General features: G+C 58.1%; 109 protein-coding genes, 3 tRNA genes and 1 other annotated feature (2 of these 113 cut by a window edge). Of the genes, 57 read left to right on the forward strand and 55 right to left on the reverse strand.

The genetic code is table 11. From position 1 onward, the window contains the following. The 3 genes in view from ACSVHP_RS03165 to ACSVHP_RS03175 are tightly spaced (at most 19 nt apart) and all read left to right on the forward strand, a layout consistent with a single transcriptional unit that may run on beyond the window. A protein-coding gene (locus ACSVHP_RS03165; protein WP_417312756.1) for a XapX domain-containing protein crosses the window boundary here: on the forward strand, window positions 1–70 show its 3' end. It extends 191 nt beyond the left edge of the window; only the last 70 of its 261 coding nucleotides appear in the window; the start codon falls outside the window, past its left edge; the stop codon is at window positions 68–70. A 19-nt stretch (window positions 71–89) separates the two neighbouring features. Continuing rightward, complete coding sequence (locus ACSVHP_RS03170; RefSeq protein ID WP_417312757.1) at window positions 90–470, forward strand: response regulator transcription factor; 381 nt, start codon at window positions 90–92, stop codon at window positions 468–470. A gap of 9 nt (window positions 471–479) precedes the next feature. After that, complete coding sequence (locus ACSVHP_RS03175; protein ID WP_447550960.1) at window positions 480–6056, forward strand: trifunctional serine/threonine-protein kinase/ATP-binding protein/sensor histidine kinase; 5577 nt, start codon at window positions 480–482, stop codon at window positions 6054–6056. A 1-nt stretch (window position 6057) separates the two neighbouring features. Here ACSVHP_RS03175 and ACSVHP_RS03180 read toward each other — a convergent pair whose 3' ends face one another. Beyond that, the gene (locus ACSVHP_RS03180) at window positions 6058–6675 is read right to left on the reverse strand and encodes a response regulator transcription factor (RefSeq protein ID WP_447550961.1); all 618 of its coding nucleotides are present in this window, start codon (window positions 6673–6675) and stop codon (window positions 6058–6060) included. 319 nt (window positions 6676–6994) lie between these two features. Here ACSVHP_RS03180 and ACSVHP_RS03185 point away from each other — a divergent pair, with 319 nt between their 5' ends. Next, on the forward strand, window positions 6995–7597 hold the full coding sequence (locus ACSVHP_RS03185) for an ATP-dependent Clp protease proteolytic subunit (protein WP_234673777.1): 603 nt from the start codon (window positions 6995–6997) through the stop codon (window positions 7595–7597). A 133-nt stretch (window positions 7598–7730) separates the two neighbouring features. Next, window positions 7731–8852, forward strand: coding sequence for a ribosomal protein uL16 3-hydroxylase (locus tag ACSVHP_RS03190; protein ID WP_447550963.1), 1122 nt, complete (start codon window positions 7731–7733; stop codon window positions 8850–8852). Between the two features lie 44 nt (window positions 8853–8896). Here ACSVHP_RS03190 and ACSVHP_RS03195 read toward each other — a convergent pair whose 3' ends face one another. Next, a complete protein-coding gene (locus tag ACSVHP_RS03195) occupies window positions 8897–9082 on the reverse strand; it encodes a DUF2767 domain-containing protein (protein ID WP_234673779.1) in 186 nt (61 codons plus the stop codon). A 228-nt stretch (window positions 9083–9310) separates the two neighbouring features. Here ACSVHP_RS03195 and ACSVHP_RS03200 point away from each other — a divergent pair, with 228 nt between their 5' ends. The 3 genes from ACSVHP_RS03200 (at window position 9311) to foxA (ending at window position 12858) form a co-directional block, all read left to right on the forward strand. Further along, window positions 9311–9544 carry a DUF2171 domain-containing protein gene (locus ACSVHP_RS03200; protein WP_234673780.1) on the forward strand — a complete coding sequence of 78 codons (234 nt, stop codon included), beginning with the start codon at window positions 9311–9313 and terminating at the stop codon, window positions 9542–9544. 130 nt (window positions 9545–9674) lie between these two features. Further along, window positions 9675–10628 carry a helix-turn-helix transcriptional regulator gene (locus ACSVHP_RS03205; RefSeq protein ID WP_447550966.1) on the forward strand — a complete coding sequence of 318 codons (954 nt, stop codon included), beginning with the start codon at window positions 9675–9677 and terminating at the stop codon, window positions 10626–10628. Between the two features lie 121 nt (window positions 10629–10749). Next, on the forward strand, window positions 10750–12858 hold the full coding sequence (gene foxA, locus ACSVHP_RS03210) for a ferrioxamine B receptor FoxA (RefSeq protein ID WP_447551068.1): 2109 nt from the start codon (window positions 10750–10752) through the stop codon (window positions 12856–12858). Between the two features lie 451 nt (window positions 12859–13309). On the opposite strand, the gene ACSVHP_RS03215 is transcribed toward foxA, so the two are convergent. Beyond that, on the reverse strand, window positions 13310–14725 hold the full coding sequence (locus tag ACSVHP_RS03215) for an aminotransferase-like domain-containing protein (protein ID WP_447550968.1): 1416 nt from the start codon (window positions 14723–14725) through the stop codon (window positions 13310–13312). Window positions 14726–14901: 176 nt separating this feature from the next. Here ACSVHP_RS03215 and ACSVHP_RS03220 point away from each other — a divergent pair, with 176 nt between their 5' ends. After that, window positions 14902–15063, forward strand: a complete 162-nt coding sequence (locus ACSVHP_RS03220) for a DUF1127 domain-containing protein (protein ID WP_447550969.1) — start codon at window positions 14902–14904, stop codon at window positions 15061–15063. Between the two features lie 63 nt (window positions 15064–15126). Here the strand turns inward: ACSVHP_RS03220 and pdxR are convergent, their stop codons facing one another. Beyond that, window positions 15127–16518: a MocR-like pyridoxine biosynthesis transcription factor PdxR gene (pdxR, locus tag ACSVHP_RS03225; protein ID WP_447550971.1), complete on the reverse strand. Its 1392-nt coding sequence runs from the start codon at window positions 16516–16518 to the stop codon at window positions 15127–15129. A gap of 102 nt (window positions 16519–16620) precedes the next feature. Between pdxR and ACSVHP_RS03230 the strand changes: the two genes are divergently transcribed. The 7 genes from ACSVHP_RS03230 to ACSVHP_RS03260 all read left to right on the forward strand — a co-directional run bounded on the left by ACSVHP_RS03230 (window position 16621) and on the right by ACSVHP_RS03260 (window position 21858). Beyond that, a complete protein-coding gene (locus ACSVHP_RS03230; RefSeq protein ID WP_234673785.1) occupies window positions 16621–17100 on the forward strand; it encodes a carboxymuconolactone decarboxylase family protein in 480 nt (159 codons plus the stop codon). A gap of 164 nt (window positions 17101–17264) precedes the next feature. Beyond that, window positions 17265–17588: an antibiotic biosynthesis monooxygenase family protein gene (locus tag ACSVHP_RS03235; protein WP_234673788.1), complete on the forward strand. Its 324-nt coding sequence runs from the start codon at window positions 17265–17267 to the stop codon at window positions 17586–17588. Further along, a complete protein-coding gene (locus tag ACSVHP_RS03240) occupies window positions 17581–17979 on the forward strand; it encodes an amino acid-binding protein (RefSeq protein ID WP_447551069.1) in 399 nt (132 codons plus the stop codon). Before ACSVHP_RS03235 ends, ACSVHP_RS03240 begins: the two co-directional genes overlap by 8 nt. Further along, window positions 17951–18652 carry an ArsR/SmtB family transcription factor gene (locus ACSVHP_RS03245; protein ID WP_447550973.1) on the forward strand — a complete coding sequence of 234 codons (702 nt, stop codon included), beginning with the start codon at window positions 17951–17953 and terminating at the stop codon, window positions 18650–18652. Before ACSVHP_RS03240 ends, ACSVHP_RS03245 begins: the two co-directional genes overlap by 29 nt. A 604-nt stretch (window positions 18653–19256) precedes the next feature. Beyond that, window positions 19257–19724 (forward strand): MarR family winged helix-turn-helix transcriptional regulator, encoded by a 468-nt coding sequence (locus ACSVHP_RS03250; RefSeq protein ID WP_234673790.1) that lies wholly within the window; start codon window positions 19257–19259, stop codon window positions 19722–19724. Between the two features lie 3 nt (window positions 19725–19727). Next, a complete protein-coding gene (locus tag ACSVHP_RS03255; RefSeq protein WP_447550975.1) occupies window positions 19728–20792 on the forward strand; it encodes an HlyD family secretion protein in 1065 nt (354 codons plus the stop codon). Further along, window positions 20782–21858 carry a DUF2955 domain-containing protein gene (locus ACSVHP_RS03260; RefSeq protein ID WP_447550977.1) on the forward strand — a complete coding sequence of 359 codons (1077 nt, stop codon included), beginning with the start codon at window positions 20782–20784 and terminating at the stop codon, window positions 21856–21858. The genes ACSVHP_RS03255 and ACSVHP_RS03260 overlap by 11 nt, the downstream gene beginning before the upstream one ends. Here the strand turns inward: ACSVHP_RS03260 and ACSVHP_RS03265 are convergent. Then, complete coding sequence (locus tag ACSVHP_RS03265) at window positions 21855–23126, reverse strand: DUF445 domain-containing protein (RefSeq protein ID WP_447550978.1); 1272 nt, start codon at window positions 23124–23126, stop codon at window positions 21855–21857. The genes ACSVHP_RS03260 and ACSVHP_RS03265 overlap by 4 nt on opposite strands. Window positions 23127–23399: 273 nt before the next feature. Between ACSVHP_RS03265 and ACSVHP_RS03270 the strand changes: the two genes are divergently transcribed. After that, a complete protein-coding gene (locus ACSVHP_RS03270; protein WP_447550979.1) occupies window positions 23400–24770 on the forward strand; it encodes an NAD-dependent succinate-semialdehyde dehydrogenase in 1371 nt (456 codons plus the stop codon). Window positions 24771–24814: 44 nt separating this feature from the next. Here the strand turns inward: ACSVHP_RS03270 and ACSVHP_RS03275 are convergent, their stop codons facing one another. From ACSVHP_RS03275 to hpaG, 16 genes are all read right to left on the reverse strand, one after another. Next, a complete protein-coding gene (locus ACSVHP_RS03275) occupies window positions 24815–25135 on the reverse strand; it encodes a hypothetical protein (protein WP_234673795.1) in 321 nt (106 codons plus the stop codon). Beyond that, window positions 25135–25680: a YfaZ family outer membrane protein gene (locus ACSVHP_RS03280; RefSeq protein ID WP_234673796.1), complete on the reverse strand. Its 546-nt coding sequence runs from the start codon at window positions 25678–25680 to the stop codon at window positions 25135–25137. Before ACSVHP_RS03280 ends, ACSVHP_RS03275 begins: the two co-directional genes overlap by 1 nt. Before the next feature lie 387 nt (window positions 25681–26067). Continuing rightward, on the reverse strand, window positions 26068–27021 hold the full coding sequence (yjiA, locus tag ACSVHP_RS03285) for a GTPase (protein WP_417316098.1): 954 nt from the start codon (window positions 27019–27021) through the stop codon (window positions 26068–26070). A 10-nt stretch (window positions 27022–27031) separates the two neighbouring features. Continuing rightward, window positions 27032–27235 (reverse strand): YbdD/YjiX family protein, encoded by a 204-nt coding sequence (locus tag ACSVHP_RS03290; protein WP_003856610.1) that lies wholly within the window; start codon window positions 27233–27235, stop codon window positions 27032–27034. A 100-nt stretch (window positions 27236–27335) separates the two neighbouring features. Beyond that, the gene (locus tag ACSVHP_RS03295) at window positions 27336–29489 is read right to left on the reverse strand and encodes a carbon starvation CstA family protein (RefSeq protein WP_417316097.1); all 2154 of its coding nucleotides are present in this window, start codon (window positions 29487–29489) and stop codon (window positions 27336–27338) included. 219 nt (window positions 29490–29708) lie between these two features. Continuing rightward, window positions 29709–29966 carry an HTH domain-containing protein gene (locus ACSVHP_RS03300; protein WP_447550983.1) on the reverse strand — a complete coding sequence of 86 codons (258 nt, stop codon included), beginning with the start codon at window positions 29964–29966 and terminating at the stop codon, window positions 29709–29711. Between the two features lie 152 nt (window positions 29967–30118). Then, window positions 30119–30631, reverse strand: a complete 513-nt coding sequence (locus ACSVHP_RS03305; protein ID WP_234673800.1) for a 4-hydroxyphenylacetate 3-monooxygenase reductase subunit — start codon at window positions 30629–30631, stop codon at window positions 30119–30121. A 17-nt stretch (window positions 30632–30648) separates the two neighbouring features. Next, window positions 30649–32211, reverse strand: coding sequence for a 4-hydroxyphenylacetate 3-monooxygenase, oxygenase component (hpaB, locus tag ACSVHP_RS03310; protein ID WP_447550985.1), 1563 nt, complete (start codon window positions 32209–32211; stop codon window positions 30649–30651). A gap of 177 nt (window positions 32212–32388) precedes the next feature. Continuing rightward, window positions 32389–33321 carry a 4-hydroxyphenylacetate catabolism regulatory protein HpaA gene (hpaA, locus tag ACSVHP_RS03315; protein WP_447550987.1) on the reverse strand — a complete coding sequence of 311 codons (933 nt, stop codon included), beginning with the start codon at window positions 33319–33321 and terminating at the stop codon, window positions 32389–32391. Window positions 33322–33330: 9 nt separating this feature from the next. Next, a complete protein-coding gene (gene hpaX, locus ACSVHP_RS03320; RefSeq protein WP_447550989.1) occupies window positions 33331–34662 on the reverse strand; it encodes a 4-hydroxyphenylacetate permease in 1332 nt (443 codons plus the stop codon). 21 nt (window positions 34663–34683) lie between these two features. Continuing rightward, window positions 34684–35481 (reverse strand): 4-hydroxy-2-oxoheptanedioate aldolase, encoded by a 798-nt coding sequence (gene hpaI / locus ACSVHP_RS03325; protein WP_447550990.1) that lies wholly within the window; start codon window positions 35479–35481, stop codon window positions 34684–34686. Between the two features lie 9 nt (window positions 35482–35490). Beyond that, the gene (hpaH, locus tag ACSVHP_RS03330; RefSeq protein ID WP_234673805.1) at window positions 35491–36294 is read right to left on the reverse strand and encodes a 2-oxo-hept-4-ene-1,7-dioate hydratase; all 804 of its coding nucleotides are present in this window, start codon (window positions 36292–36294) and stop codon (window positions 35491–35493) included. Window positions 36295–36478: 184 nt separating this feature from the next. Beyond that, window positions 36479–36859, reverse strand: a complete 381-nt coding sequence (locus ACSVHP_RS03335; RefSeq protein ID WP_447550991.1) for a 5-carboxymethyl-2-hydroxymuconate Delta-isomerase — start codon at window positions 36857–36859, stop codon at window positions 36479–36481. Between the two features lie 9 nt (window positions 36860–36868). Then, complete coding sequence (gene hpaD / locus ACSVHP_RS03340; RefSeq protein WP_447550992.1) at window positions 36869–37723, reverse strand: 3,4-dihydroxyphenylacetate 2,3-dioxygenase; 855 nt, start codon at window positions 37721–37723, stop codon at window positions 36869–36871. A gap of 1 nt (window position 37724) precedes the next feature. Next, a complete protein-coding gene (gene hpaE / locus ACSVHP_RS03345; RefSeq protein WP_447550993.1) occupies window positions 37725–39191 on the reverse strand; it encodes a 5-carboxymethyl-2-hydroxymuconate semialdehyde dehydrogenase in 1467 nt (488 codons plus the stop codon). Further along, on the reverse strand, window positions 39188–40462 hold the full coding sequence (gene hpaG, locus ACSVHP_RS03350) for a 4-hydroxyphenylacetate degradation bifunctional isomerase/decarboxylase (protein WP_447550994.1): 1275 nt from the start codon (window positions 40460–40462) through the stop codon (window positions 39188–39190). Before hpaG ends, hpaE begins: the two co-directional genes overlap by 4 nt. Before the next feature lie 268 nt (window positions 40463–40730). On the opposite strand from hpaG, the gene hpaR reads away from it, so the two are divergent. Both hpaR and tsr read left to right on the forward strand, forming a co-directional pair. Continuing rightward, a complete protein-coding gene (hpaR, locus tag ACSVHP_RS03355; protein ID WP_234673810.1) occupies window positions 40731–41168 on the forward strand; it encodes a homoprotocatechuate degradation operon regulator HpaR in 438 nt (145 codons plus the stop codon). Window positions 41169–41334: 166 nt separating this feature from the next. Then, complete coding sequence (gene tsr, locus ACSVHP_RS03360) at window positions 41335–42999, forward strand: methyl-accepting chemotaxis protein (protein ID WP_447550995.1); 1665 nt, start codon at window positions 41335–41337, stop codon at window positions 42997–42999. A gap of 67 nt (window positions 43000–43066) precedes the next feature. Here the strand turns inward: tsr and ACSVHP_RS03365 are convergent, their stop codons facing one another. The 12 genes from ACSVHP_RS03365 to ACSVHP_RS03420 all read right to left on the reverse strand — a co-directional run bounded on the left by ACSVHP_RS03365 (window position 43067) and on the right by ACSVHP_RS03420 (window position 52666). Beyond that, window positions 43067–43540: a hypothetical protein gene (locus ACSVHP_RS03365; RefSeq protein WP_447550996.1), complete on the reverse strand. Its 474-nt coding sequence runs from the start codon at window positions 43538–43540 to the stop codon at window positions 43067–43069. 2 nt (window positions 43541–43542) lie between these two features. Next, the gene (locus ACSVHP_RS03370) at window positions 43543–44283 is read right to left on the reverse strand and encodes a winged helix-turn-helix domain-containing protein (RefSeq protein WP_447550997.1); all 741 of its coding nucleotides are present in this window, start codon (window positions 44281–44283) and stop codon (window positions 43543–43545) included. 176 nt (window positions 44284–44459) lie between these two features. After that, complete coding sequence (locus tag ACSVHP_RS03375) at window positions 44460–45005, reverse strand: helix-turn-helix transcriptional regulator (RefSeq protein ID WP_447550998.1); 546 nt, start codon at window positions 45003–45005, stop codon at window positions 44460–44462. Between the two features lie 188 nt (window positions 45006–45193). Continuing rightward, a complete protein-coding gene (gene opgB / locus ACSVHP_RS03380) occupies window positions 45194–47485 on the reverse strand; it encodes a phosphatidylglycerol--membrane-oligosaccharide glycerophosphotransferase (RefSeq protein ID WP_447550999.1) in 2292 nt (763 codons plus the stop codon). Window positions 47486–47744: 259 nt separating this feature from the next. Next, entirely contained in the window at window positions 47745–48227 is a 483-nt protein-coding gene (locus ACSVHP_RS03385) for a DUF2501 domain-containing protein (protein ID WP_265178133.1), read from the reverse strand. An 87-nt stretch (window positions 48228–48314) separates the two neighbouring features. Further along, window positions 48315–49052 (reverse strand): DNA replication protein DnaC, encoded by a 738-nt coding sequence (gene dnaC / locus ACSVHP_RS03390; protein ID WP_234673816.1) that lies wholly within the window; start codon window positions 49050–49052, stop codon window positions 48315–48317. After that, entirely contained in the window at window positions 49049–49594 is a 546-nt protein-coding gene (gene dnaT, locus ACSVHP_RS03395) for a primosomal protein DnaT (RefSeq protein WP_417313907.1), read from the reverse strand. The genes dnaC and dnaT overlap by 4 nt, the downstream gene beginning before the upstream one ends. 115 nt (window positions 49595–49709) lie before the next feature. Next, the gene (locus tag ACSVHP_RS03400; RefSeq protein WP_023310299.1) at window positions 49710–50138 is read right to left on the reverse strand and encodes an organic hydroperoxide resistance protein; all 429 of its coding nucleotides are present in this window, start codon (window positions 50136–50138) and stop codon (window positions 49710–49712) included. An 84-nt stretch (window positions 50139–50222) separates the two neighbouring features. Next, on the reverse strand, window positions 50223–50675 hold the full coding sequence (locus ACSVHP_RS03405) for a MarR family winged helix-turn-helix transcriptional regulator (protein WP_447551000.1): 453 nt from the start codon (window positions 50673–50675) through the stop codon (window positions 50223–50225). A 41-nt stretch (window positions 50676–50716) separates the two neighbouring features. Next, window positions 50717–51358: a TetR family transcriptional regulator gene (locus tag ACSVHP_RS03410; RefSeq protein WP_447551001.1), complete on the reverse strand. Its 642-nt coding sequence runs from the start codon at window positions 51356–51358 to the stop codon at window positions 50717–50719. Window positions 51359–51425: 67 nt separating this feature from the next. After that, on the reverse strand, window positions 51426–51899 hold the full coding sequence (locus ACSVHP_RS03415) for a threonine/serine exporter (RefSeq protein WP_234673903.1): 474 nt from the start codon (window positions 51897–51899) through the stop codon (window positions 51426–51428). Beyond that, window positions 51890–52666 carry a threonine/serine ThrE exporter family protein gene (locus tag ACSVHP_RS03420; RefSeq protein ID WP_447551002.1) on the reverse strand — a complete coding sequence of 259 codons (777 nt, stop codon included), beginning with the start codon at window positions 52664–52666 and terminating at the stop codon, window positions 51890–51892. Before ACSVHP_RS03420 ends, ACSVHP_RS03415 begins: the two co-directional genes overlap by 10 nt. Window positions 52667–53066: 400 nt before the next feature. On the opposite strand from ACSVHP_RS03420, the gene ACSVHP_RS03425 reads away from it, so the two are divergent. Further along, window positions 53067–53804 carry a LuxR C-terminal-related transcriptional regulator gene (locus ACSVHP_RS03425; protein WP_234673822.1) on the forward strand — a complete coding sequence of 246 codons (738 nt, stop codon included), beginning with the start codon at window positions 53067–53069 and terminating at the stop codon, window positions 53802–53804. Then, the gene (bglJ, locus tag ACSVHP_RS03430; RefSeq protein WP_234673904.1) at window positions 53801–54436 is read left to right on the forward strand and encodes a DNA-binding transcriptional activator BglJ; all 636 of its coding nucleotides are present in this window, start codon (window positions 53801–53803) and stop codon (window positions 54434–54436) included. Before ACSVHP_RS03425 ends, bglJ begins: the two co-directional genes overlap by 4 nt. 37 nt (window positions 54437–54473) lie before the next feature. Here bglJ and ACSVHP_RS03435 read toward each other — a convergent pair whose 3' ends face one another. Continuing rightward, on the reverse strand, window positions 54474–54932 hold the full coding sequence (locus tag ACSVHP_RS03435; RefSeq protein ID WP_234673823.1) for a YbaK/EbsC family protein: 459 nt from the start codon (window positions 54930–54932) through the stop codon (window positions 54474–54476). A 328-nt stretch (window positions 54933–55260) separates the two neighbouring features. Between ACSVHP_RS03435 and ACSVHP_RS03440 the strand changes: the two genes are divergently transcribed. After that, window positions 55261–56607: a PTS sugar transporter subunit IIC gene (locus ACSVHP_RS03440; protein ID WP_234673824.1), complete on the forward strand. Its 1347-nt coding sequence runs from the start codon at window positions 55261–55263 to the stop codon at window positions 56605–56607. 96 nt (window positions 56608–56703) lie between these two features. On the opposite strand, the gene fhuF is transcribed toward ACSVHP_RS03440, so the two are convergent. Both fhuF and ACSVHP_RS03450 read right to left on the reverse strand, forming a co-directional pair. After that, window positions 56704–57492: a siderophore-iron reductase FhuF gene (gene fhuF, locus ACSVHP_RS03445; RefSeq protein ID WP_447551003.1), complete on the reverse strand. Its 789-nt coding sequence runs from the start codon at window positions 57490–57492 to the stop codon at window positions 56704–56706. 96 nt (window positions 57493–57588) lie between these two features. Next, on the reverse strand, window positions 57589–58653 hold the full coding sequence (locus ACSVHP_RS03450) for a GGDEF domain-containing protein (protein WP_417316147.1): 1065 nt from the start codon (window positions 58651–58653) through the stop codon (window positions 57589–57591). A gap of 213 nt (window positions 58654–58866) precedes the next feature. Here ACSVHP_RS03450 and ACSVHP_RS03455 point away from each other — a divergent pair, with 213 nt between their 5' ends. Beyond that, the gene (locus ACSVHP_RS03455; protein ID WP_234673905.1) at window positions 58867–59136 is read left to right on the forward strand and encodes a DUF1435 domain-containing protein; all 270 of its coding nucleotides are present in this window, start codon (window positions 58867–58869) and stop codon (window positions 59134–59136) included. A 35-nt stretch (window positions 59137–59171) separates the two neighbouring features. On the opposite strand, the gene ACSVHP_RS03460 is transcribed toward ACSVHP_RS03455, so the two are convergent. From ACSVHP_RS03460 to rsmC, 4 genes are all read right to left on the reverse strand, one after another. Next, window positions 59172–59258, reverse strand: a tRNA-Leu gene (locus tag ACSVHP_RS03460). Window positions 59259–59289: 31 nt separating this feature from the next. Continuing rightward, window positions 59290–59376: transfer RNA gene (locus ACSVHP_RS03465), tRNA-Leu, on the reverse strand. Window positions 59377–59406: 30 nt separating this feature from the next. Next, a tRNA-Leu gene (locus tag ACSVHP_RS03470) sits at window positions 59407–59492 on the reverse strand. A 168-nt stretch (window positions 59493–59660) separates the two neighbouring features. After that, window positions 59661–60689, reverse strand: a complete 1029-nt coding sequence (rsmC, locus tag ACSVHP_RS03475; RefSeq protein WP_447551004.1) for a 16S rRNA (guanine(1207)-N(2))-methyltransferase RsmC — start codon at window positions 60687–60689, stop codon at window positions 59661–59663. 102 nt (window positions 60690–60791) lie between these two features. Here rsmC and ACSVHP_RS03480 point away from each other — a divergent pair, with 102 nt between their 5' ends. From ACSVHP_RS03480 to ACSVHP_RS03515, 8 genes are all read left to right on the forward strand, one after another. Further along, complete coding sequence (locus tag ACSVHP_RS03480; protein ID WP_417316151.1) at window positions 60792–61205, forward strand: DNA polymerase III subunit psi; 414 nt, start codon at window positions 60792–60794, stop codon at window positions 61203–61205. Next, window positions 61174–61617, forward strand: coding sequence for a ribosomal protein S18-alanine N-acetyltransferase (gene rimI, locus ACSVHP_RS03485; RefSeq protein ID WP_417316153.1), 444 nt, complete (start codon window positions 61174–61176; stop codon window positions 61615–61617). Before ACSVHP_RS03480 ends, rimI begins: the two co-directional genes overlap by 32 nt. 19 nt (window positions 61618–61636) lie before the next feature. After that, entirely contained in the window at window positions 61637–62314 is a 678-nt protein-coding gene (yjjG, locus tag ACSVHP_RS03490; protein ID WP_234673830.1) for a pyrimidine 5'-nucleotidase, read from the forward strand. Between the two features lie 91 nt (window positions 62315–62405). After that, a complete protein-coding gene (gene prfC, locus ACSVHP_RS03495; RefSeq protein WP_234673831.1) occupies window positions 62406–63995 on the forward strand; it encodes a peptide chain release factor 3 in 1590 nt (529 codons plus the stop codon). Between the two features lie 304 nt (window positions 63996–64299). After that, window positions 64300–64917, forward strand: coding sequence for a molecular chaperone OsmY (gene osmY, locus ACSVHP_RS03500; protein WP_447551005.1), 618 nt, complete (start codon window positions 64300–64302; stop codon window positions 64915–64917). Between the two features lie 128 nt (window positions 64918–65045). Beyond that, window positions 65046–65207 (forward strand): DUF1328 domain-containing protein, encoded by a 162-nt coding sequence (locus ACSVHP_RS03505; RefSeq protein WP_003856556.1) that lies wholly within the window; start codon window positions 65046–65048, stop codon window positions 65205–65207. 122 nt (window positions 65208–65329) lie between these two features. Next, the gene (locus ACSVHP_RS03510) at window positions 65330–66382 is read left to right on the forward strand and encodes a patatin-like phospholipase family protein (protein ID WP_447551006.1); all 1053 of its coding nucleotides are present in this window, start codon (window positions 65330–65332) and stop codon (window positions 66380–66382) included. Then, a complete protein-coding gene (locus ACSVHP_RS03515; protein ID WP_447551007.1) occupies window positions 66379–67158 on the forward strand; it encodes a TatD family hydrolase in 780 nt (259 codons plus the stop codon). Before ACSVHP_RS03510 ends, ACSVHP_RS03515 begins: the two co-directional genes overlap by 4 nt. On the opposite strand, the gene ACSVHP_RS03520 is transcribed toward ACSVHP_RS03515, so the two are convergent. Next, complete coding sequence (locus ACSVHP_RS03520; RefSeq protein ID WP_447551008.1) at window positions 67153–68013, reverse strand: YjjW family glycine radical enzyme activase; 861 nt, start codon at window positions 68011–68013, stop codon at window positions 67153–67155. The two genes, ACSVHP_RS03515 and ACSVHP_RS03520, sit on opposite strands and share 6 nt — an antisense overlap. Then, complete coding sequence (locus ACSVHP_RS03525) at window positions 67988–69523, reverse strand: YjjI family glycine radical enzyme (RefSeq protein WP_447551009.1); 1536 nt, start codon at window positions 69521–69523, stop codon at window positions 67988–67990. The genes ACSVHP_RS03520 and ACSVHP_RS03525 overlap by 26 nt, the downstream gene beginning before the upstream one ends. Before the next feature lie 263 nt (window positions 69524–69786). Here ACSVHP_RS03525 and deoC point away from each other — a divergent pair, with 263 nt between their 5' ends. The 4 genes from deoC to deoD all read left to right on the forward strand — a co-directional run bounded on the left by deoC (window position 69787) and on the right by deoD (window position 74072). Then, window positions 69787–70566 (forward strand): deoxyribose-phosphate aldolase, encoded by a 780-nt coding sequence (deoC, locus tag ACSVHP_RS03530; RefSeq protein ID WP_047062450.1) that lies wholly within the window; start codon window positions 69787–69789, stop codon window positions 70564–70566. 100 nt (window positions 70567–70666) lie between these two features. After that, entirely contained in the window at window positions 70667–71989 is a 1323-nt protein-coding gene (deoA, locus tag ACSVHP_RS03535) for a thymidine phosphorylase (RefSeq protein WP_447551010.1), read from the forward strand. 53 nt (window positions 71990–72042) lie between these two features. Further along, window positions 72043–73266, forward strand: a complete 1224-nt coding sequence (gene deoB / locus ACSVHP_RS03540; RefSeq protein WP_447551011.1) for a phosphopentomutase — start codon at window positions 72043–72045, stop codon at window positions 73264–73266. 83 nt (window positions 73267–73349) lie between these two features. Next, window positions 73350–74072 (forward strand): purine-nucleoside phosphorylase, encoded by a 723-nt coding sequence (deoD, locus tag ACSVHP_RS03545; RefSeq protein WP_100777730.1) that lies wholly within the window; start codon window positions 73350–73352, stop codon window positions 74070–74072. A 57-nt stretch (window positions 74073–74129) separates the two neighbouring features. Here the strand turns inward: deoD and lplA are convergent, their stop codons facing one another. Further along, the gene (gene lplA / locus ACSVHP_RS03550; protein WP_447551012.1) at window positions 74130–75146 is read right to left on the reverse strand and encodes a lipoate--protein ligase LplA; all 1017 of its coding nucleotides are present in this window, start codon (window positions 75144–75146) and stop codon (window positions 74130–74132) included. Between the two features lie 35 nt (window positions 75147–75181). Further along, entirely contained in the window at window positions 75182–75829 is a 648-nt protein-coding gene (locus ACSVHP_RS03555) for a YtjB family periplasmic protein (RefSeq protein ID WP_234673840.1), read from the reverse strand. Between the two features lie 117 nt (window positions 75830–75946). Between ACSVHP_RS03555 and serB the strand changes: the two genes are divergently transcribed. From serB to nadR, 3 genes are all read left to right on the forward strand, one after another. After that, window positions 75947–76915: a phosphoserine phosphatase gene (gene serB, locus ACSVHP_RS03560; RefSeq protein WP_234673841.1), complete on the forward strand. Its 969-nt coding sequence runs from the start codon at window positions 75947–75949 to the stop codon at window positions 76913–76915. Between the two features lie 73 nt (window positions 76916–76988). Next, window positions 76989–78374, forward strand: a complete 1386-nt coding sequence (gene radA / locus ACSVHP_RS03565) for a DNA repair protein RadA (RefSeq protein ID WP_234673842.1) — start codon at window positions 76989–76991, stop codon at window positions 78372–78374. Window positions 78375–78411: 37 nt separating this feature from the next. Next, window positions 78412–79644, forward strand: a complete 1233-nt coding sequence (nadR, locus tag ACSVHP_RS03570) for a multifunctional transcriptional regulator/nicotinamide-nucleotide adenylyltransferase/ribosylnicotinamide kinase NadR (RefSeq protein WP_234673843.1) — start codon at window positions 78412–78414, stop codon at window positions 79642–79644. Between the two features lie 54 nt (window positions 79645–79698). On the opposite strand, the gene ACSVHP_RS03575 is transcribed toward nadR, so the two are convergent. Beyond that, window positions 79699–80700 carry a zinc-binding alcohol dehydrogenase family protein gene (locus ACSVHP_RS03575; RefSeq protein WP_447551013.1) on the reverse strand — a complete coding sequence of 334 codons (1002 nt, stop codon included), beginning with the start codon at window positions 80698–80700 and terminating at the stop codon, window positions 79699–79701. Window positions 80701–80808: 108 nt separating this feature from the next. Between ACSVHP_RS03575 and ACSVHP_RS03580 the strand changes: the two genes are divergently transcribed. Beyond that, window positions 80809–81708: a LysR family transcriptional regulator gene (locus ACSVHP_RS03580; protein ID WP_234673845.1), complete on the forward strand. Its 900-nt coding sequence runs from the start codon at window positions 80809–80811 to the stop codon at window positions 81706–81708. A 91-nt stretch (window positions 81709–81799) separates the two neighbouring features. Here ACSVHP_RS03580 and ettA read toward each other — a convergent pair whose 3' ends face one another. After that, entirely contained in the window at window positions 81800–83467 is a 1668-nt protein-coding gene (ettA, locus tag ACSVHP_RS03585; protein ID WP_101738274.1) for an energy-dependent translational throttle protein EttA, read from the reverse strand. Between the two features lie 229 nt (window positions 83468–83696). On the opposite strand from ettA, the gene sltY reads away from it, so the two are divergent. Both sltY and trpR read left to right on the forward strand, forming a co-directional pair. Beyond that, on the forward strand, window positions 83697–85634 hold the full coding sequence (sltY, locus tag ACSVHP_RS03590; RefSeq protein ID WP_447551014.1) for a murein transglycosylase: 1938 nt from the start codon (window positions 83697–83699) through the stop codon (window positions 85632–85634). Between the two features lie 55 nt (window positions 85635–85689). Next, window positions 85690–86016, forward strand: coding sequence for a trp operon repressor (trpR, locus tag ACSVHP_RS03595; RefSeq protein WP_234673848.1), 327 nt, complete (start codon window positions 85690–85692; stop codon window positions 86014–86016). A 20-nt stretch (window positions 86017–86036) separates the two neighbouring features. Here the strand turns inward: trpR and yjjX are convergent, their stop codons facing one another. After that, a complete protein-coding gene (yjjX, locus tag ACSVHP_RS03600; RefSeq protein WP_234673849.1) occupies window positions 86037–86552 on the reverse strand; it encodes an inosine/xanthosine triphosphatase in 516 nt (171 codons plus the stop codon). Between the two features lie 49 nt (window positions 86553–86601). Here yjjX and gpmB point away from each other — a divergent pair, with 49 nt between their 5' ends. Next, window positions 86602–87249, forward strand: coding sequence for a 2,3-diphosphoglycerate-dependent phosphoglycerate mutase GpmB (gene gpmB, locus ACSVHP_RS03605; RefSeq protein ID WP_447551015.1), 648 nt, complete (start codon window positions 86602–86604; stop codon window positions 87247–87249). Here gpmB and robA read toward each other — a convergent pair. After that, window positions 87246–88115: an MDR efflux pump AcrAB transcriptional activator RobA gene (gene robA, locus ACSVHP_RS03610; protein ID WP_234673851.1), complete on the reverse strand. Its 870-nt coding sequence runs from the start codon at window positions 88113–88115 to the stop codon at window positions 87246–87248. The two genes, gpmB and robA, sit on opposite strands and share 4 nt — an antisense overlap. A gap of 211 nt (window positions 88116–88326) precedes the next feature. On the opposite strand from robA, the gene creA reads away from it, so the two are divergent. The 3 genes from creA to creC are packed head-to-tail and all read left to right on the forward strand — an operon-like array spanning window position 88327 to window position 90919. Continuing rightward, window positions 88327–88797 carry a protein CreA gene (gene creA, locus ACSVHP_RS03615; protein WP_234673852.1) on the forward strand — a complete coding sequence of 157 codons (471 nt, stop codon included), beginning with the start codon at window positions 88327–88329 and terminating at the stop codon, window positions 88795–88797. A 14-nt stretch (window positions 88798–88811) separates the two neighbouring features. Further along, window positions 88812–89501 carry a two-component system response regulator CreB gene (gene creB, locus ACSVHP_RS03620; protein ID WP_234673853.1) on the forward strand — a complete coding sequence of 230 codons (690 nt, stop codon included), beginning with the start codon at window positions 88812–88814 and terminating at the stop codon, window positions 89499–89501. Then, the gene (creC, locus tag ACSVHP_RS03625; protein WP_447551016.1) at window positions 89501–90919 is read left to right on the forward strand and encodes a two-component system sensor histidine kinase CreC; all 1419 of its coding nucleotides are present in this window, start codon (window positions 89501–89503) and stop codon (window positions 90917–90919) included. The genes creB and creC overlap by 1 nt, the downstream gene beginning before the upstream one ends. Window positions 90920–90969: 50 nt before the next feature. Here creC and arcA read toward each other — a convergent pair whose 3' ends face one another. Next, window positions 90970–91677, reverse strand: coding sequence for a two-component system response regulator ArcA (arcA, locus tag ACSVHP_RS03630; protein WP_447551017.1), 708 nt, complete (start codon window positions 91675–91677; stop codon window positions 90970–90972). 95 nt (window positions 91678–91772) lie between these two features. Between arcA and yjjY the strand changes: the two genes are divergently transcribed. The 6 genes from yjjY to ACSVHP_RS03660 all read left to right on the forward strand — a co-directional run bounded on the left by yjjY (window position 91773) and on the right by ACSVHP_RS03660 (window position 98672). Further along, a complete protein-coding gene (gene yjjY / locus ACSVHP_RS03635) occupies window positions 91773–91913 on the forward strand; it encodes a YjjY family protein (RefSeq protein WP_085938930.1) in 141 nt (46 codons plus the stop codon). A 399-nt stretch (window positions 91914–92312) separates the two neighbouring features. Continuing rightward, on the forward strand, window positions 92313–92999 hold the full coding sequence (locus ACSVHP_RS03640) for a tRNA/rRNA methyltransferase (protein ID WP_447551018.1): 687 nt from the start codon (window positions 92313–92315) through the stop codon (window positions 92997–92999). 218 nt (window positions 93000–93217) lie between these two features. Then, window positions 93218–93334, forward strand: a sequence feature (Thr leader region). 25 nt (window positions 93335–93359) lie between these two features. Beyond that, on the forward strand, window positions 93360–95822 hold the full coding sequence (thrA, locus tag ACSVHP_RS03645; RefSeq protein WP_447551019.1) for a bifunctional aspartate kinase/homoserine dehydrogenase I: 2463 nt from the start codon (window positions 93360–93362) through the stop codon (window positions 95820–95822). A gap of 1 nt (window position 95823) precedes the next feature. Continuing rightward, window positions 95824–96753, forward strand: coding sequence for a homoserine kinase (gene thrB / locus ACSVHP_RS03650; RefSeq protein ID WP_234673857.1), 930 nt, complete (start codon window positions 95824–95826; stop codon window positions 96751–96753). Window positions 96754–96756: 3 nt separating this feature from the next. Then, window positions 96757–98043, forward strand: coding sequence for a threonine synthase (gene thrC, locus ACSVHP_RS03655; protein WP_447551020.1), 1287 nt, complete (start codon window positions 96757–96759; stop codon window positions 98041–98043). 326 nt (window positions 98044–98369) lie between these two features. Further along, window positions 98370–98672, forward strand: a complete 303-nt coding sequence (locus ACSVHP_RS03660; RefSeq protein WP_447551021.1) for a DUF2502 domain-containing protein — start codon at window positions 98370–98372, stop codon at window positions 98670–98672. A 31-nt stretch (window positions 98673–98703) separates the two neighbouring features. Here the strand turns inward: ACSVHP_RS03660 and yaaA are convergent, their stop codons facing one another. Continuing rightward, window positions 98704–99477, reverse strand: a complete 774-nt coding sequence (gene yaaA, locus ACSVHP_RS03665; protein ID WP_447551022.1) for a peroxide stress protein YaaA — start codon at window positions 99475–99477, stop codon at window positions 98704–98706. Between the two features lie 66 nt (window positions 99478–99543). Beyond that, window positions 99544–100974 (reverse strand): alanine/glycine:cation symporter family protein, encoded by a 1431-nt coding sequence (locus ACSVHP_RS03670; protein ID WP_417316541.1) that lies wholly within the window; start codon window positions 100972–100974, stop codon window positions 99544–99546. 263 nt (window positions 100975–101237) lie between these two features. Between ACSVHP_RS03670 and tal the strand changes: the two genes are divergently transcribed. From tal to ACSVHP_RS03685, 3 genes are all read left to right on the forward strand, one after another. Then, on the forward strand, window positions 101238–102191 hold the full coding sequence (gene tal / locus ACSVHP_RS03675; RefSeq protein WP_447551023.1) for a transaldolase: 954 nt from the start codon (window positions 101238–101240) through the stop codon (window positions 102189–102191). Between the two features lie 109 nt (window positions 102192–102300). Next, on the forward strand, window positions 102301–102888 hold the full coding sequence (gene mog / locus ACSVHP_RS03680; RefSeq protein ID WP_447551024.1) for a molybdopterin adenylyltransferase: 588 nt from the start codon (window positions 102301–102303) through the stop codon (window positions 102886–102888). 121 nt (window positions 102889–103009) lie between these two features. Next, window positions 103010–104299, forward strand: coding sequence for an MFS transporter (locus tag ACSVHP_RS03685; protein ID WP_447551025.1), 1290 nt, complete (start codon window positions 103010–103012; stop codon window positions 104297–104299). Window positions 104300–104332: 33 nt separating this feature from the next. Here the strand turns inward: ACSVHP_RS03685 and ACSVHP_RS03690 are convergent, their stop codons facing one another. The 4 genes from ACSVHP_RS03690 to satP form a co-directional block, all read right to left on the reverse strand. Beyond that, window positions 104333–105469 carry an ABC transporter substrate-binding protein gene (locus tag ACSVHP_RS03690; RefSeq protein WP_447551026.1) on the reverse strand — a complete coding sequence of 379 codons (1137 nt, stop codon included), beginning with the start codon at window positions 105467–105469 and terminating at the stop codon, window positions 104333–104335. Between the two features lie 19 nt (window positions 105470–105488). Next, entirely contained in the window at window positions 105489–106265 is a 777-nt protein-coding gene (locus ACSVHP_RS03695) for an ABC transporter ATP-binding protein (protein WP_447551027.1), read from the reverse strand. Beyond that, on the reverse strand, window positions 106262–107335 hold the full coding sequence (locus tag ACSVHP_RS03700; RefSeq protein WP_447551028.1) for a FecCD family ABC transporter permease: 1074 nt from the start codon (window positions 107333–107335) through the stop codon (window positions 106262–106264). The genes ACSVHP_RS03695 and ACSVHP_RS03700 overlap by 4 nt, the downstream gene beginning before the upstream one ends. A gap of 283 nt (window positions 107336–107618) precedes the next feature. After that, entirely contained in the window at window positions 107619–108185 is a 567-nt protein-coding gene (satP, locus tag ACSVHP_RS03705) for an acetate uptake transporter (protein WP_234673868.1), read from the reverse strand. A 296-nt stretch (window positions 108186–108481) separates the two neighbouring features. Here satP and dnaK point away from each other — a divergent pair, with 296 nt between their 5' ends. The 3 genes from dnaK to nhaA form a co-directional block, all read left to right on the forward strand. Next, on the forward strand, window positions 108482–110398 hold the full coding sequence (gene dnaK / locus ACSVHP_RS03710; RefSeq protein WP_234673869.1) for a molecular chaperone DnaK: 1917 nt from the start codon (window positions 108482–108484) through the stop codon (window positions 110396–110398). An 87-nt stretch (window positions 110399–110485) separates the two neighbouring features. After that, window positions 110486–111631 (forward strand): molecular chaperone DnaJ, encoded by a 1146-nt coding sequence (gene dnaJ, locus ACSVHP_RS03715; protein ID WP_234673870.1) that lies wholly within the window; start codon window positions 110486–110488, stop codon window positions 111629–111631. A gap of 173 nt (window positions 111632–111804) precedes the next feature. Then, window positions 111805–112322, forward strand: the 5' end (the start) of a protein-coding gene (gene nhaA, locus ACSVHP_RS03720; protein WP_447551029.1) for a Na+/H+ antiporter NhaA. It continues 658 nt past the right edge of the window; the window shows 518 of its 1176 coding nt (coding positions 1–518); its start codon is at window positions 111805–111807; its stop codon lies beyond the right edge, outside the window.

A 112322-nucleotide genomic window follows, 5' to 3' on the forward strand; every position in this document is an offset into this window, starting at 1 on the left:
CCATGAGTGCGTGCCGAAGATAAGCGGTACTGCGCCCCCCGCGCCCGCGAAGGAAAATCGCGACGCGTAATTTTTTGAGGAAAGACAGCATGACGCTGCCGTGGCGCATTGCCATCATTGATGACGAACGTTCTGTCCGCAGCGGGCTGTGTAACCTTCTCGAGTCGGAAGGGTATACGGCAGAGTCGTTTGATTCGGCGGAAGTGTTTCTGAGCCATCCGCTCGCGCTGACCGGCGCGGCGCTGGTCATTACCGATATCAAGCTGCGCGGCATGAGCGGGCTGGAGCTGTTCGAAAAGGTACAGCTCCTGGCCGCGCCGCCGCCGCCAATACTCTTTATCTCCGGTCATGCAGATGAAAATATGCAGCGGTACGCTCTCAGCCTGGGCGCCGCTGCATTTTTGCGTAAGCCTATTAACATCGATATTCTGCTGGATCACATCCAGCGGGAGCTGGCCCGCCGACAATAAGGATCGCGGATGAACGAAAACGAGCAGCCTGCCTTTTGGCCCGCCCAGGGACATCTCCACGAAGGGCGGGCTTTTGTTCTGAAAGAGGATGTCATTTTTACCGTGCTGGCGCAGGAGGGAGGCATCTCCTGGATGAACGCACGCCATCCCCATTCCGGCGGCTCTTTTATTATGGCGACCGCCGTCAGCGATGAAGAAGAAGAGCGGGCCACCCGGCTGCTGAAAAATGAGTTTGCCCTGCGCGACGCGTTGCAAGACGCCTGGGCGATTCGCCCCGTGGCCTCCACCCAGTACCGGGGGCGTTTTGCGCTGGTCTACGCGCCGTTTTCGTTCGATCTGCTGGCCTGCCGCGCGGGCAGGGCCATCTCCGGCATTGCCCGCTTTATCGAGCTGGCGATCCGCATCTGCGTCCCGCTGCGCCAGATGCATCTGCAAAACCTGATCCACGGCGATATCAAGCCCGGCAACATCTTCGTGCATCGCGATGCCACCTGTCGGCTGGGCAGCTTTGGCCTCTCTACGGGCACCGCCGGGGCGTTCTTCCACGCCAGGCTGACGGTCTCCGGCGGCACGCCCGCCTATATGTCCCCTGAGCACACCACCCGCACCCAGCGCCCCGTCGACAGCCGCAGCGACCTGTACAGCCTCGGCGTGGTGCTCTATGAGCTCCTGACCGGGCGGCTGCCGTTTGAGCTGGGCGCGGACGACCAGACCAGCTGGGCGCACTACCACATTGCTTCTGAGCCCCTGTCGCCCGGCGCGGTGCGCCCGGACGTGCCCGAGATGCTGTCGACGATCCTGCTTAAGCTGCTGGAGAAAAACCCGGACAACCGCTACCAGACGGTGGAGGGGCTGATTGCCGATCTCCGCCGCTGTCAGGCGACCCTGACCAGCGAAGGGGAGATCGTCACCTTTACGCCGGGCCAGCAGGACAGAAGCCCGGCGATTCATCTGGCGGAGTCGCTTTTCGCCGCCCATCCGCAGGCAAGCGAGGTGATGGCCGCGTTTGAGCGGGTGGCGCAGAACACGGTGGTGGAGCTGGTGACCATCGGCGGCCCTTCCGGGATCGGCAAATCCTCGATTATCGCCACCGCGCTGAAGGCGCTTTCCCGGCGCAGGGTACTGCTGGCGGTGGGCAAGGTCGATCAGTTTTCCCCCTCGCTGCCCTACGGCGTTTTAAGCTCGGCGTTTCGCAGCCTGACGCTGCACCTGCTCGGCCTGCCCGCCGAGCAGGTGGCGAAGTGGAAAATCCGCCTGTCCCGCGCCCTTGAGGGCTACGACGCGCTGGCGGTGAGCCTGGTCCCGGAGCTGAATTTACTGCTCGATACCCGACCGCGGGTGTCCGCCGATACCTTTTCCATCGACGCGCGGGCGCGCTTTAGCCATATGGTGCAGGTGCTGGTGAATACCTTCGCCACCCAGGGCGCGCCGCTGGTGCTGCTGCTGGATGATATCCAGTGGATTGACGCCGCCAGCCTGCACACGCTGAAGCATCTTCTGACCACCGCCGGGGCTATTCCCCTGCTGGTGGTGGTCGCGCACCGGGATCTGGCCTCGCTCGCCGATGCCGCCCAGCAGGCGCAGCTGGCGAGCCTGACGGACGCCGCGCAGACCGCCACCGCCCTGACCCCGCAGCCGCTCAGCGAAAAAGCGGTGGCGCGCTGGCTGGGGGAGATGTTTCACGTGCGCAGCGGCAGTACGGCCGATCTCGCCGCCCTGATCCACGAGAAAACCGGCGGCAATCCGCTGTTTGTACACGAGTTTTTCCGCCGTATCGTCGACGACGGGCTGGTGGTGCATAACAAGCATCAGGATCGCTGGCAGTACGATTTACAGGCCATCCGCGCCCGCCACTACACTGAAAACGTGGTGACGCTGGTGCTTAAACAGCTTGAGGAGATGCCCGAGGCGACGCGCCGTCTGCTGGGCAGCATCGCCTGCCTCGGCTGTTCGGGGGAGCTGGAGATGATGTGCCGCGTGGTGGGGATGTCGCTCGCGGAGATCCGCTACGCCCTGCACCCGGCGACGATCGCCCAGCTGATCGTGCTGACGGACAAAGAGTACGCCTTCACCCACGACCGGGTGCAGGAGGCGGCCTTTGCCCTGCTCGACCCGCAGGAGAAAAGCCACCTGCACCTGACCACCGCCAGCCTGCTCGCCGACGCCGCGCGTCAGGCTGCGGGCAACGAGCTGCTGTTCCGCGCGGTGCATCACGTTACCGCCGCGCTGGACTGTATTCAGCCCGCGCCCCAGCGCCAGATGTTCCGCGAGCTGAGCCTGCTGGCCGCGCGGCGGGCGAAGCGCACCGGGGATTATCTTTCGGCGCTGAGCTATATCCGCACCGCCAGAGCGCTGGGCAACAGCGGCGCGATCTCCGATTTTATGCTCGATATCGAGGAGGCGGGCTGCGAGTTCGCGCTCGGGCATCTGGAGCGAACCCGCGAGCTGTGCGATACGATCCTCGGCTCGCCGGGCGGGCTGACGGAAAAAGCGCTGGCCGCCAACCTGCTGGCAGAGGTCTACATGCGCCAGTCGGATATTCGCCTCGCGCTGGAGGCCGCGCTCTGCTGGCTGGGGATTTTCGGCATTCAGGTGAGCCGCCACCCGCAGGACGCCGAGTGCGACGAGGCCTGGCAGCAGTTCTGCAACCGGGTGGGCGATGCGCCGCAAAACCCCTTTGCCCGACTGTCGCTAATGGAGAACGCCGAAACCGAAGCGGTAATGAACCTGCTCTACAGCGCCAGCATCTTCGCCAGCTTTACCTGCCCGCGCCTGCACTTTTTACTGCTGTGCCGCATGATGCACCTGACGCTGGATCGCGGCATTACCGGCGCCTCCACCACGGCGATGGCCTGGTTCGGCGTGCTGATTGGCCACCGTTACGCGGAATATCGCCTCGGGTTTGAGTACGGCACGCTGGCCCGCGCGCTGGTGAACCGCCACGGCTACGACGCCTTCGAGGCGAAAACCCTGCTGCCGCTCGACCAGCTCAGCGTCTGGACCCAGCCTTTATCGTTCACCATTGAATGCGCCAAAGCCTGCTTTACCGCCGCCGTAACCCACGGCGACATGACGATGGCCTGCTTCGCCGCCTGTCATCAGGTGATTAACTTCCTTTCGCGTGGCGATCATCTGGACGGGGTGCTGACCAGTATCGATCGCGGCCTGGCCTTCGTGCGTAAAACCCATTTTCAGGACGTGGAGGCCATCCTGATGGTGCAGCGCCACTACGTTGAATTCCTGCGCACGCCCGTGACGGGCACCTGGAGCGCGTCGCAGGTGCTGCCGGAGGCGCTGCTTCCGGCCTCGCCCGAGCAGGCTCCGCAGCAGACGTCCACGATGCTGTTCTGGTACTGGCTCTATCGCGGGATGGCGCATTTTACCTGCGGGGAGTATGCCGACGCGCAGGCCATGCTGGAGCAGGCGGGCTGGTACGCGTGGTCTGCGCCCGGCCATATTCACCTGCTGGATTACCATCTCTACAGCGCCCTGTCGCTCTCCAGGCAGCTGACGCCGGAAACCTTCTCGGCGGACTGTCGCCGCAGCATTCACGCCCACTACGACAACATCGCCCTGTGGGCGCGGATCAACCCCGGCACCTTCGCCGACAAAGAGGCGCTGATCTACGCCGAAATCGTGCGTCTGGACGGCATGAACAGCATCGCACTGGAGCAGTATGAAAAAGCGGTACGGCTGTCGCGGGAAGGGGGATTCAATCCGATTAACGCGCTGGCGCACGAGCTGGCGGGGCGCTTTTCGCTGGCCTGCGGCTACCCGACGGCCTCGGATGCCCACTTTCGCGGGGCAATTGCCGCCTGGGGCCGCGCGGGGGCGCAGGCCAAAGTGCGCCAGCTGGAGCAGGATTTCCCGCATCTGCTGGCGTCGGGGCAGACCAGCGGTTACGACACCGTTGCCTTTGCCCAGAACGAAGTGATCCGCGATTTACAGAGCGTGATCAAGGCGTCGCGCGCCCTCTCGGAAGAGATCAATCTGGAGCGGCTCATCGAGAACCTGATGACGCTGCTGCTGGAGCGCGCCGGGGCGCAGCGCGGGCTGCTGCTTCGCGTTAACGACAGCCATATCCCGGAGATCGAGGCCAGCGCCTGGACCAGCGCCGACGGTGTGCGGGTGCGGATCCTCAAAGACGCGCCGATGGCGACGGACATGCCGCTGTCGGTGCTCGCGGCGGTGATCCGCACCGGGCAGGAGATCCGCACCGGCAAGCCGGAGGAGTTTCATCCGTTTAGCCAGGATCCCTATCTGGTGACCTCGGGCGCGGCGGTGATGTGCGTGCCGATGTTCAAACAGGCGCGGCTGGTGGGGGTGCTGTATCTGGAAAACCGCCTGATGCCGGAGGTCTTTACCGCCGAGCACTCGCGGGTGGTGAGCCTGCTGGGGGCGCAGGCGGCGGTGTCGCTGGAAACGGCGCGCCTGTACGCCGAACTGCTGGCGGAGAACATTCAGCGTCGGCGCGTGGAGAAAGAGCTGCGCGCCAGCCAGACCTCGCTGATGCTCGGCGAGCAGATCAGCCACACCGGCAGCTGGCGCTGGGAGCTGGAGCAGGATCTGATGTTTATGTCAGAAGAGTACGCCCGGATCCTCGGCCTGCCGGAACAGCAGAAGATGATCTCAATGGCGGAGTTTTTGACCTTCGTCCACGAGGACGACTACGCCCGCATAAGCACGCTGGTGAACCAGAGCGTGCGGGAAGGGCTGTCGATGCGGGCGGAGTTTCGCATCAACCGTACCGACGGCTCCACGCGCTATATCCTCGGCATCGGCGATCCGGTGGGGGTGGGCAGCGAGGTGAACGAGTATTACGGCATCATCACCGACATCACCAGCCAGCGCGCGGCGGAAGATGCCATGCGGGTGGCGCAGGCAGATCTGGCGCGGGTGTCCCGGGCGACGACCGTCGGGCAGCTGACCTCCTCGATTGCCCACGAGATCAACCAGCCGCTGATGTCCATCGTGTCCAACGCCGGGGCCAGCCTGCGCTGGCTCAACCGGGAACCGGCCCGGCTGGATAAGGTGCGGGAAGGGCTGGAGGAGATCGCCGCCGAGGGCGAGCGGGCGGGAGAGATTATTCGCAGCATTCAGTCGCTGACCCGCAAGCAGGATCCGACCTTCACGCGCATCGATCTGCACTATCTGATCCACCACATCATCATGCTGTCGCGCAGCGAGCTGGAGCTGCGACACATTAGCGTTGATGACAGGTTGAGCGCCGCAAACAGCTTTATCACCGGCGACAGCGTGCAGATCCAGCAGGTGCTGCTCAACCTGGTGATGAACGCGGTGGAGGCGATGGCGGAAGTAACGTCGCGCCCCTGTACCATCACGCTTGCCACCAGCAACGTGGAGGAGAGTGTCGTGGTTGAGATAGCCGATACCGGCAGCGGCATAGAGCCGGAGCGGCTGGAGCAGATTTTCGATTCGTTCTACTCCACCAAAGCGCAGGGAATGGGAATGGGGCTGACCATCAGCGCCAGCATTATTGAGCGCCACCGTGGCAAGCTGACTGCCCGTCGCCGGGAGCCGCACGGCACCGTCTTTACCTTTGCGCTGCCGATTGCCGTGCGGTGAATTACTCTGCGGGCTGAGGGTTGGTCAGGCGCTCAACGGCCCTGACCAGCTCCGCCACGGAGCGCACCTGCATCTTCTCCATTACCCGGCGGCGATGGACTTTGACCGTGATCTCGCTGACGCCAAGCTCGGCGGCAATCTGCTTATTCAACAGGCCGCTGATCGCCAGCGTCAGCACCTCGTGCTCGCGCGGGGTGAGGGACATGTGGCGCTGCTTCAGCGCGTAGTGGGCTTTGAACTGGTCTGCATTGGTTTGAGCGAGCTTGAGCGCCGACTCGATGGAGTCAATTAAGGCTGAGGATTCAACGGGTTTGGTGAGAAATTCGTAGGCGCCGCCCTTAATCGCCCGCACGGACATGGGGATCGTCCCGTGGCCGGTGAGAAAGATTATCGGGATCTCCCGGCCGTTAGAGCGCAGCGCATCTGCGACCTCAAAGCCGCTAATGGCGGGCATTTGCATGTCGAGGATCACGCAGGAGGGTAACTCTTCGAACGGGTGCTGGAGGAAGGCTTCCGCTGATGAAAAGCCGATGGCGTTTAAGCCCGCAGACTCCAGCAGCCCCACAACGGACTGTCTGACTGCATCATCGTCATCAACCACATAAACAATGTGTTCCATGCACTGCCCCGGCGTATGATCGGTAATAAAAGTGAGAATAAAACCGCCGCGACATGAACGTAAGCGACTGTTTGCTATGCTCATTCATACTAACACATTAGTTATCATTATCATTTATGAATATGATAATGATATGAATAGGAAGTGTAATAAATATGTGGCGAAAGGGTTAGGATTGAAACGCTGTTTTTATGTACACCACGCCCGGCCCTGAACGGTCCTGCCACGCGCGTCGGTTTTCGCATTACGGCGCCTGAGGACTTTGCCTGGCAAAACAGGCTACACTCTGGTTTTGAGCGCGACATGCTGAGGAAATAACATGCACTACACACTGAAAGATGGCGACAAAGAGAAAGCAGAAGGGACGCACGGCGCGGGCGCTCTGCAACAGAAGCTGCTGGAGTCTCGTTCGATTGTGATCTCCGGTGAGATCAACCAGGAGCTGGCCGAGAAGGTCATTACCCAGATGATCCTGCTGCAAAGCGTCAGCAACGATCCGATCAAGCTCTACATCAACAGCCAGGGCGGCCACGTGGAAGCGGGTGATACCATCCACGACTTTATCAAGTTCATCCGCCCGGACGTTCACGTGATCGGCACCGGCTGGGTCGCCAGCGCGGGGATCACCATCTTCCTGGCTGCGAAAAAAGAGCACCGCTACTCCCTGCCGAATACTCGTTTCATGATCCACCAGCCGCTGGGCGGCGTGCGCGGTCAGGCGACGGATATCGAAATCGAAGCCCGCGAAATTATTCGTATGCTGGATCGCGTGAATAAGCTGATCGCTGACGCCACCGGCCAGCCGCTGGAAAAAGTGAAAAAAGATACCGACCGTAACTTCTGGATGTCGCCGGCAGAAGCGCTGGATTACGGCATCGTGGGTAAAATGATTACCCATTTTGATGAGTTAAAGCTGGATTAAGTTTCAGGCCGTACGTGTGTCGGGTGGCGGCTGCGCCTACCCGACCTACACGCCCTAACTTGACCCATGACAATACGCCCCCGCACGCTCTCTTCCATAATCGCGCCTGTTTACCCTTTTACTGGTGCTTCCCATGGCGTATCAACTGAACCTGAACTGGCCGGAATTTCTTGAGAAATACTGGCAAAAACAACCCGTTGTGCTGAAAAATGCCTTCCCGAATTTTGTCGATCCTATTACCCCGGACGAACTGGCAGGCCTGGCGATGGAGCCGGAAGTCGATAGCCGCCTGGTGAGCCATACCAACGGTAAATGGCAGGCCAGCAACGGCCCGTTCGAGCACTTTGACGATCTCGGCGAAACCGGCTGGTCGCTGCTGGCGCAGGCCGTAAACCACTGGCATATGCCTGCCGCCGAGCTGGTGCGTCCGTTCCGCGTCCTGCCGGACTGGCGTCTTGACGACCTGATGATCTCCTTCTCCGTGCCGGGCGGCGGCGTGGGCCCGCATATCGATCAGTATGACGTGTTTATCATTCAGGGGATGGGAAGCCGCCGCTGGCGCGTGGGGGACAAGCTGCCGATGCGTCAGTTCTGCCCGCATCCGGCGCTGCTGCACGTCGATCCGTTTGAGCCGATCATCGACGAAGATCTGGAGCCGGGCGATATCCTCTACATTCCGCCTGGATTCCCGCACGACGGCTTCACCCATGAAACCGCGCTGAACTACTCCGTCGGCTTCCGTGGCCCGAACGGCCGCGATCTGATCAGCAGTTTTGCCGACTACGCGCTGGAAAACGATCTGGGCGGCGAGCACTACAGCGATCCGGATCTGACCTGTCGCGAACACCCGGGCCGCGTGGAGCAGTACGAGCTGGATCGCGTTCGTCAGATGATGATCGACCTGATTAGCAAACCGGATGATTTCACGAAGTGGTTCGGCAGCTTTGTCTCTACGCCGCGTCACGAGCTGGATATCGCCGCCGCCGAGCCGCCGTATACGCCGGAAGAGGTGCGTGATGCGCTTCAGGGCGGCGAAACGTTAACCCGCCTGAGCGGGCTGCGCGTGCTGAACATCGGCAATCGCTTCTTTATCAACAGCGAGCTGTATGAAACCGCAGACGCGAGCGCCGCCGACGCGCTGTGCCGCTTCACCGAACTCGGTCAGGCCGAGCTTGGCGGGGCGCTGGACAACCCGGCGTTTATCGACGAGCTGACCGGGCTGATTAACCAGGGCTACTGGTTCTTCGAAGAGTAAACCTAAACGTGCGCGGCGTTTAGCCAGGCTAAACGCCGCTGCGGTCAGACGAGCATATTGCAGGCCTTCCAGTAGTTCAGCAGCCGCTCGTCGTCGTGCTCTCTCTCCGCTTTGATTTTCATCGTCTGCGCCAGAGTTTCTCTCGATACCTCATGCCCTTTTTGCACGATGTCGAGAACCGCTTCCCCAAGTGCCAGTGAAATTTCTGTACGATTATTGTGTATCGTCATAAATATCTCCTCGGTTGGTTGCGTTAATTTAATTATGAGAGATATTTTTTCATGGCGAAAATATTTCATCTTATTCTTATTTTTGCCGTATAAAGTATTCACGCGGATAGTCGCACTTTATTATTCTGTCAATGATGTTTCAAAATGCTAATAAGCGCCTGCAAACCGAATTTATGGGCTACAGTTAATTTCGTGCAACAGCCATATAACCGAAACAGGAGATATAACATGGTAAATACAAGCGAAATTAAGGATCATACCCAGGTTGTAGCCAGCTGCGGAACGCACGTCGGCGTTGTGGACCATCTGGACGGCGATCGTATCAAGCTTGCTAAAAGCGACCCTGAAGCGGGTGGTAAACACCACTATATTCCAGTGAGCTGGGTCGACAAAGTGGAAGATAATAAAGTTATCCTGACCAAAAACCATAAAGAGGTTTTTGCTGAGTGGCAGGAAGCGTAAATATATTTCACGCTGAATAGTAATATTGTGCTCCGGCTTCGGCTGGAGCACGGTAATATCCGCACATTGCCGCCTCGATAAATGAATGTTACTGTTTTACATTATTTTTATCCGACGCAGGCAACGCATAATGCTCCAGAATGAAATCACCTCAGAAAAACGTGTCTTTTATGTTGAGGATTTTCAGGTTTTTGGCGAGCGTTACGGCATTGATTATCGCTTCCCGCAGCTTGGCGACGCGCAGGCCATCGGCAGCCCGGTGCTTCAGGGCGACGTGGAAGAGATGACCCTCTCATCAGGCATTTCCCTTACCCACTCGGACGTGCGGGTGCTTCAACCCTACGAAACCACCTCTCGCCACAGCAGCCCGCTTTATATACTGATGGTGCTGGAAGGCTGCGTCACGCTTAGCCTCAGCGACACCGAATACGCGGTGCGGTCCGGCATGGCGTTCATTTCACAGCTGAGCGAACAGCAGGCGATGAGCGCGCGTCACGACGCCAACAGCACTCTGAAAACGCTCTCGTTCGGCGTCTATCCCGACGACGCGCAGCGCGAAAGCCTGCTGGACTCTCTGCTGGCCGAGTGGCGGGCGCTGAATACCCCGACCTTCCTCTGGCAGGTGCCGGGCTTTGTGCTCACCGGTATTCAGCAGGCGCAGCAGCAGGGGCTAACCGCGCTGTCGCGTAAGCTACTGCTGAAGGGGCCGATGTATCAGCTGCTGGGCCACGGCCTGTATCAGCTTCAGCAGACCAGCCCCTGCCGCCCTGAACAGGCGCGTCTGGAGCGCGTGCGCTGCCTGCTTGAACAGTCTCCGGAGCGGGATCATACGCTCGCACAGCTGGCGACGCTGGCGGCAATGAGCCAGAGCAGCCTGCGCGGTAAATTCCGTAAACGCTACGGCTGCACGCTGTTTGAGTATCTGCGCGACTGCCGCCTTGCGCTGGCGCGCCGCTACCTGCTGGAAGGCTACAGCGTGCAGCAGGCGGCGTGGATGTCGGGCTACCAGCACGCCACCAACTTTGCCACCGCGTTTCGCCGCCGCTACGGTATCTCGCCCGGCAGCCTGCGCCATTCTCGCTAACCTACTTTTCCTCTACACGCGAACGCCATCCGTGCGGTTTGTCATCGCGCATACGTAACCTGGCGGCGCGCATAGCCGTTTATCATCTCAAAAGGGTAATAATTCTTATTAACAATAAGAAATACCTTTGGAGATGGTCATGTTTGTTAAGTCGCGTCTGGCACTGCTGGTGGGATGGATTACCGGTAGCGTCGCTTTTCCTTTGCTGGCGCAGGATGCCCAAAAAACTGAAACCGTGGTGGTCACGTCGCAGATGCAGAGTGGCGCCACCAAGCTGGAAACGCCGGATATCGAAACCCCGCAGGCGGTCTCTATCGTCACCCGCGAGCAGTTCGAAGAGCAGGGCGCAACCAGCGTGCGCCAGGCGGTAAGCTATACGCCGGGGGTTTACAGCAACCAGATTGGCGCATCGAACCGCTTCGATTACATGGTGCTGCGCGGCTTCTCGGACGGCAGCCTGGATAACGTGTATCTCGACGGCCTGAAGATGATGGGTGACACCAACTCGCACAGCTCGCTGGTGGTCGATCCGTGGTTCCTGGAAAATATCGAAGTGGTGCGCGGCCCGGCCTCGGTGCTGTATGGGCGTTCCTCGCCGGGCGGCATCGTCGCGCTAACCTCACGCAAGCCGTCATTCGATCCGGGCGGCGAGATCAAGCTGTTCGCGGGGAATAACGATCAGCGCGGCGCGATGTTCGACGTGACCGGCCCGCTGGATGATAGCGATCGCGTGGCGGTGCGCTTAAGCGGCATGACCCGCTACGCCGACTCCCAGTTCGATCCGCTGAAAGAGGAGCGTTACGCGCTGATGCCGAGCCTCACCTGGCGCATCACCGATAACACCCGCCTGGATCTGATGGCCTATCTGCACCGGGATCCGGAAGGCGGCAGCCACTCGGGGCTGCCGTATGACGGCACGGTCGATCCGCACTACGGCAAGAAGATCGCCAATACCTTCTTCGAAGGCGAAGATGACTACGACAAGTACGATCGCCGCGAGAACATGGTCGGCTACAACATTGAGCATCTGTTTGATAACGGCTGGTCGGTGCGCCAGAAGCTGCGCTATCTGCACACCAAAGTGGAGCTGAATCAGGTCTATGCGGCGGGCTGGCTCAACGAGACCGAGCTTAACCGCGGCTATTCCGGCTCGGATGAGAAGATGGACGCGGTGACGCTGGATAACCAGGTCGACGGCAGCTTTGATACCTGGGCGGTGAACCACCGCGTGCTGATCGGCATGGACTATCAGGATCGCAGCAACAATACCACCGGGTACTACGGCGGCTTCCCGCCAATCGACGCGTTCCATCCGGTGTACGGCGCGAAGCCTGACTACATCACCATGTACAGCCAGGAAAAGCACAAGCTGCGCCAGACGGGCTATTACGTGCAGGACCAGATGTCGCTTGACCGCTGGCGCCTGACGCTGGGCGGGCGTTATGACCAGGTGAGCGTGTCGAACGTCGACAAGCTGAACAATACCCGCAGCGATCTGGATAAGAACAACTTCAGCAGCCGCGCGGCGCTGATGTACCTGTTTGATAACGGCGTCGCGCCGTACGTCAGCTACTCCACCGCCTTTACCCCGACCAGCTTCGCCGACGAGCAGGGCAATATCCTCGATCCGATGAAGGGCAAACAGTGGGAAGCGGGGGTGAAGTACGAGCCGGAAGGGATGAACAGCCAGTTCAGCGCCTCTGTGTTCCGCATCAATCAGAAAAATATCGCCACCAAAGAGGAGCCGACCGATCCGTATCGTTCCATCGGTGAAATCGAATCTGAGGGCGTAGAGCTGGAGGCCATCGGGCAGCTGACCGACAGCCTGCGGGTCCAGGCGGCGTATACCTACACGGACATCCGCTACAAGAAGAGCAGCCCGGAAGAGGAGGGCAAGCGCGCCGTGTATGCCCCGCGCAACATGGCCAGCGCCTGGCTGAGCTACGACGTCAAATCCGGCCCGCTGGACGGCCTGCTGCTGGGGTCAGGCGTGCGTTACGTGAACGGCGTGACCAGCGACCGTCAGAACACCCACACGCTGCCGTCGTATACGCTGGTGGATATGGTGGTGGGCTATGACCTGACGAACGTGGGGCTGAAGGGGGTGAGCGCGCAGCTTAACGTCAATAACCTGACCGACAAGCGCTACGTGGCGGCCTGTAACTCGCTGTCATACTGCTACTTCGGTGCAGAACGCAGCATCGTGGGCAGCGTGTCCTGGACGTTTTAAGTCGTTGGATTTGCCCGATGTGTTTTCCCCCTCTCCCTGTGGGAGAGGGTTGGGGTGAGGGGAACATACGGCTCTGGTGGTCATTCCGTTCACCTCACGTTTGTTGCTTCTCTGTTGCCGCAATACCTGTGAACGTGCCAGGGCGACTCAGTCGCCATCGCCCTGGCGACCCTGGCTCCCGGCAAGAAAATCGCCGCTTCGCGGTACCCTCAGCTTATTCCTTTCGGCTTTCGGGTCGGGCGCGATGCAGCGTCCCTGCAAAGCGCGCCCTCTCGGCGCATCCCTGCGCCTCGCCCCGGCCTACAGGAAACGCTTCGGCGATTTTCAGCCGGACACTGGCGTCGCTGTAACGCATTTATCTATATGAAATTATTCTCATCGCTTTAAGAGTAAAATTACTGGGGCTCCCTCTCCCTGTGGGAGAGGGTTGGGGTGAGGGCATCAGGCCGCACTACTCCTCCATCGCAATCATAATAGCCTCGCCCATCTTCTTCAGCGCCTCGCGGTTTTTATCCGTCGGGGGCAGCGCGACGTTGATGCGCAGGCAGTTGCGGTACTTCCCGGAGGCCGAAAACAGCGACCCGGCCGCCGCCTGAATTTTCAGACGGCACAGCTGTTTGCTGACGCACACCATGTCCACGCTTTCCGGCAGCTCCACCCACAGCAGGAAGCTCCCCTGCGGGCGCGTCACGCAAATCTCCGTCGGGAAAAACTGCCGCACCCAGCAGGTGTAGGTTTCCATATTCTGCTGATAAATCTGGCGCATCTTGCGCACGTGGCGATGGTAATGACCGTCGCGGATAAACGCGGCCACCGCCATCTGCGTGCCCGGCACGTTAAACCCGCCCGCGGCGTATTTCATGTGCATCACCCGGTCGTAATAGCGCCCCGGCACGATCCAGCCCACGCGCAGCCCCGGCGCGACGGTCTTGGTAAACGAGCTGCATAAGATCACGCGACCGTCGATATCAAAGGAGTGAATGGTGCGCGGGCGAGGATATTCTGTGGCCAGCTCGCCGTAAATATCATCCTCAACGATGACGATATCGTGGCGCTGGGCCAGGGCCAGCACCTGCTTCTTGCGCGCCTCCGGCATGATAAACCCGAGCGGATTATTGCAGTTCGGCACCAGGATCACCGCCTTGATCGGCCACTGCTCCAGCGCCAGCTCTAGGGCCTCCACGCTGATCCCGGTCTGCGGATCGGTGGGGATCTCAATCGCCTTGATATCAAACCCGCGCAGCATCTGCATGGTGCCGTGAAACGACGGCGATTCCACCGCCACGATATCCCCCGGCTTGCAGATCGACAGCAGTGCAATCGACAGCGCGCCGTGGCAGCCGTTGGTGATCACGATCTCGCCGGGCGTCACCGTCGATCCGCCGTCCAGCATCAGGCGCGCGATCTGCTCGCGCAGCTCAAGCCGCCCGTCCAATACGTCGTAGCCGAGCATATCCCCGGTATTGTGCTGGGCGATGCGGCTCATCTCCCGCCACAGGGGCTTCAGGCTGGGCTGGTCGAGATTGGGCGAGCCGCCGCCGAAGGAGATCATCTCTTTGTCGGCGCGCGCGTCGAGCAGCATCATCACCTCATCCCACTGGGTCACGTCGACGGGGCGCTGCACCGGGCGCGTCATCTCCGGCACCGGCGGCTGGGCCTTGCGTCGGGAGACAAAATAGCCGGAGCGAGGCTGCGGGACGATCAGGTTGAGGTTTTCAAGGATGTGGTAGGCCTGCTGTATGGTGCTGATGCTCACGCCGTGCTCCTGGCTCAGCGCGCGCACCGACGGCAAACGCTCGCCGCTGCGGTACAGCCCCTGTTCAATACGTTCCGCCAGAATATTGGCCAGATGTTGGTAGCGCGTCATGCTGTATCCTCTGTTTGCACCATACAGATCGTAAAACCAGTACAGATGGCGGTAAAAATCGGCATTCAGATCCTGTTGTAGCGGATCTGTATGTTAAACAAAAGTTGTTTTTGCGTCTGTATTGCACAGGGCGATTTCCACGATGATAACCCCACTGGCACAGTGAGGAGAGCATCATGGAATTTCACGAAAATCGTTCGAAACGTCCGTTTATTGCGTTTGTCTGGATCGCGAAAACGCTACGCAGCTGGTATCGCATCAACCGCACCCGCCGCATTCTGAGTCAGATGAGCGACGAGCAGCTCAAGGATGTGGGGTTGTCGCGGAATGATGTGTAAGCCAGCCTTACCGGGCCTGCTCGATCCCGTAGGCCCGGTAAGCGCAGCGCCACCGGGCGACTTTCAGCTCAAAAGCGCAAGCGTCTGCCGCTTCGGTCTTTCCAGCAGATCCAGCGCCTCCTGATAGGTCCGCACGTTGTTATAGCCCATCACCAGCCCGTAGCGCTTGCCCGACCCGCGATACCACTCGGACAGGGCGTTCACCTGCAACTCCTGCTGCTGCCAGCACTGCGCGACCTCGCGGTCACGGCTGCCTTTGGTGAGAAACGCCACGATATGCATCCCGCCGTCGTTCTGCTCGGTGAAAAACAGATCGCCGTACACCTCCCGCAGGGCGGCAATCATCCAGTCGCGGCGGCGCTGGTACAGCGCGCGCATCTTCTTGAGATGGCGGAAGAAATGGCCCTCGTCGAGAAAGCGGGTGAGGATCTTCTGCGTCAGCACCGGCTGGCCGCTGGTGGTGATATCCGCGCAGTCGGTAAACGCCTCCACGGTGCTGGCGGGCATCACCACGTAGCCCAGACGCAGCGACGGCATGATGGTTTTGCTGAAGGTGCCCATAAAAATCACCCGATCGTGCCGATCGAGGCTTTTCAGCGACGGCAGCACCTTGCGGGTGTAATGAAACTCGCCGTCGTAATCATCCTCAACGATCCACGCCTCGTTTTGCGTCGCCCAGTCGAGCAGCTGCTGCTTGCGCGGCAGCGAGAGCGTGACCGCCAGCGGGCTCTGGTGCGACGGGGTGACGATGGCAAAGCGGGCGTCGTGGTGGTTACGCAGCAGATAGTCCGTATCAAACCCGGCACGATCGACCGGGACGGTATGCAGGCGCGGGACGATCCGCTTGAGCAGCTGCTGGCCCATAAAATAGCCCGGATCTTCAAACACCACTTTGTCGCTGCGGCTGGCGAGGGTGTCGAGGATCAGGCGCAGGCTGCCGCTGTAGCCGCTGGTGATCAGCACCTGTTCGGCGCTACAGGACAAACCGCGCGAGATATTCAGGTAGCGGGCGATGGCCTGACGCAGCGGATACCAGCCCAGAACCGGCGGGTTAAGCATCTCCTCCTGACGCATTGAACGCGTTGCCTGACCGGCGAGCAGGAGCCATTTTTTGTAGGGAAAACCGTCGAGCGCCGGAATGCCCGGGCGCAAATACCCGGCGCGTTCACGCTGGCTGATGAGCGAGGCCGGCAGCGTGCCGGTGACCCGTTCATCCGCGGGCGGCTTAACGGCGGGCAGCGATAAATCGGGATTCACCCGCGTTCCCCGCGCCCCCTGGCTCACCAGATACCCTTCGCCCGTCAGAATGGCGTAGGCGGTCTCCACCGTTTTGCGCGCGACCTTAAGCTCCTCCGCCAGCACCCGGATGGCAGGCACTTTGTCGCCGGGCTTCAGCACGCCGCGCGTAATATTGTCGCGATAGCGGGTATAGATATCGTGATAGCCCGGCTTCATGTCCTACCTCGTTTTACGCTTTTTGTATCTTTTTACTATGTCATGAACGGCGTAGATTTGCCTCATCGCATTTCGTATGCCGAACCCAAAAGAGGAAAGACAATGAGCACTCGCGTTAACCACCATAAAGCTACACCTGCCCTCGCTAAAGCGCTGTCCGACCTGAGCATGGAGGTGGCAAAAACCTCTCTCGATCCGGCCCTGAAACACCTCATCGACATCCGCGTGTCCCAGCTGAACGGCTGTACCTTCTGTCTGGATATGCACTCGAAAGAGGCCAAAATTGCGGGCGAGCGCGAGCTGCGCCTGTACCACCTGGCGGCGTGGCGTGAATCACAGCTGTTCAGCGCCCGCGAAAAAGCGGCGCTGGCCTTCACCGAAGCGCTGACCCAAATCGGCGTTCACGGCGTGAGCGACGCGCTGTATCGCAGCGTGGCGGAACATTTCTCGGACGTAGAGATTTCAGAGCTGAACTTCGCGATTGTCGCCATCAACGCCTGGAACCGTCTGGGGATCACCTCCCGCATGGAGCCCGGCTCGCTCGACGTGGCCTACGGCCTGAATAAGGCTAATCTGGCGTAATACCGCGCTCGCGGATGAGCCCGGTGGCGCTGCGTTTACCGGGCCTACAAAAACCGTAGGCCGGATAAGCGCAGCGCCATCCGGCACAACGCTTCGCTGTTTGCCGAAGCATTGAGCTTTTCCCTCCTGCATTCTCTCCTCACCCTCACAACGGAGAGACACCCATGATCGCAGTCATTTTCGAAGCCAACGCCGAGCCCGCGCATCAGGCGCGCTATCTGCAACTGGCCGCCGAGCTGAAACCGCTGCTGGCGGACATCGACGGCTTTATTGATATTGAACGTTTTCAGAGCCTGACCACTGACGGCAAAATCCTGTCGCTCTCCTGGTGGCGGGACGAAGAGGCTATTCGTCGCTGGAAGCAGAACCTGTTTCACCAGGCCGCGCAGGCCGAGGGGCGGGAGTCGATTTTTGCCTGTTACCGCATTCGCGTGGCGCAGGTAGTGAGGGAATATGCTTCTGAAACCGGAGGGCGTGCCGATGTATGACGTTCATGTGATTTTTAACGATCTTCCCGGCGAACTGGCGCGCTTTGGACAACTTCTTGGGCAACATGGCGTGGGGCTGGAGGGCGGTGGCGTGTTTGGCCAGGCGGCGCATTTTCTGGTTGAAGAGGGCGAGAAGGCCCGGCAGGTGCTGACGGATGGCGGCTTTAACGTGCAGGCCGTACGTAAGCCGCTCGTCAGAAAACTCAGGCAGGAGCGCCCTGGCGAGCTGGGGGAAATTGCCGCCGCGCTGGCCGCTGCGGGCGTGTCTGTTCTTACCCAATACAGCGACCACGCGAATCACCTTATTCTGCTGACCGATAATGATAAGCTGGCTGCCGAGATCACTGAACCCTGGGCTGCACATGTTAAATACCCGCACCACCCCCGATAACCATGCCGCGCTGGAGCAGGCCGTGGCCGCAATAGCCGCGGCGATGGCCGATCCGTCGCGGGTGAAAATGCTCTGCGCGCTGATGGACGGGCGGGCGTGGACCGCCACCGAGCTGAGCGCGGTGGCGGATGTCGCTCCTTCCACCGCCAGCGGGCATCTCGCCCGGCTGGTGGAGGGCAGGCTGATCGGCTGTCTCTCGCAGGGAAGGCATCGCTATTACCGTCTGGCCGGGCACGAGGTGGCAGAGCTTGTCGAGCAGATAATGGGGCTGTCGTGGAGCCGGGTAGCGCCGCCGGAGACAACGGCTCCCCCGTCCATGCGCGAGGCGCGCACCTGCTATGACCATCTGGCGGGCAGGGTCGCGGTGCAGATCTATGACTTTATGCAGGCCGAAGGCTGGCTTGAGGCAGACGGTTCTGCGCTGACGCCGTATGGCCGGGAGCAGTTCCTCAAACTCAGCATCCCGTTACGTGCTCATCCCCGCCGCAAGGCCTGCTGCGCCTGCCTCGACTGGAGCGAGCGGCGGTTTCATCTGGGCGGTGAGGCCGGCGCGGCGCTGCTGATACATCTGGAAAATAAAGGGTGGATTAAGCGGGTAGAGGGGTACAGAGAGGTGGTGGTGACGGCTTCAGGGAAGGAGGCCATTGCCAGATATTTTTCCGCTGCGGTTTGATGCCCTCACCCCGGCCCTCTCCCACAGGGAGAGGGAGAAGGGCACGGAACAATTCCCTCTCCCTGTGGGAGAGGGTTAGGGTGAGGGGGAACATACGGCTCTGGTGGTCATTCCGTTCACCTTAGGTTACTTGCTTCTCTGTCACCACACGACTTGTGAACGTGCCATGGGGCTCACCGCCGCCCCCCTGGCAACCCGGGCTCCCGGCAAGAAAATCGCCGCTTCGCGGTGGCCCTCAGCTTATTCCTTCATGCTATCGGGTCGGGCACCAGCCTGCATCCATGCAGGCTATGCCCTCTCGGCGCGTCCATGCGCCTCGCCCCGGCATTACGGAAACGCTTCGGCGATTTACAGCCGGACCAGGACGTCGCTGTAACATATTTATCTATATAAAATTATTCTCATCGCTTTATGAGAAAAAATTACCGGAGATTTTTCAGCACACAGGGAGAGGGAGAAGGGCACGGAACAATCCCCTCTCCCTGTGGGAGAGGGTTAGGGTGAGGGGGAACGCCTTTCGCAATTCCTGCTCTTTCGCCTCTCGTTTCTTGATACTTACCCTGATAACTATTACCCTGCTTTGGTGTTATAAGAGGGTTCCCCTATGAGTGAAGACGATCTGTTCTGCCGCAGACCGATGGGTATGCGGATGGCGATGATCGTGCGCCAGTGGCGCGCGGTGATTGATGACGCCATCATCGATACCGGGTTAACCCAGTCGAGCTGGACGGTGATGATGCAGCTTCAGCAGCTGGGGGATAACGTCTCGGTAAGCGAGCTGGCGGAGGTGCAGGGTATTGAGCTGCCGCCGCTGATGCGCACGCTGACACAGCTGGAAAAGCAGGGCTATCTGCTGCGCACCACATCGCCTTACGACAAGCGCATCCGGCTGTTAACGCTCACGCCTGAGGGCAAAGCCATACTCAACACCCTCACGCGGGTCATCGAGACCTTTCAGACGCGGGTATCGCACAATATACCGCCTGAACATATCGCGATTTTTAGCGACACGTTGAATCAAATCGCCTGCAATTTGCGGACAATCCGCGAAGAAGATAACAAGACTGAATAAACCATGACTCCTGAACAAAAATTTGCCCGCTGGGTAAGGGTGAGTATTGCCTCTTTCCTGCTGATGTTTGTCTATTTTATCGTCGCAGATATCTGGATCCCGCTGACGCCGGACTCCACCGTGATGCGCGTGGTGACGCCGGTTTCCGCGCGGGTGTCCGGTTACGTGGCGGCGGTACATGTCCACAACAACAGCCAGGTGAAGAAGGGCGATTTACTCTTCGAGCTGGACGATACGCCGTTTCGTAACAAGGTCGAGGCGGCGCAAATCGCCCTGCAACAGGCGCGCCTGTCTAACGATCAGCTGGACGCGCAAATCGCGGCGGCGCAGGCCAGCCTCAAAACGGCGGTGCTGACCGCCCGCAACGACAAAGTGACCTTCGAGCGCTATCAGAAACTTAGTACCCTGCAAAATGTCTCGCAGTCGGATCTGGATAAGGTGCGCACCACCTGGCAGAGCAGCGAGCAGTCGGTGAGCTCGCTCAACGCCAATATCCGCAACCTGCGCATTCAGCGCGGGGAGCGGGATGAGCATCGCAACGTCACGCTGCAAAAATACCGCAACGCGCTGGACGAGGCGGAGCTGAACCTCGGCTGGACGAAGGTATACGCCGAAGCGGACGGGACGGTGAGCAACCTGCAACTCAGCCCCGGCTTTTACGCGTCGTCCGGCTCTGCTTCGCTGGCGCTGGTGAACAACCAGACCGATATCGTGGCCGATTTCCGTGAAAAAAGCCTGCGTCATACCCATCAGGGAACGGACGCGGCGGTGGTGTTTGACGCCTTCCCCGGACGGGTGTTCCGGGCGCACGTCGCCAGCAGCGATGCGGGTATTCTGGCGGGGCAGGAAGCTGTTAACGGCGAACTTTCGCAGCCGGAAACCTCTAACCGCTGGGTGCGTGACGCGCAGCGTATGCGTATTCACGTGACGCTGGACGAGGTGCTGCCGAAGCATCTGCCGACGGGCGCGCGCGCCACCGTGCAGCTGTATAACAGCGAAGGGCCGTTCGCACGCTTCTTCTCAGGGATGCAGATCCACCTGGTCAGTCTGCTTCACTATGTCTATTAGCACTCTGGCGCGGGTCTTCACCCCGCACGGCAACATCGTCTATACCGCGAACGACTTTCGCCAGACCCTGCGCATCGTCTTCGCGGGGATGATTGCGCTCAGCGTGTCGAGCTTTTACAACACCAGCTACGGCGTCTTTTTTGTGGTCTATCCGATCATGCTCCTGTCGCTGGTGCCGGTCTTTAACCGCCACGTTGCCAAACAGTTTATCTTCAGCGCGTCGCTGAACTGCGTCGAAATGGTGCTGATCATCGGCTATTTATCCCAGTGGCCGCTGATCATGACGCTGGTGGTCTTCGCGCTGTACGTGATGCGTTTTCGCTTTATGAGCAAAGGGCCGCTGTTCCTGTTCGGCTCGATGGGCGTGGTGTGCCAGAGCGTGATGCTCAACTTTATGAGCTACCCCACGACCAGCTGGCACACGCTGCTGTTCTCCAACATCGAAGCGAGCGTGATGGCGGTCTGCCTGAGCGCGCTGATGAACTACCTGCTGCCGGACGTCGAACCGCGCAGGCCGCCGCCGCTGATTGAGAAAGACGACGCCCGGGTGCGCCACGAATCGCTGCTCTCCGGCACCGTGGCGACCCTGATTTTTGTGGTGTTCCAGATAAGCGATCTCAGCGACTCCCTGTCGGCGCTAATGGCGGGCATCCTAATCCTCTTCCCGATGCACTATCGCGGGTCGGTGATGAGCTCCATCTGGCGCGTTGTCGGCGTGGTGCTGGGCTGTCTGTACATCCTTATCGTGCAATTGATTCTCTACGATCACAGCAGCCACATGCTGCTGATGATGCCGCTGATCGGCCTCGGGCTGGCGTTTGGCGCGCGGCTGCACGTAATGGAAAAGGTGGGGGCGGGCGTGGGGTTTGCCAGCATCACCACCATCGGCATTATGTTCGGGCAAAACATGCACCCGGACAGCGACCTGGTGTTTAGCGATCTCTATCGCATCACCTCGGTCACCTTTGCGCTGGTGGCGACGCTGACGCTGGTGTTCCTGGTCCACCGGATCCTTAACTGTTTTGCCCCGACGCGTTACATCGTCGCGCCACCTGAAGGGGATTAATGCGCCAGCAGGGCGGGCAGTTGGGAGAGCAGAAACAGGATCAGGCCAATCGTCCCGCCCACCAGCGTGCCGTTGACGCGGATAAACTGTAAATCTTTGCCGATGTTCAGCTCAATCTGGCGCGACATGTCTTTCGCATCCCAGCTTTTCACCGTGTCGCTGATGTGGCGGGTGAGGAACGCGGCGAAGTCCGGCGCCACGCGATGCGCCGCCTGCTCAAGATGCTCGTTAAGCGAGGCCTGAAGGCTGGCGTCGGCGGTCAGCGTTTCGCCAAACCACAGCCCGGCGTTGGCGATGCGCTGCCTGACGCGGGAATCCTCGCTTTGCATGTCGGCCTTCAGCCACTGGCGCAGGTCGGCCCACATTTCCCCAAGATAGCGGTTAAAGGCTTCATCGTTTTTCAGGTAGTGCTTGATGTTTTCGGCTTTGGCCGCCATCTCCGGGTCATTTTTCAGGTTATCGATAAGCTTCAGCGTCGCCCTGTCGAACGCCTGACGGATCTGGTGCGTCCGGTCGTGGCTGATATCGTCCAGCAGAGCGTTAACCGCGTTGGAGATCATCTCCGCGCTCTGGTCGCCCAGCCATTCGGTCGGCAGCAGCATCGCCTTGCGCGGATGTTCAGTTTCGAACCAGTGAACCACCTGTGCGGCGATAAATTCCCGCGAGCTGTCGCGCTGAATTAGCGTTATCAGGCGGGTAATGATGGCGTCCAGCAGCACCTGATGGCGGTTGTTTTTGGTCATGCTCTCCAGCATCACCGCGCTGGTTTCGGTGAAATCGACCTTGTCGATGGCCTTATGCACCGCCCGCTTGAGCAGGCGCTGAATACGCCCGTCGTCGGTCAGCTCCAGGAAACCGCTCATAACCTGAATCAGATGCTGCCCGACGCGCTGCGCGTTATCCGGCTGGCTAAACCAGGTGCCAATCATCTGCGCCGGTTCATAGCGGCGGATCAGCGCCACCAGCGACTGGGTATCAAGAAACTTCTCCTGCACGAACTGGCCGAGATTGTCGCCGATCCTGTCCTTATTGCGCGGAATAATCGCCGTATGCCGTGAGATAAACGGAATTGGCACCCGACGAAACAGCGCGACCACCGCAAACCAGTCCGCCAGCGCGCCGACCATGGCCGCCTCGGCAATGGCCTTTACGCCGCGCACCCAGAAGGTTTGCGGCAGGAAGAGGGTAGTGATAAATGTCGCCACGGCAATCAGCAGCAGAGACAGCGCCAGAAGCTTGGCGCGTTTGAGTTCAGCAAGTTTTTCCATAGGTTAAGGATAGAGGGAAGCGCGGGGAAAGTGCAAAGGGGGAAGATGTTGCCGCCTCAATTCTGGAATGCTGCTTCAGAAACGGCAACCTCTCCTCGTCACATGTTTATCAGCTGGTGGCGGCGCTGACCGTATGGAACGGAACAAATCGCCTATTCCGCAGACGGGGGAATATTGCGTTTCGGAAACCTCCGGATATACCCAACTTTACGCCCATAGCCAGTCGTATTGACTACGCTTAATACCCTAAGCGGTAATTAAAGGAGATTCGATATGGCTTACCAGACAGTAAATCCTGCCACCAACCAGCTCATTAAAGAATATCCCTCCCACACTGATGCGGACATCGAAGCGGCGCTGAAGGCGGCCGACGCGCTCTACCATTCCGACTGGGCGAAGGGCGATATTGAACAGCGTTTGCCTGTGCTGCATAAGCTTGCCGATCTTATCGACGAGCGGGTGGAGGATCTGGCGAAAATCGCCAGCCAGGAGATGGGTAAGCTCATCGAACAGAGCCGTGCAGAGGTGAAGCTCTGCGCGCAGATCGCCCGCTACTATGCCGACAACGCGAATCAGTTCCTCGCCCCGGTAGAGTACAAAACCGACTTCGGTGACGCGTGGGTTGAGCATCATCCCATCGGCGTGCTGATGGCGGTGGAGCCGTGGAACTTCCCGTACTATCAGCTGATGCGCGTGCTGGCCCCTAACCTGGCGGCGGGTAACCCGGTGATTGCGAAACACGCCAGCATCGTGCCGCACTGCGCCGAGACCTTCGCCCATCTGGTACGTGAAGCGGGCGCGCCGGAAGGGGCGTGGACTAACCTGTTTATCTCGTCCGATCAGGTGGCGAACATCATCGCCGACGATCGCGTGCAGGGTGCGGCGCTAACCGGTTCCGAAAAAGCGGGCAGCGCGGTGGCGGCGCAGGCCGCGAAGCACATCAAAAAATCGACCCTCGAACTGGGCGGTAACGACGTGTTTGTGGTGCTCGACGACGCGGATCTGGAGAAAGCGGTGAAGATTGGCGTCAACGCCCGTCTGGCGAACGCCGGGCAGGTCTGTACGGCCGCAAAGCGGTTTATCCTGCACGAAAAAATTGCCGACGCGTTCCTGAGCAAATTCACCGAGGCCTTTAAGCAGGTGAAAATTGGCGATCCGCTGGACGAAAGCACCACGCTGGGGCCGCTGTCCTCGAAAGACGCGCTTGAAACCCTGACTAAGCAGGTCGACGAGGCGGTGAAAAATGGCGCGACGCTGCACTACGGCGGCAAGCCCGTGCAGCGCGACGGCAGCTTCTTCGAGCCGACGATCCTGACGAATATTTCGCGCGACAACCCGGCTTATTTCGAAGAGTTCTTCGGTCCGGTGGCGCAGATTTACGTGGTGAAAAGCGATGACGAGGCGGTCGCCCTGGCGAACGACTCCCACTACGGTCTTGGCGGGGCGGTGTTCAGCCAGGATATCGAGCGGGCGAAGAAAATGGCGTCCCGCATCGAGACCGGGATGGTGTACATCAACTGGCTCACCGATACCGCCGCCGAGCTGCCGTTCGGTGGGGTGAAGCGCTCCGGCTACGGCCGCGAGCTGTCGGATCTGGGGATCAAAGAGTTTGTGAACCAGAAGCTGGTGGTAGTGCGCAAGTAACCGCAGCCCAATAAAAAACCTGCCGTACGGCAGGTTTTTTTTGATTATTGTACTTCGATTTTGTCCCAGCCGCTTTTGAACATGCAGCTGTCAACGAGGGTATCTCTTCGGTCTTCGTTGGCGTCCTCAACCGTGTAGCTCGTGGAAATATCCTTTTTCTTTTTCGATTTGTCCGTTTTTTCCGAGCTTGAACCTGTCACCACGTTATCCGGCGGCAGGTCGATCAGCGCCTGCGCCTCGCACTCCGTGAGCTTTTTATTCATCTCAGTATCACTGACGCCCGGCTTAACCCATTTGTACTGTACGCATCCTGAAAGGAGTACGGTGATACTCAAAATACAAAGCGCGGCGATGCGAGATTTCATCAGAAGCTTACTCCGCCGCCCACGTATGCACCGTCAATCAGGGTGTGGTTTGGACGACCGTCTTTACCGTCAACGCTCACGTGGCGGTAGCCCACTTTCAGCGTCACAGGTTTAATCGGGGTCCAGCTTACGCCGCCGTTAGCTTCAACGTAGTTTTTCACGCTGTTGTTCAGGCCGTCTGGTGCAACGTACCCTTCGCCGAACACGTGAATGCTGTCGGTCAGGGCCACGTTTACGCCGCCACCGATTGGGAAGGCCACGCCGTTATCGCCTTTTTTCGGGCCGATGTAGATCGCTTTTGCGCCTGCATTGAGCATCACCGGGCCCACTTCCAGGTTGTAACCTGCGCCTACGCCACCGGTCTGGGTGCCGTCATCGGTGTTTTTGAGCCAGTTACCCTCGGTGTACAGGCCGGAAGTCGATTTGCCCATCTCCACGTTCAGGTTAGTGAAGTTTTTGCCCTGCTCGATGCTGCCGCCCATCGCCAGCGCGGAGCCGGAAACGGCGGTCAGTGCGGAAAGGATAAGCACGTTAAGCTTTTTCATAAGTATGTCCTCGTCATCAAATTAATCTGAGGGCACCTTAACAAGCGATGTTTATGACTGCAAATGTGAGGTAGTTCGCGTTTTTATGCTGATATTGTTAATGATTATGCTTGGGAAAGTTATCGCCAGGTTGGAAGGTGGCGAGGTCAATGGGTAATGCTTTTGTGTTTATACTGAGTTTAGTTTTTTCGCTAAACGTACGCTGAACGGGGCGAGGATATTGATTTTAAGCGCATTAATTATGGTTCTAATAATTTCCAAAAGTATTTCTATTGTAATGTTTAAATACGTATTTTTACATTTTAGCGCTTAATTTATACCCAGCCTGAGTAGAAAAGACATTCCCGTTAACCCTTTTCCGAGCGGGTGGGTTAACGGGATACGCTGTTATTTACGCAGCCCTGCAAACGCCGCCCGGATCTCTTCTTCCGGCAGCTCCAGGCCGATAAACACCATCACGCTGTGCGGCGGCTCATCGCCCCAGGGTCTGTCCCAGTCGGCGCTGTACAGACGCTGTACGCCCTGGAACAGCAGGCGGTTAGGCTCGCCGTCGATCCACAGCATCCCTTTGTAGCGCAGCAGCCTGTCGGCAAACGACAGCAGCAGGTTTTCCATCACGCGGGAGACTTCGCTGATATCCACCGGGTAGTCCAGCTCCACCACAATCGACGACACGTCGTTCTGCTTGTCGGCGATAAAGTGGAAACGCGGCGCTGAGGTGACTTTCTCTTCCAGCATAAAGCCGTTGGTGTTGAACAGCTGTGAGAGGTCGATATCGCCGTGCGTCACGGTGTAAATCGGCGCGCGGGCGTTGATGCGGGCCAGGCGCTCGCGCAGTTTTTCGCTCTCACCCGCCACGTCGGTTTTGGTCAGCAGAATGCGGTCGGCGTAGCCAATCTGCGACTGGGCGATGGTGAACTGGTTCATCTGTTCGTTCGCGTGAACCGCGTCGACCAGCGCAATCACGCCGTCCAGCAGGTAGCGCTGGCAGAGGATATCGTGGGAGAAAAAGGTCTGAATAATCGGGCCGGGGTCGGCCATGCCGGTGCATTCAATCACCAGGCGGTCGAAGGCGATTTCCCCGCGATCGCGGCTGTCGAGCAGGTCGAGCAGGGCGTCTTCTAATTCATTGGAGCGGGTGCAGCAGATGCAGCCGTTGGTCAGGGTTTTGATCTGCGTGGCGCGATCGCCAATCAGCTGGTCGTCTACCGAGACCTCACCGAACTCGTTTTCAATAACGGCGATTTTGAAGCCGTGCTGTTCATTGAGGATGTGGCGCAGCAGGGTGGTTTTGCCTGCGCCGAGAAAACCGGTCAGCAGGGTGACGGCAATCGGGGTCATGGTCTCTCCTTTAGCAGCAGCGTACGCCGCCTTCTCCGCTTCCGCCGTAGCGCGCTTCCTGACGCTCGCGGAAGAACTCGGTGTAGGTCATATACGGCTTATCCGGATGGTTGGTCTTCATATGCTCAACGTAGTTGTCATAGTCCGGAATGCCAATCAGCATTTTCGCCGCCTGACCGAGGTATTTTTTCGCTTCGCCTAAGTTACCAAACATAACGGGTCCTGATAAGAAAAAGCCCGGCGATGTGAGTCCGCTGGGCTTGTGTTCCCCTCACCCCAGCCCTCTCCCAAAGGGAGAGGGGGAGGATTGCGGATTAATGGTGTGAAGAGGTCTTCACGCCGCCTTCAGGAACCGGCACGTACGGGGTTTCTTTATCCGTACGACCGTCGGCGTTACGCACCTTCATCCAGGTTTTGATGCCGTAGAAGATGATGCTGTACACCACCACCAGGAACAGGATACTCAGCCCTGCGTTGGTGTAGTTGTTGACGACGATATGGTTCATGTTAGCGATCTGCTGCGCCGTCAGCTCACCGCCGCCCGCCGCAATCTTCTCTTTGTACTGGTTCGCCATAAAGAAGAAGCCTTCCAGCTGCGGGTTGGTGCTGAACAGCTTCAGACCCAGCGCCCAGGTGGTGCAGAGCAGCAGCCACAGGGCAGGCACAACGGTGACCCAGATGTATTTGGTGCGTTTCATCTTCACCAGTACCACGGTGCCGAGCACCAGCGCGACGGCTGCGAGCATCTGGTTAGAGATACCGAACAGCGGCCACAGGCTCTTCACGCCGCCCAGCGGGTCTACAACGCCCTGATACAGCAGATAACCCCACAGGCCTACGCAGCCCGCCGTACCCAGAATACCCGCCGCCAGAGAGTCGGTTTTCTTCAGGAACGGCACGAAGTTGCCCAGCAGGTCTTGCAGCATAAAGCGGCCCGCACGGGTACCCGCATCCAGCGCGGTCAGGATGAACAGCGCTTCGAACAGAATACCGAAGTGGTACCAGAAGCCCATATCAGCCCACGGCAGCACTTTGTGGAACACGTGTGCGATACCCACGGCCAGCGTCGGTGCGCCGCCTGCACGGTTCAGCACGGACGGTTCGCCGATGTCTTTCGCGGTCTGCATGATCTGCTCAGGGGAAATCACAAAGCCCCAGGAGCTGACGGTCGCCGCCGCGTGTGCGCTGGCGTCTTTCAACTGCGCCATGATCAGCGCCGCGTTGTCACCGCCCATCTCATGCAGGTTTGGCATGGTAATGCCCAGGCCCGCTGGCGGGGTGTTCATCGCAAAGTACAGACCCGGCTCGATGATGGACGCTGCCACCAGCGCCATGATCGCCACGAAGGACTCCATCAGCATTGCGCCATAACCGATAAAGCGCGCGTCGGTTTCGTTGGCCATCAGCTTCGGCGTGGTACCGGAAGAGATCAGCGCGTGGAAGCCGGAGACCGCACCACAGGCAATGGTAATGAACAGGAACGGGAACAGCGCCCCTTTCCACAGCGGACCGGTACCGTCGACGTACTGCGTCACCGCAGGCATTTTCAGCTCTGGGTTGATGATCACAATACCGATCGCCAGGCCGACGATAACGCCGATTTTCAGGAAGGTCGCCAGGTAGTCACGCGGTGCCAGAATCAGCCATACCGGCAGAAGGGCAGAGACAAACGCGTAGCCGATCAGCACGAAGGTAATGGTGGTGTCTTTGAAGGTCAGCGCCGGGCCCCAGTACGGGTCGTGCGCAATCACGCCGCCGAAGTAAATGGAGGCGACCAGCAGCACGATACCAATGACCGACACTTCGCCCACGCGACCCGGGCGCAGGAAGCGCATGTAGATCCCCATGAACAGCGCAATCGGCACGGTGGAGCAAACGGTAAACACGCCCCACGGGCTTTCCGCCAGCGCTTTCACCACGATCAGGGCCAGCACCGCGAGGATGATGATCATGATCAGGAAGCAGCCGAACAGGGCGATAGTCCCCGGCACGCGGCCCATCTCTTCTTTGATCATCTCACCCAGCGAGGAGCCGTTACGGCGCGAGGAGATAAACAGCACCATAAAGTCCTGGACCGCCCCCGCCAGCACCACGCCCGCCAGCAGCCACAGGGTACCCGGCAGGTAGCCCATCTGCGCGGCCAGCACCGGGCCGACCAGCGGGCCAGCGCCTGCGATAGCGGCAAAGTGGTGGCCGAACAGCACGTAGCGGTTGGTTGGCACGTAGTTCAGGCCGTCATTGTTAATGACCGCCGGTGTGGCGCGCGTCGGGTCAAGCTTCATGACCTTCTGCGCGATGTACAGACTGTAGTAGCGATACGCCACAAGGTAGACGGAGACAGAGGCGACCACGATCCACAGGGCGCTGATGTGCTCGCCCCGGCGTAGTGCGACGACCGCCAGACAGAAAGCGCCGAGGATCCCGAGTATGGCCCAGGGCACGTGCTTCAGTAGTTTTTTCGTATCCATAGTAAGACCTGGTTTTTTATGTAAAGAAAAATGGGTCAGAGATTGTTGTGGGGAGGTAGTGATTACTGCTGGTGCGATCGTGCCAGAGAGCTGCGCGTGTAAAGGACGGTAAATCAGTGAGTGGTTGTAAGCGAGCGGTAAGCGGTCAAAGGTGGGGGCGAGTGGTTCAGGCTCGCCGACGGCGGGGGAAAATATGTGATTGTGATCACTAAGAATTTCCTAATTTTGAGCGGGTTCGGACGTACCCTTTGCGCAACGTTCGCACTCGCGATGCTGGAAAGGGGCGGTCAGCCGATACTGCCCTTCGCCGTCGTGTTCGATGATGGGCGAGAGGGCCTGCAAATCCCGGTACACCGTGCGTTCGGTAATGCCAAATTTGCGCATCAGATCGTTGCGGTTCACGCTGCCGTGCTGGTGCAGGGTGATAATTATGTCAACCAGGCGTTCAGCCGAGCGGCTGCGGATTGAAGGGGCCATAAGACCATCCAGCGTTGGGCGGGCCGCAGGCGAAAAGCGCCAGCATGTGGGCCCGGAAAAATTTATCTTATGGATAGTTAACGGCGTGCCGGGGCGGAAACATTAATGTTATTTGCGAAAAGTCGCGCTGGCGGGGAGCCAGCGCGGGGGGATCAGAGGACGGCGTCCATCTCCATCATTACCGGGTGGAAGCGGCGCTTGAAGTAGATCAGGCCGTGGCCGTCGCTGCTGAGAATGATATTTTTGATTTCCACCAGATAGACCAGATGCGTGCCGATGGTCTGCACCTGGCTGATTTCACCCTCCAGGCTTGCCAGCGCTCCTTTCAGCACCGGCTGCGCCAGCGGCCCTTTTTGCCAGCAGGAGAGGCTAAAGCGCTCCTCCATCGTCATTCCGGTCATCCCGGCGAAGTGGCGGGCCATGATCTCCTGCTCGTGGTTAAGCACGTTCACGCACAGCCTGCCGTTGCCCTGAAACACCGGGTTCATGGCGCTGTTGGCGTTAATGCAGACCATCAGCGACGGCGGCGTATCCGTTACCGAGCAGACCGCCGTGGCGGTAATCCCGCAGCAGCCCGCTTCCCCGTCGGTGGTGACGACGTTGACCGCCGCCGACAGGCTGGCCATGGCATCGCGAAAGCGCAGGCGTTGTTCATCAGTGTGCATTGAAACCTCCCGCTGCGTTATTTCAGCAGCTTATCCAGCATGTTGATATCGTCGTTGTTGTGCAGGTGCGGTACGGTCCAGCCGTGCTGGTCGTACTCGGACATGCAGCGGTCGACCATCGCCATCATCTTGTCCATGTTGCCGGAGCTTTGCGCCTGACGCAGACATTGCAGGCGGATCTCGTCCTGGCTACCGGAGTAGTTAATCTCATATAGCTCGTGGCGACCGCCAAACTCGCTGCCGATGGCATCCCACATCAGTTTCAAAATCTTGATACGTTCGACGTGATCCATGCCGTTGGAGCCGCGCACGTACTTCGCCAGGTACTGGTCGATCTGCGGGTTATTCAGGTCGCGGGCGCTGGACGGCAGGTAGATCAGCCCGGAGGTGACGTTACGCTCGATGATGTTCTTAATCTTCGCGTAGGCCATCGGGGCCATGACGCGGTAGGTTTGCAGCGCCGCGTGATCTGGCAGATACGCGCCGTTGACCCACGGGGTGGCTTCCGAGCACATGGAGTCGCTCAGCGCCCAGAACATATTGCGCCAGGCCACCACTTCGCCGAGATCGGCCTGCACGCCGCGGAACTCCAGGGTCCCGGTACACTCCAGCGACTTTTTCAGCAGCGCGGTGATGAAGTCGAGCTTCACCGCCAGACGCACGCAGGCCTGTAGCGGATACATGCGGGCGAAGCCGCCCTCCATCGTCCAGCGACGGCAGCGGTCGAAATCGCGGTAGATCAGCACGTTTTCCCAGGGGATGAGTACATGATCCATCACCAGAATCGCATCGTTCTCGTCAAAGCGGCTGGAGAGCGGATAGTCATACGGGGAGCCGGTTGCGCCTGCCACCATCTCGTAAGAGGCGCGGGAGATGAGCTTCACGCCCTCGGCATCCATCGGCGCGACGAACATCAGCGCGAAGTCCGGGTTTTCGCCCATCACCTGCGCGGAGCCGAAGCCAATCATGTTGTAGTGGGTCAGCGCCGAGTTGGTGGCAACCACCTTCGCGCCGCTGACGACGATCCCGGCGTCGGTCTCTTTTTCCAGCTTGATGTAGACATCTTTCACCTCGTCGGCCGGCTTGTGGCGGTCGATGGGCGGGTTCACGATGGCGTGGTTAAAGTACAGGCCGGTTTCCTGAATGCGGGTGTACCAGCTGCGGGCGTTCTGCTCGAACTGGCCGTAAAACGCCGGGTTCGCGCCGAGCGCGCAGCCGAAGGCCGCTTTGTAGTCCGGCGTGCGGCCCATCCAGCCGTAGCTCAGGCGCGACCACTCGGCGATGGCGTCGCGCTGCTGGCGCAGGTCGTCGGCACTTTTCGCCACGCGGAAGAACTTATGGGTATAGCCGCCGCTGCCCGTATCGGTACCCCAGCACAGCGTGTCCTGCATCTCCGGCTTGTGCAGCGCGTCGTACATCTGGGCGACGGAGGCCGCCGCGTTGCGAAATGCCGGGTGCGTGGTGACGTCTTTGACGCGCTCGCCGTAGATATAAATCTCACGCCCGTCCTGGAGGCTTTTTAAATACTCTTCGCCGGTCAGCGGACGTTTGGCATCAGCGCGGAACTCTTCAGGTTTCATAGGGACCTCGTATCGGAAATGTGTTGTTAAATTTATGTTTTCTTTTTGTTGTTCAATTGAAGCCTGGGAGGGGCGTAACGTGAAGGGACGAATGGGACAACGACGGGTACTTTTCGCGAGAGATCGCAGAGTGTGATTTCCCTCACCCTAACCCTCTCCCAAAGGGAGAGGGGACGGTTACTCCCTCTCCCTTTGGGAGAGGGCAGGGGTGAGGGGAGCAGGGGACACCGGCACCTTCTGCGCCCGATAGGCGCTTGGCGAGCAGCCCGTCAGGCGGTTAAAAAAGCGGGCGAAATAGGCGGGATCTTTAAACCCCAGCTGCCAGGCTATCTCGCTCACGCTGCTGTCGGAAAACAGCAGCAGCCGCCGCGCCTCGCGCAGCTGACGGTCGAAGATGAGCCGCTTCGGCGGGCGGTTGGCGAAGCGGCGGCAGATATCGGTCAGGCGAGACTCGGTAATGTGCAGCTCGCGGGCAAAGTCCGGCACCGTCCAGTGCTGGTGGAAGTGGGTATCAATCATCTGGTTAAAGCGCTGGAACAGCTTTAGCTCGCCGCGCATTCCCCCGGCGGCGTGGTCGTCGAGCTTCGCGTTGCGCAGCAGCAGGGTAAAGACCGCCTGCGCCAGCAGCACCAGCGTGTGCTCGCGGCCGGGCAGCTGGGCGGTGGATTCCCGCTCGATCAGCTGCCAGTAGTGCTTCAGCGCCGCCAGCTCGTCCGGTTTATCCGCCAGCGACAGGCACATGCCCGGCAGGCCGAAAGCCTCCCGCGTGCCGGGGTAGAGTACCTCCAGCAGCGGCCAGATCAGGTCTTCGCGCACCGTCAGCACGTGCCCGTCGCTGTCGGACTGGGTGATAAACGCGTGCGGCACCGACGGCGGCGTGAGGACAAACAGCGGAGCCTGCACCGAGTAGCGGTGATCGTCGAGCTGAAGCTCAATCTGCCCGGTATCGAGAAAGTGCATCTGAAAATACTGGTCGTGACGATGCGCCTGCATGTCGCGGCCAAAAAAGGCCGCCATGCGGGCAAACGACTGATAATGCACGTCATCGGTGCCCAGACTCTCGTCGTACTCTTTGCTGATGTCGATGTTGGCGATCGGGCTTTGGCACATAACCGCTCCTCAGTGGATCTTCTGCGCCGCGATGTCCGGCTCGCGCGCCAGGCTTTCCTGCCGGGTCATCGGGATACGCGTCAGCACCAGCGCGCCCACCACCAGCAGCCCGGCGACGAACCACAGCCCCGAACTGAAGCTCCCGGTCGCGTCGCGCAGAATGCCGATCAGCAGGGGGCTAACGGCGGATCCGACGTTACCGATCGCGTTGATCACCGCCAGCGCCACCGCCCGGGATTGCAGGCTAATGACCTGATCCGGCGTGGTCCAGAATATCGCCATAGCGGTAAAGGATCCGGTTGAGGCCATGATAATGCCCAGCAGCTGGATCAGGCTGTGGTCGGTCGCCGAGGCCAGCATCCATCCCGCCGCCGCGAACAGGTACGGCAGGATGGTGTGCTTTTTTCGCTCTTTCAGCCTGTCCGAGCGGCGGCTCCACCAGATCATCCCGAGGATGGTGCAAAACTGCGGGATCGCCGCCAGCAGGCCAATCACGATATTGCTGCTGCCAGCGTTAAAGCTTTGCAGGATCTGCGGCGTCCAGATGTTGATCGCACTGAGCGTGTTGGTCAGACAGAAGTAGGCCAGGGTATAGAGCAGCACTGCCGGGGTCAGCACCTCGCGAAGCGTCGATCGCGGCGTGGCGGCGTGCGCGATGGCGTTTTCCTGCTCGCGGGCGATCATCGTTTTCAGGGCCTGCTTCTCTTCGACGTCCAGCCAGGTGGCCTGGTCCGGCGTGTCGTTAAGGTAAAACCAGGTTACCACCCCGAGCACCACCGACGGCAGCCCTTCCAGCAGGAACAGCCACTGCCACCCCTTTAGGTTCCACAGCCCGTCCAGCGCCAGAATGTAGCCCGAGAGGATCGAGCCGAGCATCATCGTCACCGGCATCGCAATCATAAACAGCGCGTTGGCGCGGGCGCGGTGATAGGCGGGGAACCACCAGGTCAGATAGACCAGAATACCCGGCAGGAATCCGGCTTCGGCAATGCCCACCAGCATGCGCAGCACGTAGAGCGTTTGTGGGCTGGTGGCGAACATGGTGCAGGTGGAGGCGATGCCCCACACCACCATGATCCCGGCGATCCAGCGGCGCGCGCCGATCTTCGCCAGCATGATGTTGCTCGGGATCCCGCACAGCACGTAGGTGACGTAAAAAAGCGTTGCCGCAAGGCCGAACATCGTCGAGGTGAGGCCCAGATCTTTGCCCATCGTCAGCCCGGCAAAGCCAATGTTGATGCGATCGAGAAACGAGAAGACAAACAGGATAAAGAGAAACACGATCAAACGACGGAACAGCTTATTAATCACGCGATGTTCTATGGCTTTTGAGGTCGTCATGCTGCGCTCCATATCGTCCGTTCAGTAGACGGATTTATTGTTATTCACCGGCGTTGCCGGGCTGTCGATAAAGCGTGCCGCCAGCGCTTCGGCGCTGCGGGCAAGTAGGGTGGTGTCGACGCCAACGGCAACAAACAGCGCGCCGAGTTCCAGATAGCGTTTGGCCAGCGCTTCGTTAGCCATCAGAATGCCGGGGGCTTTTCCGGCGGCGCGGATCTGCGCGATGGCCTGTTCGATAGCCGCCTGCACCTCCGGGTGCTGCGGGTTTCCGGCAAAGCCCATGTCGGCGCTCAGATCCGCCGGGCCGATAAACACCCCGTCGACGCCGTCGACGTCCAGGATCTGCGGCAGGTTTTTCAGCGCTCTTAGGGTTTCAATTTGCACCAGCACGCACATGGCGTCGTTTGCCCGTTGCAGATAATCCGGGATGCGGTTCCAGCGCGACGCCCGCGCCAGCGCGCTACCCACGCCGCGAATGCCCGTAGGTGGATAGCGGGTGGCACTTACCGCCAGACGCGCCTCGTCGGCGTTTTGCACCATCGGCAGCAGCAGGGTCTGCGCCCCCACGTCCAGCAGCTGTTTGATCTGCACCGGATCGTTCCACGACGGGCGCACCACCGGCTGGCTGGGATAGGGGGCGATAGCCTGAAGCTGGGTGAGCACGGTCTGGACGTTATTCGGCGCGTGCTCGGCGTCGATCAGCAGCCAGTCGAAGCCCGCTCCCGCCAGTAGTTCGGCGCTGTAGCTGCTGGTCAGCCCGAGCCACAGGCCGATCTGCGGTTTGCCTGACTTGAGCGCGGTTTTGAATGCGTTTTCCATGGCCTTCTCCTACACAAAGCGGCAGCTGATAGAGCCCATGTTGCCGTAGTCGACGTGGAAGGTGTCGCCCCTGCTGGCGGTCACCGGACGGGTAAACGAACCGCCCAGAACGATCTGCCCCGGCTCAAGCTGCACGTCGTAGGGCGCGAGTTTGTTCGCCAGCCACGCCACGCCGTTGGCCGGGTGGTTCAGCACCCCGGCGGCGACGCCGGTTTCCTCGATTACGCCGTTGCGATAGAGCAGGGCGGAGATCCAGCGCAGATCCAGCTCGTCGGGCTTGATCGGGCGACCGCCGAGGATCACCCCCGCGTTGGCGGCGTTATCGGAGATGGTGTCGAACACCTTGCGCGGGCGCTGGGTTTCAGGATCGACGTTGTGGCAGCGGGCGTCGATCAGCTCCAGCGCGGGGATCACATAATCCGTGGCGTTGTAGACGTCGAAAAGGGTACAGTTCGGGCCGCGCAGGGGTTTTGCCAGCACGAAGGCCAGCTCCACTTCGATGCGCGGAACGATAAAGCGATCGACGGGGATATCGCTGCCGTCGTGGAAAAACATGTCGTCGAGCAGCGCGCCGTAGTCCGGTTCGCTGATTTGAGAGCTGGCCTGCATCGCTTTGGAGGTGAGGCCGATTTTGTGGCCCTTCAGCACGCGTCCTTCGGCGATTTTCAGGCTGACCCACTCGCGCTGAACGGCGTAGGCGTCCTCAATCGTGATGTCCGGATAATCGAGGGAGATCGCGCGGATCTGCTCCCGGGATTGTTCCGCCTGATGCAGACGATGGGCGATCAGGGTATGGGTATGTTTGTCGAGCATGGCGGTTTCCTGTTGTATGTTTGTTTTCTCCCTCTCCCCGTGGGAGAGGGCCGGGGTGAGGGCAGCAGGCCGCAGAGATTACCCCTCACCCTAACCCTCTCCCAAAGGGAGAGGGGACAGACCGTGCTGCTGTTTTTTTCTCCCTCTCCCCGTGGGAGAGGGCCGGGGTGAGGGCATCAGACGGCTACGTAAACAACCCGTGCACGTTGTTCTGCTTGTAATTCAGCGTCGGATGCAGCTCGTCGAGCTCAAACGACAGCGCCAGATAGCGCGCCTCCATCAGCCCGGCGAAGTGCTCTTTAATCAGCGCAAACAGCATCTCCCCCACCGCTTCCCGGCTCTCCAGGCTGCGCCCGGCGCCAATCTTCAGCGTCATATGCACAAAGGCGTAATCCTGCTTCCCGTCGGCCATCTGCCAGGTATCCAGCCAGTGGGCGCGGCTGCGGATCCCGCCGAGCGGGAAAATCCCCGTGGCGGCCAGCGCCTCGTTCACTTTGGCGAACAGCCCCGGCAGGTCGGCCTGCTCGCGGATATTGTCGGTACATTCAGCAATAAAATGCGGCATGGTCGCTCCTTATGCGGCGGGCAGCGGGAAAACGGCGTTCACCTGCCCGGTGCCGGAACTGGCGAACAGCTCGGTGAGAAACTCCACCTTGCCCTCGTATTTATCCCAGCCGAGCATCCCCAGCAGCATCACCGTGTCGTGCATGTTGCCCTCGCCGTAGCAGTAGTCCGCGTACTCCGGCAGCATGCTGCAAAACTCTTTGAACTGGCCCTCGCGCCACAGCTTCACCACCCGCTCGTCCATCTGACGGTCAAACTCGCGGGTGTAGCTGTTCATCCCTTCTTCCGCGCGCTGGTCGTCGATAAAGCGGTGCGACAGCGAGCCGCTGGCGAGCACCGCCACGGTGCCGTCATATTTCTCGATGGCGCTGACGATGGCCTCGCCGAGCCTGCGGCTGTCTGCGAAGTCGTGAACCGTGCAAAACGCCGAAATAGAAACCACCTTGAAGTGCTTATCCGCGTTCATGTAGCGCATCGGCACCAGCGTGCCGTACTCCAGCTTCAGGCTCGGAATGTTGTGCGCTTTGGCGCGCACGCCGAGCTTCACCGCTTCGTCGGCAATCAGCTGGCCCAGCTCCGGGTTGCCGTTGTAGTCGTAGGGCATGTCGCGGATAAAGTGCGGCAGCTCGTTGCTGGTGTAGACGCCCGCAAAATGGTCCGCACAGTTAATGTGGTACGCGCTGTTCACCAGCCAGTGGGTGTCGAACACGATAATGGTATCGACGCCCATCTCGCGGCAGCGCTTGCCGATCTCTTTATGCCCGTCGATGGCCGACTGGCGACAGCCGAAGTTTTTGCCCGGTATCTCAGAGAGATACATCGACGGAACGTGGGTGATTTTGGCCGCTAACGCTAACTTTCCCATATCAGACTCCCCATTTCGGAATTGGGTGATCGCCCATTGAGATACAGACGTTTTTCATCTCGGCGAACACCTCAAAGCTGTATTCACCCCCTTCGCGCCCGGTGCCGGAGGCCTTCACGCCGCCAAACGGCTGGCGTAAGTCGCGCACGTTCTGGGTATTCACAAACACCATGCCCGCTTCGATGCTGCGTGCCAGGCGCAGCACCTTGCTGACGTCCTGCGTCCAGATGTAGGACGCCAGTCCGTACTCCACGTCGTTCGCCAGACGCAGCCCTTCCGCTTCGTCCTTAAACGGCAGCAGGCAGGCCACCGGCCCGAAGATCTCCTCCTGCGCCACGCGCATCCGGTTATCGACGTCCGCCAGCACGGTCGGGCGCAGGAAGTTGCCGCCCTTCAGGTGCGCGGGCAGATCGGTCGGTTTGTCCGGTCCGCCCGCCAGCAGGGTTGCCCCTTCTTCAATGCCGAGACGAATGTAGCCGGAGACTTTTTCCCAGTGCTGTTGGCTGATGAGCGCGCCAATCTGGGTGTTGGGATCGGTCGGATCGCCCACGCGCAGGCGGCTGGCGCGCTCGGCAAAGCGTTTAACAAACTCCGGGTAGATGCTCTGCTGAATGAAGATGCGCGAGCCAGCCGTGCAGCGCTCGCCGTTGATGGAGAAGATGGTGAACAGGGCGGCGTCCAGCGCGCGCTCGATGTCGGCATCTTCAAAAACCAGCACCGGGGATTTGCCCCCCAGCTCCATGGAGTACTTCTTCAGCCCGGCGTTTTTCATGATGTTGCGCCCGGTGGCGGTGCCGCCGGTGAACGACACGGCCCGCACGTCGTGATGGCGCACCAGCGCATCGCCCGCCGTCGCGCCGTAGCCCTGCACCACGTTCAGCACGCCCGCCGGGATGCCCGCCTCCAGCGCCAGCTCGCCCAGACGATCGGCGGTGAGCGGCGAGAGTTCAGACATCTTCAGCACCGCCGTGTTGCCCAGCGCCAGGCAGGGGGCGACCTTCCAGGTGGCGGTCATAAAGGGTACGTTCCACGGCGACACCAGCGCGCAGACGCCCACCGGCTGCACCAGCGTGTAGTTGAGCATCGTGTCGTCGACCGGGTAGGTTTTGCCGTTCATCTGCTGGCACACCTCGGCGAAAAACTCGAAGTTGTGCGAGGCGCGGGGGATCAGCACGTTTTTGGTCTGGTGGATCGGCAGGCCGGTGTCGGCGGTTTCCATCGCGGCGATCTCCGGCACGTTCTGGTCGATCAGATCCCCCAGACGGCGCATCAGGCGCGCCCGCTCCTTCATCGGCAGGTTGGCCCATTTCGGGAACGCCTCTTTGGCGGCCGCCACGGCCTGATGTACCTCCGCTTCACCGCCCGAGGCGACCTCTGCTAACACCTCGCCAGAGGCCGGGTTGGTGGTGTGGAAGTACTCGCTTCCCGCGACGTTTTTACCGTTGATCCAGTGGTTTATCTTTTTCATTTTGCCGTTTCCTCACTCACAATCCGGTTGACCAGGCGACCCACGCCCTTCACTTCCACCACCACTTCATCCCCCGGGCGCACGTCGGACAGCCCTTTTGGCGTGCCGGTGGCGATCATGTCGCCCGGTTGCAGGGTCATGAATTCGCTTAAGTACGCTACCAGGAACGGAATGCTGAAGATCAGATCTGCCGTTGTCCCCTCCTGTCGCAGTTCGCCGTTCACGTAAGTGCGCAGGGCCAGGTTGTGCGGGTCGGGGATGGCCGCTTTCGGCACCAGGGTGGAGGAGATGGGCGTCAGCCCGTCGCGGCTTTTCACCCGCAGGTTCGGGCGGTAGTAGTTTTCGAGATAGTCGCGAATGGCGTAGTCGTTGCAGACCCTGTAGCCCGCAACAAAGTCCATCGCCTCGGCCTCGCTGACCCTGCGCGCGGTTTTGCCGATCACCACCACCAGCTCCGCTTCGTAGTGCATATAGTCGACGTTGTTCGGGCGCACCGAGGTCTGGTTTTCACCGTTGAAGGTGTTCGGCGCTTTGATGAAAACCAGCGGCTCGGTGGGCGGCCTGAAGTCCAGCTCGCTGGCGTGATCCGCGTAGTTCAGCCCCAGCGCAAACAGCGTGGCGTGCGGGTGAGGGCGCGCCGGGGCCACATCCTCTTCATTGACCACCGGGTTCTCCAGCGCCGGGAAACCCTCGGCCAGAATACGCACCCGATCGCCGGGGTGGAGCGCCACGCGGTCGTGCGGGGTGCCGAGCAGAATGGCGTCGCCGGGGTTCAGGGTGGCGAACTCGCTCAACGCGCTGAGCAGCTCGGCGGCGCTGCGCTGTAAGTCGGCGGTGTTCCAGTGGTCGGCTTCGCGACCGTTGATCTCGGTGATGATGGTCAGGTTATCGACGCTGTCGCGCGGGACAAGCTCCCCCAGCGGGCAAAATCCGTCCCGGCATTTGGCCTTGATCGCCGGGCGGTAAAAGCTCTCTTCCGGCAGGCTTACCTCGTTGGCGAGCGCGTACCCGGCAATGTAGCCTGCGGCCTCTTCCACGCGCACCCGGCTGGCCTTTTTGCCCACTACCAGCGCCACGGTGGCGCCGCTGAGCACCGTTTCCCCCTGCGGGAAGGGGATAGGTTCGCCCGCGCGGATGACGGTGTTGCCCGGTTTAATAAACCAGACGGCGGTTTTCGGCGGGGTGACGTAGGGCGCGGAACTGAACGCCTCGCCCCAGGCCTCAATCTGGCTTCGATGGTTAAGCGCTACGGCAAAAACTGTACCTTTCATGCATAAACTCCTCAGGCCGATCGTCCGATCGCAATTTCATTAATATGTTAATGATCTGTTTTTATGCTTTCGCTGGACGTTTCGCAACCAGAAGTGAATTATTTGTGATTTGAGTAACAATAAATTTACATATTGCAGATATTAATTATCTATATCAGTTACTTAATTATCTTGTGTGATTTCTGTTAGACTTTTTCGAGGGAAAACGGGTGTTTATAAAATCATCGAATCACAATCATTTACTTGTTAACGATTTTCGGGGGCGGTTATGCATGACTCATTAACGATTGCACTTTTGCAGGCGCGGGAAGCGGCGATGGGCTATTTCCGCCCGATTGTGAAGCGGCACAACCTGACGGAGCAGCAGTGGCGGATCGTACGCGTGCTGGCCGAGCATCCGTCGATGGATTTTCACGATCTGGCGTTTCGCACCTGCATCTTGCGCCCCAGCCTGACGGGGATCCTCACCCGCATGGAGCGCGACGGGCTGGTGCTGCGCTTAAAGCCGGTTAATGACCAGCGCAAGCTGTACGTGTCGCTCACCAAAGAGGGCAACGCGCTCTATCAGCACGCCCAGGCGCAGGTGGAAGAGGCCTACCAGCAAATTGAAGCGGAATTCACGCCGGAGAAGATGAAGCAGCTGACCGCGCTGCTGGAGGAGTTTATTGATTTAGGAAATCGGCATATCGCGGCGCGCGACGAGTAGCGAGATAACCCACTAAGTATTAAGGGATATATCGTCAATCTGGACTACATTACGGGCATCATCAACATAACGCGGGGCGCTAAACCCCTCTTACCAGTACGTTTTTCGTAAAGTTTTCCCTTTCCAGGCCGAAAATTCTGTTATCTGTCTGATGGAAAGAGAAAACATGTTAAACCGTATCAAGATTGTCACCAGCCTGCTGCTGGTCTTAGCTATATTTGGCCTTTTACAACTCACCTCCGGTGGTCTTTTCTTTAATGCGCTCAAGCATGACAAAGAGAACTTCACCGTCCTGCAAACCATTCGCCAGCAACAATCCACGCTGAACGGCAGCTGGGTGGCGTTGCTGCAAACCCGTAATACCCTGAACCGCGCGGGTATCCGCTACATGATGGATCAGAACAACATCGGCAGCGGCGCGACCGTGTCCGATCTGATGCAGATTGCGTCCGCTTCTCTGAAGCAGGCGGAAAAAAACTGGGCCGACTATGAAGCCCAGCCGCGCGACCCGCGTCAGAGCGACGCCGCCGCGCAGGAAATTAAGCGTAACTACGATATCTACCACGGCGCGCTGGCGGAGCTGATTCAGCTGCTGGGCGCAGGTAAAATCAACGCCTTCTTCGACCAGCCGACCCAGAGCTATCAGGATGGTTTTGAGAAGCAGTACGTTAACTACCTGCAACAGAACGACAAGCTCTATGAAACCGCGGTGAAGGACAGCAACAGCTCCTACACGCAGGCGATCTGGATCCTGATCAGCGTGCTGGTGGCGGTGCTGGTGGTGATTATTGCCGTCTGGCTGGGCATCAAGCAGGCGCTGATTTCGCCGCTGAACCGTCTTATCGACAGCATCCGCCATATCGCCAGCGGCGACCTCGTAAAGCGCATCGACGTGGAAGGCACCAATGAAATGGGCGAACTGGCCGACACGCTGCGCCATATGCAGGGTGAGCTGGTGCGTACCGTCGGTGACGTGCGTAACGGTGCCAACGCCATCTACAGCGGCGCGAGCGAAATCTCGATGGGCAACAACGATCTGTCGTCCCGTACCGAGCAGCAGGCCGCTTCCCTGGAGGAGACCGCTGCCAGCATGGAACAGCTGACCGCGACCGTGAAGCAAAACGCCGAGAACGCCCGTCAGGCGAGTAACCTCGCGCTGAGCGCCTCTGAAACCGCGCAGAAGGGCGGTAAAGTGGTAGATAACGTGGTGCAAACCATGCGCGATATCGCGGGCAGTTCGCAGAAGATTGCCGATATTATCAGCGTGATCGACGGGATTGCCTTCCAGACCAACATTCTGGCGCTGAACGCGGCGGTAGAAGCGGCGCGCGCGGGCGAGCAGGGGCGTGGCTTTGCGGTGGTCGCCGGTGAAGTGCGTAACCTGGCGCAGCGCAGCGCCCAGGCGGCGCGCGAGATCAAGAGCCTGATTGAGGACTCCGTAGGCCGCGTGGAAATCGGCTCAACGCTGGTGGAAAGCGCCGGGGAGACCATGGGTGAGATCGTGAATGCGGTCACCCGCGTAACCGACATCATGGGTGAAATCGCCTCTGCGTCCGACGAGCAGAGCCGCGGTATCGACCAGGTGGGTCTGGCGGTAGCCGAGATGGATCGCGTGACCCAGCAGAACGCCTCGCTGGTGGAAGAGTCCGCCGCGGCAGCGGCAGCGCTGGAGGAGCAGGCGAGCCGTCTGACTCAGGCGGTGGCGGTATTCCGCATCCAGCAGGAGCAAATGAAGGCGCGCGAGTTCGCCTCCGCGAAGCCTGTTGCAACCCCGGTGATGGCGCGTAAAACCGCGACCGCCGATGCGGGCGACAACTGGGAAACCTTCTAAGTCACGTGATAAAGCCGGGCGGCGGTGACGCCTGCCCGGCTTTTTTGTCGGCGCAAAACGCCGTCGCTCAGTCCGTACAAATCAGCAGCGGCGAGTAAAAATTACTGACCACCACCGCCTCTTCCGGCGTGCGCTCCAGCGTCAACAGCCGCTTGTTCCCCAGCGTTAACCCTGCCACATACTTTTCTAATATTCCGTCCGGCAGCTCATCGTGGGCGTAGCGTTCTATCTTGCGGATGGTTATCTCATACAGCGAATCCTGCATGTGCTGCCAGCGGAAGGTTTCCTGACGGGACACCTGCCACCGGTGCGCATCTTTGCTGACGTCGCCGTTGAGGGTGATATACCCGCTGCCGTCGGGATGGAAGCGCAGGGTCACGCTGCCTTCAAAGTTAAACAGGCTGGCGGCACGGCGATCGGAGAAGTCGAGATTGCCCTGGCAGACCAGAGAGAGCGGCGGGGTGTGGAAATACCAGAACAGGGCCGCAGCGACCAGAATCAGGTTGAAGGCGACAGTCAGCGCTATGTTTTGACGTGTCATGATCACCACTCGTAGTGATAAAGCGTGCGGCAGGCGCTGGCTTTATCCTGGTTCAGGAAACATTGCGACAGCACCAGCCGCCCCTCATGACCGTAGAGCAGCCCGTTTTGTACGTGCAGATAGAAGATGGCGTTTTGCTGACAGGCAAAGTGACCGTCGCGCTGGATCGTCTGCGTAAGACTGATGGCCTTATCGTGAAACACGTCGGCGAGCGGCGAAAACGTGTAAACCGGACACGTGCCGATGTGGGTCAGCAGATGCATTTCCGTCCGATCCTCTTCCCCTTTCATCACTACCGACCAGAGGCTTAGCGCGACCACTACCAGCGTCAGCAGGCAGCAAAACAGCAGCTCAAAGCGAAAGCCGCCTTGCCTGCCCGACGGCTCGCGCTCGCCTGAGGCGTTGCGAAGCGGGAGCACCGGCAGCTCGGCGCTCAGCATAAATCCCACCTTCGGCACGGTGACGATAAACAGCGCGTCGGGGACCAGCCCCGCCAGAATTTTACGCAGAATGCTGATGTACTGATTGAGCGAGTTATTGGAGCCTTGCAGCCCGCGCTCGTCCCAGACCTGGCGCAGAAACGCCTCACGCTCCACCACGTTACCGTGTTGATTCACCAGCAGTTTCATGATGGCGTTGGCGATGCCGGTGAGCATCTGCGGCGCCTCTTCTGGCGTGTCGACAAGAGCAAAAGAGCCGTCTTCGTCGTTATAGACAAGGGTATCAGCAAGCAGGAATTTCATAGGTTTTGGCTAAAAAAAGCAGAGAGAACGGAATACAAACGGTGAGCGTTGAACGCACTGTTCATCTGGTCAGAGCACTATTTTAGCCAAAATGTTACCGATAACATTGATCCATGCTGGTTTTTGCCCGGATTACTAAATGAGCATAAACGCGCGGCGTAGCGGTGAAATTGTCGTCACAGGTAGAGCGACTTCTGCTCCAGCAGGCAGATTTTGCGGTGAAATTCCGCCAGGTTATGGCAGTGGAATTTACTCATCGCGTTGCGCTTGTGGGTGTAGATGGTTTTGGGCGATTTGTTCAGCAGCTGGGCGATGCGCACCAGGCTGATCCCTTTGCTGATTAGCGTGCAGACCCGCAGTTCGGAGCGGGTAAGGGTTGCGTCAGGCACGCTGGCGCTCGTGAAGTCGCCGCTTCGCAGGCTCAGCATCAGCCGGGAAACGCTCAGGTCGTCGGCCATCACCTTCACCCGATCGGCCGGGAGATAAATCTGGATATCGCTGATGCGCGAGGCATCGGTAAAGACCAGCCAGTGGCGCTCCGGATGACTCTTCATCACCTGCTCGCGCATCCGGAAAATGCTCTCCGGGCTGACCTCGTTGATCCAGAAAATATCAGGACGCGGCGTCATCATGGTGTCGATGGCCGTTTTCAGGCCGAGCCAGAGAAAGTAGTTGTCGCTCAGGATAATGATTTGATAGTTGGGGTGTGAGGGGGTAGACATGTTGTTTACTTACTTCTGCTGGAAGCCTGCCGATAATGTATACGTTCGCAGTGTAAGTAGTTGCTCTCTTACAGGATATTTATAAATAAATTTACCTTAAATTAAGAGCTTTAATTCAGTTTATAAGAGATTTATAGGATTTTGATTTACAAATTGCGCGCCCGGTAGAATACCGGGCGCGGAGTGTTTTAGCCTTCGCTGCTGACGATCTTAATCTCGACCATGCCGATACCCAGCCTGCGCGGGGAGTGGCCGAGAATATTGCCCTCGTTGGTGGACTGCGGTTCAGGCGGAACGATGACGACCGTGTTGCTGCGCGACGGGTTGTTGAAGTGCAGGGTGGTGGTGGTCACCTCATTGCCGAGCGTCAGCGCCTGCTCTTTATCGCCCACGCGCACCGGGATCGGGTGGTTGGCGTTAGGGCCGAACGCTTTGGCGGTGATCACCAGGTCAAATTTCTCCGGTAGCGGATGGGCGTACTCGATTTTCACCTCGTCGCCCAGCTGCGCGTTCGACCAGCGTCCCCAGGATTCCGGGCGCGAGATGCCGCTAAACTGCTTCACCTCTTCCGGCGCGCCGGCCACGTTAAAGATAAAGCTGTCGGCCTTGTAGCGGATATCGTTGTCGCTGATTTTCAGCATGTCGACGTTACGCTGGTAGCGCGCGGTGTCGATCACCGTGTCCTTAAACGCGGTTTTCCCCTTCCACTGCGCGTTGTCGACGTGCTGCACGCTCTGCTCGCCGCCCAGCTGCCCCTGAGACACGCACCAGTCGGTTGAGAGCGACAGCGGCTGAGACCAGAGCTGGCCCATCTTGTAGCAGCGGTCAATCCAGACGAAGTTATCGCGCGGGGCGAAATCCGCCAGCTGGTAGCGCAGCGGCGCGGAGTATTCACTTTCCGGCAGCGGTTCAACGCGCTTGTCGGACACCCGCACCAGCAGCGGCAGGCGGAAATGGCTGCCGGAGAAGGCAATCATCCCTTTCTGCTGGTCGATGGTGAAATCCTTCATCTCTTTCGGGAAGTTCCACAGACGGATGATGTCCGGCTTCCAGGCGAGGATTTTTTCCTTCATGTTGAGGAAGACCTCCGACAGCGACTGCCCGGACAGGGTGCTGCGCCCCAGCCCGATGAAGTTATCGCCGCCCAGGATATCCAGCACCGTCGCGCCGTTATCCATCGAGTTACGCCTGGTGGCAATCACCTCCTGCTGCGGCCGGTCGCCGCGCAGGACGAAGAACAGGTTGCTGCGATCCTGCTTGTTCAGCTCGTCCCAGGCGCTGTTTTTCATTGCCAGATGGTCAGACGACACCACAATCACCGTATTCTTGAAGTACGGCGAGGCTTTGATTTTCTCGATAAGCGCCGCGATGTGCTCCTGGCTACAGGTCACCGCGCTAAACGACTTATTGCTCTTACCGTCGATATCGTAGTTTTTGCGCTTGCAGGTGCGCGAGACAAAGCCGTCAGGGTGGTGCGTATCCACCGTCAGGGCGAACAGCGAGAACCGCTTGCCCGACTGAGACAGTTCTTCGAATTTTTTCCAGGTTTCTTCCAGCACGGTGTCGTCGTAGAAGCCCCAGTCGTTGCGATAGGCGGGATCGGCGACCGTGGTTTTTAACTCTTCCGAGCCGTACAGGTGCTCAAAACCGTGCGATTTCAGGAACACGTCTTTCCCGGCAAAGCGCAGGTTCGCGCCCTGCACAAAATAGTTCTCGTAGCCGGAGTTTTTCAGGATATCGCCCAGACAGATATTCTGCGGGAAGAAGCTCGACATGGAGGCCGACGCGTTGCCCTCAAACGGCGCAAACAGCGGAATACCGCACTGGGAGGCGACCATCCCGGCGATGGTGTAATCGGTGCCCGGCAGCTGCACGGTGTGGCTGAAATCGAGGCCCTGATCCTTCAGCGCGCCCAGCTCGGGGGTGAGGTTCGGGAAGGCATTGTTATCAAAATAGGTGCGCTCCAGGCTTTCGCCGTAGATGTAGACCAGGTTGAGCTTTGGATTGTCTATCTTCTTCGCGGGCTCTTTGTAATAGGCGGCGAAATCCGGATCGCCGTCGCGCGACTGGGATTTCACCAGCTCGGTAACCTGCTGAAACGCCGGGCTGGCGTCCACGGAGGCCAGCGCGAGACACAGCGCCAGCAGGCTGTAGCCGACGTGGTGAGGATGATGGCGACGACGGCGCAGCACCCAGGCCAGGGAGCCGAAAATCACCACCAGCGCGACCACAATGCCGAGGCCAGGCAGAATGTATTTGCCCACCCCCGCGCCGGTCAGGCTGTTGGTGAGGGTGTAGAGCACCGCGTCGTTAATACCGTCACCGGTAAAATAATCGCTGGCATAAAGGGTAATGTTTAAAACAATAAAAATACCAAGCACCACCAGGGTGGCGACAAACCACCAGGTGTTACGCCCGGCTTTTGTGGCGTAAACGCCGACAGAGGCCAGGAAGAGGAAGAGGGACATTAACTCTGACAACAGCAAATCCTCATGAGGTCAGTTTAATTGATTATTTTTTGGGTCATACAATGTAATGGCGATGTCGGCTGGCTGCAATTTTAGTGTCATGAAAATGTGCTGTGGTTAGGATTTGGTTTATAAAATCGGAATTTTGATCGGGTTCGCATTCCGCTATGCGGGCGCTGAGAGAGGGCTTAAAAGGGAAAACAGTCGTTTGACGCCGCGCGGCTAAAGTAGCCTGGAAAACGCGGCGTGTTGTGGCAAAAAAAGGGGCCGATCAGGAGAGGAAATTAACGCCTTGTTTTAGCACCAGATCGCAGGCTTTGGTTTTCACCTGTTTAGCCAGTGAGGAGTTGCCGAGGGTGCTCAGGTTAAGCTGCTGGCCGTTTTGCGCGTTAAGCAGACCCTGGATCCCGTCCATATAGTTGGTGTCCTGCTTCTGCTCCTGGGTATCCAGACCCAGCTTGCCCAGCACCTGATTTTTGATGTTTTGGGTATCCGTCACCGAGGCCAGTTTTTGCTTCGCGCAATACTCCAGGATCCCCGCCGCGTTATTCATGGTGCCCGCGCTCAGGCTCTGGGAGCTGTTGCCCAGCAGGCCGGTAAGGGAAGAGGCCGACAGCCCGCCCTGCGTGCCGCTGCTCTCTTTAGTGAGTTCGTTCGCCGCGCTGGACAGAGACTCCTGCCAGGAGGCCGCCTGTGCAACGCCGCAAACCAGCATTGCGCCTAATACCGTGCTGAAAATTAACTGTTTTTTCATCTTAGCCTACTCAAGCAATGCCCGTATTCGGGCTGAAAGTGGCACCAGTATATACCTCTGACGCGCCCCGCAAGCCGTGGAACTTTCCTAATACTCTTTGCCGGTCACGCGGCTGCGGTAGCTTTCCCAGTCAAAAATGACGTACAGGCTGTTGCCGAGCTTCATGCGATCCATCACGCGCTCGCCCAGCAGGCGGGTCATCTCGTCAATATTGTGGTTAGTCAGCATCCCGGTGGGGCGCTTGGACGAGGAGCGGCGATCGACGATCTGGTTGATGATGACTTTTTCGTAGCGCGACTCGGTCTGCACGCCAATCTCGTCAATGACCAGCAAATCGACGTTGCTCAGATCGTTCAGCAGCTGCTCTTCGCTGGTTTCGCGGTTGCTGAAGGTGTCTTTCATCGCCGACATGATGTCGGCAACGGTAATGATCAGCACCGATTTCCCGCGCAGCAGCAGCTCGTTGCAGATGGCGGCGGCGAGGTGGTTCTTTCCGGTGCCGGGCTTGCCGCTGAAGATAAAGCTGGCGATGTTGTTATCGAACTCGTCGACGTACTGACGCGCGGCGGCCAGGGCGTTCATCTGTCCCTGGGTTTCAACCTTGTAGTTATCAAACGAGCAGTTCTGGTGCAGCGGGCGAATGCCCGAGCGGTTGAAGGTGCGCTGCATCTTCATGGCGCGGTTTTCGCGGGCGAGGGCGGCGGCGCGGATCTCCCCCTGCTCCTTTTGCCAGGCCAGCAGCTCTTCCCCGGTCGTAAAGGCCGGTTTGACGTTGGCTGGCATCATTTTTTGCAGACGTTTCATCAGGTCGCCGACGTTTTTCATTTCACACCTCGGAATCCGTTAGGGATCTGTTTGTCTGGTTCTGAAAACGCATTGATATCGCGTTTTGGCTGGCCGCCGTTGCTGGCGCGGCCGATCTGGATGCTGCGTGCGAGCTTTTGCTGCCACTGAATATGGTGGAACACTTTACCTTCCGCCTGCCAGTAGGCGGTAAACGCGGCCAGCTCTTCGGGCGTGACCGGCTGCGAAAGCGCAACGCCCCACAGGGCGGCCTGACGCTGGAAATCCGCATCCGGCTGCCAGCCCGCATACATGGGAAATTTGCCCATCGGCACGGCAATCGGGGCGTTGTCGGGTTCTTCGAAGAACTGGCTATCGAGCGTGACGTCGTTTACCGGGCGCGAAAGTCGCGCTTCGATCTCCAGAAGCCGGGCAAGACGTTCAGGCGTGATGGCATAAAACGCCGGAGCGTTATCCGCAAATACCGCGACGGTACCGCTTTCGGCGCTGTCGAGCACACCGCGGGGATCGCGCATAAAGGCATCAATGCCAGCAATGCTGGTGGTCAAAATTCTGGAGGACATAACGCTTTCTCTACTGGGTTACTACGGGCGTGATATGGGCTTATGGTAGCACAGAGAGGGGGAGGGGAAGGAGGGGATTTCCCCGGCAGCGCGATGCCTGCCGGGGGCGCTGTTATCAGGCGATAATGTTCAGCGTGACGTCGATATTGCCGCGTGTGGCGTTAGAGTAAGGGCACACGATGTGCGCCGCGTCCACCAGCTTTTTGGCTTCAGCCGGATCCATCCCTTCAACGTGAATGTTCAGCTTCGCTTCGATGCCAAAACCGGTCGGCAGCGGGCCGATACCCACTTCGCCTTCGATAAACGCGTCTTTAGGCAGAGTGAATTTGTCACGCGCGGCGACGAATTTCATCGCGCCCAGGAAGCAGGCAGAGTAGCCCGCCGCGAACAGCTGTTCCGGGTTGGTCACTTCGCCACCCATGCCGCCCATCTCTTTTGGCACACCGAGTTTGACGTCAAGAACGCCGTCGGAAGAGGTAGCGCGGCCGTCACGGCCTCCGGTGGCTTTGGCTTTGGCGGTATAAACAACTTTTTCTAAAGACATGGCAGGTTCCTCATCTTACGTTTATGTGCGCTATTAAATAGCGCGCGATTTATATAGGTATAAAAGAACGCGTAAAGTATAGCGTTACGCGCGTTGAAGCTGTTGTCGCAACAGGTCGAGCTGCTGTTTGAGCGCGGTCATGGTCGCGGTATCGCACTGTGCCGCACATCCTACGGCCTGCGGAATATCGACCGCCTGCTGTTGCAGACTGCGCCCCGCGTCGCTCAGGGTGACTACCACCTGACGCTCGTCCTTGCGGGAGCGATGGCGGTTAATCAGACCCGCGCTCTCCAGACGTTTCAGCAGCGGCGTGAGCGTTGCCGAATCCAGAAACAGACGTTCGCCGATCTCCGACACCGTTACGTCGTCCTGCTCCCACAGCACCAGCATCACCAGGTATTGCGGATAGGTCAGGTTCAGCGGTGCCAGCAGCTGCCGGTACAGCTTGTTAAGCGCCAGGTTTGCCGAGTACAGGGCAAAGCAAAGCTGGTTATCCAGCAGCAGCGCGGCGGTGGCGTCGTTCGTTTTTGCGTTCATAGGTTGAATATAGATAGTGCGCGATTTAATTGCAAGCGATTTTATGGGCAGGTGTAGCGAAGCGCGACCTGTACCGCCATTTTACGGTAGTGCTGGCGCTGGGCCTGTTCATCCGCACCGTCTTCGAACAGCAGCGTAAAGGTGTAGCTGTTGGCGACGTAGTGGAAGCTGAAGCTGCTGATCAGGCGATGGAGATCGCGCGCGTCGACCGTCTGGTTGAACAGCTGCTTCTCTTTGCCGCGCTGGAGGATGCCTTCAAGCAGCTCAAGCGCGCTGCGGTTAACCTGACGCAGGTAGCTCGACTGCTGCATAAAGCGGCCGCGCTGCATGTTCTCCATGCAGATGATGCGGATGTAGTCCGGGTGGTCGGCGTGATAGTCAAAGGTGGCTTCGACCAGCTCCACCAGGGCTTCCACCGGCGGCATTCCGGCCAGGCTTAACTGCTTTTCGCTGGCGCGGATTTGGGTATACACATACTCAAGCGCCAGAAGGTACAGGTTTTCTTTATTCTTGAAGTGGTACACCACCATCCGCTTGGTGGTCCCGGCTTTTTCGGCAATCTGCTCCATGCGCGCGCCGTTCAGCCCGTATTCGGCAAACAGGGCGATAGCGCTCTGGAAAATCTTATCCTTCAGGCTGGACTCTTCATTGTGATCGGGGGTTTCGCTGCTAGGGTTAGCCACTTCACGTCCTTATCTTCACCAAACGGAATTCAGCGATTATCACCATGGCAGCGGGAGAACACAAATCTCAAACGCGCGGGCGCTTGCGGTACAGCCATAATCCGGGGATTGAGAGGCCGATGGAGAGCGCCCCCACGATGGACGAGGCCTTAAGGAAATTGCTCAGCAGAAGGATCATCTGCGGCTCGCTGTAGCCGAAGTGGCTGATTTTGACGGCGGAAATCATCGCGGTGTAGGCCGAAATGCCGGGGAACATCGGGATCACCGCCGCCACGGTGAACACTTTCGGGTGCGCCAGATACCAGCGTGACCACTGGATGCCGATGCTGCCAACCAGCATGGAGGCCATGAAGGTCGACCATTCGATGTTAAACCCTGCGGTCATCATCACCATCCGCGAGCCGTGGCCGACGGCGCCCAGCAGCGCGCACCACGGCAGCGCACGCTGTGGAACGTTAAACACCATCGCAAACCCCACGGCCGGGATCGCCGCCAGCATCATGTCCTGGGCCAGCGCCAGCAGAAACTCAATCACGCCCATCCGCGTAACCCCCATAGCGTCATCGCCATCACCACGCCGATACAGGTCGCCAGCGTCAGCAGGCTGGCGATGGCCCATCGCGCGAGGCCGGTGTTGATGTGCCCTTTGAACATGTCGGCCACGGCGTTAATCAGCGGGAAGCCCGGCACCAGCAGCAGCACGCTGGCGGCCATGGCGACGGTCGGCGTCGCGGCGAACGCGGGCAGGCGCAGCAGCAGGCCCGACACCGTGGTCGCCACAAAGGCGGTAATACAGAAATTGATTTGCGGATGCAGCTGGCGGTGGGTCAGCAGCTGGCGAACGTACATGGCGAGACTGGCGGCGAAAAAGGTGATCAGCGCGCCGTCCCAGCCGCCGCTGTTGAGCTTGCAAAAACAGGCGCAGGACAGCCCGACCATCAGCACCACCAGCCAGCGCGGGTAGCGCAGCGGTTTGATTTGGCTGAAGCGCTTCTCGATATCCTTTAGATCCAGAAGCTTATGCTCCGCCAGAATCACGATATGCTGCACTTCGGTGACGACGTGCATATTGATGCCGCGATCGTGGTTTTTACGCGTTGAGGTCAGGCAGCGCCCGTCTTTAATGGTGGTGAGCACAATGGCGTTTGACGAGATGGCGCTCTCGACGCTGTCCATCCCCAGCGCCAGCCCCAGGCGGGTCGAGAGCTCTTCTACGAGCGCGCTTTCCGCCCCGTGCTGTAAAAGGAAGAGCCCGCACTGGATACACAGCCGCGTTACGGCTCGTTGCGTTGACTGATCTGCCTGCATGTTCGCCCTGAAAAGATGAGAGGTAACGGCCCGGAATGTTTACTTTTAGCACGAAGTGCAGGTCCGCTTGCTCTGGGTGAGATCAAGGATTTTGCAATCAGCGTCAGAGTAAATGACGCGGTTAAGTCGCGTTAATAATTAATTTGATGAATAATAAAATTTAAACTATTCGATATATATATTTAGTATTTCTAACTTTAAATTTTCATTATTTTAATGTTAACGTAATTAAAATTTATTGTCATTTATGAGATATTAGCCTTGTTTGGGGTAATTCTTAATTCTTCAAACTTTATCTTAATTTCTGCAATTAATTTTCTGCTTTCATTCAGTGGGTAATTAAAACCTGCCTGAATGCATTTGACATTTTTGAGTACAAAAGAAAGGATTCGGAGGACCTATGTTGCCAGCAAATGGTAAACACGGAGTTGTGATCAGTAAAATACCTGTAATGCAGTCTGGTCTGGGTAGCGTCATGGCGCGGAATTTCCCGGATTATGAGCTGACATTTTGCCGCTCCCTGCAAGAACTTACTCTGCTGCAACTGCGCAGAGCTGACGTTATTATTGCCGATATTTCAGGTGATTATCGAAACCCGCGAGGAACCCTCGAACAATATTACGGGTTATTAAATCAGTATCGCAGTATTCACTGGATATTTCTCGTTTCTCGACCGTTATATTCGAGCGCCGTTGAACTTCTTATGCGCCCCGAAACAACTTTACTGTCGGATATGGAACCGATTGAAGGTGTGGTAAGTGCGATTCGTGCTGGAAGTGAACGAGCTGAACGAATCAGTCAGACATTATTAACTCCGGATGCAGCGGAATTTGGCGAAAAGAGCGAACCCTTTATCGTACTGACCCATTCTGAACGTAAGGTACTGAGACTGCTGGGTAAAGGTTGGGGAATAAACCAAATTGCGACTCTGCTTAAGAAGAGCAATAAAACCATCAGCGCCCAGAAAAACAGTGCGATGCGCCGGTTATCGCTACGCAGCAATGCCGATATGTACGCATGGATCAGCAGTGCGCAGGGAATGAGAGAGCTGAGCTTAATGTCAGCGTATGGAGAGTTTGAAGAATGGAAAAGACCACTGCAACAAGACATATCGCCGTCATTGAAAATTGCTCAATGAGTGCGGTTGGGCTGGCACATCTTTTCGCCATGTCGCCGCTCAACCAGTACAAGCTGCACCTGTTTAGTCAGTTCGACAGCCTGAAAGCCGCGCTGCCTCACACATCTTTTTTCGCAGTGATCTATTCACTTTCAGATGCACGTGAAGAGCGCCGCAGCTGTTTATCCTGTATGCGCGAGCTTGCGCATACGCATAACGATATTCAGCGCATTGTGTTAGCGGCGGATGAAATGGAAGCAAAGCTGGTGAGCCATCTTTCGCCATCGCGTCTGCACGGCATCATGAACAAAGCCGTTTCGCTTACTCATCTTCGTGATGAGCTTTCAGCCTTGCTGAGTGAAACCCGGCGCGTGAATGACAACATGCTGAACCACTGGTATGTGAGCCAGAACCGGATGCTGAGTCCAACCGAACGGGCGATTTTGCGCTATATGTCGTTCGGGTACTCCATCCCTGAAATCGCGACGCAGCTTGAACGTAATATTAAAACCATCCGTGCGCATAAGTTTAACGCCATGGTGAAGCTGGGGGTGAATTCGGACGTGGGGCTGCTGGACGCGGCGGATCTTCTGACTCATCTCCCCGTTGGGGAAGCCCGCCGAAGTGCACTAACGGTTTCGGCGTTCTCGTAATCCCTTTTCGCGCGCCAGAGTCATTCTGGCGCCGCGATTAAATGCAGACATCCACCCATTTTGCTGACGTAAGCTCAGCCATTCTTTCTGGTGAAATCCGCACTGCGCTGTGGATAGCGCCCGCCGCGGGCAGCACTTCCGGGTACTGTTTCAACGAAATATCACAATAGACGGAAAGAGGATTTTCCAGCCCGAAAGGGCAGACGCCGCCGACAGGATGGCCCGTTATTGTCACCACTTCATCACTGCTCAGCATCCGCGCTTTCGCGCCGAATGTCTCTTTCAGCTTTTTGTTATCCAGACGCGCATCGCCTTTGGCCACCACCAGAATCACTTCGTTTTTGACCTTAAGCGATAGGGTTTTCGCAATTTGTCCCGGTTCGACCCGGTGAGCGGCAGCTGCCAGCGCTACGGTCGCGGTGCTTTGGTTAAGCTCAATCACTTCAATTTCTGGCGCGTTGTCGGCAAAAAACTGCTGTACAGACTGCAAACTCATTGTTTCCTCCTGACAAATATCCTGCGTAATCTGTCATAAGAAATTATGCTCTGTAAATATCTCTTAAGTAACAAATATCCCGCACGGCCGATTTCTGGATCGCCTTCACATTCACAGAAACCGGTTACAGTAACCGGTTGCAGAGCGTGGTGGAGAGATTAATACTGAGTACGTAACGTCCCCTGTATCCAATAATAAGAGCAAATTATGAAACCATTTCGTCTGAGCAGTACCGCTGGTACACGTCCCGGCAAGGTTGTGAAGCTGATTTTTGGAATAACGTACGGCGCGAAAACGCCTGACATAAACGTCTGACAGGAGATCCGCTATGTCTGCCAACCATGCTGCGTTTAATTTAATTTTCCGTTTTGTTGAGAATTACGTCAGCCCCATAGCCGGGCGTATCTCTTCCCAGCGTCACGTCATGGCTATTCGCGACGGATTTATTTCCGCCATGCCGTTCATGATTGTCGGCTCCTTCCTGTTAGTGTTTGCTTACCCTCCATTCTCGCCGGACACCACCTGGGGCTTCGCCCGCGCCTGGCTGGATATGGCGAAGCAGTTTGAGGGCCAAATCCTGACGCCGTTCGATATGACCATGGGCATCATGTCCATCTATATCTGTGCGGCCATTGCCTATAACCTCGGCAAACATTACGTCAAATCGCACCAGCTCGACCCCTTCATGTGCGCAATGCTGTCGCTGATGGCGTTTTTGCTGGTGGCAGCGCCCAAAACAAAAGGCACGCTGCCGGTCGATAGCCTGGGCGGAACGGGGATCTTTACCGCGATCCTGGTGGCGATTTACTGCGTTGAGATGATGCGTTTCCTGAAGGCGCACAATATCGGTATTCGCCTGCCTGACCAGGTGCCGCCGATGATCAAAAACTCCTTCGACCTGCTGATCCCTGTGCTGGTGGTGGTGCTGACGCTCTATCCGCTGAGCCTGCTGATCCAGTCTCAGTTCGGCATGCTGATCCCGCAGGCGATCATGTCCATCTTTAAGCCGCTGGTCTCTGCGGCGGATTCCCTGCCTGCAATCCTGCTGGCGGTGCTGATTGGTCACCTGCTGTGGTTTGCCGGCATTCACGGCGCGGCGATTGTCTCCGGGATGCTGCAAATGTTCTGGCTGACCAACCTGGGCATGAACCAGACCGCGCTGGCCGCCAGCCAGCCGCTGCCGCACATCTTTATGGAGGCGTTCTGGACGTTCTTCATTGTGATCGGCGGGTCGGGCGCCACGATGGGGCTGGTGTTCTGCTATCTGCGCAGCCGCTCCGCGCACCTGCGTTCCATCGGGCGTTTGAGCGTGGTGCCGAGCATTTTCAACATCAACGAACCGGTGATTTTCGGTACGCCAATCGTGATGAACCCGGTGTTCTTCATTCCGTTCCTGCTGGCGCCGATGGTGAACGCCGTGCTGGCGTGGGCGGCGATGAAGCTGGATCTGATTGGGCGCGTGATCTCCGTGGTGCCGTGGACTGCGCCTGCGCCGGTCGGGGCCGCCTGGGCGCTCGGCTGGGACTTCCGCGCCGCGGTGCTGGTGATCCTGCTGGCGCTGGTATCTGCCATCATCTACTACCCGTTCTTCAAGGTGTACGAGAAACAGCTGCTGGAGCAGGAAGCGGAAGAAGCACAGCGTAACGCGGAAGAGGAAAATCAGCAGGTAGCGTGAGTGGTGTGTGCCGGGTGGCGGCTTCGCCTTACCCGGCCTACGTTCTGAGGGTGTTGTAGGCCCGGTAAGCATCGCGCCACCGGGCAATTTCCCGCGCTATTTCAGCGTGCAATCCCCGCACTGCTGAACGTCCGGCAGGCGGTAGCGCTGACAGCAGGTGCGGCGAACCAGCAGCCCGTCGCGCGGTACGACGGTGCGGAACAGCGGGTTATCGCGGCCGTCTGAAAGCTGTTTAGCGAAGAAGCAGGACTGGCGCAGCGCATCGACCATCTCGTCGCCGAGCAGCGGTTTCATTTCGGTCAAATACCAGTGAATCAGGTAGCCGGTATTGCTCCAGATAAGCTTCCCGTTAATCTCGCCGGTCTTTTCAAGCGCCTCAACCACCGGGATCAGCGCGTGCGTCACAAGGCGCTCCATACGCTCCTGCGCGGTCAGGTGCTTTCCGTTCTTATCTTCCTGCACGTCGATCCAGAAGCAGGCGGCACGCCCGGTTTCGTGGAACTCAACGTGGAAATGCTCCGCAGAAAGATCCAGCATCGCCTCCTGCGTCAGCAGGGCCACCATCATCGGGGGGACCATCAGGCCGACATACCACTGCGCCCACAGGGAGAGCAGCGGCTTGTTCTCGCGCGCCATTGTGGGTTGATTGCGATAGATATGGTCGGAATAGGCGGCGAAGAGCGACTGCTGTTCGGCAGGCTGGCACCATTGCGCCAGCGTCATCGCCTGGTGCGGATGCGGCTCATCGAGCTTAATGAAATCCAGCAGGTGCGCGCGGGTTTCGGCGATTTTTTCCCGAATGGCGTCCGCAAGCGTCACGCTCCCCGTGGAGAGACTGGCTCGCCAGAGAATTGCGTCAGTTGCCTGTGCGGTTTGAGTAGCCATAGAATCGGATAGCAAATCTAAATGATAATGATTGCCAATCCTAACTATAGATAAAACCGATCGCAAGCCTTTTGTCGGGGAAGTGCGAGCGCGCCGCTACGCCGTGTGCAGCTCTTCGCTCAGCAGGATGTTGTTGCGCCCCATATGTTTGGCTTCGTACAGCGCCTTATCCGCTTTTTCCAGCGCCCCCTCCAGCTCGTCACCCTCGAAAATAGCAATGCCGATACTGATGGTGACGTTGGTGGCCACGCTTTCGTTAAACATGTGCGGGATCTTTAAATCGTACACTTTCTGGCGAATGCGCTCGGCCGTCTGACGGGCATGGTCGAGGGAAATGTTGGTCAGCAGCACCATAAACTCTTCGCCCCCGAAGCGGGCAACGATATCGCGCGAGCGCACCGCGTCGCGGATCGCCGCCGACACGCGGATCAGCGCCTGGTCGCCCATCATGTGGCCGTAGTGGTCGTTGTAGGCCTTAAAGTGGTCGATATCCAGCAGCATCACAAAGTGCTCGCCGTTATCCACCGGGGGGAGATTTTCCAGGCGGCTTTGCAGCCCCCGGCGGTTATACAGGCCGGTGAGCGGATCCATCATGCTGAGATCGGTCAGGGTTTCGCGCTCTTCAAGCAGGCGAGTAAGCAGATCCAGCGCGAAGTTGTCGTTTCGCCTTTGCAGTAGGGTGTTGATCCCAATCGCGACCATCGGCAGCGCGAAGGAATAGGCCATCCTCAGCCAGCTGTCATGCTGGCTCAGCGCCAGACAGACCGCAAACGCGGGCAGCGAATGCAGCGTAAAGGCTTTAATATTGCTGACGAACGACAGCGAGCCGATAAACAGCACCGTTAACAACGCCATGACCAGATAGGTGGAGGGATCGTGAGTAATTAATGAAAACTTGGAGCCGATTTGCCACGCCCACAGCAGGCCGAAGATCGTAGAAACGACCGGGATATTGATTTTGCGGGTTTTATTATTCCAGTGCCAGGCCAGCAGGCCAAGGCTGAGCGTCAAAATGGCGAATAAGGGGATCGATAACAGACGCACGGAATAGAGCGGGTTGGTTACCGAGAACAGTGATGATGCTGCATTCAGAAACAAGAATAAACGTAACGATAGCTGATATTTCTTGTCGACCAAAGACCGCCAGGATTGTGATGTCATAGTAGTGCGTTTTTAATATTTCTAATTAAAACAGACAAATAGGTGTTGGTTTGAAATAGTTACTGCTGCGTATCTAATAATAATTTTTTTGAAAAGCGTTAAAGCAGTTAACAGGTGTGCAATTTATCACCTTAAGAATTTTCTGTCATTACAGGAAAGGTAAAGCGGGGCAATTTTGATGGCGTAGTGCTGACAAATGATAATCTCTATCATATGATATTAGTTATCATTATCGATGCGAGAGAGAAAACCATGTTGAGCAAGGCGCTGGGAAGTGGTTGGGGTGTGTTGCTGCCCGGAACGATCGTTGCCGGTCTGATGTTTGCCGATATCTCTGTTGTCGTCTGGAAACTGATTATCGTGGCAGGGCTGCTGATGACGTCAGTCATGATCTGGCACAAGCAGTTGCGGCACTTTGTGCTGTTGCCATCATGCGTTGCGTTGGTCAGCGGAATGCTGGTGATACTAATGAGTTTGAAATAAACGGGAAGGGACTACGGGGAGAGTAATAAGATAATTGGTGCGAGGGGGGGGACTCGAACCCCCACATCCGTAAGGACACTAACACCTGAAGCTAGCGCGTCTACCAATTCCGCCACCTTCGCACAGTCATCTTATTTTTCGATATCGCCTCGTTGGTGCGAGGGGGGGGACTCGAACCCCCACATCCGTAAGGACACTAACACCTGAAGCTAGCGCGTCTACCAATTCCGCCACCTTCGCCCAGTGCGAGCAATATCTGTATGGTTGTTATGGTGCGAGGGGGGGGACTCGAACCCCCACATCCTAAGGACACTAACACCTGAAGCTAGCGCGTCTACCAATTCCGCCACCTTCGCATCATCGATACTAAAAGTATCGTAACCACGGAGGCGCATTCTAGATGTTTTCAGCTTTACGTCAACTGAAAAGTGAACACGACGCCTTGATTGCTGCAAAAATGGCCTATGGATGCGCCAGGCGAAGCCGGATGGCGCTTGCGCGTATCCGGCCTGGAGGATTGCAGATTACTTCTTAGCCTGACGGGTCATCACGGTGCGGTACACCTTAAAGCGTCCGGTCTGGGCGAGCACCTCGTGGAAGCCGAAGGTTTCGTCCAGCACTTTCGGGTACGGCAGGAAGGCGTTGGCAACGATACGCAGCTCGCCGCCGCTGTTCAGATGACGCACCGCGCCACGGATCAGGGTTTGCGCCGCTTCGAGGCTGGTTTCCATTCCGTCGTGGAACGGCGGGTTGGAGATAATTATGTCAAAGCGACCGGTGATGTCAGAGAAGACGTTGCTGGCGATCACCTCGCCTTCAACACCGTTCGCCGCAAGGGTCGCACGGCTGGCTTCGACCGCCGGGGCGCTCACGTCGCTCAGGGTCAGACGCACCTTCGGTGAATGGCTCGCCAGTACCGTTGCCAGCACGCCTGCGCCACAGCCGACGTCCAGCACCTTACCTTTGGTGTGCGGCGTCAGGGTGGAGAGCAGCAGCTTGCTGCCCACGTCCAGATCGTCGCGGCTGAACACGCCCGGCAGGGTTTTGATGGTCAGGCCGTCGAGCTGATATTCGCCCCAGTACGCCTCGGCGTTGAACTGCGCCTGCTTTTCCAGGCGACCGTGGTAAAGACCGCAGCGGCGGGCGCTGTCGACTTTGTTCAGCGGCGCGTACTGCTCCAGGATCTGCTCGGCGCTACGCACGCCGCTGCGGTTCTCTCCGACCACGAAGATTTCGCAGCCGACGGGCAGCAGGGAGAGCAGGTTCATCAGCTGGAACTGGGCTTCCGGCTTGTTCTTCGGCCAGTAGTAGATCAGCGTGTCGCAGTCGGCCACGTCGCTTTGCTCTGCCACCAGGCTAAAGCGGGCGCGCTCGCCCATCTGGCGGCTTAAGACCTGCCAGTGGTGGAAATACTGGGTATGGGCACGGCTTTGTGCGCACTCGAAACGCGCGGGCAGGTCATCCTGCATATCTCCGGCAAACAGAATACGGCTTTCTTCGAAATCATCACTGTGACGCAGCAAGACTTCACTTGCCGGGGTAAATGCAGACATGAATTGTTCCTCAATAAACTCAGGCGGGGATTATAGTAGGTAGATGGCGCACTTTCGACACATTTGCTATATTTGCGCGCCTGAGAGACAGGAGCTTTCCCTATGACAACCCGACGAGACTGGCAGTTGCAGCAGCTGGGCATTACCCAGTGGGCCTTGCGTCGCCCGACGGCGTTGCAGGGTGAAATCGCCATTGCTATCCCCGCGCACGTTCGCCTGGTGATGGTGGCGCAGGAGCTGCCTGCCCTGAATGAAGCCCTGGTAGGCGATGTGCTTCGCAGCCTGAAGCTGACGCCCGATCAGGTATTACAGCTGACGCCAGACCGCGTCGCGATGCTGCCCTCTGACAGCCGCTGCAACAGCTGGCGACTGGGAGAGGTGGACGAGGTTGCCCTTGCGGGAAGCCAGATCGGCTCGCCCGGCCTTGAAGAGCTAAAAGCTAACCCAAATGCGCGTCGCGCGCTGTGGCAACAAATCTGCAAATATGAACACGATTTCTTCCCTCACGACGAGTGATCTCACGACAGCGTTCGCCATCGAAACGCGCGCCCACGCCTTTCCGTGGAGCGAAAAGACCTTTGCCAGCAACCAGGGCGACCGTTATCTGAACTACCGCCTGGACGTGGACGACACCATGGCCGCGTTTGCTATCACGCAGGTCGTGCTGGACGAGGCAACGCTGTTTAACATCGCGGTTGATCCCGCGTACCAGCGTCGTGGCCTGGGAAGGGCGCTTCTGGAGTATTTAATTCGCGAGCTTGAAACCCGTGACGTTTTCACCCTGTGGCTGGAAGTCCGCGCGTCGAATGTCGCCGCCATCGCACTCTATGAAAGCTTAGGCTTCAACGAGGCGACCATTCGCCGTAACTACTATCCCACCGCAGAGGGGCGTGAAGACGCCATTATCATGGCTCTGCCGCTTGGATAACTAAAATAAGGTTGTAACGATGAAATGGGACTGGATTTTCTTTGATGCCGACGAAACGCTGTTTACGTTTGACTCGTTCGGTGGCCTACAGCGGATGTTTATGGATTATAGCGTGACCTTCACCGCTGAAGATTTTCAGGACTATCAGGCGGTTAACAAACCGCTGTGGGTGGATTACCAGAACGGTGCCATTTCCGCGTTACAGCTTCAGCATCAGCGTTTTGACCTCTGGGCGGACCGCCTGAAGGTGTCGCCGGGCGCGCTAAACGATGCCTTCCTGAACGCGATGGCCGAGATCTGTGCCCCGCTGCCGGGCGCGGTATCGCTGCTAAACGCCCTGAAAGGCAAGGCGAAGCTTGGGATCATCACCAACGGCTTTACCGCCTTACAGCAGATCCGCCTTGAACGCACCGGTCTGCGCGATCACTTTGACGCGCTGATTATTTCTGAAGAGGTCGGCGTACCGAAGCCGGATCCGCGCATTTTTGACTATGCGCTTGAACAGGCCGGAAACCCTGACCGCGACCGCGTGCTGATGGTCGGGGACACCGCCGAGTCCGATATTCTTGGCGGCATGAAATCCGGCCTGTCGACCGTCTGGCTGAACGCGCACGGTCGCGTGAAGCCGGAAGGCATTGAGCCGACCTGGACCGTCACGTCATTGAACGAACTGGAGCAGCTCCTGTGTAAACAATGATTGCCTGCCCCCTATTGATGGGTAAAATAGCCGCAATTTTGTATTCCATGATGCGTGGCGTGCTGCCGCGCTTATAAAAGAAGATTTAATTATGACGTTGTCTCCTTATCTGCAAGAGGTGGCCAAGCGCCGTACTTTTGCCATTATCTCTCACCCGGATGCCGGTAAAACGACCATCACCGAGAAGGTGTTACTGTTCGGACAGGCGATCCAGACCGCCGGTACCGTGAAGGGCCGTGGCTCCAGCCAGCACGCGAAGTCCGACTGGATGGAGATGGAAAAGCAGCGTGGGATCTCGATCACCACCTCCGTGATGCAGTTCCCGTATCACGACTGCCTGGTGAACCTGCTGGACACCCCGGGCCACGAAGACTTCTCCGAAGATACCTACCGCACCCTGACGGCGGTGGACTGCTGTCTGATGGTGATCGACGCTGCGAAAGGCGTTGAAGATCGTACCCGTAAGCTGATGGAAGTCACCCGTCTGCGCGACACGCCGATCCTCACCTTTATGAACAAACTCGACCGTGACATCCGCGACCCAATGGAGCTGATGGATGAAGTGGAAAACGAGCTGAAGATCGCCTGTGCGCCAATCACCTGGCCAATCGGCTGCGGTAAGCTGTTCAAGGGCGTGTACCACCTCTATAAAGACGAAACCTACCTGTACCAGACCGGTAAAGGCCACACCATTCAGGAAGTGCGTATCGTTAAAGGTCTGGATAACCCGGATCTGGACGTTGCCGTAGGCGAAGAGCTGGCCGCGCAGCTGCGTGACGAGCTGGAGCTGGTAAAAGGCGCGTCCCACGAGTTCGACAAGGAACTGTTCCTGGCGGGCGAAATTACTCCGGTCTTCTTCGGGACGGCGCTGGGTAACTTTGGCGTTGACCATATGCTCGACGGTCTGGTGGAGTGGGCGCCGCGCCCAATGCCGCGTAAAACCGATACCCGTGAAGTTGACGCGCAGGAAGAGAAATTCACCGGCTTCGTCTTCAAAATTCAGGCCAACATGGACCCGAAACACCGCGACCGCGTGGCCTTTATGCGCGTCGTCTCCGGCAAATACGAAAAGGGCATGAAGCTGCGCCAGGTGCGTATTGGTAAAGACGTGGTGATCTCCGACGCGCTGACCTTTATGGCGGGTGACCGTTCGCACGTTGAAGAAGCCTATCCGGGCGACATCATCGGGCTGCACAACCACGGCACCATCCAGATTGGCGACACCTTCACTCAGGGCGAGATGATGAAGTTCACCGGTATTCCGAACTTCGCGCCGGAGCTGTTCCGTCGTATTCGTCTGCGCGATCCGCTTAAGCAGAAGCAGCTGCTGAAAGGGCTGGTCCAGCTTTCCGAAGAGGGCGCTGTGCAGGTGTTCCGTCCAATCGCCAACAACGATCTGATCGTTGGCGCGGTGGGTGTGTTGCAGTTCGACGTGGTGGTTGCGCGCCTTAAGAGCGAATACAACGTGGAAGCGATTTACGAATCGGTCAACGTCGCGACCGCGCGCTGGGTTGAATGTTCAGACGTGAAGAAATTCGAAGAGTTTAAGCGTAAGAACGAAATCCAGCTGGCGCTGGACGGCGGCGACAACCTGACTTACATCGCCCCAACCATGGTTAACCTGAACCTGACGCAGGAACGCTATCCTGACGTGCAGTTCCGCAAAACCCGCGAGCACTAATCCCCTCTCAGAGCACGGCTCCCGCCGTGCTCTTCTTTTATTCCTGTCTTATTAATCCCTTGCGGAATGTTCTTAATTCAACGCTTTTTCGCGTCATTTGCTCGTTTTTTGCCCGATTCTGAAAGCGGCACCGTGAGAGTGATCTATATTTAACTCAGTGTTTAGCACCGGGCGTGGACGAATTAACTGTTCAATGCATGGATTTAGATTCTCCACTTTGCCCGTGTGTTTATTCGCAACATAAAAAACTAGTTATTAAGGAAGTTTGTCGCCCGAATGCCGGGCAAAACACAGGAATACATCGATGAATATGACAAGACTGAAGATTTCTAAAACCTTGCTGGCTGTAACCCTGGGCAGTGTTCTGGTAAGCGGTTCTGCGTTCGCAGAAACCACCACCACGGACAAAGCGCAATCCACGGCAAACACCGCAGGGGATAAAATCGATAGCTCTATGAATAAAGTCGGTAATTTCATGGACGACAGCTCTATCACAGCAAAAGTGAAAGCCGCCCTGGTGGATGACGAAAACATCAAGAGCACCGACATCTCTGTAAAAACTGACAAGAAAGTGGTCACCCTGAGCGGCTTCGTTGAAAGCCAGACCCAGGCAGAGCAGGCCGTGAAAGTGGCCAAAGGTGTGGAAGGCGTAGCCTCCGTTAGCGATAAACTGCACGTACGTGACGGTAAAAACGCGTCGGTGAAAGGTTATGCCGGTGATGCAGCAACCACCAGCGAAATCAAAGCTAAACTGTTAGCAGATGACGTTGTGCCATCGCGCAAAGTAAAAGTTGAAACCACCGACGGCGTAGTACAGCTCTCCGGTACGGTTGATTCTCAGGCGCAAGTGGAACGTGCGGAATCCATTGCCAAAGCCATTGATGGCGTGAAAAGCGTTAAAAACGATCTGAAAGTGAAATAAATCCACACAATTCGCCCATCTGGCTGAGGCCTGTGGGCGAAATAAGAACTACACCTGGAAAAACGCCGGTGAGTCGCCTGAGCACTCACATTTAGCGGCCGACATTAACTATGGTAAAGGAGAGGCTTATGTTTCGTTGGGGCATTATATTTCTGGTTATCGCGTTAATTGCCGCCGCCCTGGGCTTTGGTGGTCTGGCAGGTACAGCGGCATGGGCAGCGAAAATTGTCTTCGTTGTCGGTATCATCCTGTTCCTGGTCAGCCTGTTTACTGGACGTCGCCGTCCTTAGCCGTAAACACGCTTGCATCTACAAACAAAGCCAGTCCTTGTGACTGGCTTTTTCTGGTTTAAGGGCCGCCTAAGGTGTAGGTTACTGTGTATTCATAAAACAAATAACACAGGAAAGCAGAGGTGGGACAACGAATTCCCGTCACGCTCGGCAACATTGCGCCGCTAGCGTTGAAACCTTATCGTCCGGGCCGGCTTGCACTGGTGTGTGAAGGGGGCGGACAGCGCGGTATTTTCACAGCAGGCGTGCTGGACGAGTTTATGCGCGCAGGCTTCAATCCCTTCGATCTCTTTTTTGGCACCTCTGCGGGGGCGCAAAATCTCTCTGCCTTCGTCTGTAACCAGCCGGGCTATGCCCGCAAAGTGATCATGCGTTACACCACCTCGCGGGACTTCTTTAACCCGGTGCGCTTTGTGCGCGGGGGAAATCTTATCGATCTCGACTGGCTGCTCGATTCCACTTCAAGCCAGATGCCGCTGGCGATGGACACCGCCTCGCGGCTGTTCGACAGCGGAAAAGAGTTCTGGATGTGCGCCAGCCGGGGCGATGACTACTCGCCGGGCTACTTCTCGCCGCAAAAAGAGAACTGGCTGGATATTATTCGCGCCTCCAGCGCCATTCCCGGCTTTTACCGCACCGGGGCGCTGCTGGACGGGATTAGCTATCTCGACGGCGGCATCAGCGACGCGGTGCCGGTGCAGGAGGCGGCGCGCAGGGGCGCGAAAACCATCGTGGTGATCCGCACCGTCCCTTCGCAGATGTACTACACCCCGCAGTGGTTCAAGCGGATGGAGCGCTGGCTCGGCGACAGCAGCCTGCAACCGCTGGTGAACATCGCGAAGCAGCATGAATCGACCTACGGCGCGATGCAGCGCTTTATCGAAAAGCCGCCGGGCAAGCTGCGGATCTTTGAAATCTATCCACCCAAACCGCTGATGAGCATGGCGCTGGGCAGCCGTCTGCCCGCGCTGCGCATGGATTACAAAACCGGGCGGCTGTGCGGACGTTATTTCCTCGCCACGGTAGGAAAAATGCTGGCCGAGAAGCCGCCGCTTCACCGGCATCAACGCATCATCACGCCGCCCGCGATTGTCGCGAACGACGCGCTGGCAACGTCGCTGGTGGATCTCCCGCACGCGAACGACACGACGTTTGATAACGAGGATCTGGCGTGACTTACCGCTTTATCGACACCCATTGCCACTTTGATTTTCCGCCGTTTACCGGGGATGAAGCGCAGAGCATCGATCGCGCCGCGCGGGCGGGGGTCGAGGCGATTATCGTGCCCGCCGTTGAAGCGTCCTGTTTTGACCGGGTGATGGATCTCGCCCGCCAGCATAATGCGCTGTACGCCGCGCTTGGCCTGCATCCGATCGTTATTGAGCATCACCGGGATGAGCATATCGACCGGCTGGACGAGGCGCTACACAGGGCGCAGAAGCTGGTGGCTATCGGCGAGATCGGCCTCGATCTCTACCGTGAGGATCCGCAGTTTGAGCGCCAGCAGACGATCCTCGACGCGCAGCTCAGGCTGGCGAAGCATCACGATCTGCCGGTGATCCTCCATTCGCGCCGCACCCACGACAAGCTGGCGATGCATTTAAAGCGCATGGATCTGCCCCGCACGGGCGTGGTCCACGGCTTTTCCGGCAGCCTGCAACAGGCGCAGCGTTTTATCGATCTCGGCTATAAAATCGGCGTGGGCGGGACCATTACCTACCCGCGTGCCAGCAAGACCCGGGACGTGATGGCGCGGCTGCCGCTCTCGGCGCTGCTGCTGGAAACCGATGCCCCGGACATGCCGCTGAACGGCTTTCAGGGCCAGCCGAATCGCCCGGAGCAGGCGGCGCGGGTGTTTACCAGCCTGTGTGAATTGCGTCAGGAGCCTGCGGACGTGATTGCGGATGCGCTGCTTGGCAACACCCGCGATCTGTTTGGCATTACGCTATAGATACAGCGCCGGGCGGATGACCGCGATCTGCCGCTTTTCCAGCGCCTGCGCCAGTGGCTCGATATCGTCCGGCGTTGCGCTGCGCCAGCTCGCCGCCTCGCCGTAAACGCCGTGCGCGTGAAAGGCGTTAATCCGCACCGGAACCTTGCCCAGGGAGCGAATAAAGTCGCACAGGGCGGGCAGATGTTCCAGATAATCGCTCTGGTCAGGTATCACCAGCAGCCGCAGCTCGGTCAGCCTGTTGTGCTGCGCCAGCCAGCGGATGCTGTGCTTGATTTGCGGGTTATCCCGCCCGGTCAGGAAGCGGTGATGCGCATTATCCCAGGCTTTGAGATCGAGCATCGCGCCGTCCAGCACCGGCAACAGCTTCTGCCAGCCGGTTTCCCCCAACATGCCGTTACTGTCGACCAGACGGGTCAAATGGTGAAGCCCAGTCTCGGCCTTCAGCGCCGTGAACAGGGCGACAAGAAACGGCAGCTGCGTGGTCGCCTCGCCGCCGCTTACGGTGATACCGTCGATAAACGGCGCGACCTTGCGAACCTGTTCGAGGATCTCTTCTACGCTCAGGCGCTGCGCCATCGGCGTTGCCTGCTGCTGGCACAGGTGCAGGCAGGTGTCGCACTGCCGGCAGTCGCTCTCCTGCCACCAGACGCGCCCGGCCTGAATGTTCAGCGCCCCGTGCGGACAGTGCGGCACGCAGTCCCCGCAGTCGTTGCAGCGGCCTATCGTCCACGGGTTGTGGCAGGTTTTGCAGCGCAGGTTGCAGCCCTGAAGGAACAGCGCCAGGCGGCTGCCCGGCCCGTCCACGCAGGAGAAGGGGATAACCTGACTAACTAAAGCGCATCTGCTGTTCATGGCTTATCACCCGCGACTGGCGCGCCAGGATACGCGTGTTGCGCGCTGCTTCTTCCCCAAGCCAGGTCGTATTAATGCGCGACCCCTCCTCACGATATTTTTCCAGATCCGACATCCGCACCATGTAGCCGGTCACGCGTACCAGACCGTTACCCGCCACGTTGGCGGTAAATTCGCGCATCCCGGCCTTAAATGCGCCGAGGCACAGCGTCACCACCGCCTGCGGATTGCGCTTCACGGTTTCGTCCAGGGTGAGAATATCGCTGATGCCGGAGTGGTAATGCTGATGATGCGGCGCAACCGCCAGCAGATGGCTGATCGGGTCTGGCTCGTCGCCGTATGGCAGGCGCGCCCCCGGCGTGGTGCCGATATCCGAGCTGATCCCGGACTGGGCGTGGAGCATTGCCCGCTGCTTCCAGCCGTGCTTCACCGGCGTGTTCTCAACGAAGGCCGCGAGCTGTTCGCTGATGCGATAACCCACCGCGTTGGCCTGCGCGTCGCTGCCGTAACGGCCTGCGATCCCCGCTTTTTCACACAGGACGTTCACCGCTTCGGCCAGGCCGTACATGCCGAACATGGGCACAAAACGCCCGGTGTCGATCAGCCCCTCTTTCACCAGGAAGCTATTCTCAAAGAAGCCCGATTGCTCATAAAGGAAGTCGCAGCGGGCGTCGATGATGGCGATTTGCTGTTCGCAGTAGTGCGGCAGCGTGCGGGTGAAGAAGTCGTCGAGAGAGTCGCTCTGTTCGGCAATGGCTTTCAGATTCAGGCGTACCAGCGTGCTGCCCCCGCCCGCCAGCGGCAGCGAGTTGTAACAGCTCACCACGCCATAACCGCCTTTTGTGAAAATTTTATCATTCCCAGGGCCGTTAGAAATATGCGGTTTGCTGCACTCGCAGATGTTTTTCGCAACCTCAAGCAGCAGATCGTCTGGGGTGATATCGGGATCGTAAATAAAGGTGAGATTCGGCGCGACCTGCTTCAGCTCGGCATCGGCGCGTAAAATGGCGCGCGTGACGGGGGTATCTGCCGGGCCGATATTGGCGTGCATAAAGGCGTCCGGCAGCGTTCTGTCGAGGTAGCGCCAGAAACGTTTTATTCGAACATCGATTTCGTCTTGTGTTAGAATTCTAACATACGGTTGCAGGATAGCGTCGAGATGGCCGAGATAGACGGGCATGGATGTGACGGACGGAACATGGTGGTACAGGATGGTCAGCAGCGAGAGGGCATCGTCCAGATCCTGCGCCCCTTCCAGCTCCAGCCACTCTGAACCCTTCGCCAGGAATTTAGCGTAGTCCGGCAGCACGTAGCGCGGTTTGTAAGGCGCATGGCCTTCGAACATGTCGCAGATCAACCCTTCGTCCAGCGCCGCTCTGGCCGCCTGCGGCAGGTCAGGGTAGGGCAGGTTGTTTTCCGCTTCCAGCGCCAGAAAATGACGTTTCTGCTCGGGCGTAAGCACCTCGCTTGTCACAATATGCTGGCAACTTTGTTGCATGGCGTCGGACATATTCACTTCCTTTATAGTTCCGCAATTGATGCGCGGATTGTAGGAAGTCAGCCTGCCGGGGCTTTTGATCCGACAGGGGTAATCGCTGCTTTAGTCGGCGGTTTCAGCAATAAAATTTGAAGTTGATCTCATTACAGTAATGCAAATTTGTATGCAGTTTTCATTAACTGTGATGAATGTCGAAGTGTGAATGCGGGTGGATGTTAGAATACTCACAGACCCGCAAGGTGAAATTTTATACGGCGATGCCGTTGGAGAATGTTATGACCGATTTAACTGCAAGCAGCCTGCGTGCGTTGAAACTGATGGACCTGACCACCCTGAACGATGACGACACCAATGAGAAAGTCATCGCCCTGTGCCATCAGGCGAAAACGCCGGTGGGTAACACCGCTGCCGTCTGTATCTATCCACGCTTCATCCCGATTGCCCGTAAAACGCTGAAAGAGCAGGGCACGCCGGATGTGCGTATCGCGACCGTGACCAACTTCCCGCACGGCAACGACGATATCGAGATTGCGCTGGCAGAAACCCGCGCGGCGATTGCCTACGGCGCTGACGAAGTTGACGTGGTCTTCCCGTACCGCGCGCTGATCGCCGGTAACGAGCAGGTTGGTTTTGACCTGGTGAAAGCCTGTAAAGAGGCCTGCGCGGCGGCAAACGTGCTGCTGAAAGTGATCATCGAAACCGGCGAGCTGAAAGAAGAAGCGCTGATTCGTAAAGCGTCTGAAATTTCCATCAAAGCCGGTGCGGACTTCATCAAAACCTCTACCGGTAAAGTGCCGGTTAACGCCACCCCGGAAAGCGCGCGCATCATGATGGAAGTGATCCGCGACATGGGCGTGTCCAAAACCGTGGGCTTCAAACCGGCAGGCGGCGTGCGTACCGCAGAAGACGCGCAGCAGTTCCTGGCGATTGCCGACGAGCTGTTCGGTGCCGACTGGGCCGATTCCCGCCACTATCGCTTCGGCGCATCCAGCCTGCTGGCAAGCCTGCTGAAGGCGCTGGGTCACGGCGACGGTAAGAGCGCAAGCAGCTACTAAGTTTGAATTGCCGGGTGGCGCGACGCTTACCCGGCCTACAGCATCGTGGTCGGGTACACCGTACCCGCCACCATTCACCCGATTCCGCATGGGGGTTACCGTGTTTCTCGCACAAGAAATTATTCGTAAAAAACGTGATGGTCATGCATTAAGCGACGAAGAGATCCGCTTCTTTATCAACGGCATCCGCGACAACACCATTTCCGAAGGGCAGATTGCTGCGCTGGCGATGACCATTTTCTTCCATGATATGTCGATGCCGGAGCGCGTTTCGCTGACCATGGCAATGCGGGATTCAGGCACGGTGCTGGACTGGAAAAGCCTCAACCTCAACGGCCCGATTGTGGACAAACACTCCACCGGCGGCGTGGGGGACGTAACCTCCCTGATGCTTGGCCCAATGGTGGCGGCCTGCGGCGGTTACATTCCAATGATTTCCGGGCGCGGCCTGGGACACACGGGCGGTACGCTCGACAAACTGGAAGCCATTCCGGGCTTCGATATCTTCCCGGATGAGCATCGCTTCCGCGACATTATTAAAGACGTTGGCGTGGCGATTATCGGCCAGACCAGCTCTCTTGCCCCGGCGGACAAGCGTTTCTACGCTACCCGCGACATTACCGCGACCGTCGACTCCATCCCGCTGATCACTGCTTCTATCCTGGCGAAGAAACTGGCCGAAGGGCTGGACGCGCTGGTGATGGACGTGAAGGTGGGCAGCGGCGCCTTTATGCCAACCTATGAACTTTCCGCCGCGCTGGCAGAAGCCATCGTGGGCGTGTCCAACGGTGCAGGCGTGCGTACCACTGCCCTGCTGACGGACATGAATCAGGTGCTGGCCTCCAGCGCCGGTAACGCCGTTGAAGTGCGCGAAGCGGTGCAGTTCCTGACGGGTGAATACCGCAACCCGCGTCTGTTCGACGTCACGATGGCGCTGTGCGTTGAGATGCTGATCTCCGGCAAGCTTGCTAAAGACGACGCCGAGGCGCGCGCGAAATTGCAGGCCGTGCTGGACAACGGCAAAGCGGCAGAAATTTTTGGCCGCATGGTCGCCGCGCAGAAAGGGCCGACCGATTTCGTCGAAAATTATGCGAAATATTTGCCGAGCGCCACGCTCAGCAAAGCGGTGTATGCCGACACCGAAGGATTTGTTTCCGCTATGGATACCCGCGCGCTCGGGATGGCGGTGGTGTCGATGGGCGGCGGTCGTCGTCAGGCGTCGGACACCATTGATTACAGCGTTGGCTTTACCGACATGACGCGCCTCGGCGACAGCGTTGACGGACAGCGTCCGCTGGCAGTTATTCATGCTAAGGATGAAAACGCCTGGCAGGAGGCGGCGAAGGCGGTGAAAGCGGCCATTACGCTTGACGATAAAGCACCGGAAACCACACCGACCGTCTATCGTCGCATTACCAATTGATTGTATACTGATCTGATCGCTATTTTTTGAAGCACTACGTACGGAGAACAATTATGAAACGTGCATTTATTATGGTGCTGGACTCATTCGGCATCGGCGCTACCGAAGATGCAGAACGTTTTGGTGACGTGGGTTCCGATACCATGGGCCACATCGCAGAAGCTTGTGCCAAAGGCGAAGCCGACAACGGTCGTAAAGGCCCTCTGACCCTGCCAAACCTGACCCGCCTCGGTCTGGTTAAAGCACACGAAGGTTCTGCCGGCAAAATCGCAGCCGGTATGGACGCTAACGCGGAAGTGGTGGGTGCCTACGCCTGGGCGCATGAACTCTCTTCCGGTAAAGATACGCCGTCTGGCCACTGGGAAATCGCCGGCGTGCCGGTTCTGTTCGACTGGGGATACTTCTCCGATCATGAGAACAGCTTCCCGCAGGAGCTGCTGGATAAACTGGTTAAGCGCGCCAACCTGCCGGGCTACCTCGGCAACTGCCACTCTTCCGGTACCGTGATTCTGGACGAGCTTGGCGAAGAGCACATGAAAACCGGTAAGCCGATTTTCTATACCTCCGCTGACTCCGTGTTCCAGATTGCCTGCCACGAAGAGACCTACGGCCTGGATAAACTCTACGAGCTGTGCGAAATCGCCCGTGAAGAGCTGACCGAAGGCGGCTACAACATTGGCCGCGTGATCGCGCGTCCGTTCATCGGCGACAAGGCGGGTAACTTCCAGCGTACCGGCAACCGTCACGATCTGGCCGTTGAGCCACCGGCACCTACCGTGCTGCAAAAACTGGTCGAAGAGAAAGACGGCCAGGTGGTTTCTGTCGGTAAAATCGCGGACATCTACGCCAACTGCGGTATCACCAAAAAAGTGAAAGCCACCGGTCTGGACGCGCTGTTCGACGCCACCATCAAAGAGATGAAAGAGGCGGGTGATAAGACTATCGTCTTCACCAACTTCGTGGACTTCGACTCCTCCTGGGGCCACCGCCGCGACATCGCGGGCTACGCTGCCGGTCTGGAGCTGTTCGACCGCCGTCTGCCTGAGCTGATGGAGCTGGTGGGTGAAGATGACATTCTGATCCTGACCGCAGACCACGGCTGTGACCCAAGCTGGACCGGCACTGACCATACCCGCGAGCACATTCCGGTGCTGGTGTACGGCCCGAAAGTGAAACCTGGTTCGCTCGGTCACCGTGAAACCTTCGCGGATATCGGCCAGACGATTGCGAAATACTTTGGTACGTCCGACATGGAATATGGCAAGGCCATGTTCTGAATTATGTAGGGTGCGGTCTGATGCCCTCACCCCAACCCTCTCCCACAGGGAGAGGGAGAATTTAAAATGAAAAGGAACTGAAGATGGCAACTCCTCACATTAATGCAGAAATGGGTGATTTCGCTGACGTCGTATTGATGCCGGGCGACCCGCTGCGTGCGAAGCACATTGCAGAAACCTTCCTGGAAGACGTGCGTGAAGTGAACAACGTGCGCGGTATGCTGGGCTTCACCGGTACTTACAAAGGCCGCAAGATCTCCGTTATGGGTCACGGCATGGGTATCCCGTCCTGCTCTATCTACACCAAAGAGCTGATCACCGATTTCGGCGTGAAGAAAATCATCCGCGTGGGCTCCTGCGGCGCGGTGCGTATGGACGTTAAGCTGCGTGACGTGGTTATCGGTATGGGTGCCTGCACCGATTCCAAAGTGAACCGTATGCGTTTTAAAGATCACGACTTCGCGGCCATCGCAGACTTCGGCATGGTGCGTAACGCGGTTGACGCGGCGAAAGCGCTGGGCGTTGACGCGCGCGTGGGCAACATCTTCTCTGCCGATCTGTTCTATGCACCAGACGGCGGCGAGATGTTCGACGTGATGGAAAAATACGGCATCCTGGGCGTGGAAATGGAAGCGGCAGGTATCTACGGCGTCGCGGCTGAGTTCGGTGCGAAAGCGCTGACCATCTGCACCGTGTCTGACCACATCCGTACCCACGAGCAGACCACTGCCGCCGAGCGTCAGACCACCTTCAACGACATGATCAAAATCGCGCTGGAATCCGTTCTGCTGGGCGATAAAGAGTAAGTTTCTTTCCCTCCCTCTCCCTGTGGGAGAGGGCCGGGGTGAGGGCACCAGACCGCACTAGCGCACCGCCTGCGCAATCCACTCAGACAACTCCCGCAACTCTTTTTCCTGCTCCGGGAAATCTCCAATCAGCACGTCGCACTCCTGTTGCAGCACATCAGCCCGATACAAACAGCCCTGCAAACGTGCCGCGAGCGCTTCCAGCGGCGCCGGGTTCAGGCTGTCCGTAAACACCTGCGTGCGGGTGATATGGCCTTTTTCGACGTCAAAGTGCAGCTCCACGCCGCCCCAGGTAAAGCGCTCGTCAAGAAGATGGGAAAAGGCCGGGGCCTGACCGAAGTTCCACTCCCAGCTGCTCTGGCGGGCGAAGGTTTCCGCGAAGTTCGGCAGGTCTGGCGTCTTGTCCGGTGAAATCATCTCGGCTTCCACGCGCTCGCCGTAGTGGGCAAAGAACGCCTCGCGCACCGCCTCGCAGATTTGCTCGTGCGTAATGCCCGGCAGCAGCTCCACCAGATTCGCCACGCGACCGCGCACGGAGGTAATGCCTTTCGCCTGGAGCTTTTTCTTGTCGGGATTCAGGTAATCCGCCAGACGGCTGAGGTCGGCGTTAAGCAGAAGGGTGCCGTGGTGGAACCCGCGATCCATCGTTTCCCGATAGGCCGAGCCGGAGACTTTGCGATCCCCGTCGGGCGTTTTGACCACCAGATCGTTACGCCCGGAGGCTTCTGCCGTCACGCCCAGTGAATTGAGCGCGTTGAGCACGATGGAGGTGGAAATGGTTTTATCGTATTCCGGTTTGCCCGCCATAAAGGTAAAGCAGGTATTGCCGAGGTCGTGAAACACCGCGCCGCCGCCGCTGCTGCGGCGCGCCAGACGCACGTTGTCCTCTTCCATGCGCCGGGTGTTGCACTCTTTCCACGGGTTTTGCGCGCGGCCGATAACCACCGTATCGGCGTTACGCCACAGGAACAGCACACGCTGGGTGGCGGGCATCTGGCGGAAGATGCACTCTTCCACCGCGAGATTAAACCAGGGATCGTAAGAGTCAGAGATAAGCAGGCGTAACGTCGTCATGGCAGAGTCCTTTTCCGAATCATCTGCCTACTTTATCACTGATCTTTCTTCTCGCCCTCTTCCTCTTCGGGAACCGACCGGCTGGCGGTGAGCAGGAACGGCGACTGCTGCCAGCGGGTGCGCTTGCCCTGCAACAGGGTTCGGGCCAGAACCACGCCAATCGCCAGGGAAAGCAGCAGCATCAGGCGTAAAATATTGGTGGTGTTATCCACCTGTTTGGCCTCGGTGGCGAGGGTGTGGGTGTCGAGCGTCAGGCGCAAATAGCCGAGCGGGCCATTTTTCCCCTGAATAGGTTCGACGATTTGCTGGTTAAAGTAGCCCCCGGCTTTTTTGCCGTCCAGCGCCAGCCTGTCGCGCACGTCAACGTGCTCACCGGCGCGGGCAATCAGATCGCCCTGTTCGTCGTATACTCCGGCATCCAGAATACGGCTGTTCTCGGTAAGCTGGCGTAATACCTGGCTTATTCGCTTATCGTCCGGGGTTTCGTTACGCATCGACGGGGCGACGTTGAGCGTCACCTGACGGGCGAGGGTGCGGGCCAGCTCTTCAAGCTGCGGGTTACGTTGCCGTTGATGGTTCTGGCTAAACCACGATGCCCCTTGCATCAGCGCCACTAATAGTGCGAGACAGATAAGGACGATCACGGCGCGATGAAGCCGGAATTTCAGTTTTGCGCGAGCCATATTCCACCTGCTGAAAATTTACGGCTTAATGTTGCCAGAAGTGATGGTTACAAGGTAGCCTCATGCGTTATTTTCCCTCTGGTACCCTCAGGCGCGAACGAAATTACAGGAGCTTCAATGCCGAACATTACCTGGTGCGATCTGCCAACAGATGTCTCTTTATGGCCAGGATTGCCGCTCTCTTTAAGTGGTGATGAGGTAATGCCTCTGGACTACCATGCCGGTCGTAGCGGCTGGCTGCTGTACGGACGCGGCCTGGACAAGCAGCGCCTGACGCAGTATCAAACTAAACTCGGTGCAGCGATGGTGATTGTCGCCGCCTGGTGCGTTGAAGATTATCAGGTGATCCGCCTGGCAGGCTCCCTGACGCAGCGCGCTACCCGTCTGGCGCACGACGCCGGGCTGGACGTCGCGCCGCTGGGCAAAATCCCGCATCTGAAAACCCCTGGCCTGCTGGTCATGGATATGGACTCTACCGCCATCCAGATCGAGTGTATCGATGAGCTGGCGAAGCTGGCGGGCAGCGGCGAGCTGGTGGCGGAAGTGACCGAGCGTGCGATGCGCGGCGAGCTGGATTTCACCGCCAGCCTGCGCCAGCGCGTGGCGACCCTGAAAGGGGCTGATGCCAATATCCTGCGCCAGGTGCGTGACGAGCTGCCGCTAATGCCGGGGCTGACGCAGCTGGTGTTAAAGCTTGAAACCCTCGGCTGGAAAGTGGCTATCGCCTCCGGCGGCTTCACCTTCTTCGCCGACTACCTGCGCGACAAGCTGCGCCTCACCACCGTGGTGGCGAACGAGCTGGAGATCATGGACGGGAAACTCACCGGCCACGTGATTGGCGATATCGTGGATGCGCAGTACAAGGCCAACACGCTGACCCGCCTGGCCGAGAAGTACGACATCCCGGTCGAGCAGACGGTGGCGATTGGCGACGGCGCAAACGACCTGCCGATGATCAAAGTAGCGGGTCTTGGCATTGCCTATCACGCCAAGCCAAAAGTGAATGAAAAGACGGAAGTCACTATCCGTCATGCTGACCTGATGGGGGTGTTCTGCATTCTCTCCGGCAGCGTTAATCAGAAATAGTTTTGCGTTTGCAGGCCGGGTCAGCGTTAGCGCCACCCGGCGTGCAGGCGGCAGAGAAATAACGAGGTAAACCGTGGCGAAAGCTCCAAAACGCGCATTTGTCTGTAACGAATGTGGTGCCGATTATCCGCGCTGGCAGGGGCAATGCAGCGCCTGTCACGCCTGGAACACCATTACCGAAGTGCGCGGCGTGGCCGCTTCGCCGAGCGTGGCCCGCAACGAACGCCTGAGCGGTTACGCGGGTAATGCGGGCGTCGCGAAGGTCCAGAAGCTCTCGGACATCAGCCTCGAAGAGCTGCCGCGTTTCTCGACCGGGTTCAAAGAGTTCGACCGCGTGCTGGGCGGCGGCGTGGTGCCGGGCAGCGCGATCCTGATTGGCGGTAACCCGGGTGCGGGTAAATCAACGCTGCTGCTGCAAACCCTGTGCAAGCTCGCCGAACAGATGAAAACCCTGTACGTCACCGGGGAAGAGTCCTTACAGCAGGTGGCGATGCGCGCCCACCGTCTGGGGCTGCCGACCGGCAACCTGAATATGCTTTCGGAAACCAGCATCGAACAGATCTGCATGATTGCCGAAGAAGAGCAGCCGAAGCTGATGGTGATCGATTCCATCCAGGTGATGCACATGGCGGATATCCAGTCGTCGCCGGGCAGCGTGGCGCAGGTGCGCGAAACCGCTGCCTACCTGACGCGCTTCGCCAAGACGCGCGGCGTGGCGATTGTGATGGTTGGCCACGTCACCAAAGACGGCTCGCTGGCGGGCCCTAAAGTGCTTGAACACTGTATCGACTGCTCGGTGATGCTCGACGGCGACGCCGATTCCCGCTTCCGCACCCTGCGCAGCCACAAAAACCGCTTTGGTGCCGTGAACGAGCTGGGCGTTTTCGCCATGACCGAACAGGGGCTGCGCGAAGTCAGCAACCCGTCAGCCATCTTCCTGAGCCGGGGCGACGAAGTCACTTCCGGCAGCTCGGTGATGGTGCTGTGGGAAGGCACGCGCCCGCTGCTGGTTGAGATCCAGGCGCTGGTGGATCACTCGATGATGGGCAACCCGCGACGCGTGGCTGTCGGTCTGGAACAGAACCGTTTGGCTATCCTGCTGGCGGTGCTGCACCGTCACGGCGGGCTGCAAATGGCGGATCAGGACGTCTTCGTGAACGTCGTCGGCGGCGTAAAAGTGTCTGAAACCAGCGCCGACCTGGCGCTGCTGCTGGCGATGGTCTCCAGCCTGCGCGACAGGCCGCTGCCGCAGGATCTGGTGGTGTTTGGCGAAGTCGGGCTGGCGGGGGAAATCCGTCCGGTGCCGAGCGGCCAGGAGCGTATCTCCGAAGCGGCTAAACACGGCTTCCGCCGCGCGATTGTGCCTGCCGCCAACGTGCCGAAAAAAATCCCGGAAGGGATGAAGGTGTTTGGCGTGAAAAAACTCGCAGATGCGTTAAATGTCTTTGACGACTTATAATTACGTAAATTGGATTTTGCAGGAGGCACCGTAATTCATGTCATCATTTGACTATCTCAAGACCGCAATCCGCCAGAAAGGCTGCACCTTGCAGCAGGTGGCGGACGCCAGCGGCATGACCAAAGGCTATCTGAGCCAGCTCCTGAACGCCAAAATCAAAAGCCCCAGCGCGCAAAAGCTGGAAGCATTACACCGCTTTCTGGGCCTTGAGTTCCCGCGGATGCAGAAGAACATCGGCGTGGTGTTCGGCAAGTTTTACCCGCTGCATACCGGCCATATTTATCTGATCCAGCGCGCCTGTAGCCAGGTGGACGAGCTGCACATCATCATGGGCTACGACGAAACCCGCGACCGCCAGCTTTTTGAAGACAGCGCCATGTCTCAACAGCCGACGGTGCCGGATCGCCTGCGCTGGCTGCTCCAGACCTTTAAATACCAGAAAAATATCCGCATTCATGCCTTTAACGAAGAGGGCATGGAGCCGTATCCGCACGGCTGGGACGTGTGGAGCAACGGCATCAAAGGGTTTATGGAAGAGAAGGGCATTGCCCCGAACTGGATCTACACCTCTGAAGAGTCCGACGCGCCGCAGTTCCGCGAGCATCTGGGCATCGAAACCGTGCTGATCGATCCTAAGCGCACCTTTATGAACATCAGCGGCGCGCAGATCCGCGAAAACCCGTTCCGCTACTGGGACTATATTCCGACCGAAGTGAAGCCCTTCTTCGTGCGCACCGTCGCCATTCTGGGCGGGGAGTCGAGCGGGAAATCAACGCTGGTCAACAAGCTGGCAAACATCTTCAACACCACCAGCGCGTGGGAATACGGGCGGGATTACGTTTTCTCGCATCTCGGCGGCGACGAGATGGCGCTCCAGTATTCCGACTACGATAAAATTGCGCTGGGCCACGCCCAGTACATTGATTTCGCAGTGAAATACGCCAACAAAGTTGCCTTTATCGATACCGACTTTGTGACGACGCAGGCGTTCTGCAAAAAGTACGAAGGGCGCGAGCACCCGTTCGTGCAGGCGCTGATTGATGAATACCGCTTCGACCTGGTGATCCTGCTGGAGAACAACACGCCGTGGGTCGCCGACGGAATGCGCAGCCTCGGCAGCTCGGTGGACCGCAAGGTGTTCCAGACCATGCTGGTGGAGATGCTCAACGAGAACAACGTTGAGTTTGTGCATGTCGAAGAGTCGGATTACGACACCCGTTTCCTGCGCTGCGTCGAGCTGGTGAAGGAGATGATGGGCGAGCAGGGGTAAGCATTAACCTCCCTCTCCCTGTGGGAGAGGGTCGGGGTGAGGGCATCATACCACTCAGAACTGAACCACCACTTTCCCGCGCATATGCCCGTCCAGCACCTTGCGGTGTGCCTCGGTAATACTCTCCACGCTTAAACCGTGCAGCGTTTCGCTGAGCGAGCTTTCCACCACGCCGTCATCCACCAGCTTCGCCACGTCGTTGAGGATCTCCCCCTGGCGCGCCATATCGGCGGTCTGGTACATGCTGCGGGTGTACATAAACTCCCAGTGCAGGGCGGCGGATTTGGATTTCAGCTTGTCCTGGTTCAGCGGATGTTCATTCTCCACGATGGAACAGATATGTCCCTGCGGGGCGATCAGTTCGCTCACCGCGTCCCAGTGCCCGTCGGTATCGTTGAGAATAAAAATGTAATCCACAAAGGTAATGCCCTCTTTTGCCAGCTCACCTTTCAGATCCCGGTAGTTCACCACTACATCCGCGCCGCGATCGCGACACCACTGGGCGGAATCTTCTCGAGACGCCGTCGCGATAATCTTCACCCTGCTGTTGTGCTTCGCAAACGGGATCGCCAGGGATCCGACGCCGCCCGCGCCGCCGATGATCAGCAGCGTTTTTTCCGATCCGGCATCCTGAATATTCAGGCGTTCAAACAGCCCTTCCCAGGCGGTCAGCGCGGTCAGGGGCAGCGCCGCAGAGGCCGCCCAGTCAAGGCTGGCGGGCTTATGTCCGACAATGCGCGCGTCGATAAGCTGGTGGGTGGTGTTACTGCCGGGACGGGTGATGTCCCCCGCGTACCACACTTCGTCGCCCGGCTTAAATCCGGTCACCGCGCTGCCAACGGCGGTGACGATCCCGCTGGCATCCCAGCCGAGAATTCGCGGCGTTTGCAGACCGTTTTTGGCGATACCGGCGTGAACTTTGGTATCCACCGGGTTTACCGATACGGCTTTTACTTCGACCAGCAGATCGTGCTCGCCCGGCTCGGGCAGGGGCAGATTGATTTCAATAAAGGTGGAAGGATTTTCCGGGTTAACGGCGACGGCTTTAACTGACATGGTGTGCTCCTCAATGGAATGCGTTGTGTTGAGGCTAGTCTATAAAGTGGACAGCTGCGTGATAAGATGGACAATCAAGAACTCAGCGTTCGCACAGGATGAACAATCATGTTTAAACAGCTACATGACATGGCGCTGTTTGCGCTGGTGGCCGAGATGGGCAGTTTTACCGCCGCCGCGCAAAAAGCCGGGCTGCCGAAGTCCAGCGTCAGCCAGCGCATCAGCCAGCTCGAACAGCAGGTGGGCATCCGGCTGCTGAACCGCACCACGCGCAGGCTTAATCTGACCTTTGCGGGGGAGCACTATCTGGTGCATTGCCGGGAGATGCTGGCCGCCAGCGAGCGGGCGGAGTACGCCATTCAGCGCCTGCGGGATAACCCGAGCGGGAGGCTTCGCATTACCTGCCCGGCGGGGCTGGGGGCGACGCTGCTGGCGCATATGAACGCCGAGTTCCAGCGCCGCTACCCGGACGTGTCGCTGGATGTCTCGATTTCGGACGACGTGGTGGATCTGGTGGAGTCTGGCTTTGACGTGGCGCTGCGCACCGGTAAGCCGCAGGACTCTTCCCTGATTGGCCGGATGATTGGCCACTGCCCGCGCTACATGCTGGCGTCGCCGGACTACCTCGCGCGTTTTGCTCCGCTCGAACACCCCCGCCAGCTGGTGGAGCACCGCTGCATCACCCACAAAGCCTGGTCGGAGTGGGTATTGCAGCGCGGCAGTGAGGATTATCGCTATCTGCCGGATAACGCCCATCTGACGGATAACCTGGTTTACGCGCGCGAGTGTGCAATTGCCGGTGCCGGGATCACGCTGCTGCCCGCTTTTTTGCTGGAAGATAAGGTTGAGAAAGGGGCGCTGGTGCAGGTGCTGTCAGAGTGGAACGTGGAGGGTAACGATCTGTGGCTGGCCTATCCAAGCCGCAAGCTGAACTCGCCTGCGCTGATGAGCTATATCGACTTTGCGATGCAGTTTGATGAGGTGAAGCGGTTTTATGTGGGGCGTTGATTATGTGCGGCCTGATGCCCTCACCCTGACCCTCTCCCACGGGGAGAGGGAACAAACATAAAAAACGGCAACCGAGGTTGCCGTTTTACGTTTATTTTGCAATACGCTTGTACTTAATACGCTTCGGCTCCAGCGCGTCGGCGCCCAGCGTGCGTTTTTTGTACTCTTCGTATTCGGTGAAGTTACCTTCGAAGAACTCCACTTTACCCTCGTCCTGGTAATCCAGAATATGGGTCGCGATACGGTCAAGGAACCAGCGGTCATGCGAGATAACCATCGCGCAGCCCGGGAACTCCAGCAGGGCGTTTTCCAGCGCGCGCAGGGTTTCGATATCCAGGTCGTTTGTTGGTTCATCGAGCAGCAGAACGTTACCGCCAACCTGCAACAGCTTCGCCAGGTGCAGACGACCACGCTCACCGCCGGACAGCTCGCCCACGCGTTTGCCCTGGTCGGTGCCTTTGAAGTTAAAGCGGCCTACGTAGGCGCGGCTTGGCATCTCGGTGTTGCCGATACGCATGATATCCAGACCGCCGGAGACTTCTTCCCACACGGTTTTGCTGTTATCCATCGCGTCACGGAACTGGTCAACGGAGGCCAGCTTCACGGTCTCACCCAGGGTGATTGAGCCGCTGTCTGGCTGCTCCTGACCGGACATCATACGGAACAGGGTAGATTTACCCGCGCCGTTCGGACCGATGATCCCGACGATAGCGCCTTTCGGCACGGAGAAGCTCAGGTCGTCGATCAGCAGGCGGTCGCCGTAAGACTTACGCAGGTTGCTGACTTCAACCACTTTATCCCCCAGACGTGCTCCAGGTGGAATAAACAGTTCGTTGGTTTCGTTACGTTTCTGGTATTCGGTGTTGTTCAGCTCTTCGAAGCGTGCCAGACGGGCTTTGCCCTTAGACTGACGGCCCTTCGCGCCCTGACGAACCCACTCCAGCTCTTTCTCGATAGACTTACGACGCGCCGCTTCCTGAGAAGCTTCCTGCGCCAGACGCTGATCTTTCTGCTCCAGCCAGGAGGAGTAGTTACCTTCCCACGGAATACCTTCACCGCGGTCCAGCTCCAGGATCCAGCCCGCCACGTTGTCGAGGAAGTAACGGTCGTGGGTAATCGCCACCACGGTGCCTTCGAAGTCGTGCAGGAAGCGTTCCAGCCAGGCGACGGATTCCGCATCCAGGTGGTTCGTTGGTTCGTCGAGCAGCAGCATGTCTGGTTTTTCCAGCAGCAGGCGGCACAGCGCCACGCGGCGGCGTTCACCACCGGAGAGCTTCTCAACTTTGGCATCCCAGTCCGGCAGGCGCAGGGCATCCGCCGCGCGCTCCAGCTGCACGTTCAGGTTATGACCGTCGTGCGCCTGGATGATCTCTTCATACTTGCCCTGCTGAGCGGCCAGCTTGTCGAAATCCGCGTCCGGCTCGGCGTATTTGGCATACACCTCATCCAGACCTTTCAGCGCGTTAACCACTTCGGACACCGCTTCTTCAACGGATTCACGAACGGTGTGCTCCGGGTTCAGCTGAGGCTCCTGCGGCAGGTAGCCGATTTTGATGCCTGGCTGCGGGCGGGCTTCACCTTCGATGTCTGTATCGATGCCGGCCATGATGCGCAGCAGGGTGGACTTACCGGCACCGTTGAGACCCAGAACACCGATTTTTGCGCCCGGGAAGAAGCTCAGCGAGATATTTTTAAGAATATGACGTTTCGGCGGAACCACTTTGCCGACACGATGCATGGTATAAACGAATTGAGCCACGTTGGACTTCGCCTCTTTTATCGTGATGAGAATGGGTATTAGCTGCGAAGTGTAGCCTTTTTCACTGTCTAATCCCAGCCAGGAACGCCGGGAGTGTTAAAACGCGCAAGAAAGGTAAAAAAGTGTTCATGACGTGGCGCGTTGAAGGATGCCTGGTTAGCATAAGTTAATTAGACTTTTACGCGGCATGACGCTGCAATTGCATTCAACACATAATGAGGAAGAGCTTGTGGAAAAAGCCAAACGGGTGGTCTGGCGTCTGCTGGCTGCCAGCGTCTGCGTGATGACCCTACACCACGCGGCGCACGCCGATTCACTGGATGAACAACGTAGTCGCTATGCGCAAATCAAGCAGGCGTGGGACAACAAGCAAATGGATACCGTGCAGTCGCTGCTGCCGACGCTGAAAGAGTATCCGCTTTATCCGTATCTGGAGTATCGCCAGATCACGGACGATCTGATGAATCAACCCACGGTCACGGTGAACAACTTTATTCAGGCGAACCCGACCCTGCCGCCTGCCCGTAACCTGAAATCCCGCTTTGTGAACGAGCTGGCGCGTCGTGAAGACTGGCGCGGGCTGTTGGCCTTTAGCCCGGAAAAGCCGGGCACCACCGAGGCGCAGTGTAATTACTACTACGCGAAGTGGGCCACCGGGCAGCAGGAAGAGGCCTGGGCGGGGGCAAAAGAGCTGTGGCTAACCGGTAAAAGCCAGCCAAACGCCTGCGACTCGCTGTTTGGCGCCTGGCGCGCGTCGGGTCAGCAAGATCCGCTGGCCTACCTTGAGCGCATTCGCCTGGCGATGAAGGCCGGCAATACCCGTCTGGTCACCACGCTGGCGGGGCAGATGCCGTCGGACTACCAGACTATCTCCAGCGCGGTCATTGCTCTGGCGAACAACCCAAACTCGGTGATGACCTTCGCCCGCACCACCGGCGCGACGGACTTCACCCGCCAGATGGCCGCCGTCGCCTTCACCAGCGTGGCGCGTGACGACGTGGAAAACGCGCGGCTGATGATCCCGCAGCTGGTGCAGGCGCAGCAGCTTAACGACGATCAAACCCAGGAGCTGCGCGACACCGTGGCGTGGCGCCTGATGGGCACAGACGTGACCGACGAACAGGCCCGCTGGCGTGACGATGCGATTATGCGCTCGAACTCCATCTCGCTGGTGGAGCGCCGGGTACGCATGGCGCTGGGCACGGGCGATCGCCGCGGGCTGAACACCTGGCTGGCGCGTCTGCCGATGGAAGCCAAAGAGAAAGACGAATGGCGCTACTGGCAGGCCGACCTGCTGCTGGAGCGCGGTCGTGAAGACGAGGCCAAAGAGATCCTCCACTCCCTGATGCAGCAGCGCGGGTTCTACCCGATGGCCGCAGCGCAGCGCCTGGGCGAAGAGTACACGCTGAAAATCGACAAAGCGCCCGCCAACGCGAACCCGGCGCTGACCCAGGGGCCAGAGATGGCGCGCGTTCGCGAGCTGATGTACTGGAACATGGACAACACCGCGCGCAGCGAGTGGGCGAACCTGGTGACCAGCCGCACCACCGACGAGAAAGCGCAGCTCGCCCGCTACGCCTTTGATAACCGCTGGTGGGATCTGAGCGTGCAGGCGACGATCGCCGGGAAGCTGTGGGATCATCTTGAAGAGCGTTTCCCGCTGGCCTACAAAGATCTGTTCGATCGCTATACCAGCGGCAAAGATATCCCGCAAAGCTACGCGATGGCGATTGCCCGTCAGGAGAGCGCCTGGAACCCGAAAGTGCGCTCACCGGTCGGGGCCAGCGGGCTGATGCAGATCATGCCGGGCACCGCGACGCATACGGTGAAGATGTTTAATATCCCGGGCTACAGCAGTCCTTCTCAGCTGCTGGATCCGGATACCAACATCAATATCGGCACCAGCTATTTACAGTATGTGTATCAGCAGTTTGGTAACAACCGTATCTTCTCGTCGGCGGCCTATAACGCCGGTCCGGGGCGCGTGCGTACCTGGCTCGGTAACAGCGCCGGGCGCATCGACGCGGTGGCGTTTGTCGAGAGCATTCCGTTCTCCGAAACGCGCGGATACGTGAAGAACGTGCTGGCGTATGATGCGTACTATCGCTACTTCATGGGGCAGAAAGATACCCTGATGAGCGATGCCGAGTGGCAGAGGCGTTACTGATCGGTGCGGGTTGTGTTATGCTGTACTCGCTAATGAGTACAACAGGCGGCATAACATGACCCAGCATTCCCCTTATTCATCGGCGATGGCCGAACAACGCAATCAGGAGTGGCTTCGTTTCGTGGAGTTGCTCCGCCAGGCTTATGCAGAAGATCTGCACCTTCCGCTGTTACAGCTGATGCTGACGCCCGACGAGCGCGAAGCGCTGGGCACGCGCGTGCGGATTATCGAAGAGTTGCTGCGCGGCGAGATGAGCCAGCGTGAGCTGAAAAACGAGCTTGGCGCGGGCATTGCGACCATCACGCGCGGCTCAAACAGCCTCAAATCCGCCCCGGTTGAGCTGCGTCACTGGCTGGAAGCAGTGCTGTTGAAAAGCGCCTGACGCGCTATCCGGCAAAATGGCTAGCGGTAAATCGCGTTATGGAACGGGCTTAACGCCAGGATCACCGCTTGGTGATAGACGCTTGAGCGCGTCAGCTTACCGGCGGTGAACACGCCAATCGCGCCTTCTTTACGACCAATCTCATCAATGCCGGTGTAGTGCGACATCACCGGGCCGAGCGCTTCCCCTTCGCGGACTTTTTCCAGAATGATTGCCGGTAATGGCAGCGTGGCAGAGCGGGCTTCGCCGATCTGCTCGCGATTTTCAATCACCACCCAGCTGAAGGTTGCGCCTTCATCGATACCCGCTTCGATCGCCACCCAATAATCGGCCTCAGGGCGTGCTGCCTTCGCGTTAGCCACGCGATTTCGTGCGCCAGCGCGCGTTTCCTCGCTGCCAAACGGCTGTTCAGGGACGCCGCTATCGACGGATATAGCGTCGATATGGCAGGATCCTTCGCCGAAGATCTCTTCAAATGCCCTTAGAATTGCCTGAATTTTGGCAGGATTAGTGGTAGCAGAGACAACATGGTGCATAATTAAGCTCGATTAAAAAAAATTCATCGCAGTATAACGGAAAAAAAGCATGTTACAGGTATACCTTGTTCGCCACGGTGAAACGCAGTGGAACGCCGAGCGACGTATTCAAGGCCAGTCAGACAGTCCTCTCACCGACAAGGGTATTCAGCAAGCGCGGCAGGTAGCCGATCGCGCGAAAACGCTGGGCATCACCCACGTTATCTCCAGCGATTTAGGGCGTACACAGCAGACGGCGCGCATTATTGCCGATGCCTGCGGCTGCGACGTAACCCTGGAGCCGCGCCTGCGCGAGCTGGATATGGGGATTCTTGAAAAGCGCCATATCGACTCGCTGACCGAAACCGAAGAGGGCTGGCGCCGCACGCTGGTGAACGGCACCGAAGATGGCCGCATTCCCGACGGTGAATCCATGCAGGAGCTGAGTGTGCGTATGCACGGCGCGCTGGCCGAATGCCTGAAGCTTCCGGCGGGCAGCCGTCCGCTGCTGGTGAGTCACGGTATTGCGCTGGGATGTCTGGTCAGCACCATTCTGGGGCTGCCTGCGTATGCGGAGCGTCGTTTGCGTCTGCGTAACTGCTCGATTTCCCGCATCGACTATCAGGAAAGCCAGTGGCTGGCGTCAGGATGGGTGGTGGAGATGGCAGGGGACATTTCGCATCTCGATGCCCCTGCGCTGGATGAACTACAGCGTTAACGACGTATTGGAATTAAGAATTCCATCCGCAGATTGATTGGGCGTTCGTCTGGCTTCACGTCGCTGGCCGGATAGTAACGCTCAATATCCTGACCTTTACGACGGTTCAGATTCAGCATCGGCATACAGGTGCCGTAAATGGTCAGGATAAACTCCTGCACGCCCGTCCCCAGCCCTTCGTAGGTGAACATAACGTATTCACCGCCTTCCAGTACCACGGGTTTCGAGCCCTGAATATAGCCGTTCGCCATATCTGGCGTTAACGCGGTGGTGTAGAACACCTCCTGCTCGTCGTCTTTTTCCTGGCTTGGGTGCGTTTCGTTCAGGCCGTACAGCAGCGGTGGAATTGCCGGTGCATGGCTCAGGAAATCGCGCCAGAACTGCACGCGCATCTGGTGGCGGAACTCGGAAATCTGCTCCAGAGAACAGGAGTAGCTTTGCGTGGTGCCGATCAGATGGGTTTCAGGCAGGGTAATGATTTCATACTTCGGCATCGCGAACTCGCCCAGACGCAGCGGCGGACGCATCCCGAACGAGCTCCAGTCGGGCGAGCGGCGATAGAGCGCTGGCGTCAACGAGAACTGTTTCTTAAAGGCGCGGGTAAAGGTTTGCTGTGAATCGAAACGGTATTGCAGGGCAATATCCAGGATCGGGCGCGCGGTCAGGCGCAGGGCCACAGCAGATTTTGATAAACGACGTGCGCGAATATAGGCACCGATAGCATGACCGGTGACATCCTTGAACATCCTTTGCAGATGCCACTTGGAATAGCCTGCTTTTGCCGCCACATTATCCAGTGACAAAGGCTGGTCGAGATGACCCTCCAGCCAGGTAAGCAGATCGCGAATAATTCCAGCCTGATCCATATACTATCCTCATCCTTAAAACAGCAGGTGCCTGATAACAGGTTAGCGGATAATAGCATTTTTTGATGTTTTAGCATTCAGTGTTTTTTTTGCGCATAAATGCTTTTTTCGCCTCTCTGGAGGAAAATATATTCTAATCCTGTGATCTTGCTACATTTTTGTCTAAGGTGTTGAATAATCGGTCAATGCAATTTTAAAGAATGGTAACAATATGAAATACAAGACTTTGATCTTAACTGCTCTGTTGTTGACGGTGGGGCGCGCGGCGGTGGCAGAAGAAATTGGCTCCGTCGATACGGTTTTTAAAGTGTTCGGGCCTGACCACAAGATTGTGGTGGAAGCCTTCGACGATCCGGACGTGAAGAACGTGACCTGCTATATCAGCCGCGCCAAAACGGGTGGGATCAAAGGCGGGTTAGGGCTGGCTGAAGATACCTCCGACGCCGCCATCTCCTGCCAGCAGGTCGGCCCGGTTGAGCTGAGCGATAAGATCAAAAACGGTAAAGCCCAGGGGGATGTGGTATTCCAGAAACGGACCTCGCTAGTGTTCAAGAAATTGCAGGTGGTGCGTTTCTACGACGCCAAACGTAACACGCTGGCCTATCTGGCCTACTCTGACAAAGTGGTAGAAGGCTCACCGAAAAACGCGCTCAGCGCCGTGCCGATTATGCCGTGGCGTTAAGTCAGGGGCGAACCATGCAGCAACCGCTGATCTGGCTGGTGGAAGATGAAATCAGCATCGCCGACACGCTTATCTATATGCTTCAGCAGGAGGGATTTGCGGTGAAGGCGTTCGGGCGCGGCCTGCCCGCGCTCGATGAGGCACAGCGCCAGCTTCCGGCGCTGGCCATTCTTGACGTCGGGCTGCCGGATATCAGCGGGTTTGAGCTTTGCCGTCAGCTGCTGGCCCGCCATCCCTCGCTGCCGGTGCTGTTCCTGACGGCGCGCAGTGATGAGGTCGATAAGCTGCTTGGTCTGGAAATGGGCGCGGATGACTACGTCGCCAAGCCCTTTTCCCCGCGCGAGGTTTGCGCCCGGGTGCGGACGATTTTGCGCCGGATGCAAAAATCCAGCGCCCCGTCCGACATCGTTCGCGTCGGGCAGTTTGAGCTGAACGAGCCTGCCGCCCGCATCTGCTGGTGCGACGAGCCGCTCACGCTTACCCGCTACGAATTTCTGCTGCTCAAAACGTTCCTCCTTGCGCCGGGGCGCGTCTTCTCTCGCCAGCAATTGATGGACAAGGTCTGGGGCGACGAAGGCGATAGCTTCGATCGCACCGTGGACACCCATATCAAAACGCTGCGCGCCAAGCTGCGGGCAGTCAACGATCAACTCTCCCCTATCAGCACCCATCGCGGTATGGGCTACAGCCTGGGTCATTGTTAATGCGCATAGGAATGCGGCTGCTGCTGGGGTATTTCCTGATTGTGGCCATCGCCGCCTGGTTCGTGCTGTCGATCTTCGTTCAGGAAGTAAAGCCCGGCGTGCGCAGGGCGACGGAAGGGACGCTGGTCGACACCGCCACGCTGCTGGCCGAGGTCGGACGCGAGGATTTGCAGTCGGGACAGGCGCAGCAGGGCAGGCTGGCGCAGGCCTTTACCGAACTTCATCAGCGCACCCTTCGCGCCGATATCGGCGGCATTCAGAAAGTGCGTAACGAGTATCACGTCTATATGACCGACGCGCAGGGCCGGGTGGTGTTTGATTCCGCAGGCCGTGCCGTGGGCCAGGATTACTCGCGCTGGAACGATGTTTATCTGACCCTGCGCGGGCAGTACGGTGCCCGCAGTACGCCCGTCGACGCGCGAAATCCGGACAGTACGGTGATGTATGTCGCCGCCCCGATTATCGATCGGGGCACTATTATCGGCGTGCTCTCCGTCGGAAAACCCAACGTGGCGATGGCGCCCGTGATCCGCATCAGCGAACGCCGCATCATGTGGGCGGGCGCGGCGCTGCTCGGCATCGCGCTGCTGATTGGGCTGGCGGTGGCCTGGTGGATCAATCGCTCCATCAGCACGCTGTCGCGCTATGCCGATTCCGTCACCCACGACGCGCCGCTGCCCTTGCCCGATCCCGGCAGCAGCGAACTGCGCAAGCTGGCGCAGGCGCTGGAAAACATGCGTATCCGGCTGGAGGGGAAGAATTACATCGAACATTACGTTCACGCCCTTACCCACGAGCTGAAAAGCCCGCTGGCGGCCATTCGCGGCGCGGCGGAAATTCTCTCCGAGCTGCCCCCGCCGGAGGTGGCGAGGCGGTTTATCGATAATATTCTGGTGCAAAACGCCCGAATGCAGTCGCTGGTGGAGAAGCTACTTGCCCAGGCGCGGCTTGAAAACAGAGTGGACATTACGCCCGCTGCGGTCGGGGTCGATGCGCTGTTCACGCGGCTGATGGATGCTCGTGCTGTCATGCTGGCGTCCCGGCAGATTGCGCTCACATGTGAACCTGCGCCGCTTCAGATCCGTGGCGACAGCGATCTGCTGGAGCAGGCGCTGGGAAATCTGCTGGATAACGCTATCGACTTTACTCCCCCAGGCGGAACCATCGTGCTGGCGGCGCGTGAAGATAAGCATCAGGTCGTCATTACCGTGACCGACAGCGGAAGCGGGATCCCTGAATACGCGCTGGCGCGGATCTTCGAGCGCTTTTACTCACTGCCTCGCGAGAATGGCATCAAAAGCAGCGGCCTTGGGCTGGCGTTTGTGCTGGAGGTGGCGAGGCTGCATCAGGGGGAGATTATGCTGCACAACCGGGAAGAGGGCGGAGTCATGGCAATGCTGAAGCTGCCGCGAGCCTGAAAATAAAAAACGGCGCAAAAGCGCCGTTTTGTTATGCATGATGCGCAGGATTACTCTTGCAGGTCACCGCAGAAACGGTAGCCTTCGCCATGAATGGTGGCGATGATTTCCGGCGTATCAGGTGTAGATTCGAAGTGCTTACGAATGCGACGGATGGTCACGTCTACGGTACGGTCATGCGGCTTCAGCTCGCGACCGGTCATTTTCTTCAGCAGTTCTGCACGGGACTGGATCTTGCCCGGGTTTTCGCAGAAGTGCAGCATGGCGCGGAATTCACTGCGCGGCAGCTTGTACTGTTCACCGTTCGGGCTAATCAGCGAACGGCTATTGATATCAAGTTCCCAGCCGTTGAATTTGTAGCTGTCTACGCTACGGCGCTCTTCGCTGATGGTACCCAGATTCATGGTACGGGACAGCAGGTTGCGTGCACGAATGGTTAACTCGCGAGGGTTAAACGGTTTGGTGATATAGTCATCCGCGCCGATTTCCAGGCCAAGAATTTTATCAACTTCGTTGTCACGGCCCGTCAGGAACATTAACGCCACGTTCGCCTGTTCACGCACCAGGAGAAGGCCGTTTTTGCCCGGCAGGTTGATGTCCATAATGACCAGGTTGATATCATTTTCAGAAAGGATTTGATGCATCTCTGCGCCATCGGTCGCTTCAAAGACATCGTAGCCTTCTGCTTCGAAAATGCTCTTTAACGTGTTGCGTGTTACCAACTCGTCTTCAACGATAAGAATGTGCGGGGTCTGCATGTTTGCTACCTAAATTGCCAACTAAATCGAAACAGGAAGTACAAAAGTCCCTGACCTGCCTGATGCATGTCGCAAATTAACATGACCGGCCTAACGTGACTAAAGTACGTAATTGCGTTCTTGATGCACTTTCCATCAACGTCAACAACATCATTAGCTTGGTCGTGGGTGCTTTCCCTTTGGACCCGACAGTGTCAAAAACGGCTGTCATCCTAACCATTTTAACAGCAACATAACAGGCTAGATGACACCGGACACCCAATAAAACTACGCTTCGTTGACATATATCAAGTTCAATTGTAGCACGTTAACAGTTTGATGAAATCATCGTATCTGAATGCTAGCCTTTATCACAATTTTTCAATAAACCAACTAGTTGCGGACATTGATTGATAAACATTATGAATCCAATCAGAAAGACCTATATACGCAACGATTATCATTATTAAACATAAGGATATGGTGCGTTTATTAACATTCTAACTGATTGTTCAGTCTCAAAATAGTTTAGCGTCTTTAATTTGTTATGAAACGCTATTTCGGTGATTTGTGTTGCAATTTTGTAAATTCGTGCTGCGTAATATGTTGAGGCACCTCACATTTTTTCGCGCTAACTGATTAAAAAGAGAGCATAAATGCATCTGTCGATTGTGCTGGTTGGGCCAGCAAGAGCAGAAAATATTGGCGCGGCAGCGCGCGCCATGAAGACCATGGGTTTCACCGATTTGCGCATCGTTGACAGCACGGCGCACCTGGAGCCCGCCACGCGCTGGGTGGCGCACGGGTCGGGAGATATCGTTGATAATATAACAACTTACGCAACGCTCGCCGACGCGCTTCACGATATTTCCTTCACCGTGGCGACCACCGCGCGCAGCCGGGCGAAGTTTCATTACTACGCCACGCCCGCCGAGCTGCTGCCGATGTTGAGCGAGAAAAGCCAGTGGCTGGATAAAGCCGCGCTGGTTTTTGGCCGCGAAGATTCGGGCCTGACGAACGAGGAGCTGGAGCTTGCCGACGTGCTGACGGGCGTGCCGATGGTGGCGGATTATCCGTCGCTGAATTTAGGCCAGGCGGTGATGGTTTACTGTTATCAATTAGCATCCTTAATGCAAATCCCTCAACCCGAGGCGGCCGCCACCGATGAAAATCAGCTTTCTGCGCTGCGTGCCCGGAGTCAGGCATTGTTATCCCGGCTTGGGGTGGACGACGACGTAAAAATGGTCGACTGGCTGAATCAGCGTTTGGGTCGTCTTGAGCAACGAGACACCGCCATGCTGCACCGATTGCTGCATGACATCGAAAAAAAATTGGCCGAGTAATGTGCTGTCATAAGTTTTTACTATGGCGAAAAAGACTGATGTCTTGGGGTTGGACTGGCGTAATCGGATGAAAATAAATCCGCAAGCAGCGGGACGTCAGAGCGTCCCGAAGTGTGATCAAATTAAAAATTCATTGACTTAGCAGGCCCAATCCTTTAACCCTAAAAGAATACAGGACAGACAGATAATAATGACAGAGTATACAACATCCATGACACGCATCAGCATCACCACCATTACAACAACCACCATCATTACCACAGGTAGCGATGCGGGCTGACGCGTACAGGAAAAACAGAAAAAAGCCCGCACCGAACAGTGCGGGCTTTTTTTTTCGGCTAAAGGTAACGAGGTAATCCCATGCGAGTGTTGAAGTTCGGCGGTACATCAGTGGCAAATGCAGAACGTTTTCTGCGTGTTGCCGATATCCTGGAGAGCAATGCCAGGCAGGGGCAGGTTGCGACCGTGCTTTCTGCCCCGGCGAAAATCACTAACCATCTGGTGGCGATGATTGAAAAAACCATCGGTGGCCAGGATGCACTCCCGAACATCAGCGACGCTGAGCGCATTTTTACAGAGCTGCTTCAGGGCCTGGCAGACGCCCAGCCGGGTTTCCCGCAGGCGCAGCTGAAAGCCTTTGTTGAGCAAGAATTTGCCCAAATCAAACATGTCCTGCACGGCATCAGCCTGCTGGGTCAGTGCCCGGACAGCATCAACGCGGCGCTCATCTGCCGCGGTGAAAAACTCTCTATCGCCATCATGGCGGGCCTGCTGGAAGCGCGCGGTCACAGCGTGACGGTCATCGATCCGGTAGAAAAACTGCTGGCGGTGGGCCATTACCTCGAATCCACCGTGGATATTGCCGAATCCACTCGCCGTATTGCCGCGAGCAAAATTCCTTCCGACCACATGATCCTGATGGCCGGTTTTACCGCCGGGAATGAGAAGGGCGAGCTGGTGGTGCTGGGCCGTAACGGCTCCGATTACTCCGCCGCCGTGCTGGCCGCCTGTTTACGCGCAGACTGTTGCGAGATCTGGACCGATGTTGACGGCGTTTATACCTGCGACCCGCGCCAGGTCCCGGACGCCAGGCTGCTGAAGTCGATGTCGTATCAGGAAGCGATGGAGCTTTCCTACTTCGGCGCCAAAGTGCTTCACCCTCGTACCATCTCCCCGATTGCCCAGTTCCAGATCCCATGCCTGATTAAAAATACCGGTAACCCGCAGGCGCCGGGCACGCTGATTGGTGCCAGCTCGGATGAAGACGGTCTGCCGGTGAAAGGGATCTCCAACCTGAATAACATGGCGATGTTTAGCGTGTCCGGCCCCGGCATGAAGGGGATGGTGGGCATGGCGGCGCGCGTCTTCGCGGCGATGTCCCGTAACGGTATCTCCGTTGTGCTGATCACCCAGTCCTCTTCCGAGTACAGCATCAGCTTCTGCGTGCCGCAGGCCGACTGCCTGCGCGCGCGCCGTGCGCTGGAAGAGGAGTTTTATCTGGAGCTGAAAGAAGAGCTTCTGGAGCCGCTCTCCATTCAGGAGCGTCTGGCGGTAATCTCCGTAGTAGGCGACGGGATGCGCACCCTGCGCGGCATTTCTGCCAAATTCTTTGCCGCGCTGGCGCGTGCCAACATCAACATCGTGGCGATCGCTCAGGGCTCTTCAGAGCGTTCTATTTCCGTGGTGGTTGATAATGACGATTCCACCACCGGCGTGCGCGTGGTGCATCAGATGCTGTTCAACACCGACCAGGTGATTGAGCTGTTCCTGATTGGCGTGGGCGGCGTCGGCGGCGCGCTGCTGGAGCAGGTGAAGCGCCAGCAGGCCTGGCTTAAGAAGAAGCACATCGATCTGCGCGTCTGCGGTATTGCCAACTCAAAGGCCCTGCTGACCAACGTGCACGGCCTGAATCTGGAAAACTGGCAGGCGGAAATGGCCGAGGCCAAAGAGCCGTTCAATCTGGGACGTTTGATCCGTCTGGTGAAAGAGTATCACCTGCTCAACCCGGTGATTGTCGACTGTACGTCGAATCAGGCGGTGGCCGATCAGTACGCCGATTTCCTGCGCGAAGGGTTCCACGTGGTGACGCCGAACAAAAAGGCCAACACCTCGTCGATGGATTACTACCATCAGCTGCGCCTGGCGGCGAGCAAGTCGCGCCGTAAGTTCCTCTACGACACCAACGTGGGCGCCGGGCTGCCGGTTATCGAAAACCTGCAAAACCTGCTGAACGCCGGGGATGAACTGCAACGTTTCTCCGGGATCCTCTCTGGCTCGCTGTCGTTTATCTTCGGCAAGCTGGACGAGGGCATGAGCCTGTCGGAAGCGACCCGCGCGGCGCGCGAGCTGGGCTATACGGAGCCCGATCCGCGTGACGATCTTTCCGGTATGGACGTGGCGCGAAAGCTGCTCATTCTGGTGCGTGAAACCGGCCGCGAGCTGGAGCTGTCCGATATCGTGATCGAACCGGTGCTGCCGGAAGCGTTCGATGCCAGCGGTGATGTCAGCACCTTTATGAGCCGCCTGCCGCAGCTCGACGACGCATTTGCCGCCCGCGTGGCGAAAGCCCGTGATGAAGGCAAGGTATTGCGCTATGTTGGCAACATTGAAGAAGATGGCGTTTGCCGCGTGAAGATTGCCGAAGTGGATGGCAACGATCCGCTGTTCAAAGTTAAAAACGGCGAGAACGCCCTGGCGTTTTACAGCCACTATTATCAGCCACTGCCGCTGGTGCTTCGCGGCTATGGCGCAGGGAACGATGTGACGGCGGCGGGCGTTTTCGCCGATCTGCTGCGTACCCTGTCATGGAAGTTAGGAGTTTAACATGGTCAAAGTTTATGCCCCGGCTTCCAGCGCCAACATGAGCGTTGGGTTTGATGTGCTGGGGGCGGCGGTGACGCCGGTTGACGGTTCCCTGCTGGGCGATACGGTCACGGTGGACGCGGCTGACAGTTTCAGCCTGAATAACGTGGGCCGCTTTGCCAGCAAGCTGCCCACCGATCCGCGCGAGAATATTGTTTATCAGTGCTGGGAGCGCTTCTGTCAGGAGATCGGCAAAAACGTGCCGGTCACCATGACGCTGGAAAAAAGTATGCCTATTGGCTCCGGGCTGGGCTCAAGCGCCTGCTCGGTGGTGGCCGCGCTGGTTGCCATGAACGAACACTGCGGCAAGCCGCTGAACAACAATCGCCTGCTCGCGCTGATGGGCGAGCTGGAAGGGCGTATTTCCGGCAGCATTCACTACGATAACGTCGCGCCGTGCTTCCTCGGCGGGATGCAGCTGATGATTGAAGAAAATGGCATCATCAGCCAGCAGGTGCCAGGGTTTGATGAGTGGCTGTGGGTGCTGGCCTATCCGGGCATTAAGGTGTCGACCGCCGAGGCGCGTGCGATCCTGCCCGCGCAGTATCGTCGTCAGGACTGCATCGCTCACGGGCGTCATCTGGCGGGCTTTATTCACGCCTGCTACACCCGTCAGCCGCAGCTGGCGGCGAAGCTGATGAAAGACGTGATCGCCGAGCCGTACCGCACGAAGCTGCTGCCAGGCTTTAACGAGGCGCGTCAGGCGTCTATGGATATCGGCGCACAGGCGTGCGGCATCTCCGGCTCCGGCCCGACGCTGTTTGCCCTGTGCGACAAGCCCGACACCGCGCAGCGCGTGGCGGAGTGGCTCTCTAAACACTACCTGCAAAATCAGGAAGGCTTTGTTCATATTTGCCGTCTGGACACGGCGGGCGCACGAGTACTGGGATAAATAATGAAACTCTACAACCTTAAAGATCATAACGAGCAGGTCAGCTTCGCGCAGGCGGTGACGCAGGGGCTGGGCAAAAATCAGGGGCTGTTCTTCCCGCACGACCTGCCGGAATTCCAATTGACCGAGATCGACGAACTGCTCAAGCAGGACTTCGTGACCCGCAGCACCAAAATTCTCTCTGCGTTTATCGGCGACGAGATCCCGCAGGAGCTGCTGGAAGAGCGCGTGCGCGCGGCGTTTGCCTTCCCGGCACCGGTGAAGCAGGTTGAGCCGGACGTAGGCTGCCTGGAGCTGTTCCACGGCCCGACGCTGGCCTTTAAAGACTTCGGCGGCCGCTTTATGGCGCAGATGCTGACCCACATCAGCGGCGACAAGCCGGTGACCATTCTGACCGCGACGTCCGGCGATACCGGTGCGGCGGTGGCTCACGCGTTCTACGGCCTGAAAAACGTCCGCGTCGTTATTCTCTATCCGAAAGGGAAAATCAGCCCGTTACAGGAAAAACTGTTCTGTACGCTGGGCGGCAATATTGAAACCGTGGCTATTGACGGTGATTTCGACGCCTGTCAGGCGCTGGTGAAACAGGCCTTCGATGACGAAGAGCTGAAGGTGGCGTTGGGGCTGAACTCGGCGAACTCTATTAACATCAGCCGCCTGCTGGCGCAGATTTGCTACTACTTCGAAGCGGTGGCACAGCTGCCGCAGGACGCGCGTAACCAGCTGGTGATCTCCGTGCCAAGCGGTAACTTTGGCGACCTGACCGCAGGCCTGCTGGCGAAATCCCTCGGTCTGCCGGTGAAGCGCTTTATCGCGGCGACCAACGCGAACGACACCGTGCCGCGCTTCCTGAAAGAGGGGAAATGGGCGCCGAACGCGACGCAGGCCACCCTGTCGAATGCGATGGACGTGAGCCAGCCGAACAACTGGCCGCGCGTGGAAGAGCTGTTCCGCCGCAAGGTGTGGCGTCTGGGCGATCTGGGCTACGCGTCCGTGACCGATGAAACCACCAAAGCGACCATGCGCGAGCTGAAAGCGGTGGGGTATACCTCCGAGCCGCACGCGGCTATCGCATACCGTGCGCTGCGCGACCAGCTGAATCCGGGTGAATACGGCCTGTTCCTGGGAACGGCGCATCCGGCGAAGTTTAAAGAGAGCGTGGAGGAGATTCTGGGCGAAACCCTGCCGCTGCCGAATGAGCTGGCGGAACGTGCCGACCTGCCGCTGCTGTCGCATGAGCTGCCAGCGGACTTTGCCGCGCTGCGTAAGCTGATGATGACCCGCGCGTGATTGTGTTGCCCGGTGGCGGCTACGCCTTACCGGGCCTACAGCGTTTCAGAAAGTAGGCCGGGTAAGCGCAGCGCCACCCGGCAATAGCAGCACCGATTCGTAGGCCGGGTAAGCGCAGTGCCACCCGGCAACAGCAACACAGATCTGACGCCGCCACCCGGCTTTTTTATGGAGAAAATAAGGAGAGAAATAGCAGTAAAAATGCAGGAATTCCCACTAAATGCGGTCGCTCAGAGATTAGGATTGCAGAGAATAACAACCCCGGTTCCCCTCACGTAATCTCCTTACATCGGCCCACGGCGGGCAAGAATAATAAGGAGTCATCCATGTCTACACTCAAACCTGCACTCATCGCGCTTTCACTGATGCTGGTCGCTCCCATGGCGGTACAGGCATCGGAAATCACCCTCGTGCCTGCGGTAAAACTGCAAATCGGCGATCGGGATAACAGCGGGCACTACTGGGATGGCGGCCGCTGGCGCGACCATAACTGGTGGAAGGCACACTACGACTGGCGCGATAACCACTGGCGTCCGCATGACGAACATCACCATCGCGACGATCGTCCTGACCCTCACCACGATCGTCACGACGATCATCGTCCGGGACCGGACTGGAAGCACCGCTAATGCAAACCCCGCCGTCTGGCGGGGTTTCGTTTTACTGCTCGTGGCGCTTAAACACCAGCTCGCCTTTCCCTGACGTTTCTTCGTCAAAGAAATAGCCGTCGGTATTAAACCCGGTCAGCTGTTCCGGCTTCGTCAGACGGTTTTGAATGATATAGCGGCTCATCAGCCCGCGCGCCTTCTTGGCGTAGAAGCTGATCACCTTGAATTTGCCGTTCTTCTCGTCGAGGAACACCGGCTTAATGATTTCCGCGTCGAGCTGCTTCGGCTTCACGGATTTGTAGTATTCGTCGGAAGCGAGGTTAATCACCACCTTATCGCCCTGCGCGCGCAGCGCCGCGTTCAGTTTGTCGGTAATGATATCTCCCCAGAAATGGTACAGATCTTTGCCCTTCGGGTTTTCCAGGCGGATCCCCATCTCCAGACGATACGGCTGCATCAGATCCAGCGGGCGCAGCACGCCGTACAACCCTGACAGCATCCGCAGGTGCTGCTGGGCAAAATCAAAATCGTCTTCGCTGAACGTTTCTGCCTGCAAGCCGGTATACACATCGCCCTTAAACGCCAGCAGCGCCTGACGCGCGTTGTCTGGCGTGAAATCCGGCTGCCAGTCGTGGAAGCGGGTGGCGTTCAAATCGGCGAGCTTATCGCTGATGCCCATCAGCGAGGCAATCTGCGGGGCGGAGAGTTTACGCGCCTCACGGATGAGCTGTTGCGAATAATCCAGCAGTTCAGGCTGGGTATAACGTTCGGTGGCGAGCGGGCTTTGGTAATCGAGCGTTTTGGCAGGTGAAATCAGAATCAGCATATCCAGTCCTTGCAGGAAATTTAGAGCGACTTTAGCAAAAAATCGCCCTGAATTGATCGATACCTGTTATTGACGCGGCAAATCATCCCACGTGCCGCGGGCGATTTGAGCCTCGATTTCGGGATAGCGGGCGGCGTCAAATACCGGCTGCACGCCGAGCTTGCGCTGGCGAAGATAGTCCCTGGCGATAAGCGTCACAACGGGGGAGAGCAGCAAAATCGCCGTCAGGTTGGTGATGGCCATCAGCGCCATAATCACATCCGCCAGCTGCCAGACCATCGGCAGGCTCAGCAACGAACCCGCCATCACCATCAGCACCACGCCAGTGCGCAGCAGCCAGCGCATAAGGGGAGAGTCAAGCCGCAGGAAGATGAGGTTATTTTCAGCGTAGAGATAATTCACCACGATGGAACTAAAGGCGAAAAGAGCAACGATAACGGAAACAAACCCCGCGCCCCAGCCTCCGGCAAGGTGAACCAGCGCCTGCTGGACGATCTGAATCCCGGCCGTCCCGTCTGCGTGCGCAACGGGGCCTGCCAGCAGCACAATCATGGCGCTGGCGGAGCAGATCACAATGGTGTCCGTAAAGACGCCAATCATCTGCACGATGCCCTGCGCGGCAGGGTGCGGGGGCCATGACGAGGCGGCGGCAGCGGCGTTGGGCGTTGAGCCCATTCCGGCTTCATTGGAGAACATTCCCCGCTGAAAGCCCGCCGTGAGCGCCTGGCTGAGGGTATAGCCCAGCGCGCCGGAAGCCGCTTCCCGCCAGCCGAAGGCGCTGCGGAATATCGTGGCAATCACGTCCGGCACCAGCGTGATGTTCGTGGCGGTAACGAACAGGCTGGCCGACACCCACAGCAGCGCCATCAACGGGACCAGCCACTGCATCAGCCGCGCCACGCCACGGATGCCTTTGACGATGGTCAGCAGGGTGAAGAGGGCGAGCAGGGCGCCGCTCAGCCACTCGGGACACGAGAAAGCGTAGCGCAGCGCATGCGCCACAGAGTTCGCCTGCACGGTATTGAAAATCAGGCCATAGGCGACGAGCAGGAAAAGGGAAAACAGCACGCCCATCCAGCGCATACCCAGACCCCGCGCCATATACCACGCCGGGCCGCCGCGAAACTGACCGCGGTTGTCCTTCTCTTTGTAGAGCTGGGCGAGAGAGCATTCGGCAAACGAGGTCGCCATGCCGATGAGGGCAGTTACCCACATCCAGAACACCGCGCCGGGGCCGCCTGCGCCAATGGCAAGCGCCACGCCCGCCAGATTACCGCTGCCGATACGCGCTGCCAGACTGGTGCAAAGCGCCTGAAACGAGGTCAGGCCACCGGGCTGCGGCGTCACGCTATTTTTCAGGCTTCTGCCGAACTTGCGCACATAACGAAACTGAATGAAATCGCTGCGTAGCGTAAACCAGATCCCTGCCCCGAGAAGCAGATAAATCATGATAGAGCCCCACAGGACGTCATTGATAAATGAGAGGAAATCAGGCATTAACGTCCCTCTTGTTGATGCCAAAATGCATATGTAAGCGCTACCACTGATTGACCATGCTGTTACTTAGCAGGCTGTTAATATTCGGAGTTTACCATACATTGCCTAAGCGCACTGTCTGCGGTTGCGCTGCCTATCCACCGTGTTATCATCAGAGGCAGACCGGTTACATCCCCCTAACAAGTAAACCTGTCATTTTTCCGCTGCTGGCAAGCTGTCGGTCGCGTGAATTATCCAGGGCACGTTAAAAGAGAAACACTATCATGACGGATAAATTGACCTCCCTTCGTCAGTTCACCACTGTCGTAGCTGACACCGGAGATATCGCGGCAATGAAGTTGTACCAGCCGCAGGATGCCACAACTAACCCTTCTCTGATCCTTAACGCCGCGCAGATCCCTGAGTATCGCAAACTGATCGACGACGCAGTGGCTTGGGCGAAAGGCCAGAGCAGCGATCGCGCACAGCAGGTTGTGGATGCAACTGACAAACTGGCTGTAAACATCGGTCTGGAGATCCTGAAACTGGTTCCGGGTCGTATCTCTACTGAAGTAGACGCGCGTCTGTCCTACGACACCGAAGCGTCTATCGCTAAAGCAAAACGCCTGATCAAACTGTACAACGATGCTGGCATCAGCAACGACCGTATCCTGATCAAACTGGCGTCTACCTGGCAGGGCATCCGCGCTGCTGAGCAGCTGGAAAAAGAAGGCATCAACTGTAACCTGACCCTCCTGTTCTCCTTCGCGCAGGCGCGTGCGTGTGCAGAAGCGGGCGTATACCTGATTTCTCCGTTTGTGGGCCGTATTCTGGACTGGTACAAAGCCAACACCGACAAGAAAGAGTACGCGGCCTCTGAAGATCCAGGCGTGGTGTCCGTGACTGAAATCTACGAATACTACAAACAGCACGGCTATGAGACCGTAGTGATGGGCGCAAGCTTCCGTAACGTCGGTGAAATCATCGAGCTGGCCGGCTGTGACCGCCTGACCATCGCACCTGCACTGCTGAAAGAGCTGGCAGAGAGCGAAGGCGCAATCGAGCGTAAACTGTCCTACACCGGTGAAGTGAAAGCGCGTCCGGAGCGCATCACTGAGTCCGAGTTCCTGTGGCAGCACAACCAGGATCCAATGGCGGTAGACAAACTGGCGGACGGTATCCGTAAGTTTGCTGTTGACCAGGAAAAACTGGAAAAAATGATCGGCGATCTGCTGTAATCATGACGCGTGGCCGGGCTCCCGGTCACGCAACTTCCTTCATCCTCTGTCTGTAATTCCCCTCTACGTGTATCATTCCTGCTGACTGCACTATTTGACTGGAATGACTATGAATATCTTACGCATCGGCCTGGTGTCGATTTCTGACCGCGCCTCCAGCGGTGTTTATCAGGATAAGGGCATCCCCGCTCTGGAAGAGTGGCTGGGCACTGCGCTGACGACTCCGTTTGAAATTCAGACCCGCCTGATCCCTGACGAACAGGCCATCATTGAACAGACGCTGTGTGAGCTGGTGGACGAAATGAGCTGCCACCTGGTTCTGACCACCGGCGGTACGGGGCCAGCGCGCCGCGACGTCACACCGGATGCCACCCTTGCGATTGCCGACCGTGAAATGCCGGGCTTTGGCGAACAGATGCGCCAGATCAGCCTGCACTTTGTGCCAACGGCGATCCTCTCCCGTCAGGTCGGGGTGATCCGCAAGCAGGCGCTGATCCTCAATCTGCCGGGCCAGCCGAAGTCGATTAAAGAGACGCTGGAAGGGGTTAAAGCCGAAGACGGCAGCGTGGTGGTTCACGGGATTTTCGCAAGTGTACCGTATTGTATACAGTTGCTCGACGGACCTTATGTGGAAACGAATGCGAAGGTCGTAGCAGCATTTCGTCCGAAGAGCGCGCGCCGCGAAACAATCTCCTGAAATTAACCCATATGTGACATAAGCTACAGCTCATATCGCGAGCGGAATATTTTACGGTATAGTAATTTTTTGTTTACGAATGCCGTAAAAATAAATCCACAACACTGATAAATGGCTCGCTATGTCACATACCTCCCGACCTCTGAATCGACAGGATTATAAAACCCTCACCCTCGCGGCACTCGGCGGGGCGCTGGAGTTTTATGACTTCATCATCTTCGTTTTCTTCGCTGCCGTGGTGGGCGAACTCTTCTTCCCGGCGGATATCCCCGAGTGGCTGCGCCAGGTGCAAACCTTCGGCATCTTCGCCGCGGGCTATCTGGCGCGCCCGCTGGGCGGCATTGTGATGGCGCACTTTGGCGATCTGGTCGGGCGTAAGAAGATGTTTACCCTCAGCATCCTGCTGATGGCGGTGCCGACGCTGGCCATCGGCCTGCTGCCCACCTACGCCAGCATGGGCATAGTCGCGCCGTTATTGCTGCTGCTGATGCGCATTCTCCAGGGGGCCGCGATTGGCGGTGAAGTGCCTGGCGCATGGGTGTTTGTCGCCGAGCACGTCCCGGCGCGCCGCATCGGTATCGCCTGCGGTACTCTGACGGCGGGGCTGACGGTGGGGATCCTGCTAGGTTCGGTGGTGGCGACCATCATCAATACCAGCATGACGCAGCAAAACGTCCACGACTGGGGCTGGCGCATTCCGTTCCTGCTGGGCGGCGCGTTCGGCCTGGTGGCGATGTACCTGCGCCGCTGGCTACAGGAAACGCCGATCTTCATCGAAATGCAGCAGCGTAAGGCGCTGGCGCAGGAGCTTCCGGTGAAAGCGGTGGTGGTGCGCCACAGGCGCGCGGTGGTGGTGTCGATGCTCCTCACCTGGCTGCTGTCGGCGGGGATCGTGGTGGTGATTTTGATGTCCCCGGTCTGGCTGCAAAAGCAGTACGGATTCGCCCCGGCGGTGACGCTACAGGCCAACAGCATCGCCACCATTATGCTCTGCTTCGGCTGCCTGATTGCCGGGCTGGTGGTCGATCGCGTGGGTGCGAGCCTGACCTTTATCGTCGGTAGCCTGCTGCTGGCCGCCTCAAGCTGGACCTTCTACCACCTGGCGGGCAGCCACCCGGAACAGCTGTTCCTGCTCTACGGCGCGGTGGGGCTGTGCGTGGGCGTGGTGGGGGCGGTGCCTTACGTGATGGTGCGCGCCTTCCCGCCGGAGGTGCGATTCACCGGCATTTCATTCTCGTATAACGTGTCCTACGCCATCTTTGGCGGATTAACCCCGATTGCCGTGACCCTGCTGATGGGCGTATCGCCGATGGCACCCGCCTGGTACGTGCTGGCGCTCTCGGTAATGGGGCTGGGGTTAGGGCTTTGGCTGCGTCAGAAGCCGGTCGAAGCCCCGGTGATGGTAAGTTAACCGGGCAGGCCGGGCTTCCGCCCGGCCGATATGTTAATGCGAAGGGGTATAGCTCAGGATGATGTTGTCATCCGGAATGTGGGTAAAGCGGGTGATGATGGCGTGATAGTCCGCCAGCGGATCGACATCCTTAAACCGCTGCGGATAGAAGATTTTACTCAGCGCTTCAATGGCAACGATGTTGTACGGGTTGTTGTAGAAGTGATGATAAAGCGCCCCGGTATGGCCCTGCGCCACGGCCGGAATGCTGGCCACGCCCTGACGCGCGGTTAAGGCATTAAAAGCCGTCGCCACGTCGCCTGCCGGAACGTTATAGCCAAACGGGATAATCGCCGTTCCCTTGCCCGGGCGCTTAGAGCCGGTCATCAGGTAATAATCCGGGTTCATCGAGATAATTTTCTCTACCGAAACAGTCCCCGTCGCCCCCGGCAGCAGCTGTGAGCCGATATTCGTGCCGCCAGCGGCTTCCACCAGCCCGCCCCAGCCGTTTCGGGCGTGGGTGAAGCAGCAGCCGTTATCCAGACCGCCGACCCCGGCGATAGGCTCGATAAACACCAGCGGTTTTTTGCCAGCGTCGGCCAGACGCTGGTGGATCGTATCCAGGCGTTGCTGATAGAAATCGATATACGCCTGCGCGCGGTCGCTCTGATCCATCACTTTACCCAGCAGGGCAATGCTCGGCAGGGTGTTCTCTACCGGATGCAGCTCATAGTCGACGAACACCACCGGGATATGCAGCGCCTCAAGCTTTGCCAGCACGCCGGTCTGTACAAGCGAGGGTTTGGCGCGAAGCTGGGCAATCATCAGGTCGGGCTGGCGGGAGATCACCGTTTCAAGATCCACGTTGCCCTGGTCGGAAAACTTCATGTCGAGGATCTTTTCCGCTTCCGGCCACTGGCGCTTCAGCACGTTCCAGGTTTCGGTGTCCTGCTTTTTCGGCAGGTTGTTCCAGGCGACCACCTTCGCAAACGGGTTATCGCGCTCCAGCAGGGCGAGGGCGAAGATGTCGCGACCGTCCTGCAATATGATGCGCTGCGGCGCGTGTTCAATGGTGACCGTGCGGTTATCGAGATCCGTCACCGTGACCGGCCAGCTCTGCGCCTGGGCGATAAAAGGCGACAGTAAAAGCGCCAGCCCACCCGCGGCGGCGATGATTTTTTTCAGCGTCATGTTTTCCCCGTCTTACTTCTTATGGCGTTAAACCGTCGACCACCACGTGCGGTAGCCCACGGGAACAGTATTCAACCCGGCCATCCACGCCGTACACCGTCGCCAGGTTCGCTGGCGTCACCACCTCGCCCGGTACGCCGCTGGCGATCAGTTCACCGCCTTTCAGCATCAGGGCGTACTCGGCGTGGCGCAGCGCAATATTGATGTCGTGAATGACGACCAGCGTGACGATATTTCGCTGCCGCGTTTCGCGCGCGACGATATCCATCACGTGAAACTGGTAGTTAAGATCGAGGGCGCTGAGCGGCTCGTCCAGCAGCAGCAGGTCCGGCTCGCGGATAAGCGACTGCGCCAGCCCAATCAGCTGTTTCTGCCCGCCGGAAAGCTGGTCGAGGAAGCTCATCGCCAGATGCGCTACGCCCAGCTTGTCGAGAATGGCATAGGCCTCTTGCTCAACGTTGTGCATGTTGCCGCCGCCGCTTGCCCGACGCGCCACAATCACCGATTCAAGGGCATGTAAATGCACGCCCTGCGGCAACGACTGCGGGAGATAAACCACCTTTTGCGCCCGCGTCGCCGACGGCAGCGTCATCAGATCTTCGCCGTTCAGCAGCAGTTTTCCCTTCGCGGGATTGAGATCGGCGAGCGCGCGCAGCAGCGTCGATTTGCCCGAGCCGTTTGGCCCCAGCAGGGCGGTGATCTGCCCGCGCGGGAGGAGCGGGGTATTCAGCCCGGAAATGATTTCTCTCTTGCGATAGCCGGTGTGCAGGTCGTCTACGCGAAGGCCGTCGGTCATACATTCCCCCGGTTACGAATAATGATGCTCAGGAAAAACGGCACGCCCACCAGCGAGGTGACAATGCCCACGGGGATGATAACGCCGGGAACGATATTTTTTGAGAACACCGAGGCCAGCGACAGCACCAGCGCGCCGATCAGCATGCTGCCCGGCAGGTAGAAGCGGTGATCTTCGCCAAACATCATGCGTGAGATGTGCGGCGCGACCAGGCCGATAAAGCCGACCGGGCCGACGAAGGCAACCGTCAGCGCCGAGATAATGCTGATGCGCAGCAGGGTGGTCATGCGCAGCTGTTTAACGTTGATGCCGAAGCTGACGGCGCGATCTTCGCCGAGGCGCAGGGCGGTGAGCTTCCAGGCGTTTTTCAACGACAGCGGCACGATAATCAGCAGCGCGACGGCGAGGATCGCAAGTTTATCCCACGAGGCGCGCGCCAGGCTGCCCATCGTCCAGAAGACCAGCCCTTGCAGGGTGTCCTCGCTGGCAACGAACTGGAGGATTGAGATCAGGGCGTTAAAGGTGAACACCAGCGCAATTCCGAACAGCACTACGCCGGAGGTCGCCACGCGCGTCCAGCGGCTGATGCCGTCCAGAATAAAGCAGGCGAGCAGCGCAAAGACAAAGGCATTCGCTGGAATAAACCATTTATCGTCAATGCCGGGAATGCCCAGCCCCAGCACGATTGCCAGCGCGGCACCAAAGGAGGCGGCAGAGGACACGCCAAGGGTAAAGGGGCTGGCGAGCGGGTTGTTCAGGATAGTTTGCATCTCTGCCCCCGCAAGCCCGAGCGCGATCCCCACGGCGACCGCCATCAGGGCAAACGGCAGGCGAATATCCCAGACGATGACCCGGGTGCCCGCATCCGCAGCGGAAGCGTTAATGAGCGTGTGCCAGAGCGTCGAAACGGACATGCCGGACGGCCCGATGGTGAAGTCCAGCAGCAGGGAGCAAATAATGAGGGCGAAAAGGACGCCCGCCAGCGCGAAGCGTCTGACGAGAATTTTACGGTAGCGTAACGCGACGGTGGTTTCGCCAGACTGATTGCTGGCGGTAAGGCTGGAATTCATCAGATAACCTTATGCAACACAACAGAATCGTTTTATCCCTTAACGTTCCATTTCGGGTGCTGCCTGATATCCAATATCCGGGATTTGCCAGGCAACATTAATCGCAATGATAATGCTTATCAATTGAATGAGATGATTATTCCAGTTCCGTTTAATCATCGTTTCTGTTTTGGCGCAGAGTTAGCCAAAAACCGTGTCGGGCGCTGGCATCGGTAAAAGACTGTTACACGGGAAGCTATCGGCAGGGGGAGTTTCGTGCCCGCGAGGCGGGCACGAAAGGGGATCAGTGTTTTTCACCAATCGGCAGTACGGTGCGACCGAACTGTTCGTTCAGCACTTCACCCATTGCCAGGTAAATTGCGCTTGCGCCGCACACCAGGCCGATCCAGCCCGCAACGTGAACGATGCCTTCGTTATCCACCAGATGGCCAATCGCCAGCAGGGCGAACAGCACGGTCAGGCTCAGGAAGACGAACTGCAATGCGCGGTTGCCTTTCAGGGTGCCGAAGAACATGAACAGGGTGAAGACGCCCCACAGGCCCAGGTAGACGCCCAGGAAGTGTGCGTTGGAGGCATCTGCTAGGCCCATTTTAGGCAGCAGCAGAATCGCCACCAGGGTCAGCCAGAACGAGCCGTAGGAGGTAAAGGCGGTCAAGCCGAAGGTGTTGCCTTTCTTATATTCCAGCAGGCCCGCGAAGATTTGCGCGATACCGCCGTAGAAAATGCCCATCGCCAGGATGATGCCGTCCATCGGGAACAGCCCGATGTTGTGCAGGTTCAGCAGGATAGTGGTCATGCCAAAACCCATCAAGCCCAGCGGAGCCGGATTAGCCAACTTAGTGTTGCCCATAAGTCCTCAAAAAAATCATCATTAATATGGTGAAATGGTTAAACCCTCGTCAATTCTCCCTGACGGGGCGCGGCATCATAATGGGCGCAATCGATGCCGTCTATGATCTGATCCGGGTGAATTTAAAATTTTTTTTATGCTTCCCCCTTGATGCAAGACGCAGCGACCCCATCTAGTAGTCAACCGCAGTGTGTGGACCTGAAAAAATTCAAATCTGGGCAGTTGAAAAAGCACCTTCTGCCCTTATTACAGGTACACAACCACATGTTGACTGAATTTTTAGTGAGGACGTTTAGATGGGTAAAATTATTGGTATCGACCTGGGTACTACCAACTCTTGTGTAGCGATTATGGACGGCACTACTGCACGCGTGCTGGAGAACGCCGAGGGCGATCGCACCACGCCTTCTATCATTGCTTATACCCAGGATGGTGAAACTCTGGTTGGTCAGCCGGCTAAACGTCAGGCAGTGACAAACCCGCAAAACACCCTGTTTGCGATCAAACGCCTGATTGGCCGCCGCTTCCAGGACGAAGAAGTCCAGCGTGACGTTTCCATCATGCCGTACAAAATCATCGCGGCAGATAACGGCGATGCATGGCTTGACGTGAAAGGCACCAAAACTGCACCACCGCAGATCTCTGCTGAAGTGCTGAAAAAAATGAAGAAAACCGCTGAAGATTACCTGGGTGAGCCGGTAACTGAAGCTGTTATCACCGTACCTGCGTACTTTAACGATGCTCAGCGTCAGGCAACCAAAGATGCTGGCCGTATCGCGGGTCTGGAAGTAAAACGTATCATCAACGAACCAACCGCAGCGGCACTGGCTTACGGTCTGGATAAAGAAGTTGGCAACCGTACTATCGCGGTTTACGACCTGGGTGGTGGTACTTTCGATATCTCCGTTATCGAAATCGACGAAGTTGACGGCGAAAAAACCTTCGAAGTTCTGGCAACCAACGGTGATACCCACCTGGGTGGTGAAGACTTCGATACCCGTCTGATCAACTACCTGGTTGACGAATTCAAGAAAGATCAGGGCATTGACCTGCGTAACGACCCGCTGGCTATGCAGCGCCTGAAAGAAGCCGCTGAGAAAGCGAAGATTGAACTCTCTTCCGCTCAGCAGACCGACGTGAACCTGCCGTACATCACCGCAGACGCGACCGGTCCTAAACACATGAACATCAAAGTGACCCGTGCGAAACTGGAAAGCCTGGTAGAAGACCTGGTGAACCGTTCTATCGAGCCGCTGAAAGTTGCTCTGCAAGACGCTGGCCTGTCCGTATCCGATATCCAGGACGTTATCCTGGTGGGTGGTCAGACCCGTATGCCAATGGTTCAGAAGAAAGTGGCTGAATTCTTTGGTAAAGAGCCACGTAAAGACGTTAACCCGGACGAAGCGGTTGCTATCGGTGCAGCGGTTCAGGGCGGCGTTCTGACCGGTGAAGTGAAAGACGTACTGCTGCTGGACGTTACCCCGCTGTCTCTGGGTATCGAAACCATGGGCGGTGTGATGACTGCGCTCATCAACAAAAACACCACCATCCCAACGAAACACAGCCAGGTGTTCTCTACCGCTGAAGACAACCAGTCTGCGGTAACCATCCATGTGATTCAGGGTGAGCGTAAGCGTGCGGCGGATAACAAATCTCTGGGTCAGTTCAACCTGGACGGTATCAACCCGGCACCACGAGGTATGCCGCAGATCGAAGTAACCTTCGATATCGATGCTGATGGTATCCTGCACGTGTCTGCAAAAGACAAAAACAGCGGTAAAGAGCAGAAGATCACCATCAAGGCATCTTCTGGCCTGAACGAAGCAGAAATCGAAAAAATGGTTCGCGATGCAGAAGCTAACGCTGAATCCGACCGTAAGTTCGAAGAGCTGGTTCAGACCCGTAACCAGGGTGACCACCTGCTGCACAGCACCCGTAAGCAGGTTGAAGAAGCAGGCGACCAGCTGCCAGCCGACGACAAAACGGCCATCGAAGCTGCGCTGAGCGCGCTGGAATCTTCACTGAAAGGTGAAGACAAAGCGGACATCGAAGCGAAGATGCAGGAGCTGGCACAGGTTTCTCAGAAGCTGATGGAAATCGCACAGCAGCAGCACGCACAGCAGCAGGCTGGTGGCGCTGACGCTTCTGCGAACAACGCGAAAGACGACGACGTTGTTGACGCTGAGTTCGAAGAAGTTAAAGACAAAAAATAATCGCCCTGATGCAGGGTAATTAACCGGCACGGGCGTAGGAGAATTCTCCACGCCCGTGCTCGCATGTTAAGGGGCTGAAAAAAACCAATGGCAAAGCAAGACTATTACGAGATTTTAGGCGTTTCCAAAACAGCGGAAGAGCGTGAAATCAAAAAGGCGTACAAGCGCCTGGCCATGAAATATCACCCGGACCGTAACCAGGGTGATAAAGAGGCTGAAGCCAAATTCAAAGAGATTAAAGAAGCCTACGAAATCCTGACCGACGCGCAAAAGCGTGCAGCCTATGACCAGTACGGTCACGCGGCCTTTGAACAGGGCGGCATGGGCGGCGGTGGATTTGGTGGCGGCGGCTTTGGCGGCGGCGCTGATTTCAGCGATATCTTCGGCGACGTGTTTGGCGATATCTTTGGCGGCGGTCGCGGGCGTCAACGTGCGGCGCGCGGCGCGGATCTGCGTTACAACATGGATCTGACGCTGGAAGAAGCGGTTCGCGGTGTCACGAAAGAGATCCGCATTCCGACCCTGGAAGAGTGTGACGTTTGCCACGGCAGCGGCGCCAAAGCGGGGACCAAACCGCAGACCTGTCCAACCTGTCATGGCTCCGGCCAGGTGCAGATGCGTCAGGGCTTCTTTGCGGTGCAGCAGGCCTGTCCGCACTGTCACGGTCGCGGTACGCTGATCAAAGATCCGTGCAACAAATGTCACGGTCATGGTCGCGTTGAGAAAACCAAAACCCTGTCGGTCAAAATCCCGGCGGGTGTCGATACCGGCGATCGTATTCGTCTGTCCGGCGAAGGCGAAGCGGGCGAGCATGGCGCACCGGCAGGCGATCTGTACGTTCAGGTTCAGGTGAAGCAGCACGCTATCTTTGAGCGTGAAGGCAACAACCTGTACTGCGAAGTACCGATCAACTTCGCGATGGCGGCGCTGGGCGGTGAAATCGAAGTGCCAACGCTGGACGGTCGTGTGAACCTGAAAGTGCCTGGCGAAACCCAGACCGGCAAGCTGTTCCGTATGCGCGGCAAAGGTGTGAAATCCGTTCGCGGCGGTGCGCAGGGCGACCTGCTGTGCCGCGTGGTGGTGGAAACCCCTGTCGGCCTGAACGACAAGCAGAAACAGCTGCTGAAAGAGTTGCAGGAAAGCTTTGGCGGCCCAACGGGCGAGAAAAACAGCCCGCGCTCTAAAAGCTTCTTCGATGGCGTCAAAAAGTTCTTCGACGATCTGACCCGCTAAGTCGACAGCAGGTCATCTTTCTTAAAAAGCCCGGAAGCGATTCCGGGCTTTTTCTATTTGTGGGTATATTTCGGTAAAAGCGAATATATACTCAACATTAATCTGTTTTTGCCGAATGATCTGGCTTGGTAAGATGGTTTTATCGAGGTATTGTGGTAAAAGAGAGAACTTAAGTGAAATTATTACACCGTTTCTTTAGCAGTGAAGCGTCCGGCGGCGTGATTCTGATCGTCGCCGCGATAGCCGCGATGGTGCTGGCAAACTTAGGCATAACGTGCGAACTCTATCACGCATTTCTGGAAACACCCGTGGAGCTACGGGTGGGCGTTCTGGAAATTAATAAAAACATGCTGCTGTGGATCAACGACGCCCTGATGGCGGTTTTCTTCCTGCTGGTGGGGTTAGAGGTTAAGCGCGAGCTGGTGATGGGATCGCTGGCGAGCCGTCAGCGCGCCGCGTTTCCCGTGATTGCGGCACTTGGTGGGATGGTGGTGCCTGCGCTGCTCTTCCTGGCCTTTGCCTGGCAGGATCCGGTGGCGCGCGACGGCTGGGCGATCCCGGCTGCGACGGATATCGCCTTTGCGCTCGGCGTGCTGGCATTACTGGGAAGTCGCGTACCCGTTGCGCTGAAAATCTTCCTGATGGCGCTGGCGATTATCGACGACCTGGGCGCAATCGTGATTATCGCGCT

This window comes from Enterobacter sp. 186315, from assembly GCF_053290175.1.

Bases quoted from the DNA above. Each gene is read 5' to 3' on its own strand.
- hpaD (WP_447550992.1), bottom strand. From the start codon at position 37,723: ATGGGAAAGTTAGCGTTAGCGGCCAAAATCACCCACGTTCCGTCGATG.
- hpaX (WP_447550989.1), bottom strand. From the start codon at position 34,662: ATGACGACCTCAAAAGCCATAGAACATCGCGTGATTAATAAGCTGTTC.
- prfC (WP_234673831.1), top strand. From the start codon at position 62,406: ATGACGTTGTCTCCTTATCTGCAAGAGGTGGCCAAGCGCCGTACTTTT.
- ACSVHP_RS03335 (WP_447550991.1), bottom strand. From the start codon at position 36,859: ATGCCGCATTTTATTGCTGAATGTACCGACAATATCCGCGAGCAGGCC.
- hpaR (WP_234673810.1), top strand. From the start codon at position 40,731: ATGCATGACTCATTAACGATTGCACTTTTGCAGGCGCGGGAAGCGGCG.
- ACSVHP_RS03695 (WP_447551027.1), bottom strand. From the start codon at position 106,265: ATGACCGACGGCCTTCGCGTAGACGACCTGCACACCGGCTATCGCAAG.
- ACSVHP_RS03180 (WP_447550961.1), bottom strand. From the start codon at position 6,675: ATGGAACACATTGTTTATGTGGTTGATGACGATGATGCAGTCAGACAG.
- ACSVHP_RS03435 (WP_234673823.1), bottom strand. From the start codon at position 54,932: ATGAGTTTGCAGTCTGTACAGCAGTTTTTTGCCGACAACGCGCCAGAA.
- deoD (WP_100777730.1), top strand. From the start codon at position 73,350: ATGGCAACTCCTCACATTAATGCAGAAATGGGTGATTTCGCTGACGTC.
- ACSVHP_RS03275 (WP_234673795.1), bottom strand. From the start codon at position 25,135: ATGAAATCTCGCATCGCCGCGCTTTGTATTTTGAGTATCACCGTACTC.
- ACSVHP_RS03670 (WP_417316541.1), bottom strand. From the start codon at position 100,974: ATGCCTGATTTCCTCTCATTTATCAATGACGTCCTGTGGGGCTCTATC.
- ACSVHP_RS03520 (WP_447551008.1), bottom strand. From the start codon at position 68,013: ATGAACAGCAGATGCGCTTTAGTTAGTCAGGTTATCCCCTTCTCCTGC.
- ACSVHP_RS03440 (WP_234673824.1), top strand. From the start codon at position 55,261: ATGTCTGCCAACCATGCTGCGTTTAATTTAATTTTCCGTTTTGTTGAG.
- hpaA (WP_447550987.1), bottom strand. From the start codon at position 33,321: ATGTGCCAAAGCCCGATCGCCAACATCGACATCAGCAAAGAGTACGAC.
- rimI (WP_417316153.1), top strand. From the start codon at position 61,174: ATGAACACGATTTCTTCCCTCACGACGAGTGATCTCACGACAGCGTTC.
- ACSVHP_RS03405 (WP_447551000.1), bottom strand. From the start codon at position 50,675: ATGAACGCAAAAACGAACGACGCCACCGCCGCGCTGCTGCTGGATAAC.
- ACSVHP_RS03175 (WP_447550960.1), top strand. From the start codon at position 480: ATGAACGAAAACGAGCAGCCTGCCTTTTGGCCCGCCCAGGGACATCTC.
- gpmB (WP_447551015.1), top strand. From the start codon at position 86,602: ATGTTACAGGTATACCTTGTTCGCCACGGTGAAACGCAGTGGAACGCC.
- ACSVHP_RS03690 (WP_447551026.1), bottom strand. From the start codon at position 105,469: ATGACGCTGAAAAAAATCATCGCCGCCGCGGGTGGGCTGGCGCTTTTA.
- pdxR (WP_447550971.1), bottom strand. From the start codon at position 16,518: ATGAAGCCGGGCTATCACGATATCTATACCCGCTATCGCGACAATATT.
- hpaI (WP_447550990.1), bottom strand. From the start codon at position 35,481: ATGGAAAACGCATTCAAAACCGCGCTCAAGTCAGGCAAACCGCAGATC.
- ACSVHP_RS03215 (WP_447550968.1), bottom strand. From the start codon at position 14,725: ATGACGCGCTACCAACATCTGGCCAATATTCTGGCGGAACGTATTGAA.
- creA (WP_234673852.1), top strand. From the start codon at position 88,327: ATGAAATACAAGACTTTGATCTTAACTGCTCTGTTGTTGACGGTGGGG.
- ACSVHP_RS03195 (WP_234673779.1), bottom strand. From the start codon at position 9,082: ATGACGATACACAATAATCGTACAGAAATTTCACTGGCACTTGGGGAA.
- ACSVHP_RS03185 (WP_234673777.1), top strand. From the start codon at position 6,995: ATGCACTACACACTGAAAGATGGCGACAAAGAGAAAGCAGAAGGGACG.
- yjiA (WP_417316098.1), bottom strand. From the start codon at position 27,021: ATGACCCCGATTGCCGTCACCCTGCTGACCGGTTTTCTCGGCGCAGGC.
- ACSVHP_RS03660 (WP_447551021.1), top strand. From the start codon at position 98,370: ATGTCTACACTCAAACCTGCACTCATCGCGCTTTCACTGATGCTGGTC.
- dnaK (WP_234673869.1), top strand. From the start codon at position 108,482: ATGGGTAAAATTATTGGTATCGACCTGGGTACTACCAACTCTTGTGTA.
- ACSVHP_RS03235 (WP_234673788.1), top strand. From the start codon at position 17,265: ATGATCGCAGTCATTTTCGAAGCCAACGCCGAGCCCGCGCATCAGGCG.
- ACSVHP_RS03385 (WP_265178133.1), bottom strand. From the start codon at position 48,227: ATGAAAAAACAGTTAATTTTCAGCACGGTATTAGGCGCAATGCTGGTT.
- hpaH (WP_234673805.1), bottom strand. From the start codon at position 36,294: ATGCTCGACAAACATACCCATACCCTGATCGCCCATCGTCTGCATCAG.
- ACSVHP_RS03450 (WP_417316147.1), bottom strand. From the start codon at position 58,653: ATGACATCACAATCCTGGCGGTCTTTGGTCGACAAGAAATATCAGCTA.
- ACSVHP_RS03255 (WP_447550975.1), top strand. From the start codon at position 19,728: ATGACTCCTGAACAAAAATTTGCCCGCTGGGTAAGGGTGAGTATTGCC.
- bglJ (WP_234673904.1), top strand. From the start codon at position 53,801: ATGAGTGCGGTTGGGCTGGCACATCTTTTCGCCATGTCGCCGCTCAAC.
- dnaC (WP_234673816.1), bottom strand. From the start codon at position 49,052: ATGAAAAACGTCGGCGACCTGATGAAACGTCTGCAAAAAATGATGCCA.
- thrB (WP_234673857.1), top strand. From the start codon at position 95,824: ATGGTCAAAGTTTATGCCCCGGCTTCCAGCGCCAACATGAGCGTTGGG.
- hpaE (WP_447550993.1), bottom strand. From the start codon at position 39,191: ATGAAAAAGATAAACCACTGGATCAACGGTAAAAACGTCGCGGGAAGC.
- satP (WP_234673868.1), bottom strand. From the start codon at position 108,185: ATGGGCAACACTAAGTTGGCTAATCCGGCTCCGCTGGGCTTGATGGGT.
- dnaJ (WP_234673870.1), top strand. From the start codon at position 110,486: ATGGCAAAGCAAGACTATTACGAGATTTTAGGCGTTTCCAAAACAGCG.
- ACSVHP_RS03200 (WP_234673780.1), top strand. From the start codon at position 9,311: ATGGTAAATACAAGCGAAATTAAGGATCATACCCAGGTTGTAGCCAGC.
- ACSVHP_RS03305 (WP_234673800.1), bottom strand. From the start codon at position 30,631: ATGCACACTGATGAACAACGCCTGCGCTTTCGCGATGCCATGGCCAGC.
- mog (WP_447551024.1), top strand. From the start codon at position 102,301: ATGAATATCTTACGCATCGGCCTGGTGTCGATTTCTGACCGCGCCTCC.
- creB (WP_234673853.1), top strand. From the start codon at position 88,812: ATGCAGCAACCGCTGATCTGGCTGGTGGAAGATGAAATCAGCATCGCC.
- ACSVHP_RS03250 (WP_234673790.1), top strand. From the start codon at position 19,257: ATGAGTGAAGACGATCTGTTCTGCCGCAGACCGATGGGTATGCGGATG.
- ACSVHP_RS03425 (WP_234673822.1), top strand. From the start codon at position 53,067: ATGTTGCCAGCAAATGGTAAACACGGAGTTGTGATCAGTAAAATACCT.
- ACSVHP_RS03400 (WP_023310299.1), bottom strand. From the start codon at position 50,138: ATGTCTTTAGAAAAAGTTGTTTATACCGCCAAAGCCAAAGCCACCGGA.
- ACSVHP_RS03245 (WP_447550973.1), top strand. From the start codon at position 17,951: ATGTTAAATACCCGCACCACCCCCGATAACCATGCCGCGCTGGAGCAG.
- ACSVHP_RS03230 (WP_234673785.1), top strand. From the start codon at position 16,621: ATGAGCACTCGCGTTAACCACCATAAAGCTACACCTGCCCTCGCTAAA.
- nadR (WP_234673843.1), top strand. From the start codon at position 78,412: ATGTCATCATTTGACTATCTCAAGACCGCAATCCGCCAGAAAGGCTGC.
- fhuF (WP_447551003.1), bottom strand. From the start codon at position 57,492: ATGGCTACTCAAACCGCACAGGCAACTGACGCAATTCTCTGGCGAGCC.
- trpR (WP_234673848.1), top strand. From the start codon at position 85,690: ATGACCCAGCATTCCCCTTATTCATCGGCGATGGCCGAACAACGCAAT.
- ACSVHP_RS03240 (WP_447551069.1), top strand. From the start codon at position 17,581: ATGTATGACGTTCATGTGATTTTTAACGATCTTCCCGGCGAACTGGCG.
- creC (WP_447551016.1), top strand. From the start codon at position 89,501: ATGCGCATAGGAATGCGGCTGCTGCTGGGGTATTTCCTGATTGTGGCC.
- ACSVHP_RS03480 (WP_417316151.1), top strand. From the start codon at position 60,792: ATGACAACCCGACGAGACTGGCAGTTGCAGCAGCTGGGCATTACCCAG.
- rsmC (WP_447551004.1), bottom strand. From the start codon at position 60,689: ATGTCTGCATTTACCCCGGCAAGTGAAGTCTTGCTGCGTCACAGTGAT.
- ACSVHP_RS03525 (WP_447551009.1), bottom strand. From the start codon at position 69,523: ATGTCCGACGCCATGCAACAAAGTTGCCAGCATATTGTGACAAGCGAG.
- deoC (WP_047062450.1), top strand. From the start codon at position 69,787: ATGACCGATTTAACTGCAAGCAGCCTGCGTGCGTTGAAACTGATGGAC.
- ACSVHP_RS03270 (WP_447550979.1), top strand. From the start codon at position 23,400: ATGGCTTACCAGACAGTAAATCCTGCCACCAACCAGCTCATTAAAGAA.
- tal (WP_447551023.1), top strand. From the start codon at position 101,238: ATGACGGATAAATTGACCTCCCTTCGTCAGTTCACCACTGTCGTAGCT.
- robA (WP_234673851.1), bottom strand. From the start codon at position 88,115: ATGGATCAGGCTGGAATTATTCGCGATCTGCTTACCTGGCTGGAGGGT.
- ACSVHP_RS03170 (WP_417312757.1), top strand. From the start codon at position 90: ATGACGCTGCCGTGGCGCATTGCCATCATTGATGACGAACGTTCTGTC.
- lplA (WP_447551012.1), bottom strand. From the start codon at position 75,146: ATGACGACGTTACGCCTGCTTATCTCTGACTCTTACGATCCCTGGTTT.
- ACSVHP_RS03455 (WP_234673905.1), top strand. From the start codon at position 58,867: ATGATATTAGTTATCATTATCGATGCGAGAGAGAAAACCATGTTGAGC.
- yjjX (WP_234673849.1), bottom strand. From the start codon at position 86,552: ATGCACCATGTTGTCTCTGCTACCACTAATCCTGCCAAAATTCAGGCA.
- ACSVHP_RS03365 (WP_447550996.1), bottom strand. From the start codon at position 43,540: ATGACACGTCAAAACATAGCGCTGACTGTCGCCTTCAACCTGATTCTG.
- ACSVHP_RS03220 (WP_447550969.1), top strand. From the start codon at position 14,902: ATGGAATTTCACGAAAATCGTTCGAAACGTCCGTTTATTGCGTTTGTC.
- deoB (WP_447551011.1), top strand. From the start codon at position 72,043: ATGAAACGTGCATTTATTATGGTGCTGGACTCATTCGGCATCGGCGCT.
- thrC (WP_447551020.1), top strand. From the start codon at position 96,757: ATGAAACTCTACAACCTTAAAGATCATAACGAGCAGGTCAGCTTCGCG.
- ACSVHP_RS03420 (WP_447551002.1), bottom strand. From the start codon at position 52,666: ATGCAGGCAGATCAGTCAACGCAACGAGCCGTAACGCGGCTGTGTATC.
- ACSVHP_RS03555 (WP_234673840.1), bottom strand. From the start codon at position 75,829: ATGGCTCGCGCAAAACTGAAATTCCGGCTTCATCGCGCCGTGATCGTC.
- ACSVHP_RS03295 (WP_417316097.1), bottom strand. From the start codon at position 29,489: ATGGATACGAAAAAACTACTGAAGCACGTGCCCTGGGCCATACTCGGG.
- ACSVHP_RS03290 (WP_003856610.1), bottom strand. From the start codon at position 27,235: ATGTTTGGTAACTTAGGCGAAGCGAAAAAATACCTCGGTCAGGCGGCG.
- hpaB (WP_447550985.1), bottom strand. From the start codon at position 32,211: ATGAAACCTGAAGAGTTCCGCGCTGATGCCAAACGTCCGCTGACCGGC.
- ACSVHP_RS03580 (WP_234673845.1), top strand. From the start codon at position 80,809: ATGTTTAAACAGCTACATGACATGGCGCTGTTTGCGCTGGTGGCCGAG.
- ACSVHP_RS03375 (WP_447550998.1), bottom strand. From the start codon at position 45,005: ATGTCTACCCCCTCACACCCCAACTATCAAATCATTATCCTGAGCGAC.
- ACSVHP_RS03700 (WP_447551028.1), bottom strand. From the start codon at position 107,335: ATGAATTCCAGCCTTACCGCCAGCAATCAGTCTGGCGAAACCACCGTC.
- arcA (WP_447551017.1), bottom strand. From the start codon at position 91,677: ATGCAGACCCCGCACATTCTTATCGTTGAAGACGAGTTGGTAACACGC.
- ACSVHP_RS03205 (WP_447550966.1), top strand. From the start codon at position 9,675: ATGCTCCAGAATGAAATCACCTCAGAAAAACGTGTCTTTTATGTTGAG.
- ACSVHP_RS03265 (WP_447550978.1), bottom strand. From the start codon at position 23,126: ATGGAAAAACTTGCTGAACTCAAACGCGCCAAGCTTCTGGCGCTGTCT.
- ACSVHP_RS03415 (WP_234673903.1), bottom strand. From the start codon at position 51,899: ATGGGCGTGATTGAGTTTCTGCTGGCGCTGGCCCAGGACATGATGCTG.
- tsr (WP_447550995.1), top strand. From the start codon at position 41,335: ATGTTAAACCGTATCAAGATTGTCACCAGCCTGCTGCTGGTCTTAGCT.
- serB (WP_234673841.1), top strand. From the start codon at position 75,947: ATGCCGAACATTACCTGGTGCGATCTGCCAACAGATGTCTCTTTATGG.
- osmY (WP_447551005.1), top strand. From the start codon at position 64,300: ATGAATATGACAAGACTGAAGATTTCTAAAACCTTGCTGGCTGTAACC.
- thrA (WP_447551019.1), top strand. From the start codon at position 93,360: ATGCGAGTGTTGAAGTTCGGCGGTACATCAGTGGCAAATGCAGAACGT.
- yjjG (WP_234673830.1), top strand. From the start codon at position 61,637: ATGAAATGGGACTGGATTTTCTTTGATGCCGACGAAACGCTGTTTACG.
- dnaT (WP_417313907.1), bottom strand. From the start codon at position 49,594: ATGTCCTCCAGAATTTTGACCACCAGCATTGCTGGCATTGATGCCTTT.
- ACSVHP_RS03260 (WP_447550977.1), top strand. From the start codon at position 20,782: ATGTCTATTAGCACTCTGGCGCGGGTCTTCACCCCGCACGGCAACATC.
- ACSVHP_RS03685 (WP_447551025.1), top strand. From the start codon at position 103,010: ATGTCACATACCTCCCGACCTCTGAATCGACAGGATTATAAAACCCTC.
- hpaG (WP_447550994.1), bottom strand. From the start codon at position 40,462: ATGAAAGGTACAGTTTTTGCCGTAGCGCTTAACCATCGAAGCCAGATT.
- ACSVHP_RS03575 (WP_447551013.1), bottom strand. From the start codon at position 80,700: ATGTCAGTTAAAGCCGTCGCCGTTAACCCGGAAAATCCTTCCACCTTT.
- ACSVHP_RS03370 (WP_447550997.1), bottom strand. From the start codon at position 44,283: ATGAAATTCCTGCTTGCTGATACCCTTGTCTATAACGACGAAGACGGC.
- ACSVHP_RS03300 (WP_447550983.1), bottom strand. From the start codon at position 29,966: ATGGCCCCTTCAATCCGCAGCCGCTCGGCTGAACGCCTGGTTGACATA.
- ACSVHP_RS03640 (WP_447551018.1), top strand. From the start codon at position 92,313: ATGCATCTGTCGATTGTGCTGGTTGGGCCAGCAAGAGCAGAAAATATT.
- yaaA (WP_447551022.1), bottom strand. From the start codon at position 99,477: ATGCTGATTCTGATTTCACCTGCCAAAACGCTCGATTACCAAAGCCCG.
- ACSVHP_RS03505 (WP_003856556.1), top strand. From the start codon at position 65,046: ATGTTTCGTTGGGGCATTATATTTCTGGTTATCGCGTTAATTGCCGCC.
- ACSVHP_RS03190 (WP_447550963.1), top strand. From the start codon at position 7,731: ATGGCGTATCAACTGAACCTGAACTGGCCGGAATTTCTTGAGAAATAC.
- ACSVHP_RS03280 (WP_234673796.1), bottom strand. From the start codon at position 25,680: ATGAAAAAGCTTAACGTGCTTATCCTTTCCGCACTGACCGCCGTTTCC.